The organism is Pantoea ananatis LMG 2665 (assembly GCF_000710035.2).
Lineage (GTDB): Bacteria > Pseudomonadota > Gammaproteobacteria > Enterobacterales > Enterobacteriaceae > Pantoea > Pantoea ananatis.
This window is the reverse complement of record NZ_JMJJ01000008.1, coordinates 1-115,343: the sequence shown is the minus strand read 5'-3', so window position 1 is coordinate 115,343 and position 115,343 is coordinate 1. Positions and strand designations below refer to the sequence as shown.

The window sequence follows — 115,343 nt, the reverse complement described above, 5'->3', positions numbered from 1 at the left end:
GTCGAGCTCGATCAACCCTGTGAAGCGCTTACTGTCAGCGAACCTGATGTTAACGCGCTGCAAGCGCTATTTAGCCGTTTCGAATTCAAGCGCTGGTTGACCGACCTGCAAGAGGGAAAATGGCTGCAGGGTACTAAAAGCAACCGGCAAGCCCAGCAGGTTCTTACCGATGAGCCGGTGGCGAGCGTTGAGGCCACCAGCCTGTTATCGGCTGACGGCTATATCACCATTCTGGATCAGCAAACCTTAGATGCCTGGGTGGAGAAGCTGAAAAACAGCGAGGTCTTTGCGTTCGATCTCGAAACCGATGGGCTGGATACGTTAACGGCTAATATCGTCGGCCTCAGTTTTGCGGTAGCGCCAGGTGAGGCGGCTTACCTGCCCGTGGCACATGATTACCTTGATGCGCCGGAGCAGCTCGACCGCGATGCCGTTCTTGCGCAACTCAAGCCGCTGCTCGAAGATCCTGACGCCAGTAAAGTGGGGCAAAATCTCAAATACGATCGTGGCGTGCTGAAAAACTACGATATTGAACTCGCCGGTATCAAATATGACACCATGCTGGAGTCATATATCCTGAACAGCGTAGTGGGCAAGCATGATATGGACAGCCTGTCTGCGCGGTGGCTGAATCATAAAACCATTACCTTTGAAGAGATCGCCGGTAAAGGGAAAAATCAGCTCACATTTAATCAAATCGCTTTAGAGCAGGCTGCACATTACGCAGCAGAAGATGCCGATGTCACTCTGCAACTGCATTTGAAAATGTGGCCTGAGCTTGAAAAAGAAGCCGGCCCTAAAAAGGTTTTTGAACAAATTGAAATGCCCCTGCTTAAGGTGATTTCACGTGTCGAGCGTAACGGCGTATTGATCGATCAAGCCATTCTGGCGCAGCACTCTAAAGAGCTGACATCGCGCCTGGCTGAGCTTGAGCTTAAAGCGCATGAGCTGGCGGGCGAGCCCTTTAATCTCTCATCGACCAAGCAGCTGCAGGTCATCCTGTTTGAAAAGCAGGGCATTAAGCCGACGAAGAAAACACCCGGAGGCGCGCCTTCTACCAGTGAAGAAGTCCTGGCTGAGCTGGCACTGGACTATCCGCTGCCAAAGGTCATTCTGGAGCACCGTGGGTTGTCGAAACTGAAGTCAACTTACACTGATAAACTGCCGCTGATGATCAATCCTGTCAGCGGTCGCGTGCACACGTCCTATCATCAGGCGGTAACGGCTACCGGTCGCCTGTCTTCAACCGATCCTAACCTGCAAAACATCCCGGTCCGTAACGATGAAGGACGCCGCATTCGTCAGGCCTTTGTTGCGGGCAAGGGGAACCGTATCGTGGCGGCGGACTATTCACAGATTGAACTGCGTATCATGGCGCATCTGTCACAGGATAAAGGGCTGCTTGATGCCTTTTCTCAGGGAGAAGATATTCACCGTGCCACTGCGTCAGAGGTCTTTGGCGTGCCGCTGTCTAAGGTCACGGGCGAACAACGTCGTAGCGCCAAGGCCATCAACTTTGGTCTTATCTACGGCATGAGCGCGTTTGGATTATCTCGCCAGCTGAACATTGGCGCAGGCGAAGCGAAAAAGTATATGGATTTGTACTTCGAGCGCTATCCTGGCGTGCTGCGCTATATGGAAAACACGCGGCAGCTTGCAGCCAGTAACGGGTATGTTGAAACGCTGGATGGACGCCGTTTGTGGTTGCCCGACATCAAGTCCAGTAATGCCATTCGTCGTAAAGCTGCTGAACGTGCGGCGATTAATGCCCCCATGCAGGGAACGGCCGCGGATATCATCAAACGCGCTATGATTGCGGTCGATGACTGGTTACAAAAGCAAACCGATGATGCGGTCAGGATGATCATGCAAGTGCACGATGAACTGGTGTTTGAAATCAAAGCTGAAGCCGTCGATGAAGCCAGCAAGCAGATTCGCGCGCTGATGGAGGGCAGTATGGCGCTGGATGTCCCCTTACTGGTCGAAGTCGGCGTAGGCGACAACTGGGATCAGGCGCATTAAGACTCTGGCTGGTGGCGTTTATGCGCCACCGCTGGCGCATTATCACGTGATCAGGCATGAAGCCGGCACACCGTGGTACCGGCGCTGCAAAACGATGCAGTAACTTATTATGGCCTAAGCACTTTTTTTGTAATTTAACTACATGCCATCCTCATTTTTGTGACGAGCATGGTAAAAAAAGTGACTAAAAATGAAAGAGAGCAACAAAAAAACCTTTGTTGCTCACAAAAAATCAGGTAAAGTTCGAGGCGTAGGGTACAGAGGTAAGATGTTCTATCTTTCAGACCTTTTACTTCACGTAATCGGATTTGGCTGAATTTAGCCGCCCCAGTCATTCTGTGACTGGGGCGTTTTTTATTGGGCTGACGCTAAAAAACGGCAGCCTGTGAGGTTTGTCAGGCTTCAGTGCCCTGATCTTCAACAGCAGGTTCGAGTTCACTAAACCAGCTATTCAGCTTATGGCGCACTTTGTCGACGCCGATTTTTTTCAGCGATGAGAAAACCTCAACCTGCACATCACCCATAAACGCCATTGAGGCTTCTTTCACCATATTGAGCTGGGCTTTACGTGCGCCGGAAGCGAGCTTGTCAGCTTTAGTCAGCAGCAGGAGTACAGGGATCTCGCTCTCAACCGCCCACTGAATCATTTGCTGATCCAGATCTTTAAGCGGGTGGCGGATATCCATCAGTATCACCAGGCCTTTAAGCGCCTGCCTTTTTTGCAGATATTCGCCCAATGCCCGTTGCCATTTGAGTTTCATCTCTTCTGGCACTTCAGCATAGCCGTAACCCGGTAAGTCTACGAGGCGCTTGCCTTCTGCAACTTCAAACAGGTTAATCAGCTGCGTACGACCGGGTGTTTTACTGGTTCGCGCCAGGCCTTTTTGATTGGTGAGCGTATTTAAGGCGCTGGATTTACCCGCGTTTGAACGACCAGCAAACGCAACTTCAATGCCGGTATCAGAGGGCAAATGGCGGATGTCCGGTGCGCTAAGAATGAAGCGGGTGACATGGTAATTCAGTTCAGACAAGGGAATACTCCAGAAACGCATTAGGGCAATGGCGCTGATTATACGCGTTATGGCGCGAAAGTGCTCAATACCATTGGTGAGGCGCCTTTGTAAGATATTTGCCATAAATTTTGCCCGTTATGTCTCTTTTTAGTTAAATAATTAAAAAAATAAACCATTAAAATTCAGTGAATTATACTTAAGTACAGGTTTTTTCGCCTAAAGACTGACATGTGTTACTTGAGCCTTTTACCATATGGTCTACATTATTCAGCAGTGCAGGACGCACTCATCAGGATGATGCGCTCAGGAATGTTGGGATAACGAAGAGCGGCTGGAATGGAAATGGCTATGGATGGGAGCCGGAAAAGGAAAGGGATACGCTCAGGAGTTGAGCAGGCGCAGGATTAACCGGGACGTTGTGAGCCGAAACGGATTTGAAACATGATTCCTTCTGCTGAAGGTATGAAATAAGGCGACAGCTTGAGCTGTCGCCTTTTTTCTTTGTCTGGTTTCTGCTAGATTTCGCCGCAATTCTATACTGAATAAAAAACACCGGGACCGAACATCATGAAGCAACCTGCAAGCGCTGCGAAAGGTAAGCCTGTCGCCAAAGCTAAACGTAAATCGCGTGAAGATATCAATAATGAAGCGCGCGATCGTAAACGCGATAAAAAGCATCGTGGCCATGCGTCAGGCAGCCGTGCTAACCCGCAAACGCAGAGCAACAACGGCAAGCAAAGCGCCGCCGCGAAAGACCCGCGTATTGGCAGCAAGAAGCCAGTGGCATTGATTGCTGACGAAAAGGCCGCACCGGCAAAAGCGAAAAACGTCGCGGCCAAACCGGCGAGGGAGAAAAAAGTGTCTCTCACGCCTGAAGAGGAGCTGGCGCAGCTGGAGAACAGTGAGCGCCTGGATGCGCTGCTCGATCGTCTTGAAAAGGGTGAGACGTTGTCATCAGAAGATCAGGGCTGGCTTGACGTGACGCTGGATCGCATTGATGAACTGATGGAACAGCTTGGTATTGAAATGGACGAAGAGGAAGACCAGGAGGCGGAAGAGGATATGTATCGCCTGCTAAAAGGTAACTAAGCTGTATTGATCGGCATGCGCGCATGCGCATGCCATGCTTAACAGGTAAACGACAATGTTTTGGCCTGGATCAATTTTCGTGTTGTTGATGACATGTTATCTGCTGTGGTTATTGTTTAAACTACGGCGACTGTCGCGTCTGAAGCAGCGTTTACGTCGGGTTTCCGCCCGCTCACCTCTCTTTCCTTCTGGATCGCGACCTTTACGACGGCAACGTAAGCGGAAGGAGTGAGCATGTCAGCAATGCAGATCAAGTGGGACCAGGCGTTAATTGAAAAATATAACTCTGCCGGTCCGCGTTACACGTCTTATCCCACCGCCTTAGCGTTCAACGATAAGTTTACCGATAACGACTTCAGACACGCCATTGAACGTTATCCGCAACGTGCCTTATCGCTGTATATCCACATCCCGTTCTGTCATCGCCTGTGCTACTTCTGTGGCTGCAATAAGATTGTCACGCGTCAGCTGCATAAAGCCGACCGTTATCTGAATGCGCTTGAGCAGGAGATCACTGCCCGCGCACCGCTGTTTAAGGGTCGTCAGGTTAGCCAGCTGCACTGGGGCGGCGGAACGCCCACGTTCCTTAATAAACAGCAAATCAGCCGGCTGGTGGCGCTGTTAAAGCAGCACTTTACCTTTATCGACGACGCAGAGATGTCGATCGAGGTCGATCCACGTGAAATTGAACTGGATATGATCGATCACCTGCGCGCGTGTGGTTTCAATCGCCTGAGCATGGGCGTGCAGGATTTCAATAAAGCCGTGCAGGAGCGGGTGAATCGGGTACAGGATGAAGCGGTCATTTTTGCCTTGATGGCGCGGGCGCGCGAGCAGGGATTTCGTTCAACCAGCATCGATTTGATTTACGGGTTGCCGCTGCAAACGCCTGAAAGCTTCGCTTATACCTTGCAGCGCGTTATCGCATTGGATCCTGATCGCCTCAGCGTCTTTAACTATGCCCATCTCCCCGCGCTGTTCGCCGCACAGCGTAAAATTAAAGAAGATGAGCTGCCCTCAGCACAGCAGAAGCTGGATATCCTCCAGCAGACCATTACCACGCTGACCCAACAGGGCTATCAGTTTATTGGTATGGATCACTTTGCTAAACCGCAGGACGAGCTAGCAGTTGCGCAACGTGAAGGAAAACTGCACCGCAACTTTCAGGGTTATACGACACAGGGCGACAGTGACTTGCTGGGGCTTGGCGTATCTGCGATTAGCATGATCGGCGACAGCTATGCGCAAAACCAGAAAGGGCTTAACGACTGGTACAGTCAGGTTGAAAAACAGGGCCATGGCCTGTGGCGCGGATTACTGCTCAGTGAAGACGACTGCTTACGTCGCGACGTGATTAAAAGGCTGATCTGCAATTTCTCACTTGATTTCAGCACGGTCGAAGCGCAGTGGAATATTCAGTTTGAACGCTATTTTGCGGAAGACATGGCGCTGTTAAAACCGCTGATTAGTGATGGGCTGGTGGAGCAGCATGCAACGGACCTGAGAGTGACGGGAGCCGGACGCTTGCTGATTCGAAATATCTGTATGTGTTTTGATGCGTATCTACGTCACAAGGCGCGGCAGCAGCAGTTTTCACGCGTCATATAAAAAAGCCGGAGCAGCCTGCGCTGTTCCGGCGGTGGATTTCTTATTCCATGCCCAGTTCTTTGAGCTTACGCGTCAGGGTATTTCTCCCCCAACCCAGCAAACGTGCCGCTTCCTGTTTGTGGCCCTGAGTATGACGGAGCGCCGTGGTCAGCAACGTACGCTCCATCTCCGGCTGGGCTTCAGACAGTAGATTTTGATGACCGGAACGCAAGGCGCGGTCAGCCCACTGCGCCAGCAGGGTTGCCCAGTTATCCGGCAACGACTGAGTAGGGCTTTCCGGGGTACTGGATTCAAACAGCTCTGGCGGAAGATCCTGGATCAGCACTTCCTGTCCCGCCGCCATAACGGTTAACCACCGACAGGTATTCTCCAACTGGCGCACGTTACCCGACCAGTGCAGACGTGTCAGCGCGGTTTCGGTTTCCGCGTGCAGAATCTTGGCCTCAACCCCCAGTTCCCGTGCCGCAACCTGGAGGAAATAACGGGCCAGACGCGGGATATCCTCACGGCGCTCACGCAACGGCGGCAGATGCACGCGGATGACGTTCAGACGATGGAATAAATCCTCACGGAACTTGCCTTCCTGCACCCGCAGTTCAAGGTTCTGATGCGTTGCGGCAATAATACGGACGTCAACTTTTACCGGCGCATAGCCGCCGACGCGGTAAAATTGCCCGTCAGCCAGAACGCGCAGCAGTCGTGTCTGAACATCCAGCGGCATATCGCCGATTTCGTCTAAAAACAGCGTGCCGCCATCAGCCTGTTCAAAACGGCCCTGACGGATCTGATTGGCACCGGTAAACGCCCCTTTTTCATGACCAAACAGTTCTGACTCGATCAAATCCTTGGGAATCGCGGCCATATTCAGGGCAATAAACGGCGCTTTGCTGCGAGGGCTGTGGCGATGCAGCGCATGCGCAACCAGTTCTTTACCCGTACCGGATTCCCCGTTGATCAGGACGCTGATCGACGAGCGAGAGAGACGGCCAATAATACGAAACACATCCTGCATGGCGGGCGCTTCGCCGATAATATCGGTGGTCGGGCCGCTGACAGGCTGATTACGTGGCTGCTGCTGTTCCTGATAGTGGCTGATGGCGCGCTCGACCAGCGCAACAGCCTCATCAATATCAAACGGCTTGGGCAGATAATCAAAGGCCCCTTGCTGATAGGCACTGACCGCGGCATCCAGATCGGAGTGCGCCGTCATGATGATGACCGGGAGCATGGGATGGCGCTGTTTAATCTGTTTTAGCAGCGTCAGCCCGTCCATTCCGGGCATACGAATGTCTGACAATAAAACGTCCGGCGTTTTTGTCGCTAATGCGTTCAGCACGTCGTTCGCACTGTCAAAGGTCGCACAGCTCAAACCGGCTCCAGTGAGCGCGCGTTCAAGCACCCAGCGGATGGAGCTATCGTCATCGACGATCCAGACTATCCCTCGTTGCATAGAAACCTCACTGGCGAATAGGCAGGTAAACCGAAAATTCGGTATGACCTGGCCAACTGTTAAACTCAATTTTTCCTGAATGCTGATCAATCAGGCTACGGGCAATAGAAAGACCTAAACCGGTTCCGCCTTCACGTCCGCTTACCATCGGATAAAACAGCGTATCCTGAAGCTGAGCCGGAATGCCGGGACCGTCATCTTCGATATCAATACGGGCGACCAGGCGATACCGCGTACCGTGCAGCGTCAGCTGAAAGGCGGTACGGGTGCGAATGACTATCGTGCCACCGTCCTCGCCCAGCGCCTGCAGCGCATTACGCACCACATTCAGCAGTACCTGTTCGATCTGGTCGGGATCGTGGGGCAACTCCGGCAGGCTGGGATCGTAATCGCGGACCAGAGACACATTTTCTGGCAGCTCCATCGAGACCAGGTTGACCACCCGTTCGGAGACCTGATGAATACTCTGGGTAATGTGCATCCCGGGCTGTTGCGGCCCTAATAAGCGATCCACCAGATTCCGCAGGCGATCGGCCTGTTCAATAATGACTTTGGTATATTCATTCAGCGCGGGATCGGGCAGGGCGCGAGACAGCAGCTGGGCCGCACCGCGCAGTCCGCCTAACGGATTTTTAATCTCATGAGCCAGCCCACGCACCAGATCGCGTGCCGCAACCTGCTGAGCATGCTGGAGTTGTTCCTGGCTCAGGCGACGTTGATTATCCATGGGCGCCATTTCCAGCAAAATCAGGCCATCAGGCAAGCGCTGCGCTGTCAGCGACATAATATGTGCCCGACCATCGACCACCAGGGTAACTTCACTGTCCGTAAAGCCCTGGCCCGCCTCAAGACTCTCGCGCATTACCTCGACATTCAGCGAAAAGTAGCCGGTCAGTTCAGGTAACGGCGTGCCGAATAATTTACGCGAGCTTTGCGCCAGTAATTGCTGTGCCGCGGGGTTGGCGTAGTGAATAACCAAATCGTTATCCACCAACAAAATACTGTTGATTAAGGTATTGAGAATCTGCCCGGCATCGGGCAGTGAGGCAGTTGCCATACAGCGTTCCTCTGCACTGATTTAGTGCATTGTAATCTTTAAGCCGGAATTAAAGCGAATGAACGATGAATTCGCGGAGAAAAAAGCCCATCCGAAGATGGGCTAAAGTTTCCACGGCAACAAAAAAACGTTTCAGACTATCGGTGCCGCCTTTGCAAGATCTGTCTGCGGCACCCATTTGCTTATTCTGAAATTAAACGCTGTAGTACAGTTCGAACTCAACCGGGTGCGGCGTCATTCGCACACGATCGTTTTCGGATTTACGCAGTTCGATATAGGCATCGATCGCGTCATCAGTGAACACGCCGCCACGGGTCAGGAACTCGCGGTCTTCGTTCAGGGCAATCAGCGCTTCTTCCAGTGAACCTGCAACTTTTGGAATTTCAGCTTCTTCTTCCGGTGGCAGGTCATACAGGTTTTTGTCCATCGCATCGCCAGGATGGATCTTGTTGATGATGCCATCAAGACCCGCCATCAGCAGTGCGGTAAACGCCAGGTATGGGTTAGCCGCTGGATCCGGGAAGCGCGCTTCAATACGACGTGCTTTCGGGCTGGCAACAACCGGGATACGGATTGAGGCTGAACGGTTACGCGCTGAATAGGCCAGCATCACCGGCGCTTCATAACCCGGCACCAGACGCTTGTAGGAGTTGGTGGTTGGGTTCGCCAGGGCGTTAATAGCTTTAGCATGCTTGATGATGCCGCCAATGTAGAACAGCGCCATTTCAGACAGGCCGCCGTACTTATCACCAGAGAACAGGTTCTGACCGCCTTTAGACAGCGACATATGGCAGTGCATACCGGAACCATTATCACCAAACATCGGTTTTGGCATAAAGGTCGCCGTTTTGCCGTAGGCATGAGCCACGTTGTGAACGACATATTTGTAGATCTGAATTTCGTCAGCTTTTTTGGTCATGGTATTGAAGCGGGTAGCCACTTCGTTCTGACCTGCTGTTGCAACTTCATGGTGATGGGCTTCAACAACCAGACCCATTTGCTCCATGGTCAGACACATGGCAGAACGGATGTCCTGTGATGAGTCAACCGGTGGAACCGGGAAGTAACCGCCTTTCAGGCCTGGACGGTGGCCTTTGTTGCCGCCTTCGTATTCTTTGCCGGTGTTCCAGGCTGCTTCGATATCGTCGATAGCAACATGAGAACCCGAAGTTGAAGAACCAAAACGAATATCGTCAAACAGGAAGAACTCTGGCTCTGGGCCAAACAGAACGGTATCCGCAATGCCTGAAGAACGCAGGTAATCTTCCGCGCGCTTAGCGATAGAACGTGGATCGCGGTCATAGCCCTGCATGGTGCCTGGCTCAAGAATGTCGCAACGAATGATCAGGGTAGAATCTTCAAAGAAAGGATCCATTACCGCCGTGGTTGCATCCGGCATCAGCACCATGTCTGATTCGTTAATGCCTTTCCAGCCGCCGATGGAAGAGCCATCGAACATCTTGCCTTCTTCGAAGAAGTCAGCGTTAACCTGGTGAGCCGGAATAGTAACGTGCTGTTCTTTACCTTTGGTATCGGTAAAACGCAGGTCAACAAACTTAACTTCATGCTCGTTCATCATCGAGAGAACGTGTTCAGCGGACATACTCAACTCTCCTGGAAATGGTCATTGTCTACATGGCGAGAACCGGGTTACGGAATAGACGACTGTTAACTGTCTTTCCTGAATCTGATCCTGACCAGCTCTGTAACCGTTGTCTTACATCGTTTTCATCTGGATAATACAAAGCGAATTCTGTGCCAACTTTATTTCTTTGCACAAAATCGCGCTGTCATGCACCTTTTTGTCATAAAGGTCATGCACCATGATAGTTGCATTGCACTGTTTGTGTGCGGTTGGGTTGAAAGTGAGCACTTTTTTGGTGCAAAACATCGACACAGTGCAAATTTTGCACGCCTATTAGTGCGATTTTGCGACAATGCAATAAACTTTCAGTGAAAAGTGTGATCGTGTTCAGTCTCCCGCTTAATCCGTGTACAATACCGCGTTATTTCTAATGCCTGAGGCAAAAAAGCTGTGATCGAAAATTTGCGTAACATCGCCATCATCGCGCACGTTGACCATGGAAAGACCACCCTGGTTGATAAACTGCTGCAACAGTCCGGTACTTTCGATGCCCGTACTGAAGCCACCGAGCGCGTGATGGACTCCAATGATTTGGAGAAAGAGCGTGGGATTACCATCCTCGCAAAAAATACCGCCATTAAATGGAACGACTACCGTATCAACATCGTTGATACCCCAGGACACGCCGACTTCGGTGGTGAAGTTGAACGCGTAATGTCTATGGTGGATTCGGTACTGTTGGTTGTAGATGCGATGGATGGCCCTATGCCGCAAACCCGCTTCGTAACCAAAAAAGCGTTCGCGCATGGTTTGAAGCCGATTGTGGTTATCAACAAAGTTGACCGTCCTGGCGCGCGTCCTGATTGGGTTGTTGATCAGGTATTTGACCTGTTCGTTAACCTGGATGCGACTGACGAGCAGCTCGACTTCCCTATCATTTTCGCCTCGGCGCTGAATGGTATTGCCGGTCTTGAGCACACAGACATGGCTGACGATATGACCCCGCTGTATCAGGCTATTGTCGACCATGTATCGCCTCCACAGGTTGAAGCGGATGCCCCGCTGCAGATGCAAATCTCTCAGCTGGACTACAACAACTACCTGGGCGTTATCGGTATCGGCCGCATCAAGCGCGGTAAAGTGAAGCCTAACCAGCAAGTCACTATCATTGATAGCGAAGGTAAAACCCGTAACGGTAAAGTCGGTAAAGTGCTGACTCACCTGGGCCTGGAGCGTATTGACAGCGACCTGGCAGAAGCAGGCGATATCATTGCGATTACCGGTCTGGGCGAGCTGAACATTTCTGACACCATTTGTGATCCGCAGAACGTGCAGGCGCTGCCAGCACTGAGCGTGGATGAGCCAACGGTTACCATGTTCTTTAACGTCAACACCTCTCCGTTCTGCGGTAAAGAAGGTAAGTACGTGACGTCTCGTCAGATCCTTGAGCGTCTGAACAAAGAACTGGTTCACAACGTAGCACTGCGTGTTGAAGAAACCGAAGATGCTGACGCGTTCCGCGTATCGGGCCGTGGTGAGCTGCACCTGTCTGTTCTGATCGAGAACATGCGTCGTGAAGGTTTCGAACTGGCGGTATCCCGTCCGAAAGTTATCTTCCGCGAATTCGAAGGCCGTAAGCAAGAGCCTTTCGAGAACGTGACGCTGGATATCGAAGAAACGCATCAGGGTTCAGTCATGCAAGCCATGGGCGAGCGTAAAGGCGACCTGAAAAACATGGATCCAGATGGCAAGGGCCGCGTACGTCTTGACTACGTGATCCCAAGCCGTGGCCTGATCGGTTTCCGTAACGAATTTATGACCATGACCTCAGGTACCGGTCTGCTGTACTCCACCTTCAGTCACTACGATGATATTCGTGCGGGCGAAGTGGGCCAGCGTCAGAACGGCGTGCTGATCTCTAACGGTCAGGGTAAAGCGGTTGCGTTCGCCCTGTTCGGTCTGCAGGATCGCGGCAAGCTGTTCCTGGGTCACGGTGCAGAAGTTTATGAAGGCCAGATCATCGGTATTCACAGTCGTTCTAACGACCTGACTGTAAACTGCCTGACCGGTAAGAAGCTGACTAACATGCGTGCTTCCGGTACTGACGAAGCGACGACGCTGGTTCCACCTATCAAAATGACACTTGAGCAGGCTATCGAGTTCATTGATGATGACGAACTGGTCGAAGTGACCCCTCAGTCAGTGCGTATCCGTAAACGTCACCTGACTGAAAACGACCGTAAGCGTGCTTCACGCGGCGGTAAAGACGCATAACTGCGCTGTAGGAAGCCCCGTTTAAACGGGGCTTTTTTTTTCCTGCGCGATTGCTACCCAGAGTTAAATCTACCCTAAACCAGCCCGTAACTTCTTCTCTCCGCCCTTTCAACGTTGTGTCGTCGTGCCTTAATTTACTGTTTCTGTTTTTCTCGTCCAGGCTGCCTGTTCAGGCTGCGCTTTTACCGCTAGAGTGAATGATCCAGGGAACCCGAGGAGGCACCATGCTGTATATCTTTGATTTGGGCAATGTGATTATCGATATCGACTTTAACCGCGTACTGGGCGTCTGGAGTGACCTCAGCCGCGTGCCGCTGGCCTCGCTTCAAAGCCACTTCCATATGGATGACGCATTTGAACAGCATGAGCGCGGCGAAATCAGTGATGAGGCCTTTGCAGAAGCCCTGTGTGAGAAGCTGGATATCGCGCTGAGCTATGAACAGTTCGCGGCAGGCTGGCAGGCGGTTTTTGTGGGTGTCCGGCCGGAGACGCTGGCCGTAATGCACCAGCTAAGACAGGCGGGACATCGGGTGGTGATTCTCTCCAACACCAACACCCTGCACTGTACCTTCTGGCCAACGCAATATCCTGACGTACAGCAGGCGGCTGACAAGTTCTACCTGTCACAGGAGCTGGGCATGCGTAAACCTGAAGCGAGAATCTATCAGCATGTGTTAGATGCTGAAGGGGTGAGCGCCGATCAGGCCGTGTTCTTCGATGACAATGCCGCGAATATTGAGGGCGCGCGGGCGCTGGGAATTAACAGCGTGCTGGTAACCGACAGCACAACCGTGCCGGACTGGTTTGCAGGTCAGCATTAAGCCATGAAGTTACGTCATTTTCGCCCCGGGCTTCATGCGTTCTGGTTGTGGCTTAAGCTGCTGTGGAAGCGCATTGATAATGATGCCATGACGACGCAGGCAGGCAACCTGGCCTTTGTCTCGTTACTGGCGCTGGTGCCGTTGATTGCCGTGGTCTTTGCGCTGTTTGCTGCGTTTCCTGTGTTCTCTGATATTAGCGTACAGCTTAAGAACTTTATTTTTACCAACTTCATGCCCGCTGCGGGTAACACGCTGCAACGTTACCTTGAGCAGTTTGTGGCAAACGTGCACCGGATGACGGCCGTGGGCGCGGTGGGGTTGATCGTAACGGCGCTGTTGCTCATGCATTCCGTGGATTCGGCGCTGAATGCGATCTGGCGCAGCGACAAAAAGCGGCCGCTGGTCTATTCCTTTGCGGTTTACTGGATGATATTAACGCTCGGGCCCTTGCTGGCGGGTGCCAGTTTAGCCATCAGCTCTTATCTGCTGTCGCTGAAATGGATCAACGTGACGGGCGTAACCAGCCTGGTCGATCAGATGCTGCGTTTCTTTCCGCTGCTCTTATCGTGGCTGTCGTTTTGGCTGTTATACAGTATTGTCCCGACACAGCGGGTTCCTTCGCGCGATGCGTTGACGGGGGCGCTGGTCGCCGGACTGTTGTTTGAGCTGGGGAAAAAGGGCTTTGCGCTCTATGTTACGATGTTCCCGTCTTACCAGCTGATTTATGGTGTGCTGGCGGTGATCCCCATTTTATTCCTGTGGGTTTACTGGACCTGGTGTATCGTACTTCTCGGTGCGGAAATTACCGTGACCTTAGATGACTACCGCCAGTTCAAACGGCAGGAAAGAGAAAAAGAACGAGAGGACGGATGATTGCTTTAATTCAACGCGTTCAGCGTGCCAGCGTCAGTATTGATAACGCTGTTGTGGGTGAAATCGGACAGGGATTGTTAATACTGTTGGGCGTTGAAAAAGGTGATGATGACAAGCGCGCCGAGCGGCTGGCGGAGCGCGTGCTGGGCTATCGTATTTTTAGTGACGACCAGGGCAAGATGAACCTGAACGTCAAACAGGCGGGCGGCAGTGTGCTGGTGGTGTCTCAGTTTACGCTGGCTGCCGATACGCAAAAGGGCATGCGCCCCTCATTTTCCGGCGGGGCTGAGCCACAAGAAGCAGAACGGCTGTATGACTATTTCAGCGCGTGTTGCCGTCGCCATGACGTGATGACCGCGAATGGCCGTTTCGCCGCGGATATGCAGGTCGCGCTGGTCAACGACGGGCCAGTGACATTCTGGTTACAGGTATGACGCCGCATACCGCGCGGCTAAACCTCCGCCATCCCGCATCAGACCGAGAGAAACATTTTATGTATCATCTTCGTGTGCCACAAACGGCGGAAGAGCTGGATGTCTATTATCAGTTCCGCTGGGAAATGTTACGAAAGCCGCTGCATCAACCCCAGGGTTCTGAACGTGATGCCTGGGATGCGTTAGCGCATCATCAAATGGTGGTGGATGAGCAGGGTAAACCCGTTGCGGTGGGGCGACTTTACATCAATGCGGATAATGAGGCGGCGATCCGTTTTTTAGCCGTACACCCAACCGTTCAGGGGAAAGGCCTGGGCACGCTGGTGGCGATGACGCTGGAATCGGTTGCGCGTCAGGAAGGCGTCAAACGTGTGACGTGCAGTGCGCGTGAGGATGCGGTGGCGTTCTTTGCCAAGCTCGGATATGTCAATCAGGGCGAAATTACCGCTCCACAGACCACACCGGTGCGCCACTTTCTAATGATTAAGCCGGTTGTTACGCTGGATGATATCTTACACCGCGCGGACTGGTGCGGGCAGCTACAGCAGGCCTGGTACGAGCACATCCCCCTGAGTGAAAAAATGGGCGTGCGGATTCTGCAATATACCGGGCAAAAATTTATTACCACCATGCCGGAAACAGGTAATCAAAACCCGCATCATACCTTGTTTGCCGGAAGCCTGTTTTCGCTGGCCACGCTTACCGGCTGGGGGCTGATCTGGCTGCTGCTGCGTGAGCGCCATCTCGGTGGCACCATTATTCTGGCCGATGCGCATATTCGCTATAGCCGTCCGATCACCGGCAGGCCGGGTGCTATTGCCGACCTTGGCTCACTGAGTGGCGATCTCGATCGCCTGGCACGGGGTCGCAAAGCCCGTGTTCAACTGGACGTGCAGCTATTCGGTGATGATGAGTGTGGTGCGGTATTTGAAGCCGTGTACATCGTGTTGCCTGTGGATCCGGACGGACCGCTCGAAGAGGGCGGCTCAGGGGCGCGCATCAATTAAACGACAGGGCCGCGATTGCGGCCCTGTGTGTTTTTACCTGACCTGACCTGCCTGCATGGTCTGCTGCAGTTGCTGGCTGTCTGTATTCACCGACAGCGTGGCGTTAACTGACGGTGCCAGCGGCTGATCGGCCTTCAGGGAGGCATTCAGGCGCAGCTGGAAATTGCTGTCGCCTTCCAGAGGAAGGGCGGGCCAGCCCCAGTTTTGCAAGACATTGACGGGCACGCCGCGACCAGTCAGGTTAAGGCTAACCGGGCGGTCGGTTTGCTGACCCACGGTTGCCGTGCCTTCCAGTAAACCCTTAGCGCTAAACGCGCTGAGTTCCGTCACCCTGATCTGCCGATCGTCAGCCTCCAGCGCAATGGACGGATGGCGTAAATCCGTACGGTTAAAAGTCGATTCCGCTGCATTCAGGCTCAGTTTCCCTGACCAGATCCCCCATTGATGCTGGCGGGCCAACTGCAGATTCTCACCATTGCCATCCAGTGAGGTAAGCTGGAAAGGAAACGCAGGATTGATGTCGATAATCAAATTGCGGTTTGAGGTGAAACGGGTCACGGTAATCCCATCCAGCCAGTCAGGAAGGGGATCCTGCCATAACGCCCGCCAATTCTGTGGCAGCGTATATTCCAGGCCCGCGACGGCCAGGTTATTCAGTGTTAAGCGTCTGTCGTTACGTGACCAGTTACCGTCAGCCCGGATCACGCCGTTGGCCCAGCGTGAGCTGAACTGGGTCAGGGCAATCCCCTGTGGCGAGAAGTCCATATTGATAATGGGATCGTTGAGCTCGAATTTGCCATTGATAAAGTTGCCTGCGTTCATCGCCAGTGAGCCATCCTGACTCTGCCAGTCCCGGCCTTTCCAACTGATATTTTTCAATGTCAGATCGAGATCGGTTACCGCCCAGTCAGGGCCCTGCAGCCGGGCATCGGTAATATCGACGCGGTTCAGCGTAACTGAGGGCACCTCTTCAAACGGCTTCAGGAAATCGACAAGCGAGCTGGCGGTTTGCAAACGGATATCGTTCAGGCGGAGCTGATTGATCTTCCAGTTTCCCTGCGCATCGCGCTCTCCGTTACCGGTCATCGAGCCCCGGGCTAAATCCGCGCCGATGTTGCTAAACGTCATACGGCCCTGGGACACGTTGCCCTGAATCAGCACGTTTTCACCTGCCACGCTATTGAGCGTCATCTTGCCTGCACTCATCTGGAACTGTGCATCTCTACCCAGCACATCGTCGGGCAAGGGTTTCCACGGCAGAATGCCGCCATTCACCTGCAGTGCGGAAAGCGGTAAAACGGAAGCGGGACTGTCGATGCGCATGTTGTTCAGTTGCAGGCGATCGGCCTGCACGGGTAAGGCGCTATTCCTGGCCAGATTGGTCAGGTTAACCTCACCGTCACGGAGCTCTATGCTGGCAAAATGGAAGGGATCGCTGAACTGCATCAGGGCGATGCCAAGATCGACGCGTTTGGCGACCAGCACGGCCGGTTGTCCGTCATGGCCAAAACTGAAGTCATCCAGAATAATGTGTGTAGGTGATGAAAAGTTATGTTCGATTTTGCTCAGCGACAGATGCCATTCCGTTTTGTCGCTCACCCAACGGCTAAACCAGCCCGCGCCCCACTGTGTTTGCAGCAGTACATACAGCACCACTAACGCAAACAGTAGTAGTAACAATAAGGTAAGGAAAAACTTTCCTATAAATTTCATCGTATCCTTCCCGGGTTCAGTCCGCTGAAAGGTTGTTATGCCTGAATTATCGTTATAGCTCAACCGCCTGGATGTAAATCAGCATAAATAGCAGGCAGGCCGCAGCCTGCCTTAAAACGACTTTTCCGGTGGAAAGACGAGATTAAGCACAATCGCTGTGATGCCCCCTGCGGCAATGCCGGAAGACAGTAAGGTTTTCAACCAGTCCGGTGCAAACTGCAAAATCAGCGGTTGCTGTGACACGCCAAGTCCTGCGGCCAGTGAGAGGGCGATAATCATGATTGCACGCCGGTTGAGCGGCTCTCTGGAGACAATACGTACGCCGGATGCGGCGATGGTACCAAACATCACGATAGTTGCGCCGCCCAGAACCGGCTCAGGAATATGCTGCACCAGTCCACTCACCGCCGGAAACAGACCCAGCAGGATAAGCATCAGCGCTACAACAAAACCAACATAGCGGCTGGCAACGCCGGTCAGCTGGATAACGCCGTTATTCTGCCCAAAACAGGAGTTAGGAAAGGTATTAAACAGGGCAGAGACAAAGGAGTTCAGGCCGTTAGCGAGCACGCCGCCTTTCAGGCGCTTCATATAGATGGGGCCGCTCACCGGTTGTTCCGATACATCTGAGGTTGCGGTGATATCACCAATCGTTTCCAGTGAGGTCACCATAAACACCAGCATGAGCGGGATGAGCAGATTCCAGTCAAAACCCAGACCGTAATAAAGCGGAGTCGGCAACGCAACGATCGGCTGATCGGCCGGTGTGCTGATGGATGGCAGCATATTCATCGCCCAGGCCAGCAGGTAGCCCACCGCCATTGCAATCACCAGGGAGGCAACGCGGAGATAAGGATTTTTTTGACGGTTCAGAAGGATAATCACGACCAGAACGACGCCGGCCAGCAGCAGGTTTTTCGGTGCGCCGAAACTGTGATCGTTCATGGCGGCAAAGCCGCCGCCGACGGAGGTGAGGCCAACCTGAATAAGCGATAACCCAATGATCATTACGACAATACCGGACACCAGGGGCGTGATGATACGGCGAGCCAGGTGCAGCACCCGTGAGAGTACCATTTCCGTGCAGGATGCGACCATCAGCGTTCCAAACAGCGCCGCCATCATCGTGGGCACATCTGCGCCGCCGTTCTTCAGCGCCATCCCACCCATAATCAGCGGTGTGACAAAGTTAAAGCTGGTGCCCTGAATAGACAGCAAACCTGAGCCAACCGGCCCCCACGTTTTAATTTGCAGCACTGAGGCTACGCCAGAGGCAAACAGGGACATGCTGATGATGTGCTGTGTGTCCTGCGCCGGTAAACCCAATGCCTGGCAGATGAGCAGCGCGGGCGTAATCACCGCAACGAACATGGCCAGCAAATGCTGACCGGCTGCAAACAGGGTTTGCGCAAGCGGCGGGCGATCTTCCAGGCGGTAGATCAGTTCACTTTTACTGACGGATGAGGAGGCTGGCTGCTGATTGGTCGACATTGTAACGGTTCCCAAAAAAAGTGAGGCGATTGTAATCTGCAACGGCTCAAAAGCAAACGTTTGCTAACGGTGGCAAAAAAAGTGTCAGGCGTTGCTGTAGCGGCCGGTTTCCGGCAGCCAGCGCTCGATTAGGGCCTGTGCCTGTTCAGGATAGTGCTGGTGGATATGCCGTGCGACGCGTTGAACTTCAGGAATCATGGCCTGATCGCGCAGGAGATCGGCAACCTTAAACTCAGCATTACCGGTCTGGCGCGTTCCCAACAGTTCACCCGGCCCCCGAATCTCCAGATCGTGTTGGGCAATCACAAAGCCGTCGTTGCTGTCGCGTAGCACCTGCAAACGCTTCTGCGCCGTTTTGCTCAGCGGCGCTTTGTACAGCAGCACACAGTGAGAGGCAACCGCACCCCGTCCCACGCGTCCGCGTAGCTGGTGCAGCTGAGCCAGCCCAAGCCGTTCCGGGTTTTCAATAATCATCAGGCTGGCGTTTGGCACGTCCACGCCGACTTCAATTACGGTAGTAGCGATTAACAGCTGGATCTCGTTCGCTTTGAAAGCCTGCATGACTGCCAGCTTTTCCGCCGGTTTCATACGACCATGCACCAGTCCCACCCGCAAATCAGGCAGCGCCACGTTGAGTTCTTCCCATGTGGCTTCTGCCGCCTGGGCTTCCAGCAGGTCCGATTCTTCAATCAACGTACAGACCCAGTAAGCCTGACGGCCCTCGTGACAGGCCTTTTGTACGCGCTCAATAATCTCACTGCGACGGCTGTCCGGAATGGCAACGGTCGTGACCGGCGTCCTGCCTGGCGGCAATTCGTCAATGGTTGATGTATCCAGATCGGCATAGGCGGTCATGGCCAGCGTGCGCGGAATGGGAGTGGCGGTCATGATCAGCTGATGGGGATGAAAGCCCTGCTCCTCCCCCTTTTCCCATAGCGCGAGCCGTTGATGAACACCAAACCGGTGTTGCTCATCAATAATCACCAGCGCCAGCCCGTTGAACTTCACCTGCTCCTGAAACAGTGCATGTGTGCCAACGACCATGGCGACACTACCGCTCGCGATGGCATCCTGCTGCGCCTGACGCGCTTTGCCTTTTTGTTTACCTGCCAGCCAGCCGACTTCCAGACCCAGTGGCGCGAGCCATTGACGAAAATTGATTGCATGCTGTTCGGCCAGCAACTCTGTCGGTGCCATCATCGCCACCTGTTTGCCGTGAGCAATAACGTTCAGGGCGGCGAGGGCGGCAACTAACGTTTTTCCTGAGCCGACGTCTCCCTGGACCAATCGCAACATGGGGAAGTCATTGGCCAGGTCTTTCTCAATCTCGGCGACCACGCGTTTTTGGGCAGAAGTGGGTGAAAAAGGCAGAGCGGCCAGTAACTGGTCACTCAATGTATGCCGGGCAGGCATGGGCAGAGCATAATGGCGCTGTGCGCCAGCCCGAACCGCCAACATACTCAGGTTATGCGCCAGCAGTTCTTCCAGAATCAGCCTGCGCTGCGCAGGATGGTGCCCGCTTTCAAGTTCGCTGAGTTTCACATCTGGCGGTGGCCGATGCAGCGTATGTAAGGCCTCGGGCAGGCTGATCAGTCCGCCGCTTAACGCCTGCGGCAACAGTTCCGTAATCGGGCAGTTTTCCAGCAAAGTTAACGCCTGGTCGGTAAGGTTGCGCATCGTCGCCTGACGAATGCCATCAGTTGTGGGATAAACGGGCGTCAGGGTTTCTTCCAGCGTCACAGTGCTGTGCTCGCCCTGTACACGGTATTCCGGATGAATGATTTCTGCACCGCGCTGGCCACGTTTTATTTCACCATAGGCGGTGACACGTCTGCCCGGCGCGAGGCTGTTTTTCATCCCGGCATTAAAGTTGAAGAAGCGCATGCTCAGCACGCCGCTGCCGTCACTGATTTGGCACACCATCATGCGCCGGCGGCCAAAAGTAATCTCGGTATGCAGGACATCGCCTTCAACAGTTGCCCAAATGCCCGGTAACAGGTCATTAATGGCATAAAGTTGGGTACGATCTTCATAACGCAGGGGAAGGTGAAGCAGTAAATCCTGAATGGTATGCAGGCCAATTTTAGCCAGCTTTGCCGCCTGACTGGCGCCGACGCCGGTCAGGGTACTGAGCGGGATGGCATCCAGCAGACGGCCTTTCATTTCTTACTTCTGCCTGTAGATTGCATCGTTGCCCACCAGGTTTCATCGGCTTCTATCTCGCCCTGAGCATTGATATAAGGATACGGCATGCGCTTGTGCTTTGCCACGCGGGCCAGAACGGGATAGCCGCCCTCAAACAGCAGGCGCTGTTGCTCTTCCGGGGCTAAAAGGCTGGCCTGACGTTGATACATACCGGCATTTTGACGCTGGCGCTGCGCTTCATAAAGAATCAGGGCAGATGCAACGGAAACGTTGAGTGACTGAACCATACCGACCATCGGAATAATGATATGACGATCGGCCAACGCCAGAGCTTCATCAGTAATACCGGTTTTTTCCTGCCCCATCAAAATGCAGGTGGGTTTGGTGTAATCAATCTCACGAAAATCCACGGCGTCAGCAGAGAGGTTGGTCGCCAGTATCTGCATGTTTTGCGTTTTAAGATGGCTAATGGCGTCGTTGATTGAGCGATGCGTTACCACGTTCACCCAACTGTTACTGCCGGCTGATGCCGACGCCTGAGTGCGCATGCGCTGGCTGGGCCATACGGCATGGACCTCATGAATCCCCACCGCGTCGGCGGTACGAATGACAGCGGAAACGTTATGAGGCTTATGCACCTGCTCCATGCAGACGGTAAGGTCGTGCTGGCGCAGGGCCAGCATTTCCTGGATACGAGCAAAGCGTTGAGGATTCATGCACTAGTTACGGTTGCGGTGAACTTTGATCACATCCGGCATCACACGAATCTTACGCATGATATTCGCCAGGTGGACGCGATCGCGTGCGGTCAGACGGATAAAGGCACTGTAAACGCGGCCATCGCGCTCTTCGGTATTCAGACTCTGAATATTGGATCCGGCGGTATTAATGGCTGCCGTGAGATTAGCCAGTGCACCCTGGTGGTTAAACATATCCACCTTGATCTCAGCCACAAACTCCTGTTCGGTGACTTTATCCCACTCTACCGGCATGAATTTTTCTGGCTCTTTTTGGTAGCCGCGAATATTTCGACAGGATTCATGGTGAACAACCAGGCCTTTACCGGGGCTGACGTGAGCGACAATGGGATCGCCAGGAATAGGGCGACAGCATTTCGCAAAGGTAATCAGCACACCGTCTGCACCTTTGATGGGCAGCTTGCCTTGTTTTTTGTTATTGCTGAGCGTGCTGGTGTCGGTCTGGAGCAGGTTCTTGGCCACGACCACGCTCATTGCATTACCCAGACCGATTTCCGCTAACAGATCGTCCAGTGACGTCAGTTTCATGCGATCAAGCTCATGCTTGATGTTTTCAGCCGGTACTTCCGCCAGTTTACGACTGCCGCCCATTGCATGGCTGAGCAGGCGACGTCCCAGGTTTACCGAGTCTTCGCGCTTGAGGTTTTTCAGTAGCTGACGGATCTTAGCGCGAGCTTTGGAACTGACCACGAAGTTGAGCCAGGCGGCGTTAGGACGCGCGCCGGGCGCGGTGATGATCTCGATAGTTTGGCCGCTGGTGAGCGTCTGAGACAGCGGATAAGGCTGACGATCAACGCGCGCGCCTACACAAGCATGACCAATATCGGTATGTACCGCGTAGGCGAAATCGACCGGCGTGGAGCCTGTCGGCAGTTCGACGATACGGCCTTCTGGCGTAAAGACGTAGATCTCATCCGGGAAGAGATCGGATTTCACGCTTTCGATGAATTCAAATGAACTGCCGGCGCTCTGTTGCAGTTCAAGCAGGCTTTGCAGCCAACGCTGAGCGCGGATTTGCGCCGTGGTACCGCTTTCGCCTGCCTGCTTATAGGCCCAGTGCGCGGCAACCCCCATTTCAGCCATCTGATCCATATCTTCGGTACGGATTTGCACCTCAACCGGTACGCCATGTGGCCCGATCATCGAGGTATGCAAAGATTGATAGCCGTTAGCTTTGGGGATTGCAATATAGTCTTTTACCCGGCCCGGACGCGGCTTGTACAAGCTGTGCATCTGACCCAGCACGCGATAACAGGTATCTAAATCTTTGACGATAACGCGAAAGGCATAGATATCCATGATCGAGTGAAAACGCTGCTCTTTGAGCGTCATTTTGCGGTAGATAGAGTAAAGGTGCTTTTCGCGCCCACTTACCCGGCAGGGGATACCGGCTTCCTGCAGGCGGCCATCGATTTCAGAGAGGATTTTTTGAATCATCTCTTTACGGTTGCCGCGGGCCGCTTTCACGACCTCTTTAATCACCCGAAAACGATTGGGATAGAGCGCTTCAAAACCGAGCTCTTCCAGTTCTGTTTTTAGGTGATGAATACCCAGGCGGTGCGCCAGTGGACTGTATATTTCCAGCGTTTCGAGCGCGATGCGACGACGTTTATCGGGACGTAACGACCCGAGCGTTCGCATGTTGTGGGTACGGTCAGCCAGCTTGATGAGAATGACACGGATATCCTGCACCATTGCCATAATCATCTTGCGGAAGTTCTCTGCCTGCGCCTCTTTCTTGTCACGGAATTTCAGCTTATCCAGCTTTGAAACGCCTTCAACCAGTTCGGCAACGCTCTTGCCAAACAGCTGTTCCATATCCTGATAGGTGGCTGGCGTGTCTTCAATAACATCGTGCAAAAGCGCGGCCATGAGCGTTTCATGGTCGAGCTTCATTTCTGCCAGAATACAGGCTACTGCAACAGGATGGGTGATGTAAGGCTCGCCGCTGGAGCGTGTCTGTCCCTCGTGGGCATCACGTGACACAAGATAAGCTTGCTTGAGGCGCTTAATCTGGTCCTCAGGCAAGTATTGTTCAATCAGTTGATTGAGACTTTCAAACAGATACAAGGTTGACCTGCAGCTAGCTGTTAACGACGACCTTCAGCGATAGCGGTAACGGCCTGTAACTCAGCGGCTTCCTGCTCTTGCTGCTCCTGACGATCACGCACATCTAAAATCTGATTGGTGACCAAACCTTCTTCGATTTCGCGCAGTGCGATAACGGTAGGTTTATCGTTCTCTTCCGGAACCAGCGGATCTTTTCCGCCTACCTGCATCTGACGTGCACGACGTGCAGCGACCAACACCAGGTCAAAACGATTACCAACTTTTTCTACTGCGTCCTGAACGGTTACGCGTGCCATAGGTGTGCTACTCCACAGATGAAGAAATGACTCGGCATCATACTGAAACTGGGTTCAGACTGCCAACAGTTTGCTGATTAAAGCATCATGGCGCGCTTTCTGACGGGCCATGCGCAGACGTTCTGCGCGAATAATGGTTTTCAGATCCGATAACGCCAGATCAAAATCATCATTCACAATTAAATAGTCGTATTCGGCGTAGTGGCTCATTTCTGCCACGGCCTGTGCCATCCGACGCGCAATGACCTCTTCGCTGTCCTGACCGCGACCACGCAGGCGACGATCCAGTTCTTCTTTCGAAGGCGGCAAGACAAATATGCTGCGCGCTTCTGGCATCTTAGCGCGAATTTGCTGCGCGCCCTGCCAGTCAATATCAAGAAAAACGTCCACGCCGGTCGCCAGGACCTGTTCAATTGCCTTACGCGAGGTGCCGTAATAGTTGTCGAAAACTTTCGCGTGCTCCAGAAAAGCATCTTCCGCGATCATTTTTTCGAACTCATGCTGTTGAACAAAGAAGTAATGTTCACCATGCGCTTCGCCCGGACGCATACCACGGGTGGTATGGGAAACAGACACTTGCGTATCATACAGCGGCTGCGTTTTTAACAGTGCCTGAATCAGACTGGATTTTCCTGCACCACTGGGCGCAGAAACAATATAGAGCGTACCTTGGGCCATGATTTTCTTGAATTGATTAAGTGCGGAGTCGGTTTCCTGCACAGTATACACAGCTTCCCCGCCCCACGCAGCGTTTGCGCCATCCTCAAAGCGAAAAGTTTATGCGACATGCTACGTAGCCCAGCCTGCAGCAGCTGAAAACACAACTCTTTGTTCGCCTAACCCGTTCCAGAACACCGGAACAGGGCTGGCTCAGCCTGATGTTCAGAGATTGAATGGTTCAAAATCAGGAGGTGACGGATGAGAGGGATGTTTATTGTTGGGCTGCTACTGATATTTAGCACGTTTTCTTCCCTTGCGGCTTTGTGCCCCGCCTGGACGTCAGCGCGTGCCGTCAGTGAGATCGCGCATTTGCAACAGCAACTTCGGCAGTGGGATAAGGCGTATTTCCAGCAAGGGCGCTCGCTGGTTAGTGACGCAGACTACGATAGCTTGCAGCAGCGGCTTAACCACTGGCAGCGCTGTTTTACTCAGGCTGCGGATGAATATGTGCCTGCCTTGCCTGAGGACGGTACGCAGTGGCATCCCGTTGCGCACACCGGCGTTAAAAAAGTACGGGATAAACGTGCGCTGGGTTACTGGATGCAGGCACGAAACGATCTTTGGGTACAACCAAAAATCGATGGCGTTGCCGTCTCCCTGATCTATCGACAGGGAAAACTGGTCTCGCTAATCAGCCGCGGCGATGGGTTACACGGCGAGCAGTGGCTGGCGAAAGCCCGTAATATTCCTGCCATTCCATCGGTTATCGACAGTCAGCAAGGCAGCATCGTACTGCAGGGCGAGCTTTTTTTGAGGATGACCGGTCATCAGCAGGCTGTGGACGGCGGCAGGAATGCCAGAGCCCGTGTGGCAGGGGCAATGATGAGCCAGGCTGACTCGCCGCTGCTGGCACAACTGGGTATTTTTATCTGGAGTTGGCCTGACGGGCCGGCGAGTATGCCTGAACGTCTGGCCCGGTTGAGCTCATGGGGCTTTGACCTCGCCAGCCACTGGACTCAACCCGTTCAGGATGAAGAGGATGCGGCAAGCTGGCGCGAGCGCTGGTTTCACGCGCCCTTGCCTTTTGTTACCGACGGTATTGTTGTGCACCAGGCTGCCCGCCCGGCAGGAAAGTACTGGCAGCCCGGTGAGGGTGAGTGGGCCATCGCCTGGAAATACCAGCCACCGGAGGTGAGCAGTGAGGTACGATCCGTAGATTTCTCAATAGGACGAACGGGAAAGGTGGCGGTCGTACTGAATATTCAGCCCGTTCAGCTTGATGACAAAACCGTCAGGCGTGTCAACATAGGGTCGTTAAAACGCTGGCGAGAGAAGGATGTCATCGCGGGAGATCAGGTGACGGTTAGCCTGGCAGGACAGGGAATTCCCCGGCTGGAGCGCGTTATCTGGCGCGTGGCGCAGCGTGATTACCCTGAGCCACCGGGTTCTGAGCACTTCACTCATCTGAGTTGTTATACGTTAACGCCGGATTGCCATCGCCAGTTACTGGCTCGCCTGAGCTGGCTGAGTCAAAAGTTCGTGCTGAATATTCCCGGCGTTCAGCGCAGCACCTGGCAGCGACTACTGGATACCGGTTGTATTACGCACCTGTTTTCCTGGCTGACGATTACGCCAGAACAGATTGCCGCTGCAGCAGGCATCTCCTCTGAAAGAGCACAGCAAATCTGGCATAGGTTCGAATTGACCCGCCAGCAACCTTTGCGTCGCTGGGTTAACGCATTGGGCATCGCGTTGCCCCAAAAGGCACTTCGCGCCCTGGCCGATAAAGAGTGGGAACCCTTGCTGGCTCGTGATGTGCAAACCTGGCAAGCGCTGCCCGGCGTGGGCGCAAGGCGTGCTGAACGCATTGCCGCACAATTTCAGGATGCCGGGCTGCGGAAGTTGATTACCTTTTTGCAGCAGCAGGGCATCCCGGCATCATCAGTGTTCAGGGTGGGGATAATTGAAGATGGGCAAGCCGAGTCGAAACCGCAGTGCCAGCAGGCGGGCAAAGAAACCGAAAAGTAAGGTGATGATGATCACCAGCTCATGTGCCAGAGGCGTTTTCAGTAGCAGGATGTACATCCAGCCAGAAGCGAAAGCGATACCGGCGTAAAGCTCTTTTTGAAAAACCAGCGGGATACGATTACAAAACATATCACGCAAAACCCCACCAAATACGCCGGTGATGACGGCACTTATCGCGGCAATGATCATGGCATGACCTGAATCCAGCGCAACCTGAGCGCCAATGATGGAGAACACCACCAGACCCAGCGCATCCAGAACCAGAAATACCTTGCGCAGATGTGTCATCAACGGCGCGGCAAAGGTGGTCACCACGGCAGCCGCGGCGACGATCATGATGTACTCAGGATGCTTTACCCAACCCAGTGGATAATGGCCAAGCAGAATATCGCGTACTGAACCCCCGCCTATCGCGGTCACAGAAGCAATAATGATCACGCCAAACAGGTCCATTTTACGACGGCCGGCGGCAAGTGCACCCGTCATCGCTTCAGCGGTGATACCAATGATATAGAGAACAGTAAGTAACATAGCAGGCTCCAGGAAGACGGCGGCAAGGCTACGCCACTGAAGAGCACGGCGCGACTGAGATTTTCTGTTAGTTACGTTAAAAGTATTAGTAAAAATTATCCCGTTCTGGATAAGACATTAATAATCAATAAGGTGCATGGGGGAAGACACCAGTAGAGATGAAATTTTTTATTGGTTTTAATCCAGACACGCCAGGGGGCGCTGACGCATTGCCCTGATCTTGCTCTCTGCCATGACATTATGTTGGTCTAAACAGGGAAAGGAAACAACGCAAGAAAGCCATGCAGGGTGAAACCCTGTTGGGTGAATGGCAGCCCGCATGCAGAAGCCGGTGAAAAGCAGGACAGAATCCGCAGGAATAACCAATAACGGAAAGGGCTGTGTGTTCTCAAAAAAACGTGCTGACTGGCAGCACGTGAAGCCCTTTTTTCAGATGCCTGAAGTCCAAATACCTTCTTATCGCGGTACGTTCCTGATACAAACCTGGAAAAAGGTTTTCAGATTAAATTGATACTCGGGTTGAAACCAGACCCGGCCATAACAGCAGTAAGCCAGCATCCTTACTGAAATCATTGCCAGATAGCCCCATAACGCGCATAACACTGAAGGCGTGCTCCACACAGTCAGCAGCGTAATGATCAGTCCAACGAATACGGATGATATTTCACAAAAAGCGATATCGGAATACTGCTTTTCGCGCTGCAAGATCGCGCGGTAATGTTGACCCTGAGGGATGATAATAAAGATGACCGCTGCCATCTCCAGCATCATGGTAATCTCTGGCTGGTTAAAAAGATGATCGGCAACAATGCCGGAAATAAAAAGCGCAGAAAAAATGAGGAGGCCCATTAACACATTCCCCCAATATATGACAGACAACGTATTGTCGGAGAGGGGAGAATAGCGAATCACTTTGTTTGAAAAACCGCGATCCGCCAGTGTATCTATGACCAAAAGGCCGGCAATCACGACAGCCAGAAAATTGAATGCTTCTGCCTGCAGGAATTTACCCAGCAGGGAAAGTTGCAACACGCCAATGCTTAAGATTTTTATTGATGAAAGAAAGGGCCATTTAGCGTCAATAATATTTATTTTACGTATAGCCATGGTTTTTTCCATCGTGTAAATAATTATAGTGGTAAGCGGAGGTGAAATCCTGGCTTAGCGTTTGGTCTGTTTATACAGGTTATATTAACGGTCAAGCTGATGCTGTCGCGAACGGATCTATAGCGCGCATATTTCCCCTGGTGATGCTGAATCCCTGTTGTTGTTTTAATTATCCAGACGTCATTCATAATTATAACATTCATGATGCCATAATGAACATTACTGAACGCCTTTGTTATTTCGTTATATAAGTATTGCTGTGTGTAGGTGATTTATAGCGCTTTTTATTAGAAATAACATCATAAGGAAAATCTGATATGCGATTTGAGATAGGCGTTAATATTGAGTAACTGCATGATGTTTTTTGACTGACAGATAAAATCTACATATTTATTTGTGCCAGAATTCGGTGTGACTATCCAGCATAAAAGAGTGTGGAATAAAAAAGGCTTTTAAACACTGTACATAGGCACGCTGTGAAAGCGTGAGCCAGGATTTTTCCGCTTTAAAATGCTTAAGCAGCAGCAAAGCATAAACACGTTTGTTACGCGCGTGAGGGGTAAATACTTAAACATTCTGAACATAAAAAACCGGAGCGTAAGAATGACTCAACCGCTGTACTGGCAAATTCGCCTTAGGCAGTTATTAAAGAAAGCAGGGAAAGGCGGGGCTGGATAGGGTTTCTGCTTTCAGGCTGAACCTGTCTTGTTTGCCGTAACGGTAAAACAAATCCCGCCTGAAAAAGTAAAGCAGGCCAGAGCCTGCTTTGTCTTTATACATAAAGAGACGCTTCACCCGGTGGGCGCGTTTTAAACCGGCGATGTAGCCAGAGGTACTGCTCCGGCGCGCGCATAATCTGGCTTTCGATCACTTTATTCATGTAAGCAGCAGCGGCTGATTCATCTTTGTGAGGATAGTTTTCCAGAATCGGTTCAATAATAAGTTTATAGCCATCGTTGCCGGGATTACGAATCAGCATGATTGGCACCATAGCCGGCTTGGCCAGGCGGGATAAAACATAGGTACCGTTCGTTGTCGCTGCTTTCTCAACGGCAAACAGAGGCGCAAATGTACTGCCTTTAGGGCCGTAATCCTGGTCCGGCGCAAACCAGACAGATTCGCCCTGCTTAAGTGCCTGCACCATGCCGCGCAGATCGCGACGGTCAATCATCGCCTTGTTGGAACGCATCCGGCCTTTGGTTTGTACGTATTCCATCGCGCGGTTGTTATGCGGACGGTACATAGCCATCATCGGCTGACACAACCCGCTGATGCGGCCACCCAGCTCTAAGGACATAAAATGGATGCCGATTAACATCACGCCACGGCCTTCATTTTGAGCTGAATAGAGGTTTGCAAGGCCAGAGACGTTGAATAAACGTTTAACCGCATGATCAGGCCAGAACCAGGCAATACCCGTTTCAACCAGTGCCATACCGAGAGAGGCAAAATTACCCGCGATCATGCTTTCTTTTTCTTCGTCACTGATAAAAGGAAAGCAGAGTTCAATATTACGACGGGTTATACGCTCTCGGCGCTGAAGGAAATGACGGGAAAGTTTACCGGCACCTGCACCCAATCTCATCAGAACAGGATAAGGGAGTTGAACCAGAAGCCAGAGAATGCCTAGACCGAACCATGTAAACCAATAACGCGGGTGTAAAAGTGTGCTGCTGAACTGCCTGGTGTTTTTCATCATTGACCTTAAAGGATTGATGGATGTAACGCAAAAAGACCCATTCCTTAAGTTCCCAAGCGGTACGGCTGTACTAACTACGACCAGCACTTTATCAAAAAGTGCCCTCTGTCACAGTGAGCTTTCGTCATCCTGTGGATTAAGACGATCGATGGAATGGCCTACTGAACGAACAAAACAGGGTGGTGTTTTATTTTTTAATGATTTAAAAACAACGTCTTAAGTATACTCTTGTAAAGCCAGAACGTTAAGGGAAGCGTAGGGAAATTAAGACAGTTCTGTACTCACAAGCTAAAATCTTTTCGAAAAACTTACATTCAGAGTGGCAAAATTCTAAAAATTGGCTAAGGACGAGTATGCGCCGGGATGTGATGAAAAGCGACATGATCCGTGCGATAAGTGATTTCGGCAGATCATAAGAGGAGAGAGTAAGGACATGCGTCTTCACAGGCTATACACGTCTGTCCCCGTACGTCACATCATAGCCTGAAAGAACATGCTGTACAAAAAAGGAGCGCTAGTAGTAATTCACAGTCATCATGCGGTAATTACCGACTTTTTTTAACTGCATCGTGCCCAGCTTGAATGGCAAAGATTGCTGGCTGTCATTCAACCCTAGGGTGGCAGCTTCGGTTTTACCCCCTCTTGTGCAGCTTTGCTTAATCTGAGAATGAACAATCAGGGTATCACATCCGGTCTCCACAATAGCACCACGAAAAGTGATTTGGCCGCCAGTTGCAAATGACGAGGATGATAATGCCATTAAGACAAATACATAAGTTAGTTTTTTCATGGCTTGACACTCTGTGTTGATTTTCATAAACAAAGAACGGCACCAAATAATAAAACTTTAGTCGATCGTGCTTTTTTATTTTTTAAAAATTATTTTATACGATAGTGTGAGTGATTAGCACTTACAGACTCTTATTAATGCCGATTTCTGGAAGAAGCTTAGTGGATTATAGTTCAACACCTTATGGGCATTTTTTTTCTTAGTAAGATTTTCTCTTTTTTAACAAATTCGCCTGAATACTGGGCGGTCAATCACAAAACAACCCGTTTCAATAATGCGTATGAAAATTGGGGTGCAGGTAGGCTGAAATGCGGCATACAGGTCATGTATCACCCAGATGAAAACATGTTCATTATCCGTACTTGGATTGTTGTGCGTCTGGGCTTCTTCGCGTTTTAGTTTCCGGCCTGCTTATCACATCTCACTATTCGGTTGGCGAAGGTTCTTCGGTGAGGACGGTTTACTTAAGAAATAAGGAGGCCTTGCCGAGAGGGCTGCATAATACTGACGATAAAAATCAATTCCATGTTCCGTTAAAAAAGGGAGCACCGAAAATGATAAGTTAACACTAAAGGGTTACAGATTTTATCTGTCTGACCAGAAAGCATCAGTAAAACGGGCGCCCAGTGCGCTTACAGCAGGTTGTTGAGCCTTTTTTACGCGCCTAAATTTGCTGAGCAGCAATGTGAAAAGTCCGCTATTACAAGGACTTGATAATGATGAAGTGACGTAGTAAACGCTATAAAGCGAAATTATCTATTACTCGATATTTTGAATCTGAATGTTGATTAAAATAAAATAAATGCTATTTATCATAACCTTAATGATTTTATATGTGACGGGTTTATCATTTTACTCCCCAATCAACTCCCCATTTATAACAGTGGCAAGCTGTTCAGCTTGCCAGGTTACGATTACATATGTCATTGAATGGTTGTCTTTGATCTTTCACCTTGCATGAGTTCACCAGAAGGTTTCCGATAGTAAGATTCGGTTCCTATTCGGTAATAGGTATAGCCATCCTTTGTCTTAGTTATGTCCATGATCCAGTTAGACTTTTCAATACAATTTTCTTCTGTATTCATGTCATCAAAACATAGTAAATAATCAGTATCATGATCTGGAAAAATACCTGAATTTTTAGGAGCAAGCTTTTGATATTTTCCGTCAAACTTCCAGATTGAAACAAAGTAAGTTTCAGCGGATGAGAGAGTTTTAGTTCCATTATTATCCCACCACTCAATTTTACTACTATCACTGAAAGGCATGTTTTTAACTAAAAACTCTTTATTAGAGCCAGCTCCGTGAACGGCAAGGACTTTAGTAGAATTAAAAAAATTCAAATAAAAAAACACAAGAATAATAGCTGATAATATAAATATTATAATTTTTCTGGCTTTCATCCATTCCTCCGACTACTAATTTCAAACTCGGCTTTCATATTTGTAAAAAAAGGTTTAAATGAAAATTTTTCCCATCGTTGGAGCACAAACCAGATGCGAAATGCCCTAATATAGTGAAACTTCATATTCATAATGTCAGTTTTGTCGAGACCAAAATGGTCTTGTCCTGTAAAAGTTACTTTCGCTACATAACCACTCTCAGTGATATCAAGTTTAGTGAGTTGAATCTTTGTGGCATATATGTCATGTATAGACATTCCTAACCCATTGAAGCTATCTGCCCATCTGTTGAACTTAGGAAGTATTGAATTTCCTATTGCTTTAGTTATTGAATCTTTGTCGGCATCAGATAAGCCATTTTTTACATCAATGGCAACCTTATCGAGCATAGACTGGATTATTTTTAGCGAAGATAACGGAGAGGATTGTTCGTTTATTATCAAACTTTTATATGCACTATCAAGAAAAGGGCTGGAATAGCTTTTTCCATTGCCATGATAAAAATGCTTTACAAGATTATTAAATAAATTATGTTGCCCTAAGTAATATGTAGGCAATGACACTCGAAGAAACTCATCGAAAAGGATTTGAGCAATTACCGTTTTTGATTTTGGTTGGGATTTACGGAAGGAACTAAATATTGAGACTTCCTCTCCAGTCCACGGATCAACGACATCAGAAACATCATCAAGACCTAAGTCGCTTCTAAGCTGTTTTTCAGTAAGATCGCCACATTGCATATCATCAGAGCTGTGGTCATTGAACTGATGCTTAGTCTGATAAAGTGTGACTGGGAACACCATAGCTGACATAATAACTTCCTTATGATATTAATTTTCAGACCAAACTCTTACTTGTGAAGGTAGATCCAAATCTTTAAATATCGTCATGTCTGTAAACTCAGTTCCTTGTCATTACAAGATATTCATTTCTGACTCTTAACCTATAGCTGATTAGTGTAATAATAAACTTCATATACGGGAAAGGGAAGTGCTGAGAATCTCATCTTTTTCTCAAATTACTGTCATAGCCTGGTCTCAATACTTTGACGTGCTCACCGCTTGGATGAAACAAATTGAAACGTACAAAACAGGTTGGAAATAAAAAGCCCTGATAAATCAGGGCGTTGATAAATATTGAAAAGCTTTGGAAAACAAGAGAAAATTATTCAATATTCTGGATCTGCTCGCGCATCTGTTCAATCAGCACTTTCAGCTCAATGGCTGAATTGGTGATCTCTGCATTAATCGATTTCGAGGCCAGAGTGTTCGACTCGCGGTTGAACTCCTGCATCATGAAGTCGAGCCGACGTCCGACGGCTTCTTTTTTCTTCAAAATGTTGTACGTCTCTTTAACGTGCGCATCCAGGCGATCCAGCTCTTCTGCTACATCCACACGTTGCGCCATCATCACCAGTTCCTGCTCCAGGCGGTTGTTTTCCAACTGCACTTCGGCGTCCTCCAGTTTGGCGATCAGCCTTTCACGCTGCCACTTAATGACATCAGGCAGTTGAGCTCGCACTTTACTGACTTCATGCGTTACCGCTTCCAGACGCTGCTCGATCAGGGATTTCAATGCGCTGCCTTCGCTCTCACGTGCAGCAATGAAATCATCCAGTGCGCCATCCAGCGCCTGAATCAGCTGTGTATTTATCGCGTCCAGATCCTGTTCTGGCGCAGACATCACGCCAGGCCAGCGCAAAATATCCAGTGGATTGATCTGGCCTTCGTCGCTCTGCATCTTCACCCAGTTAGCGGCCTGAACCAGCTGTTTAGCCAGCGACTCGTTCAGCATCAGCTCGCCTTGTGCGCCGGGATCGGCATCAAAGCGCAGATTACATTCGATTTTACCGCGCGTCAGACGCTGGCGAATGCGTTCCCGAATCATCGGCTCCAGTCCGCGGAACTGCTCTGGCAGACGAATATAGGTTTCAAGATAACGTTGGTTAACGGAACGCAGCTCCCAGGCGGCGCTGCCCCATTCGCCTTTAACTTCACGGCGGGCGTAGGCGGTCATACTGCGGATCATAAGCGTTACTCATTTTCAGAAAGATTAAAGTCAGTATAACGAGGCAAAGCTAACCATAACAGGTGTAAGCAGCAGCAGGATGAGAGAACAAATTATTTCCGCTTTCAGCAACAGGCACTTATGCTGTTTACTGGCTTACTCGTTGAGGACCCCGTTTATGTCTCACGTATTACGCTTTCCTGTAATGCTGACCTTACTGCTGGCTGGCTGTCATTCGCCATCACCGCCACCTGTGCCATCAACCCGACCTGTTCCCATATGTGCTGGCGGTGAGGTGATGATGCAAACCACATTGTGGTTTGGTCTCAGTAAGCCACAAGGCGGTAGCGTGAGTTCGCTGGACTGGATGAATTTTATCGATAAACAAGTGACGCCTCGCTTTAAAGCCGGGCTCTCGGTTTATGATGCGCAAGGGCAGTGGTTGGGTGAAAACGGTCAGCTGGCGCGTGAGAAAAGCAAAGCGCTGGTGCTCATCTATAACTTTGACAGCGATAACAACAGCCGTGTCGAAGCACTACGTGAGCAGTATAAAAAACAGTTTGGTCAGGAATCGGTCATGCGTGTCGATTCGCCTTCCTGCGTGAGTTTCTGATGCCATTAACGGCGGCCCAGGCCGCCGTAAGATGATCAGATAAACAGTCCGGCGAACGCAGCCGAAAGCAGGCTTACCAGGGTCGAACCATAAACCAGTTTCCAGCCAAATCGGGAGACGACGTTCCCCTGTTGTTCGTTCAGCCCCTTAATCGCGCCTGCCACAATACCAATCGACGCAAAGTTAGCAAACGAGACCAGGAATACCGACAGGATGCCTAATCCACGCGGCGTCATGCCTGCCGCCACTTTCTTCAGTTCGATCATGGCGACGAATTCATTGGCCACCAGTTTAGTGGCCATAATGCTCCCAGCCTGAAGGGCGTCTACGGCGGGGATGCCGATTAACCAGGCAAAAGGGTAAAAAACATAGCCCAGGAGCTGCTGGAAACTGTAGCCGAATAGCGCTGCGAACAGCGCATTGACGGCCGCGATCAGCGCAATAAAACCGATCAGCATTGCCAGAATGATCATCGCCACTTTAAAGCCCGCCAGGATGTACTCTCCCAGCATTTCGAAGAAACTCTGCTCCTCATGCAACTTATCCAGGGCTACAGGCTGTTCCTCGCTTTCCTTACCGGGATTGATAATCGACAGAATGATAAAGGTGCTGAACATATTGAGCAGTAGCGCCGCCACGACATAGCGAGCCTCAATCATCGACATGTATGCACCGACAATGGAAAGCGAGACGGTAGACATAGCGGTTGCCGCCATGGTGTAAAGGCGCTTCGGCGGGATATCCGCCAGAATACCTTTATATGCGATGAAGTTTTCAGACTGACCCAGTACCAGCGTACTGACCGCATTAAAAGATTCCAGCTTTCCCATGCCGTTGATTTTAGACAGGACAGTTCCCACCAGGCGGATTAGCAACGGCAGAATGCGCCAGTGCTGCAAAATACCAATCAGAGCGGAAATAAAAACAATCGGGCAAAGTACGCCAAGAAAGATAAAGGCCAGGCCCTGCTGACTCATGCCGCCAAAAACAAACTCTGTGCCTTGTGCAGCAAAACCCAGTAATGTTTCAAAGAAGCTGCCCACCGCTCCCACGAACGCCAGTCCACTGGCAGAATGAAGGAAAAACCAGCCCAGCGCGGCTTCAACGATAATGAGCTGAATGATATAGCGCGGACGAATGTGTTTACGGTCATGACTGACCAACAGCGCAAGGGCGAAAATCACCACCAGCGCCAGCAGGAAATGTAAAATAGCGGCCATAGTTTAATCTGTTCGTAAAATGCGGCAAAAGGTAGGGCATTTAGCCATACTCCCACATGAATTTCATCCTGAGCCTTACAGCCCACTGCAAGAGACAGCGGGCCAGGAAGTCCGTATAATACGCAGCCAATCATTTGCAAGCCGGAGATAACCATGCGTCCAGCAGGCCGTAGCGCACATCAGGTGCGTCCAGTCACATTGACCCGCAATTACACTAAACACGCAGAAGGTTCCGTTCTGGTGGAATTCGGTGAAACCAAAGTGCTCTGCACTGCCACGGTGGATGAAGGTGTTCCGCGCTTCCTCAAAGGACAGGGACAGGGCTGGGTCACTGCCGAATATGGCATGTTGCCGCGTTCAACGCATAGCCGCATGGCACGTGAAGCCGCGAAAGGCAAACAGGGCGGCCGCACGCTGGAAATTCAGCGTCTGATCGCCCGTTCACTCCGCGCAGCCGTCGATCTTAAAGTGCTGGGTGAATATACCATTACGCTTGATTGCGACGTCATCCAGGCTGATGGTGGCACCCGTACCGCATCTATCACCGGCGCCTGCGTGGCACTGGCGGATGCACTAAACAAACTGGTTGCCAGCGGTAAGCTCAAAGCGAACCCGATGAAAGGGATGGTCGCGGCGGTATCTGTGGGCATTGTTAACGGTGAAGCCCTGTGTGACCTTGAATATGTTGAAGACTCCGCAGCTGAAACCGATATGAACGTCGTGATGATGGAAGACGGCCGTATGATCGAGGTGCAGGGCACGGCGGAAGGCGAACCTTTCAGCCATGAAGAGTTGCTGGCACTGCTGGCGCTGGCCCGCGGCGGCATCGAAGAGTTAATTCAGGCGCAAAAAGCGGCGTTGGAAAAATAAAGTAACAGGCGACCGCAGAGTCGCCTTTTTTTATCTGAGGAGTAAGACATGAAAGCCTGGCAGCGGCAGTTTATTGAATTCGCACTGAATAAGCAGGTGCTTAAATTTGGTGAGTTTACGTTAAAATCTGGTCGTAAAAGTCCCTATTTCTTTAATGCCGGTCTGTTTAACAGCGGGCGAGACTTAGCGCTGCTGGGGCGTTTCTATGCGCAGGCGTTAGTGGACAGCGGCGTGGATTTCGATTTGCTGTTCGGGCCCGCTTATAAAGGGATTCCTATTGCGACCACGACAGCGGTTGCCTTAGCCGATCATCATGACCGGGATGTGCCTTACTGCTTTAACCGTAAAGAGGCGAAAGATCACGGTGAGGGCGGTCTGCTGGTGGGAAGCCCGCTACAGGGTAAAGTTATGTTGGTCGATGACGTTATCACGGCAGGCACGGCAATCCGCGAGTCGATGGATATCATTAATGCTCATGATGCGAGTCTGGCTGGCGTCATGATTTCACTGGATCGTCAGGAGCGTGGCCGGGGAGAGCTTTCCGCTATTCAGGAAGTGGAACGTGACTATTCCTGCAAGGTTACCGCCATTATCACGCTCAACGACCTGATCGACTATCTGGCTGAAAAAACGCATATGGCCGATCATTTAGCGCAGGTGCGTGCGTATCAAAAAGCGTACGGCGTCTGATTACAGGCGGGCGCTGCCCGCCTGCCTGTTACACCAGCTGTGCCGCAATCAGCGGCCAGCGGGTGTCAAAGTCAGCGGTGGGACTAAAGCGGAACTCCGAGCGAACGTAACGCGACAGTAATCCTTCACACAGAGCCAGTAGCTGACTGGCTAATAATGCTTCATCGGTTTGAAAGCCTTCACCCTCTCGCATTTTCCGCTCACGCATCACCTGACGTAGCTGGACTTCAATGCGCTCAAACAGCTGGTTAATGCGCCCTTGTAAACGATCCTGTTCAAACATCAGCGCGTGACCCGTTAAAATACGTGTCAACCCCGGATTACGCTCACCAAACCCCAGAATCAGCTGCACAATAAGACGCAGGCGCGCCATTGTTTCTTTTTCATCTTTAAGAATGAGATTGATGCGGGTAATCAGACTGTCTTCAATAAATTCGATCAGGCTGTCAAACATCCGTGTTTTGCTGGGAAAATGACGATACAGCGCCGCTTCCGAAACACCGACGTTGGCCGCGAGCTTCGCGGTAGTGATTCGTTGGCTGCCATCGCTGGACTCAAGCATCTGCGCCAGCGCCTGCAAAATCTCTTCGCGACGATTCCGCTTTACGACTTTTTTTTCTGCCATGCCCTTAAAAACCCCTGAATTTCACCATAAACAGGCAACACCTACGCATCAGCCACAAGATAAACACCTATGGCGATGAGAAATAAAATGATGAGCGTAAGTGAAAATAGGTAGTGCTGGTTACTGACGACCTGAGTGACCGAAGCCGCCTTCACCGCGCAAGCTGGCATCAAACTCTTCTACCAGATTGAATTCGGCCTGAACGACAGGAACAAAAACCAGCTGGGCCATGCGGTCGCCCGGCTGTAGCGTAAAGCTTTCCTGACCCCGATTCCATACCGATACCATCAGTTGACCCTGATAATCGGCATCAATAAGCCCCACCAGGTTACCCAGTACGATGCCATGTTTATGGCCCAGTCCTGAGCGTGGGAGGATGACAGCAGCAAGGCTCGGATCGGCAATATGGATAGCCAGGCCAGTAGGGATTAATGTTGTAGTCCCGGGGGCGATTTCCATCACGTCATCAATACAGGCACGAAGATCTAACCCAGCGGAACCCGGTGTCGCATAGGTCGGCAATGGAAAATCTTTGCCGACGCGCGCATCCAGAATTTTAACGTCTATTTTTTTCATCATAACGGCTGACAATCTCGTCTATTAAAAGTTGACCAAGGAGTGACTTATCGCTGAGCGGTAAGGTCTTTTCTCCTTCCTGCCAAAAAAGGTGAAGAGCATTGGTGTCGCTATTGAACCCTTGTCCAGCTTTCGACACGTCGTTAGCACAGATCAGGTCCAGCTTTTTACGCGCGCGTTTTTTTCGGGCGTATTCTTCCACATTCTGGGTTTCAGCCGCAAATCCAACCACAAAAGGCCGGCCCTGCGTTAATGCGGCAACGCCCGCGACGATATCGGGATTTTTAATGAGCTGCAGGGTGACATTATCATCGTCATCCTGTTTCTTGATTTTCTCATCCGCAATGTCGGCTGCCCGGTAGTCTGCCACGGCTGCGCTTGCAATGAAAATATGTTGTTTATTTATCTCATCCATCACCGCAGACTGCATCTCCCGTGCCGACGTTACATCCACCCGCTTAACGCCCACGGGCGTTGCTAAGCTAACCGGGCCACTAATCAGTGTGACGCTGGCACCGCGTCTGGCGGCCGCGGCCGCAATGGCAAAACCCATTTTTCCTGAGCTGTGGTTGCTGATATAGCGCACGGGATCGAGGGCTTCACGAGTCGGGCCGGCGGTAATCATAATGTTGAGATGTTGCAGATCGTTGACGGGGCTGGCCCACTGAACCGCATGGTCAACGATAGCCAGTGGGTCGAGCATGCGGCCCGGCCCGACATCGCCGCATGCCTGGCTGCCGCTGTCAGGCCCCCAGATGAATACGCCGCGCGCCTGGAGCGTCGTCAGGTTCGTTTGCGTGATGGCGGCGCGGTACATCTGTTGATTCATCGCCGGCACAATCGCGACAGGCGACGCGGTAGCCAACACGGCGGTTGTCACTAAATCGTTCGCCATACCGGCTGTGACGCGCGCGATTAAATCCGCGGATGCGGGTGCCAGCAGAATCAGATCGGCCCATTTGGCCAGCTCAATATGGCCCATGGCGGCCTCTGCTGCCGGGTCGAGCAGATCGTCCATTACCGGGTAGCCCGATACGGCCTGGAGGCTGAGGGGCGTAATAAACGCTTTTGCTGCATGGGTCATCATCACGCGCACATCGGCACCGCGATCGCGCAGACGGCGCACCAGCTCGGGGGTTTTATAGGCTGCGATGCCACCGCTTACGCCTAAAAGCACTTTTTTACCGGCTAATCCCATCATGCAGTTGACCTCGTTTTCAGTTGCCGTACAGCCACGGCGGAATGGGCGAATTTTATCACAAAACCTTGCCGTCACCTGTTCAAAGGCTGCGTTTGCGAGAAGTGCCGAAGAATCACATTTGCTCACTGGTCGCGTGTTAACTGCCAGAGGATGATACAGGGGGCGACAGGGAGAGCAGCAATGAATCATTTTCTACCACGGGAAAAACTCAAGCGACTGGGCGCAGATGCATTAAGCGATGCAGAACTGCTGGCCATCTTTTTACGTACGGGTTCAAGAGGCGTACCGGTGATGAAGCTGGCGCAGCAGATGTTGCAAGAGCTGGGGTCGCTTTACAACATCGTGAACGCCAGTGCGGAGGATTTCAAAGGAATCAAAGGGGCGGGGGAAATTAAGCTAATTCAGCTACGTGCCGTTGCTGAGCTGGCTAAACGGTTTTTCGCCAGCCAGTTGGCCCGTGAAAATACCCTCGACAGCCCGCTTGCGACACGCCAGTATCTGCAAACGCTGTTAGCAGAGCAGGAACGTGAGATTTTCATCGTGATGTTTCTGGATAATCAACACAGGGTGATAACCGCCCGGCAAATGTTCTCAGGCTCGATTAACAGTGTGGAAGTGCATCCGCGCGAAATTGTGCGCGAGGCGCTTAAAATTAATGCCGCAGCGTTAATCATCGCACACAATCATCCGTCAGGAAGAGCCGAACCGAGTCAGGCTGACCGCGACATTACCGTTAAAATCTGCGAAGCTTGTCGGCTGGTCAATATTCGCGTGCTCGATCATTTAGTGATTGGACGGGGTGAATCGGTCTCATTTACCGAGCGGGGATGGCTCTGAGCCTGAAAATCTGGTCCAGGTGGCGGATTTTTACACGATCATTCGGGATCTTTATCTGTTCGGGACTTGAGCACTTGGGCCGAGCGGCGTATACTACGCCACCTTTGAGAATCTCGGGTTTGGCGGTTAGGCCAGCTTAGCGGGTTCCATGGAACTCGCCTGGCGGGCTGTAAGCCTGACGAGGCGGCCAAAACCTAATTTTTAAAGCTCGAGCTGATTTGATTTTTGGAGAATAGACATGTCACGAGTCTGCCAGGTAACTGGAAAGCGTCCGGTGACCGGTAACAACCGTTCCCACGCAATGAACGCGACGAAACGCCGTTTCCTTCCGAACCTGCACTCACACCGTTTTTGGGTTGAGAGCGAGAAGCGCTTCGTTACTCTGCGTGTATCTGTAAAAGGTATGCGTATTATTGATAAAAAGGGCATTGATACGGTGTTAGCCGACATGCGTGCCCGTGGTGAGAAGTACTAAGAGTACTAAGGAACTGAATCATGGCTAAAGGTATTCGTGAGAAGATCAAGCTGGTTTCCTCTGCTGGTACAGGTCACTTCTATACCACCACGAAGAACAAACGTACTAAACCAGAGAAACTTGAACTGAAAAAGTTCGATCCGGTTGTACGTCAGCATGTGATCTACAAAGAAGCCAAAATTAAGTAATTTTGGTTTTCTGCAAAAAACCCGGCTCAGGCCGGGTTTTTTGTTTGTGTAATGCGCAGGGGAGAGGTTATGCCTGAGTTGCCAGAGGTAGAAACCAGCCGACGCGGCATTGAGCCACATCTGGTTGGTCAGACAATTCTTCACGCAGTCGTGCGCAATGCGCGTTTGCGTTGGCCAGTGTCACAAGAAATCCTGGCGTTAAGCGATCAGCCTGTGCTGAGCGTTCAACGTCGTGCCAAATACCTTTTACTCGAATTGCCGCACGGCTGGATTATTATCCACCTGGGTATGTCAGGCAGTTTACGTGTCCTTTCAGAAGAGTTGCCCGCAGCCAAACACGATCATGTCGACCTGGTCATGAGCAACGGTAAAGTCCTGCGCTATACCGATCCCCGGCGTTTTGGCGCCTGGCTGTGGAGCAGCGACCTGGCCGGCAGTAGCGTACTGGCACACCTCGGCCCAGAGCCGCTGAGTGAAGCGTTCAGTGGTGACTATCTGTTTGAAAAATCCCGCGGAAAGCGAACGGTGATTAAGCAGTGGCTAATGGACAATAAAATTGTCGTTGGCGTGGGTAACATCTATGCGAGTGAGTCACTGTTTACGGCAGGGATCATTCCTGATCGACCCGCAATGAGCCTTTCCCATGAAGATGCGGCGATATTAGCGAATACCATCAAAGCGGTACTGCTGCGCTCAATCGAGCAGGGCGGAACAACATTACGCGACTTTTTACAAAGTGATGGCAAACCGGGCTATTTTGCACAAGAGCTACAGGTTTATGGTCGCGCGGGAGAGCCCTGCAGAGCATGTGGCACACCGATTGTCAGTGGCAAGCATGGGCAACGCAGCACTTACTGGTGCCCCAACTGTCAACACTAAGGCAGTTTTGCCAGCAGAGCCTGGTGGACAGGCGCGGGCAGGAAGGCCGAGACGTCGCCGCCGTGCCGCGCCACTTCTTTCACCAGGGTAGAAGAGATAAAAGAAAAGTTTTCCGATGGCATCAAAAACACGCTTTCCAGCGTCGGCAGCAAATGCCGGTTCATACGCGCCAGCTGTGTCTCATATTCAAAATCTGACACGGCACGCAATCCGCGCACCAGAATGTTTGCCTGCTGAGTGCGGGCAAAGTTCGCCATCAGATCGCTGAAACCTGTCACCTCAACGTTCGCCAGATGCGCGGTCGCCTGACGCGCCAGCGCAACTCTTTCATCAAGCGTGAATAAGGGCTTTTTGCTCGGGCTGGCGGCAATGGCTACGACCAGCCGGTCAAACATCTGCGCAGCACGCGTCACAATATCGATGTGGCCTAATGTGATGGGATCGAAGGTGCCTGGATAAATAGCTTTCGTGGTCATGTGCGCCCTTTCGCCGAAGCATGAGTCAGCGCCCATAGCGCTGCATATTTGTTGAAGGTGTACTGGGCATTGACGACCGCCAGCAGCCAACCCTGTTTACCATCAAGAAAGCCGGCACGCAGCAGCAGCGTTTTCGCGAAGGCGCCGAGCGCATGACTGAAGACCGAAAACAGGCTGCAGGTTTTTCCGCGCTGAAATCGTTCCTGTGCCCAGGCCTCTGCATAGGCCAGCTGCTTACGCTGGAAAGCCATCAGGTTACGACAGGTCAGGTGTTGTAAATCGCCTTTGAGGGCCTGCACGGAGGCGCCTTCGGTGTTGAGTGACTCGTGCACGCTGTTATCGTTATAGCTTAACGTACGTGGGTAAAGACGCATCACCCGATCAGGGTACCAGCCGCTGTGGCGCATGAATCGCCCCAAAAAAAGATTACTGCGGCTGAAGCTGTAAACGGTGTCGCCTGGCGGCGCCTCAAGCACCCGTTCAATGGCCTGACGTAACTCTGGCGTGACTCGCTCATCGGCGTCGATCATCAAAATCATGTCGCAACTGGCAAAACTCTGCGCCCGCTGGCGCTGTTTGCCGTAGCCCTGCCATTCCCTCGCCTGAAAAACCTGCGCGCCTGCTGCCCGGGCCAGCGCCATCGTGTCGTCCGTGCTGCCAGAATCCAGCACGATAATCTCATCGGCCCAGCTCACTGATGCAAGACAGTCAGGCAGCAGCTCTGCTTCATTTTTGGCAATCATCACGACTGAAAGGCGTTGGCGAGTGGATGTCATTAATGGGCTCGTGGCGGCAGGTGTGGTTCAAGTAACTGCAGCAAACGCTGAAGGGCGCCCTGGTTTTGATGCAGCACTTCTACGGCATGGCGTCCGTAGTAGCGACGATAATCATCGTCCTGCAGCAGGTTCGTCACCTCTTTTACCAGCGATGCGACATCAGTAACGGTAATCAGCCCCTGTGCCTGTTGCAGCTTGCTACAAATATCTTTGAAGTTCCAGGTATGGGGGCCCATAAGCACAGGAATAGCATGAGCGGCGGGTTCGAGCGGGTTATGACCACCGCGCTCAACCAGGCTGCCGCCAACAAAGGCCAGATCGGCAATGCCATACAGCAACATCAGTTCACCCATCGAGTCGCCAATCACAACCTGCGTTGAGCCGGATGGGATTTCACCGCTGCTGCGCAGGGTAAAACTGAAGTTGCGCTTCTGCGTCAGCTCTCGGGCATCGTTAAAACGCTCCGGGTGACGCGGCACCAGAATCAGCAGCAAATCCGGAAAGGTTTGTAATAAGCGACGGTGCGTATCCAACAGGATAGCTTCCTCACCCTCATGAGTGCTGGTGGCAATCCAGACAGGGCGACGGGGTGCCCATTGCCGGCGTAGCGTTACTGCTCTTGCGGCCAGCTCGGGCGTAACAGAAATATCAAACTTCAGGCTGCCGGTAACCGACAGATGCGAGCGCTTCAGGCCGAGTTGCACAAACCGCTCACCGTCCTCGGCGTTTTGTGCGGCGATCAGCGTGATACTTTGTAAAAGATTACGCATGAACTTGCCAAGCTTGCGATAGCCTTTAGCCGATCGTTCGGAAAGTCGGGCATTAGCAATCACCAGGGGAATATGGCGCTGGTGCAGGATACGAATGATGTTAGGCCACAGCTCGGTTTCCATAATGATCACCAGGCGTGGATTGACCGTATCAAGAAAGCGATTGATGGCGTTGGGGAGATCGTAAGGCAAATAAACATGATGCACATCTTTGCCAAAAGCAGAGAGCGCACGTTCAGAACCGGTTGGCGTCATGGTTGTGACGGTGATAGGTAGCGTTGGATAGCGATGACGTAGCGCGCGCACCAACGGCACTGCCGCCAGGGTTTCGCCCACGGAAACCGAGTGTAAAACGATGCCTTCAGGCTTCACTTTTCCGGCGCAATAGCCATAACGCTCTGCCCAACGTTTACGGTAGGCAGGAGCTTTACGACCGCGCAGCCACAGGCGCAGCCAAATAAGTGGCTGAATGAGATAAAGCAATGCGGTGTAAATGGTCGTCATAGTTACCGTTATGACACGTTGGCGTCAAAAAAGCAGATTAAAGTCAGAATACAGCATCTTATCAGAAACAGCATAATCACTCATCCCACATCATGCGTGGCGACTCAGGACCTGCTGATAGAGCCTGTTCAGTGAATGTGCCAGGTTTTGCGGCGTGTAAGGTTCAATCCTGCGTCTTGCTGCTTCGCCCATTCTGCCGTCAACGGTTAAAGCAGAAAGGGCATTAATGGCCTGATTGAGTCCTTTTACATCCAGCGCATCACGAACAAACCCTTCCTGACCTTCGCGAATAAATTCAGCGCCGCCACACCCGGTGCTGGTGATCACCGGCAACCCGCAGGCCATGGCTTCCAGCACCACGTTGGGAAAAGGATCGTAAAGGGTGGGCAGAAGCAATCCATCAGCAGCATGGTAATAGGGCTGCACATCCTGCTGTACGCCGACAAAACGAAGCCGCTCACTGCAGTGAAGCTGACTGGCTAACTGCTGATAACGTTTTGCCTGTTTGTCCTGGCCGACCACGATCAGATAGCGGTTACTTTTGGCCAGCGCTTCAATGGCGGCTTTGAGGCCCTTACGTTCAAATCCCGAACCCACATAGATCAGAACAGTCGCGTTAGCGGGCAGGTTCAGCTGTGTCCGAACCGCATGGCGGGCGGCCTCTGTCGCAGGTTGAAAGCGCGTTGAATCAATGGCGTTGTGAATGACATGTATTTTGTCAGCCTGCAGTGCGAAGCAGCGCAGGATGTCTTTTTTTACCATCTCAGAATTACATATCACCGCTTTCAGTGCGGGGGAGTTAAACATATCGGCTTCTGCCTGCAGAACATAGCGATGATATGGGCTGAGGCTGGCGCTAAGACGCTGCAGGGGCGAAACAATACGTGCCCGTTGTTCAAGCCAGACACGATGAACGCCATCGCCTGCCCGAAAGATGTCACAACCAGCGATACGCTCATGGCTTTGAACAATATCGAACTTTTCACGTTCCCAGCAGGCCCGCGCCGCGTGGGCAAAACCGCGTTCACGTGAAACCCGTCCCAGTTTCCCTGGATTGCAGATATGCAGGTGCCAGTCCGGGTTGGGCTTTCCTTCCCAGCTTCGGGTGATGATATTGAGATCCAGTTTTTCGCTACCCAGGGCTTCCAGCGCGCGTGAAATAAAGCGTTCGGCCCCGCCATCAGGGCGGTATTTCTGCCGGACAATCGCCAGGCGTAACTTACTCATTTAGATAGCTCCTTGCTGCGGTAACGACATCCTCAACCGGGATAACGGACAAGTAACGTTGTTCGGTACGAGTATCAATGGAATCCGGAGAAGGAAGGGGGCCATAGTCACCAGCCCAGATGACCCGATTGTTGTCACCCCAGGGGCGCCAGTGCTGCAGTTTTGTCGGGCCGAAAAGCGCAATGCAGGGCGTGTCGAGCGCGGCGGCCATGTGCATCGGGGCTGAGTCAACGCCGATAAAGAGCTGAGCGCAAGCAATCAGTGCAGCCAGTTGTGGCAGAGAGAGTTTGCCTGCCAGCGAGATAACATGCGGAGACTGGCACTGCGCCAGAATCCGCTCAACCATCGCCAGCTCACTATCATCCGGTCCTGCTGTCAGGATGACTTTTCGGTCGGCTTGAGCCAGCTGGTCGATAGTGGCTGCAACCTTGTCTTCCTCCCAGCATTTGAACTGCCAGCGGGAGGTAGGCTGCAGCACGATATAAGGGGGCTTCACCTGCTGCTGAAGCAGCATATTCTGCACTTTTAACGCATCGTCCGGGCTGAAGTGCATCGAGGCTCTGGCACCGTCGGCTGAAATCTGCAGCGGTGACAGAGCGGAAAGATTCTGTTCAACCGTATGTAAGCGCTCATGATTTTCTGTGGTAACCAAATGATTGTGGCACCCGCGCCAGAAGGCGTTATCACGCTTTTTAAACGCGAATCCAATGCGTACCGGCGCACCAGACAGTCCGGTGAGAATGGCACTGCGCCACTGATCGGCAAGGTTAATCACCAAATCGTAATGACAGGCTCGCACTGCTGAGACCAGTGCGACTTCATGGCGAAACGTCTGCCAGCCACCTTCCTTTTTCCAGTTTCGATCGATGATGTGCAGATGACGGACAGAAGGATGTGCTTCCAGCATGGGCCGGGTTTCTTTGTAGAGCAGGACATCAATGCTGGCCTGCGGATAATGCTGATGCAAAGCATTGATGACAGGCGTAGTCAGCAGCATGTCGCCGTGATGGCGTAGTTTGATTAACAGAATTTTTTTGGGTGCAAACTGGACTGGAATCGGGCTTGTCATACTCAAATGCTCTCAGAATTCAGTGAGCCGATTGTAGGGCAAACCCTTTTGAGGTTAAAGCAAGTGACGCCGCTTATTTCCTGCGCCAGTAATAAATTCGACCCAGCCATAGCAGCAGGTGATACCACTGTTTTATCCCGCGCGCATTACGCAGCATGCGTTTGTGTGTCTGGGTCGCGAAGATATCGGCAATCATCGCCTGTCGTGCTGATTCGTCCGGTTCGCGTCGGATACTGTGACAGACGCTCAGGGCTTCGTAAGTAATCTGATAGTGAAAGGCCGGATAAATTTTTACCTTATGGCGATAGCGGCTGTTAATTGACTCCAGCATTTGCGCAATTTTCAGATAGTGACGCTGATATTCAACGTTACGCAGGCCGGTCCGCTTGCGGTTGCTGATTGAAGCATCGTGCAGATAGTAGCGATACAGCTGTTTATCGGTATAGCGCGCGCGTTTTACATTCAGCATGAACTCTGTGGTCCAGGGAATATCCTGATGGTGCAGGCCGGGTTCAAAATTTAGCTTCAGTTTTTCAATCAGTTCGCGTCGGTAAATACCAAGCCAGACAACATGTTTATAGCGATGAGTCTTCAGCGCCTTGTTAAGCCACTCAGGGCCGCTAAGGACGGATGTGCTTGAGAGTCGTTCAGGCGGTATCAACGGCTGGGTTTCATTGCTAGCCTGGAAAAACCATTCGGCATTGCATTGCGCCACATCGAGATCGTCTGCCTCTGCCATATCGACCAGTGTCTGATACATCTCTGGCTTCATGGTGTCATCAGCGTCTGGAAAGGTTACGTACTTACCGGATGCAACAGCCAGCCCGGCATTGCGTGCACGTGATACACCACCATTAGGTTGGTGAATGACCCGGATATGAGGATGACGTCGTGCGTAGTCATCCGCTCTCTCACCCGAGCCGTCAGTCGATCCATCATCGACAAGGATGATTTCCAGAGATGTCAGCGTCTGAGCCAGTAAAGACTGAATAAATGTCTCAAACATGACACCAGCGTTAAACATTGGTGTGATTATCGATAGTAAAGGCGAATTTTGTGACACAGCAGCATAACTTCAAGTGAAAAGAGACGGATTTCCGCCGACATTATTACGAATGCCGATAGAACTTTTTGTGCATTTAGGGTCAAACCTTGATAGGTAGCAGAAATTTATTTTTTCGCAACTTTATGGCGTGTGTACGCTCCAGTCCGGTCAGGTACGTTTAACCAGGTACAATATGAAAAATATCCTCGTCATCAGGCGCGACAACATTGGTGATATGGATTGTACCACACAGTTACTGGAAGGCATCAAAACGGCCTTTCCCGAAGCTAAACTGACGCTGTTGGTAAATAAAGTGGCGCAGGATGTGATACTGCATAACCCCCATGTCGATGCGCTTCATGTCTATAAGAAAGCCAAGCACCGTGGCAAGAACGAGACCGCAATTGGCGTTTACTGGCACCGTTTAAAGATCTTTTGGGCTTTACGTAAAACGAAGTTTGATGCGGTGGTACTGGCGAACCCGGTTCCCTGTAAATACAGCCTTCGCCTCGCGCGTATGGCGGGCGCAACCCACATCATTGGCGCTGGCGAAGCCGATAACGGGCTGACAAGAGTCTTTGGCAGAGACGATTTTTCTGGCAACCACCAAGTCGAACACACTTACTCGTATCTCTCAGCGCTCACTGCTCATTTGCCTGTCGTTCCCCCCGTCAGAGTCTATTTAACCCCACGAGAGCATGAACAGGCTAAAACGCATGTGCATTCACTGTTTACGGTATCGGGTCAGACATACGGTATACACATCAGTAGTCGCAGCCCAAAGCGCCGCTGGGATATAGAAAAGTATGCTGTTTTTATTCGTCATCTGTTAGAAGATGCGCAAGCCCGTGTGCTGATCTTTTGGTCGCCGCAGGGAGCGCTGGGGCCGGATGATCGGGGTGATGACGCCAGAGCCGAGCAACTCATGCAACTGGTCAATTCTTCACGAGTGGCGGCTTACACTACCACATCAGTGCGTGATCTAATGGCGGGTTTTAGTTGTTGTGACCAAATTCTGTGTAGCGATGGTGGCCAAATGCATATCGCGGCGGGTTTGCATAAAAAGCAGGTGGTGTTTTTTGGCGATACGGATGCGCCTGGGTGGCATCCATGGTCTGGTGAGTACAGGATTTTGCAGACACCTTCTGGTGAATGTAACGACGTTACTCCTCAAGAGGTGATGAGTGCGTGGCTGCAGCTTAAGGACATCTCTTGAGTGGCTACTACGTGACTGACACGCTCAATTATTTTCCGAAAATTTCTGGCTAAACGATGTCAATTACCGGAAGAACAACGCTTAAAACGTGCCGTTCCCTTGATCTGCTTATCGGTTCATGGGAACGACTGATTGATGCTATGAGCGGTCAACATGCATTCATTTGGACGCTCGGAAATCTGCCAACTGCAAGTATCGCTGACAGATAACGGAGAGGCTGTAGATACTCAGGTCAAGTTGATGCAAATCAGGCGGGTTATCGTAAATCTCTCGCATCTTTTCCGCCAGTGAGGTTGCATTCATCTCAGACAGCCCGCGACTCAGGTCACCCGTCAAAATACTCGCGGGCCCGCCGGGGCAACGTGTACTCACTACAGGTGTTCCGCAGCTCATTGCTTCGATCAAAACATTGCCAAAGCCTTCACTGTCAGAACTCAAAATCAACATCCGTGCATGATGTATCCAGGGATAGGGATTACGCTGAAAGCCTTCAAAGCGCACGCGATCTGAAACGCCCAGCTGTTCCGATAAACGATACAGTTTTTCTTTCATAGCAGGACTGCCCTGTCCCAGTAAGATTAAAGGAGCCTGAATGCCACTTTGCGCATAAGCTTCCAACAGGCGGTCATGGCGTTTAGTTTCATGGAAACGGCCAACATGAACAAGGAAATCCTCACCTGCCAGTGGGCAGGGTTCCAGTGAGAGCCTTTTGATTTCATTGAAATCAAAAGGGTTAAAGATAACATCCGTTCGCGATGCTTTTACGCCAATATGGTTGATCAAGTCATCAAGAGCATATTGGGAAACCGCGATCACCTGGCGATGGCGATAGACATGACGTATTTTCTGTCGCTTGAGCCATAATGAAAAACCCGATTTGCGAGCGAGATAAGAGGCAGAAAAAATGCCATGAATGCAATACCAGGTCCTGAGCGGATCGAGAGCACGCGAAGAAGACACTATTCGGTCCGTTTTATGCAGATGAGACAGCACAAGATCAAATTTGCCTTGGCGGGTTTCACTGTAACGGACGGCTTTATCCAGGAGCGCGGCGCGACGAGATGTTTCGGTAAGCTTACGCCATGGACTGCGACAACGGTCTTCAATCACCTGGTAATCAAGCCCTGACGGAAGGGAATAATCACAGACGTTACGCAAAGAAAAAAGTGATACCTGATGTCCACTGTTAATCAGGCCCTGTGCCAGGGTCAGTACTACTTTTTCAGCGCCGCCACCAGGCAGCCCGTCTATTATCATCAAAATACGCTTGGACAAATTATCACCTCAAAGACGCCGCCAGCACTGTGAATGGCCTAAAGCATAAAGCGCACGGCAGTAAACTCGCCATAACAGAGCAAAATAGTGGGGATCTGACGCAGTTTTTCAATAGGGAAAACACCACAACGCTATTTTATTCAAGGCGTTACAAAATAAAGGCCCCGCTGACTACGGGAATTATCTTAGGTTATCAGGCCATTGATGACTACGAATAAAAACCAAACCAATTGCAATTATATTTTTGCGCGGAATGACTACCCTGCGTAACATAGTCAGGATAATCTCTACCGATTATTGGATAAGTCATGGATAAACCGGCATTTTTAATCACTCTCGATACGGAAGGTGACAACCTCTGGCGCAACCGCAGCGGCAATGTCACCACACATAATGTCCGCTTTCTACCGCGTTTTCAGTCGCTTTGCGAGAAATACGCGTTCAAACCGACGTGGCTTACTAATTATGAAATGGCTTGCGATCCGGCTTATGTCGAGTTCGGACGAGATCTTCTTGAGCGTAATCAGGGTGAAATAGGCATGCATTTACATGCCTGGTACAGCCCTCCTGACTATGCACTTACGGAGGATGACTGGCGTTACCAGCCTTATTTGATCGAATATCCAGAGTCGATACTGCACGATAAGGTCGCCTATATGACCGACCTGCTTGAAACGGCATTTGAAACTAAAATGCGTAGTCACCGTGCAGGCCGCTGGGCCTTCAATGAAGTTTATGCACGTGCATTGATCGATCATGGCTATCTGGTCGACTGCTCTGTGACGCCGCGCGTGGACTGGCGTAGTTCTCCCGGTGCTCCCCAGGGGAAAGGCGGTACAGATTACCGCCATTTTCCTGACCAGGCCTACTATGTCGACATCAACGATATTTCCAAGCCTGGCAGCTCAACCTTACTGGAATTGCCGATGAGCATTCAGTACCGGCATGGCATGTTGAAAAACCAGTTTAAAAAAGTCTGGGACAACGTCAGGGGTAAGTCGAGAGGACCTCGGGTAAACTGGCTGCGGCCTGTGGGCGGGAATCTGGCGCAAATGAAGCATGTCGTTGAGCAAACGCTGTCGCAGGGAAACGACTATGTTGAATTTATGCTGCATTCATCGGAGTTTATGCCTGACGGCAGCCCGACGTTTAAAAACGACGCAGACATTGACCGTCTTTACGATGATTTAGAGCAGCTGTTCAGCTGGCTTCAGGAACGTACCCAGGGTATGACCTTGACCGAATATGCCCTGAAGAAAAAAACGGCACTCGGTGCCGTCACTGATTCGCTTCAGGAACAGATTTGCGGGCCTTAAATCGCAACCACGAAAAAAGCGTGTCGACTTCGGGATAGCGCATTTGCCAAAACTTTTTTGTTTTGCAATGGCCCCTACAAAGGCGTGCGGCTGACTTAATGGCCAGCCTGGTTTGTTTATCGTAATGATAATAACCAAAAACCGCTTTCGACATGCTTTTCACTTCATTAAAGCAGTTCACTATCATCCCTGCAGCCAGTCGACGCAGCTCAGTGTCAGACTGTGCCATTGCACACATTTTATTCATGGCGAATAGCATGTCCTCAATGTCACTCATACGGACATTCCGTGTGATGCCCTGCTGATTATCGCGGTAGTAGTAGAGCGTATTTTCAAGATGAGCGATACGCTGTGTTTTGAGATATTGAAATGGCGTAAAGATAACGTCTTCGTAACGTCTGCCGACTTCAAAAGCCTCACCTTCCAGCAGACTGTTTCTGTATATGCGGTTCCATAAATGCCACATCGATCGGATAAAAAGCGGACGCAGACAATTCAGCCCCTGAACGGAAAAATCGTAAGCGACACGTTGAGGCAATTCGTTTTCTGATGCTTCAGGGGGCGTGTTTTCAAAGCGTGCGTAGTTAAAATCAATCAGATCGTCTTGATCGGAGAGTAATAACGGTCGGATAACTGATAGATAATTTTTACTGAGTAGATCATCAGCGTCCAAAAAGGTAATAAATTTTCCTTTAGCTTTTGACAGGCCAACATTGCGGGTTGCGGCAACCCCCTGGTTAGCCTGCTGAATGAATTCAACACAAGCTGAAGGATAAGTCTTGAGAAATTCTTTCACACGCTGGGCTGAAAGGTCTGTCGACCCATCATCGATAATGATGACCTGAATATCAGGGTCAATTTGGGTAAACAAGGATGTCAGACAGGGAACGATATAATCCTGACTATTGTATAAAGGAATAATGATGCTTAGCAGCCAGTCACGCGTTTGCATTACTTCGCTTCCTGTAATACAGACGGTGTTTTAACTAATAAGCCACTGATGATGACGGCCAGACAATAGATGAGGGTTCCCTCAGTGCTGAAAAATATCACGTCGCTCAGGCCATAGGTGATCAAAGATACTGTGACTGCGAAGAGTGCGGGATTGCGGTAAGGCGTGAATGCGCTGCGTAATAAGCAAAGATATAAACCTGCCAACGCTAACAGACCCACAATGCCCTTAATCGAGAACGTTTCCATCACTTCATTGTGCATATGAACGGTAAGGTAGGGTAATGCCCCATAAAGCGAAGGTTCTTGTGCAACAATCACTTTTGCTTCTGCCGCTCGTTGCTCTGCAGACTCTCCCCACAGGGCTTCAAGGCTGGTGCGAAATGCAACGGTTTGCATGCTTAAGCGTGAGATGATTGAGTTTTCTCCCGTTTGCTCATGCATATGCGCAATATCCTGATTGAACTGCTGTATACGCATAGTGATGACTTTATGAAAAAGTGCAGCGCTGAGCAGGAGCATGATGGGCACCAGGATGAACAGAATAATTTTGTGACGACGATTAATCACATGTGTGCTCATGAGTACAATCATTAAAGCCAACACGGGATAAGCCAGCATAGCTGCACGGGTTCCAGTCAACAGAATGGAAGCATAGGTAAAGGCGAAAGCTGCCAAAAAAAGCAACACTCTGTGGCGGGTTTTTAAAAGTAATACGGCTTTAATGAATATCAGATTGACTGCGGTAATGATGTAGGCAGCAACCGTTGCTCGATCAAAATTCAGCTCTACACGCGCTATGTGTAAGAAAACCCCCTGATAAATGGCATAGCTATTTACCGCAAGCCCGCAAACAAGGGCTGCCAGCACGGTATTTTTTTGTAGCGCTATCTTTGTATTAAGCATCGCCAGTAGAACAAACGCTGCGGCGATTTGTAATCGTCCGGTTGATTGGTACTGCCGGTACAGACTAATGAAATCGCCAGGTTGTTTATACATGGCTGTCCAGATAATGCTGATGATCCCGACAGCAAAAAACGCACCAGGGAGAATCAGGTTTTTTTTGTCAGCAATGTAAAATCTGAGATGAAAAACGATGACCAGAAAAGCCAGATAGCTGGAAAGATAAAAAACGTTCCTGCCAAAGGCCCATCCAAATGGCGAAGTAATAAAGGCGATAGCACATCCGATAAAAATAAGCTGGCTGAAAAAGTTGGCAGGCGCTTCTTTTTTAAAGATTAAATGATTTAGTTTCATTTTTTAATTATAACATCCTTTAAAGCATCGTTGAATTCTGTCTTAAACAGCGCATAGTCGAAATGTTCTACTGTCCAGGCTTTAGCGGCTTCACTAAATCGCTGATACGTTTCAGGCACCGACAAGACTTCCACCGCGTTGGCGCAATCAATATGTGAAACCAGCCTGGCTTCTTCCATAACATCACGGACAGGTTCGTAGACCTGATAGGGGAAATCAACGCGTATACCAGTTAATTTCTCATGCTCATCAATTGTAACGGAGGGGGGTAATCCAATGCCACACTGCTGATGACCAACGACTTCAGGTTGGCCGTCAATCATGGGGAAAATAACCGGTACACCAAAATAAAGCGCTTCCATACAGGAAAGGCCAAATGGCTCAGTGACAGGTGTACTGAGATAGATATCTGTGCGATTAAAAAAGGCGCTCATATCATGCTGAAAACCGCTGAAGGTAACAAACTGACTAATATTCAAACGCTCAGCAAGCGCCACGAAGGCGTCATGATCGGGCCCTTTTCCCGCAATTTCCAACACAACGTTGTGTCCACGTTGGCGTAATTCTTTAAGCGTTAAAAGTCCTACGCTAATGCCTTTCAGGCTAACCTGGCGAGATGCCGTTCCTAGCCTGAGCGGATTTTTTAGCGTTCTGATTGCGGAATTTATCCCCTGCGGCAACATGATTCGGTTTATCACGACGTGATGCGGGCAAGGTAGGTTGAAGCGGTGATGCATCACCCGGTTTGACGCGTATGAGGCTGAAATCACGCCGTCCAGCATTGCCATAAAGTTAAGCGTTTTTTTATTTTTTGGATAACGCCATGAGCAGCCATGATCGTAATAGACCAGAGCAGCCCGCCTGGGTTTTGCTGGCAGTCCTGGAATTAAATCCCAAACCACTATTACATCGGCATCACTTGCCTCAATGCGTTTTTTTAGCAAATATTTCCGAAGAAATTGCGGGACTTTATATTTCAGGCCATTTACCCAACGATTGGCAAAGGTGATTTTTTGTTGAGGAATGTGACGACGAATATCATCGTCTATCTCATTACTGATGCATATCACATCATCATTTCCGTCAGAAAAATCATTGATGTACTGCAGGAACAGGCGTTCAACACCACCCATTTTTTCAAGGTTAATGATGTGGAGTTTCTTCATACAAGAATCTCAAAGACCATATCCGCGACGTCCTTAGCGCTAATGTCTGCTAATTTGCTGCCCTCTGCAGGCCGCAAAACATACTGATTTTGCCCATAACCCCCAATCAAACCCGGATCGGTGGGGCCATATAACGTGATATTGGGCCTGTCTAGTGCGGCGGTCAGATGGCTCAGCCCTGTATCTACCGACACTACGGCATCTGCGCCTGCCAACTGCTGTGCTACGGCTTCAAGAGAAAGCTTAGGCAAGACTTCTACGTGCTCAAAACCTTCAGCCAGACGCAGCGCACGCTGATGTTCATGTTCAGCGCCCCACGGCAGCTTTACACGCAAGCCCGCTGGCCGGACACGTTCAATCAACTCTCGCCAGTGAGCTTCTGGCCAGTGCTTGTTATCACGGGTAGTGGCATGAAGAAATACCAGATAAGGGCTCTCATGCTGTGATAAGGGCTTCAGAAAATGGCCGGCAATTGCATAATCCCCCTGAGACGGGGGTTTATCGTAACCCAGACTTTTAGCAAACAGCTCACGCGTCCTCTCGACTGCATGTTGTTGCTTGCTGATCTCGTGCTTTTTGTCATACCACCAACTGGCGAAAGGTTCTCTCGCACTACGATTGTCCAGGCCGTGCTTAACGCCTTTAGCCAGACGAGTCACAAGCGCGGCGCTCTTAATCAGCCCCTGAGCGTCGATCACGATGTCGTAGTCACGAGACTGAAGCTCACGCTTGAAACGCACGCGCTCTTCACGCTGCAGGCTGCCAAACCAGTGTTTGCGCCAGCGTCGAATGGCGACAGGCAGAACCTTATCCACTGCCGGATGCCAGGTCGGGATTTGTGCAAAATTTTCTTCCACCACCCAGTCAAAGCGTATTCCGGGCAGGGCATGCATGGCATCGGTGAGTGCTGGCAGCGTATGCAGTACGTCTCCCATGGAGGAGGTTTTGACGATCAGGACGTGCATGTCCCCTCCTGGACTTCGCGCAACAACGTGCTCAATGTTTCATGAACCTGTGCGGGCTGAATATCGATAAGACTTTGGTGATAGCCCTGCCCGGCATCGCCTTTGCGTACACGATGATAGCCGCTAATTAAACGGAGAATACGTGCCCGATTAGACAGAGGCGGCGTAAAGTCAGGGCTGCTGGGACCATATAAGGCGACAAGCGGTCGGTTTAACGCTGCGGCAATATGCATCAGGCCCGAATCATTACTGACCACTGCGTGGCACTGAGCCAGCAGAATAACAGCCTGTTCCAGCTGCGTTTCGCCAGCCAGATTGCGGCAATGCGCACGGCTCGCTTCCGGTAGCGAAGACAGGATTTCTTCACCGGTGGAATGATCTTTTGCCGAGCCAAACAGCAGAATCTGATAACCCTCACTGATTAACTGCTGGGCAAGCGTCGCATAGTGAAAATGCGGCCAGCGTTTTGCCGGCCCAAACTCTGCACCGGGACAAAAACCAATCGTCGGCCGCTCGGGAGTCAGCTGAAACTGCGCGGACGTCTCACTTTTTTCCTGTTCACTGACCTGTAGCTGAGGCGTTAGCAGGGGTTGCGGCAGTTCCCGCGCTGAGCGGACTGGTGAGTCATAAGCCAGAGCCACATAGCGCTCAACCATAAGCGGAAACGCGGCTTTATCCAGTACCCGACAATCGTTTAACAGGCCGTAACGCATTTCTCCGCGCCAGCCAATACGGCGCTTGATCCCGGCAAAAAAGGGAACCAGCGCTGATTTAAAAGAGTTGGGTAAAACATAAGCGCGGTCATAATGGCTGGCCTGGAGCGATTTGCCCAGTCGACGGCGCTCGCCAAGCGCTAACGCGCCATGACCCAGCGGCATCGCCAGCGCCTGATTCACTTCAGGCATCCGTGAAAGTAAAGGACGGCACCACGCAGGTGCCATCACATCAATCACTGCGTCAGGATGTTCGGCCTTTAGGGTACGATAGAGACTTTGCGACATCATCATATCGCCGACCCACGACGGGCCGATCACCAGAATTTTCATTACCGGTATCTATTCCTTTAGACGTTGCGATTTAACCAAACCATATATTCAGAAACGCCCTGTGCCACGGTCTTAAACGGTTTGTCGTAACCCGCTGCGCGTAATTTAGACAGGTCGGCCTGCGTGTAAGCCTGGTAGCGGCCTTTCAGCTTGTCAGGGAAAGGAATGTACTCAATCTGGCCTTTCTGGTGAAAATTAAGCACCGCATCTGCCACTTCCTGGAAGGATTCGGCGCGGCCTGTTCCGCAGTTATAGATGCCGGAAATCCCATTCTCCCAGCACCACAGATTCACCGACACCACATCATCGACATGAATAAAATCACGTTTAAAGCCGTCGCTGCCTTCAAACAGCTTTGGATTTTCATCATTGCTAATCTGCGTGTTTAAATGAAACGCCACGCTTGCCATGCTGCCTTTATGACTTTCACGCGGGCCGTAAACGTTAAAGTAGCGAAAGCCGCATACCGGCGAGGAGGCTTCAGGCAGGATCTGACGCACGTAGTGGTCGAACAGCATTTTTGAATAGCCGTAGACATTCAGTGGCTGTTCGTACTGGCGCTCTTCAATGAAATTCTCATTGCGTCCACCATAGGTGGCGGCAGAAGAAGCGTAAAGGAACGGAATTTCACGCTCAAGACAGAAGTGCAGCAGATCTTTAGAATACTGATAGTTATTATCCATCATGTACTTACCGTCCCACTCGGTGGTGGCTGAGCAGGCACCTTCGTGAAAAACGGCTTCAATCGGACCAAGATCTTCGCCTGACATGATATAGGTCAGGAATTCTTCTTTATCCATGTAATCAGCGATATCCAGATCGGCCAGATTCACGAACTTGGTGCCATCTTTAAGGTTATCCACGACCAGAATGTCGTTGTGACCGCGATCGTTCAGCGTTTTGACAATATTGCTGCCGATCATTCCTGCGCCGCCGGTTACGATAATCATACTGTTACCTTTAAAGTTTTGAGTTGAAACGGGACATTTCACACGTAATGCCTACATCATAACATTTCATCCCGCTCCAGACAGCCAGATGACTCTGTAAGGTCCTCCACATCCAACAGAATGGCGTGAACTATGCTGCAAAATTAACATTCTTTTGGTCGATTAAGCGTAGAAAGGCGATATGTTCAGTAATATTTGCCAGATTTCCACCTTATCAGGAGCAGGATAATGCCAGCGCATTTTTACCAACATATCCGGCAGCAACTCGACGCCGCCCAGCGTGAAGGTTTATTCAAAAAAGAACGTATTATTACCTCCGCACAACAGGCAGAAATTGAGGTCGGGCCTGATCGTCCCGTAATTAACTTTTGCGCGAATAACTACCTGGGTTTGGCCAACCACCCAGCCTTAATTCAGGCAGCCAAAGAGGGCATGGATTCGCACGGTTTTGGCATGGCATCCGTGCGTTTTATCTGCGGTACCCAGGATATACACAAACAGCTGGAAAAAAAGCTCGCCGATTTTCTGGGAATGGAGGACGCCATTCTTTACTCCTCCTGTTTTGACGCCAACGGCGGGCTGTTTGAAACCTTACTGGGCGCGGAAGATGCCATCATCTCTGATGCACTCAATCATGCATCGATTATTGATGGTGTACGCCTGTGTAAAGCACAGCGCTATCGTTACGCTAACAATGATATGGCGCAACTGCGCGACCGCCTGAAGGAAGCCAGGGATAACGGGGCGAAGACCATTATGATTGCCACGGACGGCGTGTTCTCAATGGACGGCGTGATCGCCAATCTGAACGCCATTTGCGATCTTGCAGACGACTATTCCGCACTTGTCATGGTCGATGATTCCCATGCGGTTGGCTTTGTCGGAAGTACCGGTCGCGGAACGCATGAGTACTGCGACGTCATGGGCCGGGTCGACATTATCACCGGCACTTTGGGCAAGGCGCTGGGCGGCGCATCAGGCGGTTACACTGCTGCCAAAGCAGAGGTGGTGGAATGGCTGCGTCAGCGCTCACGGCCTTATCTGTTCTCTAACTCGCTGGCACCGGCAATTGTTGCGGCTTCTCTTCGCGTGCTGGATTTATTAAGCGAAGGCGACGGTTTGCGTCAGCGCTTGTGGGACAACGCACGTTTCTTCCGCGAAAAAATGACATCGGCAGGTTTTACGCTGGCCGGCGCCGATCATGCCATCATTCCGGTCATGCTGGGAGAAGCCAGCGTCGCGCAGGAATTTGCTCAGTTGTTACAACAGGAAGGCATCTATGTCACCGGGTTTTCCTATCCGGTTGTGCCAAAAGGTCAGGCACGCATCCGAACCCAAATTTCAGCAGCGCACAGCCAGCAGCAACTCGAAACGGCGGTGGCAGCTTTCACGCGCATTGGTAAACAACTTGGCGTCATTGCCTGAGGATTAACCATGAAAGCACTGGCTAAGTTGAAAAAAGAGCAGGGCATCTGGATGGTGACTGATGCGCCAGTTCCCGAGCCGGGTCACAACGATCTGCTGATAAAAATTCGTAAAACCGCCATCTGTGGGACAGACGTACATATTTACAACTGGGACGACTGGTCGCGTAAAACCATCCCGGTCCCCATGATTGTCGGCCACGAATATGTCGGTGAAGTGGTGGCTATTGGTCAGGAGGTTAAAGGGTTTAACATAGGCGATCGGGTTTCGGGTGAGGGGCATATCACCTGTGGGCACTGCCGAAACTGCCGCGCAGGCCGTACCCATCTCTGTCGAAATACCCAAGGCGTTGGTGTTAACCGCCAGGGATGCTTTGCAGAGTATCTGGTTATTCCCGCCTTTAATGCATTCAAAATTCCCGACAATATTTCCGACGAGCTGGCAGCGATTTTTGATCCCTTCGGCAACGCGGTACATACCGCCTTATCCTTCGACCTGGTCGGTGAAGACGTACTCATTTCCGGTGCCGGCCCTATTGGTATTATGGCGGCTGCGGTGTGCCGCCATGTCGGTGCGCGGAATGTCGTGATCACGGACATTAATGACTACCGGCTTGAACTGGCCCGCAAGATGGGCGTGACCTGCGCGGTCAATGTCGCCAGGGAAGATCTGCGTGAAGTCATGCATGCGCTGGACATGAAAGAAGGCTTTGACGTGGGATTAGAAATGTCAGGTGCACCGCCCGCTTTCCGAACCTTGCTTGAGGTGATGAATCACGGTGGGCGGTTGGCCTTACTGGGCATTCCTCCGGGAGAAATGGCTATTGACTGGAACCTGGTGATCTTTAAAGGACTGTTTATCAAGGGCATATACGGGCGTGAGATGTTCGAAACCTGGTATAAGATGGCCGCGCTGATTCAGTCAGGTTTGGATCTCACCCCGATTATCACTCACCGTTACCCGATTGATGACTTCCAGCAGGGTTTTGATGAAATGCGCTCGGGGCAGTCTGGAAAGGTGATTCTGGACTGGACGTCGCCTTGATCGCCCGAGTAGCGAGTAAGAAAGATAACGTTTGTCTGCGTAATGTGATTGCTCAGCACCAGGTTTAATGCCTGGTGCTGAGTGTTTTAGAACAGTTCATCAATACGATGATAAAGCGGACTTTCTGTAATGCTTTCACCAATAACGCTCAGCGCACGGCTAGCCGGAACTGGTGCCAGCGGCTGCTTCACTTTACATTCACCAGGCGGCTGGAAGCCCTGAAGTGGCTTGCTGTGTGGTGTGATCTTGGCTGGCGATGCGTTGCCGTTGCGTAGCGGTTCATTCAATAACTGACCCGGCGTCACCAGGGTGATATCTGCGGGCAGCGAGGGCAACATTTGTTGCAGCACCCGCACGGTATTGGGATGCGGATGACCGATCGCAATCGCGTAGCCATCACGCTGGGCCAGACTGACTGCCCGGTTGAACTGCTGTCGAATCGCATTGATATCCTGACTGTCATCTAAAAATACGCGACGCTTAAGCACCCTGACGTGCGTTCCCTGTGCGGCCTGCAGTGACTGACTGTTACCAATCGTCATGCTGTCGAGAAAGTACAGATTGTACTGATTCAGCGCCTGCATGACTTTTTGCATACCCGGCAGGCTCGATGTCATTTTGCTGCCCATATGGTTATTCAGCCCCACTGCATAGGGGACATTGTTGACCGCACTACGGATGATGCGATCGATTTCCGCGCGGCTCATTTCAGGCGTTAAGGTGTTTTTCTCAAGCGGTTGCTTACTTAACGGCGCCATAGGCAGGTGAATCAGAACTTCACGGCCGCCCTGATGCGCTTTGATGGCCATCTGACGTGCATAGGGCGCATCAGGAAGCACCGCGACAGAGATCGCCTGCGGCATTTGCAGCACTTTATTTTCTTCCGTGGGTCGATAGCCGAAATCATCAATAACGATGGCGAGCTTAGCGGCCTGGGACGCGAAACTGAGCAACAGTCCGCACAGCAAGGCGGTAATCTGGTAACGATGAACTAACACTTATTTTCCCAACCACGGAACTGGATTGACCGCTTTACCCTGACGTCGGATTTCAAAATAGAGCGAAGGCGTGCCGCGACCACCGCTGGTGCCCACCAGCGCAATGGGCTGACCGGCCTTCACCTGGGCACCTACGCTGACGAGGGCGCTTTGGTTATAGCCATACAGGCTCATATCCCCTTTACCATGCTCGATAACTACGACCAGACCATAGCCCTGCAACCAGTCGGCCATCAACACACGACCATCGGCAATGGCTTTGACCTCTGTGCCTTCCGGAGCCGCAATGACCAGGCCTTTCCAGCGTAATTCGCCTTGCAGTTCCTCACCGAACCGATGTTCGACGCGTCCGCGTACCGGCCAGATATCCTGACCGTTGGGCCGTCCCAATCCGCCCGTTCGCGCCATCAGCTCGCGCTCGCTTTGTGTTGGCTGATAACTGGAGCCTTTCGCTTTCGCCTGCACCTGACGCTGACGCACTTTTTCTGCCTCACGTGCCTCACGGGCGGCGCGTTCACGGGCTTCTCGCTCGGCACGAGCGATTTTATCTTGCAGGCGGCTTTCGTTCTGGCGCATCTCAACCAGGTCAGCCTGATCCTTCTGCAGGGCGCTTTCCAGAGATGTGAGCGTTTTTTTACGCGCGGCGCTGGCTTGCTGGAGTTTGTCTTGTTGTTCTTGCTGCTGGGTTAACAGCGTTTTCTGCTGTTGTTGCTTTTGTTCCAGCGAGGCGCGCTGTTGGGCTAATTCCTGACGGGTGGTTTGCAGGGCGGTGATATTTTCCTGACGTGCGGTGTTCAGATAGCCAAAGTAAGCGAGGATACGTTCGCTACGCTGACTCTCTTCACCGCCTAACAGAAGTTGCAAACCTTTGTGCTGCCCCTGGCGAAAGGCGGCGTCCAGCTGTTCAGCAAGCAGCTTTTCCTGCTGGGCCTGCTGCTTTTCAAGACGGGAAACCGAGGCGGTGACCTGGGTAATCTCACCCTTCAGGGCCGACAGGCTGTTACGAGTTTCCCGTAGCTGTCGACTTGCCTGAGCAATGATCTTTTCCTGACTTTGTAGCTGATTAAGTAACTGGCTGCGCTGAACCTTTTGGGCTTTTACGCTTTTTTCTTTTTCGGCAATTTCTTGCTGGATAGATTTCAGCTGGGCTTTGTTGTCATCCGCCGATAAGCCGGGTAGAGGAAACAACAATATGCCCGCATAAAGCAGGCTAAAAGACAGGGCGGACAAGCGTGTAAACAACGGCAGGGGACGACCGTTGTAACGAGTCCATGTTGGTAGAACGGTTGTCTTTCCCTTCATAGGCCGATGATTATTCCACGATGAACAGTTGCTTACCAGCATTGCCGACCGGCTTTTGCTTTCTCAGTGCGATCCATTTTCATCAGGACAAGGGACAAGCGCCACGACATTTTTGCCATTCAGCCAATTTTTTTGGAAAATGACGCACAAATCGTCACTCTGTCCGCTTAGCGTCTGTACATGCGAAGTGGCGCAGGTATACTCAGAAGCCTTGTTTTAGCTTATTAGCCCGGTCTGGAGTCGTTACCCCTCATGCAAGAAATTATGCAGTTTGCAAGCAATCACCCCATCCTGAGTCTGGCATGGGTCGTCTTACTCGTACTGGTGATTGTGACTACCGTTAAAGGAATGTTCTCTAAAGTAAAAACTATCAGTCGAGGCGAAGCAACCCGACTCATTAACAAAGAGGACGCGGTAGTGGTAGACGTGCGTTCGCGTGATGATTACCGCAAGGGGCACATTTCGGGCGCGATAAATGTGGCTGCAGCAGATATCAAGAAAGGCAGTTTAGGCGAGTTGGAAAAGCATAAAGCACAGCCCATAATTGTTGTATGCGCAACCGGACAAAGCGCGGCAGATCCTGCTGCCCATCTGAGCGCGGCTGGATTTACCCAGGTTGCCGTTCTGAAAGACGGTATCAGTGGTTGGAGCGGCGAAAATCTGCCGTTGGTTCGCGGTAAATAATCATCCTGAGGTCCCTATGGCAAATGTTGAAATTTACATCAAAGCAACCTGTCCTTATTGCCACCGGGCAAAAGCGCTGCTGAGTCAAAAAGGCGTGGCGTTTCAGGAGATTCCCATTGATGGGGACATGGCAAAACGCGAAGAGATGATTAAGCGCAGTGGCCGGACTACCGTGCCGCAGATCTTTATCGACGGTCAGCATATTGGCGGCTGCGACGATCTGATGGCGCTCAACGATCGTGCAGGTTTAGATCCGTTACTTCAGGCGTAATTACGCCAGACATATTAACTTACAGGACTTAGTCACATGTCAGAACATAACACCAACGAAATGCAATTTCAGATTCAGCGCGTTTACACGAAAGACATTTCTTTTGAAGCGCCGAACGCGCCACAAGTGTTTCAGAAAGAGTGGGAACCAGACGTTAAGCTGGATCTGGACACGGCTTCTTCGCAGCTGGCTGATGAAGTGTATGAAGTGGTGCTGCGTGTGACTGTAACCGCGACCGTTGGCGAAGATACCGCTTTCCTGTGTGAAGTGCAGCAGGCGGGCATTTTCACCATCGGCGGTATCGACGGCACTCAGATGGCGCATTGCCTGGGCGCTTACTGCCCGAATATTCTGTTCCCTTATGCCCGTGAATGCATCACCAGTCTGGTTTCTCGTGGTACGTTCCCGCAGCTTAACCTCGCGCCGGTGAACTTTGATGCGCTGTTTATGAACTATCTGCAGCAGCAGCAAGGCGAAGAAGGTGCCGCGCAACATCAGGATGCCTGATGACTACTCACGCTTCGATTAGCGTCATCGGTGCCGGTTCGTACGGCACCGCTTTGGCGATTACGCTGGCCCGTAATGGCCATCCCGTGTTGTTGTGGGGCCATAATCCCGCCCACATGGCACAGCTGCAGTCAGACCGCTGCAATCTCGCTTTCCTGCCTGATGTTCCCTTTCCCGATAATCTGACGATTGAACCCGATCTCGCCAGGGCCATTGCGGCCAGCCGCGATCTACTGGTGGTCGTACCCAGCCACGTCTTTGGCGAAGTGCTGACGCAGATCAAACCTGGCTTACGTGAGGACTCGCGTATCGTCTGGGCGACGAAAGGGCTGGAAAAAGAAACCGGTCGTTTGCTGCAGGACGTCGCCCGGGAAATCCTGGGTGAGGCCATTCCGCTGGCGGTGATATCTGGCCCAACCTTCGCGAAAGAACTGGCCGCGGGTTTACCTACGGCGATTGCGCTGGCGGCAACCGATACGCAGTTTGCGGATGATTTGCAAACGCGGTTGCACTGCGGCAAAAGTTTCCGCGTGTATAACAATCCCGATTTTATCGGGGTTCAGCTGGGTGGCGCGGTTAAAAATGTGATCGCGATTGGTGCTGGGATATCGGACGGTATCGGATTTGGCGCGAATGCACGAACGGCATTAATCACCCGTGGACTGGCAGAGATGAGCCGTCTTGGCGCAGCGTTGGGTGCCGATCCCACGACGTTTATGGGGATGGCAGGCCTGGGCGATCTGGTGCTGACCTGTACCGATAATCAGTCGCGTAACCGCCGCTTTGGCATGATGTTGGGGCAGGGTGAAGAGGTCGATGGCGCACAACGCATTATCGGACAAGTTGTAGAAGGTTACAGAAATACGAAAGAAGTCAAAGCGCTGGCTGCACGTGTCGGGGTTGAAATGCCCATTACGGAGCAGATTTATCAGGTGCTCTATTGCGGAAAACCGGCACGAGATGCAGCATTAAGCCTGCTGGGGCGTTCGAGGAAGGACGAAAACAGTACAAACTAAAGCAGGAAGCCAGGCATCATCACCTGCAGCGCCGATCAAGGCGCTTTTTTATCGGGAGAAAACAGCATGTCGTCTGATGAGTTAGAACTGGTCTGGGACAATATCAAGGCGGAAGCACGCGCGCTGGCAGACTGCGAGCCGATGCTGGCCAGCTTTTACCATGCGACATTGCTTAAGCATGAGAATCTTGGCAGTGCTCTTAGCTATATGCTGGCCAATAAGCTGGCGAATCCGATCATGCCTGCTATCGCTATTCGTGAAGTGGTAGAAGAAGCATACCGTGAAGATCCCTCAATGATTGCGTCTGCTGCTTGTGATATTCAGGCGGTTCGCCTGCGCGATCCTGCGGTTGATAAATACTCCACGCCGCTGCTTTATCTGAAAGGCTTTCATGCGCTTCAGGCGCATCGTATCGGGCACTGGCTGTGGAATGAAGGCCGACGCGCTCTGGCCGTTTATCTGCAAAATGAAGTCTCAGTCTCCTTTGCGGTTGATATTCACCCGGCTGCCAAAATTGGTCATGGGATCATGCTGGATCATGCCACCGGGATTGTGATCGGTGAAACCGCCGTTGTGGAAAATGATGTATCAATCCTGCAGTCAGTAACGCTTGGCGGCACCGGAAAAACCAGCGGCGACCGCCATCCCAAAATTCGTGAAGGGGTGATGATTGGCGCGGGTGCGAAAATCCTCGGTAATATCGAGGTAGGCCGTGGTGCCAAGATTGGTGCCGGCTCCGTGGTGTTGCAATCTATCCCTCCACATACCACCGCCGCCGGGGTTCCTGCGCGCATCGTCGGCAAGCCCGGCAGTGAAAAGCCGTCAATGGATATGGATCAACACTTTAACGGTAACGGTGCAGGCTTCCAGTTTGGCGATGGTATTTAAGATTTAATCAGTGCGCCAGCATAGTCGAGTTGGCGCCACGCTTCGTAAACCACTACCGATACCGCGTTGGACAGGTTCATGCTACGGCTTTCCGCCATCATCGGAATGCGGATTTTTTGCGCTGCGGGCAGAGCCTGTAATATCTCTGCGGGTAACCCGCGGCTTTCCGGTCCAAACAGCAAATAATCCCCAGACTGATAGTTGACCGCACTGTGTGCGGGCGTGCCTTTGGTGGTCAGCGCAAACAGGCGCTCAGGCTGCTCGGTAGCGATGAAAGCCTGATAGTCAGCATGAAATTTGATCGCGGTAAATTCGTGATAGTCCAGCCCGGCGCGACGCAGGCGCTTATCGTCCCAGGCAAAGCCCAGTGGCTCAATCAGGTGGAGCTGAAAACCGGTATTGGCGCACAGGCGAATAATATTGCCGGTGTTAGGTGGGATTTCTGGTTCAAATAATACGATGTTAAGCATAAGGCCCCCGATAACGAGGGCCGAAGCATAGCAAATTATTGCCTTGCAGAGGAGTAAAGTGGCAGCCAGATCGTGAGGCGCAGTCCACCCAGTGGGCTGTCATCCGCTTTGACCCACCCGCGATGTTGCTGTATTGCCGTTTCCACGATCGCCAGCCCGAGGCCGGTACCGCCGGATTCCCTGTCCCGCGCTTCATCAGTGCGGTAGAAAGGACGAAATATCTGCTCGCGATCCTCCGGGCTGACGCCAGGACCGTCATCATCAACGTGCACGGTAATACCCGAGATATCCACGGAAAAACTGACGCTGATATGCGTGTGCGAGTAGCGCAACGCATTACGGACGATGTTCTCCAGCGCGCTTTCCAGCGCATGTGGATTGCCGTATAGCGGCCAGGGGCCTGGAGGATAAGGAATCTCCAGCGTCTTGCCCATTTGTTCCGCTTCAAACCTGGCGTCTTCCAGCACGTCATTCCAGAGCTGGTTTGCCTTCATGGCTTCGCTGACCAGCGCGTTCTTATGCTGGGTTCTCGACAGCACCAACAGGTCATTAATCATGCCGTCAAGCCGCTGAGCTTCCATCTCAATGCGCTCCAGCTCTTTGCCTTCACCCTGACGGCGACGCAGCAGGGCGGTAGCCAGCTGAAGTCTCGTCAGCGGCGTACGCAATTCGTGGCTGATATCGGAAAGCAGACGTTGCTGACCGTTCATCATGCGCTCCAGCGCACTCACCATTTGATTGAAGCTGGAACCGGCGGCCAGAAACTCCTGCGGGCCCGATTCCAGTTCAGGATGTTGACGCAGGTTGCCGCTGGCCACTTCATCCGCAGCGTATTTGAGTTTACGTGCAGGACGCGCCAGGCTCCACGCCAGCCAGAGCAGAAGCGGTGAGCTAATCAGCATGGTAACGATAAGCAGTAGCAAAGGCCGGTCAAACAGCAGGTTGATAAAGTCCAGTTGAGAACTGCTGGCAGGCCGAATCAGGTAAAGCTGATAGTTATCCTCCCCATCCCGAACGGCGAAAGGGCCCACCATTTCGACGCGACCATACTTTTTCTTCTGTGGATGATCGGCATTGTCTGACTGACCGATGAAGTTACGGATAACCTGCATTTCATTATGTTGCGCGCCAATAACCCGGCCTTCGCTGGTGACTAACAGCAAGCGCTGACCGGGCGGTGCCCATTTCTCAATCGCGCGAAATAAGCGCCGCCACCACATCAAATCGTTAGGGGGATCGCGCATTAACTCCGCTTCAACGTGCTGCTCTATCATCGTCCCCTGACGCTGCTCACTCTCCATCAGCGACGTCATCTGACGTGAATCAAGCTTGGGTACCATGAGCACCAGCATCAATACCAGTGCCAGCGTCAGCCAGAAAATAGCAAAGATGCGGGTAGTCAAACTTCCTATCATGATGCAGAAACCATCAGATAGCCGCGGCCACGTAATGTCTTAAACCACGGATGTCCGTCACGGCGGTCAGGGAGCTTACGGCGCAGGTTAGAGATGTGCATGTCAATGGCGCGGTCAAAAGGCGTAAGGCGTTTGCCCAGCACTTCCTGGCTAAGGTGCTCGCGAGAGACAACCTGCCCAAGATGCTGTGCCAGAAGATAAAGCAGGGTGAATTCCGTTCCGGTGAGATCCAGCGTCTCGCTGTCGAAACTGGCTTCCTGACGGCCCGGATTCAGGCGCAGGCAGTCAACTTCCAGCGTGGGTGAACTGTTATCGTGCTGTTGCTGCTGTTCACTCCAGTTTGAACGGCGCAGGATAGCGCGAATACGCGCGACCAGCTCACGATCGTTAAAGGGTTTAGGCAGATAGTCATCGGCACCCAGTTCAAGGCCCAGCACGCGATCCAGTTCGCTTCCGCGTGCGGTAAGCATAATGACGGGCGTCTGATATTGCTGGCGTAATTCTTTCAGGGTGTCGATACCGTTTTTCTTCGGCATCATGACATCCAGTAAAAGCAGATCAATTGAGTTATCAAGCAGGTTCAACGCTTGTTCACCATCGCTGGCGACCACGACTTCAAACCCTTCCATTTCCAACAGCTCTTTCAAAAGCGAAGTTAATTCGCGGTCATCATCTACCAACAGGATTTTATTCATTTTTGTAGCCCTCCGCAGGCAAAATAGCGTGTTCCCATGATACCAATCCATCGATTTACGTACTTTTACACCCCCTGACGGATGTTTGCAGCTATCGCCGTACACTGGCTATCGTTGAATCGCAAAACAGAACGAACTGGAGTAAACGATGCGCAAATTAACCGCCGTCGTTATTGCCTCAGCGATGGTTCTCTGTAACGCCAGCGCAAGAGCAGCAGAGCCGATGGCGCCTGATGATGTGCATCACGGCGAATTTACGACAGGCAGTATGACGCAAAATTCGCAAAGTCACATGTTCGACGGCATTGAGTTGACGGAACATCAACGGCAGCAGATGCGTGACCTTATGCAGCAAGCCCGACACGATCGTCCGGCAACGAATATTGATGATATCGCAGCCATGCATGATTTAGTGACTGCAGATAATTTTAACGAAGCGGCCATCCGCAGTAAGGCAGAAGCCATTGCCAGAGTTCAGGTAGAGCAGCAGGTTGAGATGGCGCGCGTTCGTAATCAGATGTACCACCTGTTAACGCCGGAGCAGCAGGCCGCGTTACAAAAGAATTATGAGCGGCGTATAAATTCATTACGCAAGCTTTCGAATCTGCAGCCAGCATCATCGCTGCAACCCGTGAGTCGTACCAGTAGTAACCACTAGTAAATAGTATCCCTGTTTTCCTTGCCATAGACACATCCCTGTCTTCCCCCTCATGATGAGGGGGTTTTTTTTATCAGGTACTTATCCAAAAATCCTTTAAAATCAGTGCGTGCCTAAAAACACGCTAAGCATTTGCAGACAGGTATAAGCGCCGCTGGTGTAGACAATATGTAGACAACATTAGCTACACATTGAGGCCACCTTCAAGCGGATTACGCGTAATCGCATCCATCAAATCGTTAGGTGCAAGATGGGCATAAGCTGCCGTTTGCTCAATCCTCGCATGGCCTAAAATCGCCTGTACCGATATGAGATTTCTGCCGTCTATCATGACCAACGACTGAACGTATGCCGCAAGATATGCATAGCTTGATGCCTGGGTATATCTGGCTTCGCCAGTTTCATTAATTTGCAGAATTGTTCCTGGCTCACTTTGAACCAAAGATCCCTTTTCATCTCATGATGTTTTTTATCTGCGATTTATCATTTACGATGAATTTACAATTTATCCGGTAGTTAAAAAAAATAGAAAACACCGTTGGTTTTATTCCTGTTTTTCAGGGTGCTGTTTTTCTTGCGCGTTTTACCATCGAAGATATTTCACTTTTCTTTCATCTTTTAAATACATGATAAGTAAAACTTATTTAACTTCCTGCTTTGTTTTTATTTATATTTCAATCAGCTGCAAATATCCCGCTCCGCTTGCACGCTAATTGCGCAGTTCTACACTTAAGTTGTCTCAGCATGGAAGCCGATGTACTTACGAAATTAACGGAGAGCAGCAACCACATCATGTAGTCCGAATTAACCTATTAACGGAGTAAATTATGGCAGAGCATCGTGGTGGTTCAGGTAATTTCGCAGACAACCCGCAAAAAGCGTCTGAAGCCGGTAAAAAAGGCGGTAAGAGCAGCGGCACTGGCGGCGGCGGTAATTTTAAAAATAACCCCGAAAAAGCCTCCGAAGCGGGCAAGAAAGGCGGCAAAAAGTAATGGCTGCTAAGCACTGAACCAAATCTGCACGTTGATTTGGCGCTTACCCAAGGTAGGCAATTCGCCCCGTCTCTCTATGAGGACGGGGCGAAGTGCTTTTTTTCCCTTCAGAAATGCCATTTCATCCTGTTTCTTCGCCGTTCAGACAGTCAGGCGCGACGCCTTCTGTAGTGTTAAACTTAGCCTTTCTCTCATACTGCGTTACGTTTCAGTAATATGTCTATGGAGTTTGGCATGCAGGCTTCGTACGGAAAGTTAATCCAGTCTGCGGCAGTCGCGGCGACGCTGCTGGCTTCCGTCTTATTGGTTGTGAAGATTTTTGCCTGGTGGTACACCGGATCGGTTAGCCTGCTGGCCGCGCTGGTCGATTCCCTGGTGGATATTGCCGCCTCGCTGACCAACCTGCTGGTAGTGCGTTATTCCTTACAGCCCGCCGATGACGATCATACATTTGGGCATGGTAAAGCGGAGTCGCTGGCCGCGCTGGCCCAAAGCATGTTCATTTCGGGTTCAGCCCTTTTCCTCTTTCTTACGGGTATTCAACATCTCGCTTCCCCTAACGAACTGCGCTCGCCGGGCATCGGAATTGTTGTCACCGTCGTAGCGCTGGTTTCGACATTAGTACTGGTCACCTTCCAGCGCTGGGTCGTGCGTAAAACCCGGAGTCAGGCCATTCGTGCAGATATGCTGCACTATCAGTCAGATGTGTTTATGAACGGAGCTATCCTGGTGGCGCTGATATTAAGCAGCTACGGTTTCACGCGCGCTGATGCACTGTTTGCGTTAGGGATTGGCGTCTATATTCTTTTTAGTGCGCTGCGGATGGGCCATGAAGCCGTTCAGTCTTTACTGGACAGAGCATTACCCGATGAAGAGCGGCAACAAATTATTGCGATTTCCCTCAACTGGCCGGGTGTGCAGGGCGTACACGATGTGCGTACGCGTCAGTCCGGCCCGACAAAGTTTATCCAGCTTCACGTTGAGCTCGAAGATCAGTTACCGCTCGTCCAGGCTCATCGTATTGCCGATCAGGTAGAGAAAGCGCTGCGAAAAGCGTTTCCCGGTTCTGACGTCATTATTCATCAGGATCCCTGTTCTGTGGTACCGTTTGAAAAGCAGGATTCTTTTAACTTTTAACTTACATGAATTAAGTTAATAAAATGGAAACGGCACGTTTTTAACATTGCTGCAAAAAATTAGTGAAAAGTTGTCTGACCTGAATCAATTCAGCCGCAGGCCTTTGATATACTATCTGCCATTATATGTTGCGCTCATCACAATCGTGTTTATCAGCGTTGAACAGGCCGGATTAACCCTTAGCTTTGAACAATCCAGAGGTTGTCATGATCAAAAAAATTGGTGTACTGACCAGCGGCGGTGACGCCCCAGGCATGAACGCAGCCATTCGCGGCGTGGTTCGCTCCGCGTTAAGTGAAGGGCTGGAAGTTTTTGGTATCTATGACGGCTATCAGGGTTTGTACGAAGACCGGATGATCAATCTCGATCGTTACAGCGTATCTGACATGATCAATCGCGGCGGCACTTTTTTGGGTTCAGCGCGTTTTCCTGAGTTTCGTAACGATGATGTCCGTCAGGTGGCCATTGAAAACCTGAAAAAGCGCGGTATTGATGCGTTAGTCGTGATCGGCGGGGACGGTTCCTATATGGGCGCCAAGCGACTGACCGAGATGGGGTTCCCCTGTATCGGCCTGCCAGGCACGATCGATAACGATGTTGCCGGCACCGATTACACCATTGGCTACTTTACCGCACTGGAGACGGTGGTGGAGGCGATTGACCGCCTGCGTGATACTTCTTCATCACACCAGCGCATCTCCATCGTTGAAGTGATGGGCCGTTACTGTGGCGATTTGACCCTGGCTGCCGCTATCGCTGGTGGATGCGAGTTTATCGTGTTGCCAGAAATTCCCTATACCCGTGAAGAGCTGGTGGCAGAAATTAAGGCCGGCATCGCGAAAGGTAAAAAGCATGCGATTGTTGCTATCACTGAACATATCTGTGATATCGACGATCTGGCGCGGTTTATCGAGACCGAAACGAAGCGCGAAACGCGCGCGACGGTACTTGGCCACATTCAGCGTGGCGGTGCGCCGTGCGCATATGATCGTATTCTTGCATCCCGCATGGGCGCGTATTCCATTGAACTGCTCATGCAGGGCTACGGTGGCCGCTGTGTGGGTATTCAGAACGACAAAATGGTGCACCATGACATCATTGATGCGATCGAGAACATGAAGCGTCCATTCAAGCGTGACTGGATGGATACCGCGAAGCAGCTTTACTGATTTCACCGCATTAACGGGCATGCTCTTCAGGCATGCCCTTATACCTTCCGTATATTCCCCAAAGTTATAACCGCTTATTTTTAATTCTTTTAGCTCTGAAAAAGTTTATGTCACGCTTGTCCCATAATGAACTGGGAGAGTGCGCAATGAATAAATGGGCCATCGGTATTAGCTTGTTACTGGCATCAGGCAGTGTTCTGGCGAAGGATATTCAGCTGTTAAACGTTTCTTACGATCCCACCCGTGAGCTGTATGAGCAGTACAACAAGGCCTTCAGTGCGCACTATAAACAGGAAACGGGCGATAATGTGGTGATCCGTCAGTCGCATGGCGGCTCAGGCAAGCAGGCCACATCAGTGATAAACGGCATTCGTGCTGACGTCGTGACGCTGGCGCTGCAGTCTGATATTGATGCGATTGCTGAACGTGGCCGCATCGATAAGAACTGGATTAAGCGTCTGCCGGATAACTCAGCACCTTATACTTCCACGATTGTGTTCCTGGTCCGCAAGGGTAATCCAAAAGGGATCCATGACTGGAACGATCTGATCAAACCTGGCGTTTCCGTCATCACGCCTAATCCAAAAACCTCAGGTGGTGCACGCTGGAATTACCTGGCAGCCTGGGGCTGGGCGTTGGATCACAACAACGGCGATCAGGCAAAAGCGCTAAGCTATGTCAAAGCCCTGTTTAAAAATGTTGAAGTGCAGGATTCCGGTGCGCGCGGTGCGACCAACACCTTCGTTGAGCGCGGCATTGGTGATGTTCTGATCGCCTGGGAAAATGAGGCGTACCTGGCCGTGAATAAGCTGGGCAAAGACAAGTTTGAGATCGTTACCCCAAGCGAGTCAATTCTGGCAGAGCCGACGGTTTCCGTGGTGGATAAAGTGGTTGATGAGAAGGGAACGCGCCCAGTGGCTGAGGCCTATCTGAAGTATCTTTATTCGACCGAGGGACAGACGATTGCAGCCGAGAATTACTATCGTCCGCGCAATGCTGAGGTTGCGAAGAAGTTTGCCAGCACCTTTGCCCCTGTAAAATTGTTTACTGTGGACGAGAAATTCGGCGGTTGGGCTAAGGCACAAAAAACCCACTTCGCGGATGGCGGCACCTATGACCAGGTCATGAAGCCGTAACGATCGCCTGACACAATCTAAACCAGCGGAAACGCTGGTTTTTTTATGCGTGACATTCCGGCGCTGTCAGGCGAGGATGCTGATTGATTCAGTATGGAGAGGGTAACTATGCAGGCAAATCGTCGGGCCTTCATCATCATTGCGTTTCTGCTGGTGCTTGTCGTGGCAGGAATGGGGATAGCTTCCCTTCATGTTAAAGGCAATGCCGATGCGCTTTGGCAGATCGTCAGCGAAAAGTGCGTACCCAATCAGCAGAATAACGGGCAACCCGCGCCTTGCCTGCGAGTTGATCTGCAGCAGCGTTATACACTGCTCAAAGACCGTAACGGCCCCTTGCAATACCTGTTAATTCCCGTTGATAAGATAACCGGCATCGAAAGCCCGCGGTTGCTCAGCACAGCCACACCCAATTTTTTCAGCTTTGCCTGGCAGGACAGAGGCGTAGTGGCGCAGAAATTCGGTTCGCCCATTAAAGACACCGTGCTGTCGCTGGCGATCAACTCCGAATACGGGCGTACCCAAAACCAGCTGCATATTCATATTTCCTGCTTACGGCCCGATGTCCGTCAGCAACTGGATGGACTGGCACCGACTCTCAATGCGCAGTGGAAGGATGTTACCTTTCTGAACCATCACTATATTGTGCGGGTGCTCAGTCAGGCGGAACTGGATCAACAGAGTGTCTTTATCCGGTTAGCGTCTGAAGTCCCGGATGCTAAGAATGCGATGGGGAAATACGGTATGGCACTGGCAAGCTTACCCGATGGCCGTCTGGTGCTGATGGCGGTAGCGCGCAACTGGCTTTTGCTGAATAAGGGATCGGCAGAGGAGGTGCAGGATCACGACTGCGCCCTGCTGCAACCCATAAAAAAAGCGGCCTGATGAGGCCGCTTATGCTGTGCTCAATCGCCGGTTAGCGTTGTTTAGCCGCCGCAGCAGCTTTAACGATCACGGCAAACGCATCGGCTTTCAGCGACGCGCCGCCAACCAGGGCACCGTCGATGTCCGGCTGAGTAAACAGCTCGGCAGCGTTTTTATCGTTAACTGAGCCGCCGTACTGAATAATCACTTGCTCAGCGATAGCCGCATCTTTTTTGGCAATGTGGTCACGAATAAATTTGTGAACGGCCTGCGCCTGAGCAGGTGTGGCTGACTTCCCGGTACCGATCGCCCATACCGGCTCGTAAGCGATGACCGCATCTTTGAACGCTTCTGCACCCTGCGTGGTCAGCACCGCATCAAGCTGGCGTGCACAGACTTCTTCGGTTTTGCCCGCTTCGTTTTCCGCTTCGGTTTCACCGATGCACAGAACCGGCACCAGGCCAGCGGCTTTCAACACGGCATATTTTTTCGCAATGAACTCGTCACTCTCTTTGTGATAAGTGCGACGTTCTGAGTGACCAATGATGATGTATTTCGCGCCGATATCTTTCAGCATTTCAGCGGACACTTCGCCGGTAAATGCGCCAGAGAGGTTTACATCAACGTTTTGAGCACCCAGAGCGATGTGGCTACCGGAGATGGCGTGTTTAGCCTGATCAAGATAGAGCGCGGGCGGTGCAATAGCGACGCCACAACCCTCAACGCCCGACAGTTCTTTGCGCAGACCGTCGATCAGTTCGGCTGTCATATGCTTGCTGCCATTCAACTTCCAGTTACCCATAACCAGTGGATGTCGCATTCTATCCTCCGCATAACGCGATACATGAAATGGCGCTGCCCCGGGGCAACGTTGTCTGCCAGACAGTATAGAGATCAAATAACGTCGTGGCTTTGCTTTTCGTCATTTTTGCCCCGTCCATCAGGGCGCAGCCAGCGCAAGTTTTACCGGCTCAATGGCAAAGGTTAATCCTTTATCCCCGTTATCAGACACCACAAAACGCAGTGCGCCTTCAACGTGCTCGTAGTATCGTGAGCCTTTGCCCGCTTTAAGTAATGTTTCCAGCTTTTTACGCCCTTCTTCTGGCGTGAGTCCCGGCACAAAAAAACGTAATATTGCGGTCATATAATCCATGGCTCTGGCCTGGGACGCACTTTGATCCGGGCCCGGAACCGGAAGCCAGGTGACCTGCAGCGTTTTAATTTTACCTGTGCCAGGCTCAAGCGCGGTCGAGGAGTAAAGCGTTTCGTTGATCTTGGTGGCTGCCCGCGTCAGATCGGTTTTCTCATCGCGGGAGTCAATGGCGCGGTACTCCAGCAGCGGCAGTTGAGGGTTCGCGAGATTATATTTTTCACGAAACTGGCCGATAGTCATATCCAGCGTGGGCGCGCCTGTTAACAGATAGGGCGCGGTAGGCATATGTTCGGCCTTGTCGAGTGGCGGCGGATCGGCAGCAAATACCGGAACCGTCAGCGCAAGACTCAGCAACAGTGCGCCTGGCAAATTCTTCATTTTGTCGGCCCTGACCAATAAACTCGGAATCAAATTAGAACGGTTTTTACCTCTAAGGTCAAAAGCGTGCAGGTAAAATTTTGTCTGGGGAGCATGCATGATATTACAGCAATGGTTTTTTTCGTTTCGTGGTCGCGTCGGGCGCCGTGATTTCTGGCTCTGGCAGGCAATCTGGTTGCTGTTAACCAGCGTCCTGTTCTTTTTAGCCGGTAACGATCTGGTGGATACGCAAATGGCTGCGTTTGGCATCGTGTGTTTATTGTGGCCGGCCAGCGCCATCGTGGTTAAGCGCCTGCACGATCGCGATCGCCGCGGTTACTGGGCGCTGTTACTGATCGCTGCCTGGTTGCTGATGGCAGGTAACTGGAGCATGACCGGCGCTGTCCTGCAGTGGGTTATTGGCCGCGCGCTGCCATTTATCATTCTGACAGGACTGATCCTGGACTTAGGCCTGTTTCGTGGCACCGCTGGCGATAACCGCTTTGGTGCCGCACCGGTGCCTTTACGTCTGAAGCGGGCGACTTACCAGTAATTCTCGCTGGTGATATGACCGGGCTTGCGCTTCAGGTGCTTGCGCATGCCGCGTGTCTCTTTCAACAGCTGCTGCGTATCTCGTACCATCTGTGGATTGCCGCAGACCATCACATGGCTGGTTTCTGCATCAATAGTCAATCCGGCCGCCCGCTCCAGCTCGCCACTTTCGATTAATGCCGGAACACGTCCGGTTAATGAGCCCATACTTTCTTCACGACTGACGACCGTGATCACCTGCAGCTTGCCGTTATAGATCTGCTGGAGCTGCTGCATTAGCGGTAAAAAGCTGAGGTCGGCTGCGTAACGTGCGGCATGCACCAGTACGATATGTTTAAAGCGATCCAGGCCTTCACCCTGCTGCAAAATGGACAAATAAGGCCCCACTGCCGTACCGGTTGCCAGCATCCATAAGGTCTGACATTCCGGGACTTCATCCAGAATAAAAAAGCCTGCAGCATCTTTGGTAATCATGACCTGCTCACCGGGGCGCAGCGCCTGTAAGTGTGGACTCAATTTGCCGTCGGGTACGGTGACTAAGTAAAACTCAAGCAGGTCGTCATTGGGCGCATTGACGTAAGAGTAAGCACGTTGCACTCGTTCACCTTCGATCTCCAGTGCCAGCTTGGCGTACTGCCCGGCACTAAACGGGGCGATAGGGGCCTTAACCCGCAAGCTAAACAGCGCGTCAGTCCAGTTTTTTACTTCCTTTACTTGAGCATTGATCCACTCGGCCATGGTTACTCCTTCAGCGTTGAATCGTCTGGCGAATAAACATCTTCTCTACTGCACTGGCAGATTACCAGTCCGTCAGGCTGCAAAGGCTCTAATCGACAAACTGTAATATTTAGTTTACATCCTGGTTGCAATTATTGACGTGAATTGCCCCGCCACTTTTTATGAATCACTCGCTTTGTCATGAAATCCTGATATTTTCCTGCCACAACGGGGTTCAGCCGTTATTTGTGCTGTTTAATCGTCCCTGTTCATACAGACCTTTCGTTAAAAGATGATGAAGAAAATAGAAAATCGTCCGTTGCTGATCATGCTCATTGCACTGGTCGCAGTCGGGCAGATGGCTCAGACCATCTATGTGCCCGCCATGGCGGCAATGGCGGATGCACTTCAGGTGCGAAATGGCATGATGCAGCATGTCATGGCGGCCTATTTAATCACCTACGGCGGATCGCAGCTGATCTACGGTCCGCTCTCTGACAGCGTGGGGCGCCGTCCGGTGATCCTGGCGGGGATGGCGATCTTTATGATCGGCGCGATTGCCGCCATGATGGCCTCGTCGCTGGATATGCTGGTCACGGGCAGTGCGATTCAGGGCGCGGGCACCGGCGTGGCCGGTGTCATGGCGCGAACCATGCCGCGCGATCTTTATCACGGTCATGCCCTACGCCAGGCCAACAGCTGGCTTAATATGGGCGTGCTCGCCAGCCCTTTAGTGGCACCGGTGATTGGCGCACTGTTAACGCAGCTGTTTGGCTGGCATGCCTGCTTTGCTTTTCTGCTGTTGCTGTGTCTGATGGTGACGGTCGCCATGGCGCGCTGGCTACCGGAGACGCGCCCAAACGGTGCCGAAGTCACGCCCTTCTTAAAACGCTATATCCGGCTGTTACGTGATGCGAATTTCGTCCGTTATCTGGTGCTGCTGATTGGCGCACTGGCCGGCATTGCCGTCTTTGAGGCCAGCTGTGGCGTGCTGCTCGGTGGCGTTCTGGGCCTGAACAGTTTCACCGTCAGTATTTTGTTTATCTTACCTATTCCTGCGGCCTTCTTTGGTGCCTGGTTCGCCGGACGTGAACAGCGCTCCTGGCATAGCCTGATGTGGTTTGGCGTCAACAGTTGCCTGCTGGCGGCGGTGTTGATGTGGATACCTGCCTGGTTTGGCATCATGACAATCTGGACGTTATTGATACCGGCGTCGCTGTTTTTCTTTGGCGCGGGAATGCTGTTTCCCCTGGCCACATCCGGTGCGATGGAGCCCTATGCCTGGCTCGCAGGAAGTGCGGGCGCACTGATTGGGGGGTTACAGAATTTGGGTTCCGGGCTGGTGGCGTCCCTGTCGGCGTTAATGCCTCAGCGCGATCAGTTCAGCCTTGGCCTGCTGATGGTTATCACGGCTCTGGTGATGTTGCTGTGCTGGCTGCCGCTTTCGCGACAGCCAGCAGGCGAGAATCAGGCTGTTACAGGATAAAGGGATGCAAAACCGGATCTTTGCGGTCCAGGTAATGCACAGACTGGATGCGGCGAATCGTGCGTGATTTGCCGCGAATTAACAGGGTTTCACTGGTGGCCATATTGCCCTGACGGGTGATGCCTTTCAGCAGATCACCACTGGTGATACCGGTGGCGGCAAAGATCACGTTATCGTTTCGCGCCATCGCCTGCAGGGGCAGGACTTTTCCTGCCTCAATCCCCATGCCAGCGCAGCGTTTCAGCTCATATTCCCCAATCCTGCGGTTCTCTTCGCTGTCACCTTTTACGTGATGTCGTGCCAGTAATCTGCCCTGCATATCACCGTCCAACGCACGAATCACTGCGGCCGATACCACGCCTTCAGGCGCGCCGCCAATACCGTACATCACGTCAACTTCGCTGTCGGGCATACAGGTCAGAATGGAGGCCGCCACATCACCATCAGGGAACGCGAATAGTCTTACGCCCAGCTGTTTAAGCTGCTCGATAACGGCGTCATGGCGCGGCTTTGACAGAATGGACACGGTGAGTTGTGACAACGGCTTATTCATGGCGATGGCGATATTACGCAGGTTAATCTCAAGCGGGAGATCCAGATTGATATGGCCCCGCGCCGCCGGACCGACGATAAGCTTCTCCATATACATGTCAGGCGCATGAAGAAAACTGCCTTTGTCACCGACGGCCATCACGGCAAGCGCATTGGCCTGTCCCATGGCCGTCATGCGGGTACCTTCAATAGGATCGACGGCAATATCCACCGCGTCGCCCTGACCCGTGCCCACTTTTTCGCCGATGTAGAGCATAGGGGCTTCGTCAATTTCCCCTTCGCCGATCACTATCTGTCCATCGATCTGAATGGTATTTAAGACATGACGCATGGCATGAACGGCGGCACCGTCCGCCGCGTTTTTATCGCCGCGCCCTAACCACTTATAACCAGCCAGTGCGGCAGCCTCAGTTACGCGGGAAAATTCAATGGCAAGTTCTCGTTTCATTGCATGTACCTGACAAAAAACAGGCTGGCAGTGTAGCGGAGGGAGAAGGCGGGGAAAAGGCCCGTGACGGAGGAGGTCACGGGCGCAGTGCGGATTACTCTTGTTCTTCCCACGCTTGTGCGCGCGCGACAGCTTTCTTCCAGCCGGCATAACGGACGTTACGCTCGGTGGTTTCAAGTGTTGGACGGAATTCGCGCTCAATCACGGCTTTGGCACGGACTTCTTCCAGATCCTGCCAGAAACCTACCGCCAGACCTGCCAGGTACGCGGCACCCAGCGCAGTGACTTCACGCACTTCAGGTCGCTCAACGCGTGTGCCAAGAATGTCTGACTGGAACTGCATCAGGAAGTTGTTAGCCACTGCTCCTCCGTCCACACGCAGAGCCTGCAGGCGCGTGTTGGCATCATTCTGCATGGCTTCCAGGACATCACGTGTTTGATAAGCGATGGACTCCAGCGTTGCACGGATGATGTGGTTCGCATTCGCACCACGTGTCAGGCCGAACAGCGCGCCACGTGCATAGGGATCCCAGTAAGGTGCACCCAGGCCAGTAAAGGCAGGAACCATATATACACCGTTTGAATCTTTCACTTTCATCGCGAAGTATTCTGAGTCAGCCGAATCGCTGATCAGCTTCATCTCATCGCGTAACCACTGAATGGCCGCGCCGCCGATAAAGACCGCCCCTTCCAGTGCATAGTTGACTTCACCACGTGGCCCGCAGGCGATAGTGGTCAGCAGGCCGTGCGTTGAGGTGACAGCTTCGGTACCGGTGTTCATCAGCATAAAGCAGCCTGTGCCGTAGGTGTTTTTCGCCATACCCGGCTGAACGCACAGCTGACCATACAGCGCAGCCTGCTGGTCGCCTGCGATACCCGCGATAGGAATACGCGTACCGCCTTTACCACCAATGTTTGTCTGACCATACACTTCAGACGAAGATTTTACTTCTGGCAGCATCGCACGCGGGATATCCAGGATTTCCAGCATGCGCTCATCCCACTCAAGCTTGTGGATGTTGAACAGCATGGTACGTGAGGCGTTGGTGTAATCGGTGATGTGCACGCGCCCCTGGGTCATTTTCCACACCAGCCAGGTGTCGACTGTACCAAACAGCAGTTCGCCACGTTTTGCACGCTCGCGGGCGCCTTCTACGTTATCCAGGATCCACTTAACTTTGGTGCCAGAAAAGTAAGGGTTAATCACCAGACCGGTGGTGTGCTGGATATACTCTTCCAGACCCTCTTTCTTCAGCTTATTACAGTAGTCAGCAGTACGGGGATCCTGCCAGACGATGGCGTTATAGACCGGCTTACCGGTTTCTTTATCCCAGACGATTGCGGTTTCACGCTGGTTAGTAATCCCAATCGCCGCGATTTCATCGGAGCGAATATCAGCATGTGCCAGCACTTCAACCAGCGTAGAACTCTGTGATGCCCAGATATCCATTGGGTCATGCTCTACCCAGCCCGCTTTCGGATAGATTTGGGTAAATTCGCGTTGCGATACCGCCACAATGTTAGCGTCGTGATCCAGCACCACAGCGCGTGAACTGGTTGTGCCCTGATCGAGAGCGACGATGTATTTTTTATCGGTGGTAGTCATAAATTCATTCCTGATGATAAAAAGTGGAACTTACGCTTTACGTTCATGCGCGGACGCAATCGGTTTGTCACTGGTCGGTGGAGAAATCACCGCACCGGGTAAATGGCGGCCAATCAGGGCGCGATAACCAAAGGCTCCCAGGCAAGCACCGACCAGTGGGCCAAAAATTGGCACAAGGAAATACGGAATCTGATGACCGCCAGTGAAGGCAACGGTGCCCCAGCCAGCCAGCCACTCGAAGACTTTCGGTCCGAAGTCACGTGCCGGGTTCAGGGCAAAGCCGGTCAATGGGCCCATAGAGCCACCAATGACGGCAACCAGCAGGCCAATCAGCAGCGGTGCCATCGGGCCACGCGGGACGCCATTGCCATCGTCGGTCAGTGCCATAATCACGGACATCAGGACTGCAGTGATCACCATTTCAACCAGGAAGGCCTGACCTACGCTAATTTGCGGATTCGGGTAGGTAGAAAAAATGCCCGCCAGGCTCAGGCTTTCAACTGAACCCCGTACCATGTTATGACTTTGTTCGAAATTGATAAACAAGCTGTAGTAAAGTCCGTAGACCAGCGCCGCGCCACAGAAAGCACCGGCCACCTGAGACAGAATATAAGGAAGGACTTTACGGCCTTCGAAATTGGCGAACAGGCAGAGTGCGACAGTCACTGCCGGGTTGAGATGGGCACCTGACACACCTGCACTGAGGTAGACCGCCATAGAAACGGCCAGCCCCCAGACGATACAGATTTCCCATTGGCCAAAAGTGGCACCAGCCAGCTTAAGCGCGGCAACGCAACCCGCGCCAAAAAACAGGATCAAACCGGTACCCAGAAATTCGGCAATACACTGACCTTTGAGTGTGGTTGTAGTCTGACTCATGATAGTTGTTCCTGAAGCGAGGTTAAATTTTATCAGTTTTTGTTCTCATTCCGTGAGTCACCCATCTTTGATGTAGGGCTGTTGTTAATTTATCGTTAACGAGCATAAACGAGAAATAGCGAAATCGATTTTTGTGTAGTGTGTCAAAAAAATGCGCGTTTTCGCGTGTTTTGATTTTCCTTAAGCGCCATTTGGGCCGTTTTCCTCCGCGTGGTACCGGCTTCGCCAGGCAAACAGGTGGGAAAGGAACATTTTAGGGATAGGCTGAAAAATGTTACTGACGGCGGTCTGCAGGCCCGCGTTGCTGGACTTGCGTGATGAGGCTACATACAATCGGGACAACGTTGCTGGTAAACGCCTTGTGTGCGAAAGCTGGCATCATCAACGCCTTGCAGGATTTTAGGAGAGGTCAGAAAGATGTCATTTGAAGTGTTTGAGAAACTGGAAGCAAAAGTACAGCAGGCGATTGATACTATCACCCTGCTGCAAATGGAAATTGAAGAGCTGAAAGAGCAGAACAACAACCTGCGTCACGACGCGCAGAATGCTGCTGGCAACCATGAAGCACTGATGCGCGAAAATCAGCATCTGAAAGAGGAGCAGCATGTCTGGCAAGAACGCCTGCGTGCGCTGTTGGGAAAAATGGAAGAGGTATAAGCCTCAACTAATGCGAAAAACGGGTGCCTGGCACCCGTTTTCGTTTGCTGACATTATTCAATGTCGAGCGGATCTTCCGATAAAATCATCCCGGTGTTATCCGCATAGAGATGGTCGCCAGAGAAAAAGGTGACGCCGCCGAAATTCACGCGCACATCGCTTTCGCCAATGCCTTCACCGGCCGCGCCTGCCGGAATAGCGGCGATAGCCTGAATGCCGATTTCCAGTTCTTCCAGTTCGTCTACCTGACGTACCGAACCGTAAACCACGATGCCTTCCCACTCATTCTGCGCTGCCAGTCGGGCAAGCTGCGCATCAACCAAAGCGCGGCGTACTGAGCCACCGCCATCAATCAGCAACACGCGGCCACGACCGTTCTCTTCCAGCAGATCGTAAAGCAGCCCGTTGTCTTCAAAACATTTCACTGTGGTTATCTGACCGCCGAATGAGGTCCGCCCACCGAAATTTGAGAAAAGCGGTTCAACAACGTTCACTTCTTCGTGGTAGATGTCGCAGAGTTCAGAAGTATCGTATTTCATAAGGGTTTCGTCTGTTTGCCACAGGAGCGCTAAGTATATCGCTTTATGCCAATTGTTGGCAAAATCATCAGCGGTAAAAAACCGGTACCGCATCAAGCGCATGCAGAAAAAAGCCCAGCCAAACTGGCCGGGCTTTGATACAGCACATAGACAGGTGAACGTTACAGGATGAAGCGGCTCAGGTCTTCGTCTGCAACCAGCTCATCCAGATGTTTACCCACATATTCGGCATCGATGGTGACGGATTCACCGCTCCGATCGCTGGCATCATAGGAAATATCTTCCATCAGACGTTCCAGCACGGTATGCAAGCGACGCGCACCGATGTTTTCAGTGGTTTCGTTGACCTGCCATGCGGCTTCCGCGATGCGACGAATACCATCGTCAGTAAAGTGAATGTTCACGCCTTCGGTATTCATCAGCGCTTTGTACTGCACTGTGACTGAAGCATTAGGTTCGGTCAGGATGCGCTCGAAATCATTCACCGTCAGGGCCTGGAGTTCAACACGGATCGGTAAACGACCCTGCAACTCAGGAATCAAATCGGACGGGCTGGCAACCTGGAACGCACCTGAGGCGATAAACAGAATATGGTCAGTCTTGACCATACCGTGCTTGGTCGACACGGTGCAGCCTTCTACCAGTGGCAGCAGGTCGCGCTGAACGCCTTCGCGTGAGACGTCCGGGCCGCCCGCGTTTTGTCCGCCGCGCTTACAGATTTTGTCTATCTCATCGATGAACACGATGCCGTGCTGTTCTACCGCATCAATGGCATCCTGCTTCAGCTCTTCCGGATTCACCAGCTTGGCGGCTTCTTCTTCAATCAACAGCTTAAAGGCTTCTTTAATTTTCAGCTTGCGCGGTTTCTGTTTCTGCCCGCCCAGGTTCTGGAACATGGACTGCAGCTGGCTGGTCATCTCTTCCATGCCCGGCGGTGCCATGATTTCAACGCCAGGGCCTGTTGCGGCTAAATCGATCTCAATTTCTTTATCGTCGAGCTGGCCTTCACGCAGCTTCTTGCGGAAAGACTGACGTGCGGATGAAGGCTCGCTGGTTTGTTCAGCCTGTCCCCAGTTATTTTTCGCCGGTGGGATAAGCACATCAAGAATGCGCTCTTCCGCCATTTCTTCTGCGCGATATTTGTTCTTCTCAATGGCCTGGCTGCGTACCATTTTGATCGCGGAGTCCGTCAGGTCACGAATAATGGAGTCGACTTCTTTGCCGACATAGCCCACTTCGGTGAACTTGGTGGCTTCAACTTTGATGAACGGCGCGTTGGCCAGTTTTGCCAGACGGCGAGCAATTTCTGTTTTACCCACACCGGTTGGGCCGATCATGAGAATATTTTTAGGTGTCACTTCGTGACGCAGCTCTTCGTCAAGCTGCATACGGCGCCAGCGGTTACGCAGGGCAATAGCCACGGCGCGCTTAGCGCTGTCCTGGCCAATAATAAAGCGGTTCAGCTCGCTGACGATTTCGCGTGGAGTCATCTCAGACATGTTTAGATCCTTACGACTTGGACGTTAATTCTTCGAAATTAACGTTGTGGTTGGTGTAGATGCAAATATCGCCAGCGATATTCAGCGATTTCTCAACGATGTCGCGCGCACCCAATTCAGAATTTTCTAACAGGGCACGGGCAGCGGCCTGGGCATAGGGACCGCCAGAACCGATAGCAATAAGGTCGTTTTCAGGCTGGATGACGTCACCATTACCGCTAATGATCAGCGATGCCGATTCGTCCGCCACCGCCAGCAGCGCTTCCAGGCGGCGTAACATTCTGTCGGTGCGCCAGTCTTTCGCCAGCTCAACGGCCGCTTTCACCAAATGGCCCTGATGCATTTCAAGTTTGCGTTCGAAGAGTTCAAACAGGGTAAAGGCATCTGCAGTGCCGCCAGCAAAGCCAGCAATCACTTTATCGTTGTAAAGACGACGCACTTTTTTGACGTTGCCTTTCATTACGGTATTACCGAGCGTAGCCTGGCCATCGCCGCCAATCACTACCTGGCCGTTGCGTCGAACACTTACTATTGTTGTCACGGGCAGACCCCTTTTACTGTCGGAAAAAAGCTCCGCGCCCAGGGCGCGGAGGATCATGCAGACAGATATGGGGCAGATTTGACGGGTTTCAACCCCCAACGGCGAGCGGAATGCAGCCGGAATGTCCTGAAGCGCGCAGACGTTTCAGCGTGCTGTCTGCGCTGGCGCGGTCTTTGAAGGGCCCTACCACGACACGATTCCATCCGCCGCCGGAGGTCAGACGGCTTTCAAACCCTTCAAACGCCAGCGCGGCGCGCACCGATTCAGCCTGCTCTGTTCCCTTAAACGAGCCACACTGAACCATCCAGCGTTGCGAGGCTGCTTTTTCAGCCGGTTTCGCTTTGGCGGTGTCCTGTGTTTTAGGCTGAGCAGTAGGTTCACGCGTAACAGGCGCGGGTTGTGTCTGCTGCACACTCTGCTGTTGCTGAGTATGTTGCTCCTGACGCTGCTGCTGTATTTGTTGCTGACGTTGCTGCTGCTGTGCCTGCTGCTGACGTTGCTGCGACTGCAATTGCTGTTGCTGTTGCTGGAGCTGTTGCTGTCGCTGAAGTTGCTGTACCTGCTGCTGATGCTGCAGCGTTTGCTGGCGTTGAGCTGGCGTCTGCTCGTTCCACGGCACTTCATTTAATTGGGTGGGTTGCTGACGCATATCCGCCTGCATTTGCTCAAGCAGCTGGCGTTGCTCATCGGTCAGTTGCGTATGTGACTGCACTTCGCCACCGGAGGTAGGCTCGCTTGGGGTCGGCACAGTGACCTGACGGTTTTCCAGCTCTTTAATGTATTTCCAGCGTTCTTCAGGCTTTGGCGGTAAGCCATTCCCGTTGGCTTTATGATCCGTAATAACCGGCACGTCTTCTTTCTTGTGGTGCGCCAGGAACCATAAACCACCGGCAAAGGTCACCAATACAGCAACCGCCAGTACAATCATTAATTTAGAGGTGCCTGAACCGCTTTTTGTTTTTTTGCCACGGCTTGGGCTTTTCTTGCGACGCGTCCCTGTTGAACGCCCGCGGCCTACATAATCTTTTTGTGCCACTCTCGTCCTGATACCCTTGAAAATATGATGCCACGTAGGCGAATCCGTTGTTACCACACGCCCGGCAAGGAGCCCGCCATGTTACTTAAGGGCCGGAACTTTGACCAGCAATGATAGCCCTAAGAATCCCCTGAAAATAGCGGAACTTTTCGCTTATTTCTCATCCTTTTTTGCCAAAGTTGTGCTACCACGTACCACCAGTTCGGCATCCAGCAGCGTTGAACCGTTATGAATGCTATTACCCTGTAATTCATTCAGTAACAGCCGCACGGCTTCGCAACCTATCTCAAAACAGGGCTGTTTCACCGTGGTGAGCGGCGGCTCGCAGTAACGCGAGAGTTCAATATCGTCGAACCCCACAACCGACAGGTCTTCCGGTATGCGCAGGCCCAATCGTTTTGCCTGGCTGATAGCGCCGATGGCCATGATATCGCTATGACAAAACAGGGCTCGTGGCGGCTGTGGTAAAGCCAATAGCTGATTTATGGCATCAACGCCGGATTCAAAGGTGAAGTCACCCCGAACGATATAAGTGGGATCCACGCTGATGCCGCTGCGACGTAAGGCCTGCACATAACCCTGAAGGCGGTACTGGCACAGTGCAACGTCCTCCGGTCCGGTCAGGCAGGCAATGCGTTTATGACCCAACTGCAGCAGGTGATTGACCGCGACAAACGAGGCCGTCAGGTTATCGATATTGACGGTGGGCAACGACATTTCTGGCGAGAACTCAATCGCCATCACCATCGGCGGAAGATTGCGCTGCTCTTCAGGACTCACATCAAAGGGTAACTGCGCGCCCAGCAGCACGATGCCATCGATCTGCCGGGTCAGCATCAGGTTTAAAAACGTCCACTCCTGCGGTTTTTGGTGTGCGCAGTCGCCGATAAGCACCAGATAACCAGCCTTTGAGGCGGCGACTTCAACGCCGCGGATAATTTCACTGAAGAAGGGATCGCAAATATTGGGGACGATCAGCAGCAGCGTCTGCGTGTCATTGCGTCTGGCATGGCGGGACATGCTCTGGGCGGCATAGCCGACGTCAGCCACGGCCTGTTCGACTTTCTGACGCGTGGCCGAAGAGACTTTTTCCGGGTTCATGAGTGCACGCGACACGGTAGCGGTCGAGACGCCGGCTTTTTCTGCGACGTCTTTCATCGTGGCGGCAGCCGACGGTTGATTCTGATCCAACACATGCTCCTGATGCGTAATCGCGCATTCAACGTTCGTATTGTCTGAGGTAAAAACAGGCCAGGCACCATTGTTATCGATTGCGATGCCGGGCCGTTACTTAATTTGCATAAAAATTGTGACTTATGCGACGTTTTTCGATCCCTCTCACAACCTGCCCGGGCCTAGCTTTCGGTAGGATCCACGTCCAGCGTCCACTTTACCTTGCGCGAGGCCGGTAAAGTGCCAGTCAGCGGTAACGAACTACTCAGCAGCTGTTGCAGACGTTTGCGTGACGGATGCTGCACCAGCAACTGCCAGCGCCAGCGACCGCTCCGCTTTGGCTGCAGAGCAGGCAGTGGCCCCATGAACCACATTGCCGTGTCGTTAAGCGGGCTGGCTTCCAGCATATTACGCAGCTGTTGCAGAAATTCTGCAGCCTGATGGTTGTCCATGTCCTCCGCACGAAACAGCGCATGATGTGTCCACGGAGGGAGAAAAACCGACTGGCGCTCCAACAGCGTTTGCTGGGCAAAAGCGAAGTAGCCCTGGTGGAGCAGCGTCTGCAGAAGCGGATGCTCAGGATGGTGTGTTTGCAGCAAGACTTCGCCTTGCTTACCGGCCCGACCGGCGCGGCCGGCAACCTGAGTATAAAGCTGAGCGAAGCGTTCTGCGGCACGGAAGTCAGCGGAAAACAAGGCACCGTCGACGTCCAACAGTGACACCAGCGTCACATCAGGAAAATGATGCCCTTTTGCCAGCATCTGGGTTCCCACAAGAATACGCGCGCCGCCGCGATGGACATCCGCCAGATGCTGCTCCAGCGCGCCTTTGCGGCTGGTGGTATCCCGGTCGATGCGCGAGACCGGCACACCGGGAAATAACGTGCCCAGTTGCTGTTCAAGCTGTTCCGTCCCTACGCCCACCGGTAACAGGTGAGTTGAACCACATTGTGGACACTGGTTGGGCAGCGGTCGCTGGCTGTCACAATGGTGGCAGCGCAACTGACGATGATGTTGATGCAGAGTGTAATAGCGATCGCAGCGCTGGCATTCGGCAATCCAGCCGCAGTCGTGGCAGAGCAGCGCAGGTGAAAAACCACGGCGGTTCAGGAACAGCAACACCTGGTTATCTGCTTTCAGATGCTGGCGCATTTTGAAGATCAGGGCAGGCGCCAGGCCGCCTGTCAGCTGTACGCCTTTCAAATCGATTAGCTGCTGCAGAGCGGGTTTAGCGTTACCGGCGCGTTTCATCAGGTCGAGCTGACGGTATTTGCCGTTACGCACGTTGTGCAGGCTTTCCAGCGCCGGTGTCGCGGAACCCATGATGACAGGAATATTCTCTTCATGGGCGCGAAACACGGCCAGATCGCGAGCCTGATAGCGCCAGCCTTCCTGCTGCTTATAAGAACTGTCGTGCTCTTCGTCGATAATAATGACGCCCGGACGCGCCATAGGGGTAAACAGGGCCGAGCGAGTGCCGATGATGATGGCATTCTCTCCTCTGCGCGCCCGTAGCCAGACAGAAAGGCGTTCGCTGTCATTCAGCGCTGAGTGCAGCACATCAACCGGCGCATCAAAACGTTCGCGGAAACGGGCAATGGTTTGTGGCGTCAGGCCGATTTCGGGCACCAGCACCAGGGCCTGTTTTCCTCTGGCCAGGACGTTTTCCAGCACGCTGAGATAAACTTCAGTCTTGCCTGATCCGGTAATTCCCGCCAGTAGCCAGGCCGCATAATGCTCATCTTCACTGCGCATCGCCCCGACTGCCGTCGCCTGATCGGTATTGAGGCGCAAGCGTTCACCTTTGACCGCGAAGCTGCTGCGCCAGTCATGCCTGTGTGGCTGATGCTCATGTAATTCGCATAACCCTTTGGCACGCAGCGCCTGCATGGCGGCATCGGTGAGATCGTGCTCAGTGACTTCATGACGATAAAGCGGCCGCTGTCGCAGCGTTGCAAGCCCTTGCTGCTGTTTGGGGGCCCGCTTCAGGCTCTCGGGGGCAGTAGCCCGGCCCTGCTCGGTAATTTCCCAACGCCATAAGGGATTATCCTGGGCAGGTTTACCTTGTCTGAGCAGCACCGGTAGCGCATGGCTCAGTACCTCGCCGAGAGGTGAATGATAGTAGTTCGCCGCCCAGTGGAGAATGCGCCACAGAGACGGGGGAAAGAGCGACTCGCTGTCCAGTACCGATATCACCTGTTTGAGCTGGGTCGCGGGCAGGTCGCTGGTGTCAGGTAATGCCACCACGATACCGGTCATTTTTCGGTTACCAAAAGGCACGATCACCCGACCGCCAATGACCGGCTGCACGCCGACAGGAGGCAGGTAGTCAAACAGGCGAGGAAGGGGAACGGGCAGGGCAACCTGAACAACGGGCATAACAGTCTCTTTCCGGTTCATCTAGCAGGGCGGTTAGTGTACACGCTGACGCACACGGCGTGTACCTCAGGCGACATTTGCAGCATTAAACATTAGCCTGTATAATATGCCGCCTTCGGTAAGAAAGACCTTGCCGGAGTTCACCATTAATGTTCAATCGCGTGTGGTGCTGCGCAGGTTCACGTCCTGGCGCGGAGAGCGACACGGCCTTATATGAGGTTTCCCATGAAACAAGGTATTCACCCAAAATACGAAGCAGTTACCATCAACTGTACTTGCGGTAACGTGATTCACACTCGCTCTACGCTGACTCACGAACTGAACCTGGACGTTTGTGGTAAGTGCCACCCGTTCTACACCGGTAAGCAGCGTGAAGTTGCAACTGGTGGCCGCGTTGACCGCTTCAACAAGCGTTTCAGCGTGCCAGGCACCAAAAAATAAGAAACGGCATTCGAACATCTGTTCGGCGGCAAGAAAAACCCAGCTCAGGCTGGGTTTTTTTATGTCTGAAAATCAGTATTCCCAGGTATCCGGGTCGATGCCCATGTCACGCATAATTTTTTTCGCGGCTTCCGGTATTTCGTCGTTACGTTCTTTACGCAGGTCGACATCATTAGGTAACGGTTGTCCGGTAAAAGCATGCAAGAAGGCTTCGCACAGGAGTTCACTGTTTGTCGCGTGGCGCAGGTTGTTAACCTGACGACGTGTCCGTTCGTCTGTCAGAATTTTCAGCACGCTTAACGGAATTGATACCGTGATTTTTTTAACCTGTTCGCTCTTTTTGCCGTGCTCAGCGTACGGGCTGATATATTCGCCGTTCCATTCAGCCATGGGATACCTTAATCAATAAAAGTTAAAAGTTACGAAATCAGCCGATTATGCCTGATTTTCTTCTACCTGACCCCTTCTCTGGCGGGTTTCTTCGTTCAACGCACAGTGCTAATGGAGTTGAACGCCAGGTATGGGCGCATAATTTTAGCGGTTATTGCGACGATGCTCAATCTATACGCAAAGACATTTGGATGTCCAGATGTATTGACGTCTAAAAGCAAGATGATATCCTGTTGGCAAATTATTTCATACTTCAGGAACAGTTAGCCCTATGACGCGTAAACAGGCAACCATCGCAGTGCGCAGCGGTTTGAATGACGACGAGCAATACGGCTGCGTTGTCCCGCCCATCCACCTTTCCAGCACCTATAACTTCCATGATTTCAATGAGCCCCGTGCGCATGACTATTCCCGTCGTGGTAACCCCACGCGTGATGTGGTGCAGCGTGCCCTGGCAGAGCTGGAAGGCGGAGCGGGAGCGGTGCTGACCAATACCGGCATGTCCGCGATTCATCTGGTGACAACCGTGTTCCTGAAGCCTGGCGATCTGCTGGTTGCGCCGCACGACTGTTATGGCGGCAGCTATCGGCTGTTCGACAGTCTGAGTAAGCGGGGCGCTTACCGGGTGAAGTTTGTCGATCAGGGTGATAAAGCTGCGCTGCAGGCGGCACTGGATGAGAAGCCTAAACTGGTGCTGGTTGAAAGCCCCAGTAACCCGCTATTGCGCGTGGTGGATATCGCCGCCATTTGCGCAGCGGCGCGTGCGGCGGGCGCCGTGAGCGTCGTGGACAACACCTTTATGAGTCCGGCACTGCAAAATCCTCTGGCACTGGGTGCGGATCTGGTCATTCACTCCTGTACCAAATACCTGAATGGCCACTCTGACGTGGTAGCCGGTGCCGTGATTGCTAAAGATCCGCAGGCGGCGACCGATTTAGCCTGGTGGGCCAATAATATTGGGGTCACCGGCTCCGCTTTTGACAGCTATCTGCTGCTGCGCGGAATGCGCACGCTGGGCCCACGTATGGCCGCTGCGCAACGTAATGCGTTAGCCATTGTTGATTATCTCAAGCAACAGCCGCTGGTGAAAACGTTGTATCATCCTTCACTGCCGGAAAACGCGGGACATGAATTCGCTGCACGCCAGCAGCGTGGATTCGGTGCCATGCTCAGTTTTGAGCTGGACGGCGATGAAGCCCGGTTGCGCCGTTTCCTCAAAGCGCTTGAGTTGTTCACGTTGGCGGAATCGTTGGGCGGCGTTGAAAGCTTGATTTCACACACGGCGACCATGACCCATGCAGGTATGTCTGCAGAGGCCCGGGCCGCAGCAGGCATCTCTGAAACATTGCTACGTATTTCAGTAGGTATTGAAGACCACGAAGATTTAATTGCCGATTTGGATAATGCATTCCGGATCGCAGCCGAGGATTGATGATGACGAGTTCAGCTGGCGCAGGAACGCCAAACAACAGACAGCTCCACAAGTTTGGTGGCAGCAGCCTTGCAGATGCACGCTGCTACCAGCGTGTCGCCAGCATTATGGCGGATTACAGCCAGCCAGGTGACATGATGGTCGTATCGGCCGCGGGCTCGACGACCAATCAGCTGATTAGCTGGCTGAAGCTGAGCCAGAGCGACCGACTGTCCGCACATCAGGTGCAGCAGACATTACGTCGCTATCAGAGTGAGCTCATCAGTGCACTGTTACCTGCCGAAATAGCCGAACCCTTAATTACTGCCTTTATTCGCGACCTCGAAAAACTGGCGGCGTTACTGGATGGTGACGTCACAGAAGCGGTCTATGCGGAAGTGGTGGGCCATGGTGAGATCTGGTCTGCACGTTTAATGTCAGCGGTGCTGAACCAGCAGGATCTTCATGCCTGCTGGCTGGATGCACGCGATTTTCTGCGCGCGGAACGGGCCGCCCAGCCGCAGGTAGATGAAGGCAAATCCTGGCCATTGTTACAAACGCTGCTGGCCCAGCATCCGCATAAACGCATCGTGGTAACCGGCTTTATCTGCGGCAATGACGCGGGCGAAACGGTACTGCTGGGGCGTAACGGTTCTGACTACTCTGCCACGCAGATTGGTGCGCTGGCAGGTGTGGGACGTGTGACGATCTGGAGCGATGTGGCGGGCGTTTACAGTGCCGATCCCCGCAAAGTCTCTGATGCCTGTCTGCTGCCCTTGCTGCGCCTGGATGAGGCCAGTGAGCTGGCGCGTCTGGCAGCCCCGGTACTGCATACCCGCACCTTACAGCCGGTCTCGGGCAGCGATATTGATTTGCAGTTACGCTGCAGCTATCAGCCGGAACAGGGCTCTACCCGTATCGAGCGCGTCCTCGCGTCCGGTACGGGCGCCCGCATCGTCACCAGCCACGACGACGTGTGCCTGGTAGAGATCCAACTTCCTGAGCAGCACGATTTTACGCTGTTTCAAAAAGAGATCGATCAGCTGCTGACGCGCGCGCAGATGCGTCCGCTGGCGATGGGCATTCATCCCGATCGTCAGCTGCTGCAACTGTGCTACACCTCTGAAGTGGTGAACAGTGCCTTTACTTTATTGCAGGACGCCGGCTTACCTGGACATTTGCAGTTACGTGAAGGTTTAGCGCTGGTCGCGCTGGTTGGCGCTGGCGTCACGCGCAACCCGTTGCACACGCACCGTTTCTGGCAGCAGCTAAAAGATCAGCCGGTCGAATTTATCAGCCAGTCGCCAGAGCACATTAGCGTGGTTGCGGTGCTGCGCGTTGGCCCTACTCAGCATCTCATTCAGGGGTTGCACAGTTCCCTGTTTCGGGCAGAAAAGCGCATTGGCCTGATGTTGTTTGGCAAGGGCAACATCGGTTCTCGCTGGCTGGAGTTGTTTGCCCGCGAGCAGGAAACGTTGTCGGCGCGCACTGGTTTCGAGTTTGTGCTAGCGGGCGTGGTGGACAGCCAGCGCAGCCTGCTGAGCTATGAAGGTCTGGACGCCAGTCGCGCACTGGCATTCTTTGACGATGAAGCGGAAGCGCGCGATGAAGAGTCGCTGTTTCTGTGGATGCGCGCGCACCCTTACGATGATCTGGTTGTGCTGGATGTGACGGCCAGTAAGCCGCTGGCACAGCAATATCTGGATTTTGCCAGCCATGGGTTTCATGTCATCAGCGCCAATAAAGTGGCGGGAGCATCGGATACGCAAACCTGGCGCGAGATTCGGGATGCCTTTGAAAAAACCGGCCGCCACTGGTTGTATAACGCCACCGTGGGCGCAGGTCTGCCGATAAACCATACGGTGCGCGATTTACGGGAAAGCGGTGACACGATTTTGTCGATCAGCGGTATTTTCTCCGGAACGCTGTCCTGGCTGTTTCTGCAATTTGATGGCACGGTGCCCTTTACCGAACTGGTGGATCAGGCTTGGCAGCAGGGATTGACGGAACCGGATCCTCGCGTCGATCTGTCGGGTCAGGACGTGATGCGCAAACTGGTGATTCTGGCACGTGAAGCAGGCTATAACATCGAGCCGGATCAGGTGCGCGTCGAGTCGCTGGTGCCGCAGAGCTGCGAAGATGAATCAATAGATCACTTTTTCGAGAATGGCGACGAGCTTAATGAGCAGATGCTGCAACGGCTTGAAGCCGCGCAGGAGATGGGGCTGGTGCTGCGCTATGTTGCGCGCTTCGATGCTAACGGCAAAGCACGTGTTGGCGTCGAAGCGGTACGTCCGGAGCATCCTCTGGCCGCTTTACTGCCTTGTGACAACGTGTTTGCCATCGACAGCCGTTGGTATCGCGATAATCCGCTGGTGATCCGCGGACCTGGTGCAGGCCGGGACGTTACCGCCGGCGCTATCCAGTCTGATATTAATCGCCTTGCCCGACTCCTCTGACGTTGCTTTTCTCCAGGCGCTTCGGCGCCTGTCCTGCCCTAACATCCTCATATAAAAAGCCCTTTCACATCGACTCAATATTTGTCACTTCCTGGGATGATTTATCAGTTGACGCTTGTGGGAAAATGGTTCACTTTGAGTGTCTGGACGTCTAAACGTATAGATGTTTACAGGTTAACAGATAACCGATGTGGGCGGAGGTAGCAGGATGAGTTTCTTTCATGCCAATCAGCGCGAGGCGCTCAATCAGAGCCTGGCAGAGCTAAACGGGCGAATTAATGTCTCTTTTGAGTTTTTCCCGCCGCGCACCAGTGAAATGGAAGAAACGCTGTGGAACTCCATCCATCGTCTGAGCAGCCTGAAGCCCAGTTTTGTCTCTGTAACCTACGGGGCGAACTCGGGTGAGCGTGACCGCACACACAGCATCATTAAAGGCATTAAGGAACGTACGGGGCTCGAAGCTGCGCCGCATCTGACCTGTATTGACGCTACCCGGGATGAGCTGCAAGCCATTGCACAGGATTACTGGAATAACGGTATTCGCCATATCGTGGCGCTGCGTGGCGATCTGCCACCCAATAGCGGTAAGCCGGAAATGTACGGCAGCGATCTCGTTTCGCTGCTTAAAGAGGTCGGTGACTTCGATATCTCCGTCGCGGCCTATCCGGAAGTCCACCCCGAAGCAAAAAGTGCCCAGGCTGACCTGATTAACCTGAAACGTAAAATTGATGCTGGCGCTAACCGTGCCATTACCCAGTTCTTCTTTGATGTTGAAAGCTATCTGCGTTTTCGTGATCGCTGCGTTTCCACCGGCATTGATGTTGAGATCGTGCCGGGCATTTTGCCGGTATCGAATTTCAAACAGCTGCAGCGTTTTGCCGCCCTGACCAATGTACGCGTTCCGGGCTGGATGAATGCCATGTTTGCAGGGCTGGATGAGGATCCTGAAACGCGCAAAATGGTGGGGGCGAACATCGCCATGGACATGGTGAAAATCCTGTCGCGTGAGGGCGTAAAGGATTTCCATTTCTATACTCTGAACCGGGCAGAAATGAGCTATGCCATTTGTCATACCTTAGGTGTGCGTCCGGGAATTGCCGCCTGAAGATGGCCATAAAAAAACCGACGTGTCCGCGTCGGTTCTGAATGTCTCATCCATTGCATATACAGGGCTGACAGCAGCCTGATGTGCCACGCATTAAAAATGTGTCCAGCCTTCATGGGTCAAGGGTTGAGCCGGTTTCACTCGCGAGGGGTTTTTGAGCGTCGGTACGCTATCCACCTGCTGTGTCGTGTTATTAAAGCGAAAGACTGAGACCGCCTGCAGCAGCTGTCGTGCCTGTTCCCGGAGGCTGTTCGCGGCCGAGGCGGATTCTTCCACTAATGCGGCGTTTTGCTGTGTGGCGCTGTCCATCTCGGTTACCGCGATGCCCACCTGTTCTACGCCTCTGGCCTGCTCGGCGCTGGCTGAGGTAATTTCCTCAACGGTATCACTCAGGTGACCCACAGCCGTGACGATGCTCTGCATCGTCGCGGTGGCATGTGCAACCAGTTCGTCACCTTGCCCCACGCTGCGGGCGTTGGCGTCAATTAACTGGCGAATTTCACCTGCGGCCGTGCTGCTACGTTGCGCCAGGGTTCTGACCTCGCTGGCAACCACCGCAAAACCTTTACCGTGTTCGCCCGCGCGCGCGGCTTCTACTGCTGCGTTCAGCGCGAGAATATTGGTCTGGAAGGCAATACTGTCAATGACGGCGGTGATGTCGGCGATTTTCCCTGAGCTGTCTTTAATGGTGCGCATCGTGCTGGTAATCGCTGCCGTGGCATCATTGCCTTCGTTGGCGACATTACGCACATTGACCGCAAGCTGACTGGCCTGCTGCGCATTGCTGGCGTTATTTTTCACCGTCATGCCAAGCTGCGTCATGGTGGCTGCCGTCTGCTCCAGCGCGCTGGCCTGCTCTTCGGTTCTCTGTGACAGGTCGGCATTTCCCTGCGCTATCTGACTACTGGCAGAGGCGACGCTTTCCGCATTGGATCTCACCAGGCTGACCGTTTGAACCAGTGCCTCCTGCATCTCCCGGATTGCCACCAGCAGTTTGCCGGTTTCATCGGTGTGAGTGACCTGCACAGGCTCGCTGAGGTCACCTTTTGCCACGCGCTGTGCGGCAATCAGGGCCTGATTAAGGGGCCGGGTGATGCTGCGCGTAATAAGCCAGGCAGACAATCCCGCCAGAAATAGCGCAACGGCACCGGCGCCCGCCAGTAAACGCAACGCATTGGTTCGATCGCTATGGGAAGTTTGCTCTGCAACCTGCATCCGCGCTTCCTGGTGATCTTTTAATGCCTGAAGGGAGGCTATATAGCCCGTTTGAATGTTGTCTCCCGAGGCCTGTAACAGCTGGTCGGCCTCCTCTTTTTTACCTTGCTGAGCAAGTGCAACGACCTTATCCATTAGCGGCAGAAAAAGCGCCGCGTGAGACTGGATGTTGGAAAAAAGTTGTCTGCCAGTGACGGAGGCAACCTCTTTATCCAGCACCTGCATCAGGCTGTCGGCCTGGCTTCTGACCTGCTGATAGCTGTTAAGCGCTTTTTCTGTTTTTGCCGGATCCGGCTGGAGTACGGCAATGCGCGCCAGACGACTCATATCTTGCGCATAAAATGACAGCATGGCCGATTCGGATGCCTTGGCGTAAAGGCCCCCGGCGATCTCACTGTTAGCGTCGGCCAGAGAACGTGTTTTGGTAATACCGATCAGGACCATGAAAATGACAAGCATGCCCATGAAGCCAAAAGCCGCCACGAGCCGTATTCCTATTCTGATGTTATTCATACTGTTACCCTGATGTTAATGATAAGCACGAAGGCCTCACTGCCTTCTGTCAGTGTGGTTTGTGAATCAGTGTGTGGCTTTTTATCGAACAATCCGGGTGTTTTTTGACCCGTATAAAGAGTAACGACCACAAAGGCATAAGGTTTATAGGCTAACTGTAATCAAACTGTAATAATTTCTAAGGTAATGCACTTGACCAGATGAAATGGTCTCAAGGACGCTGTAGGTGAAGGGGTAAAACATTAGATAAAACAGCAGGCAATCATCAGAGGGTGCGTATTTGAGACGGGCAAACTCACCCGAGCGAGGGTGGGTTAAGGACGGCCGCACAGGCTGAGCGGACCGTCCTGACGAGAATGGACTTAACCCGTGTTACGCATGCCAGCAGCGACACCGGCAATCGTCACCATCAGCGCCTGTTCGACGCGCGCATCCGGTTCGTCACCGCGAGCTTCTTGAGCACGTGAACGGTGAAGCAGTTCAGCCTGCAGTACGTTCAGGGGATCGGTATACACGTTGCGCAGGGCAATGGATTCGGCAATCCACGGCTGATCCGCCATCAGGTGTGAATCGTTGGCGATGGTCAGCACGGCTTTGATATCGGCATCCAGCTGGTCACGCAGCTGTTGACCTAATGGCCACAAGGATTTATCCACTAGCCGTTGGTCGTAATATTCCGCCAGCCACAGGTCTGCTTTAGAGAACACCATCTCCAGCATACCGAGGCGGGTTGAGAAAAACGGCCAGTCGCGACACATCGCTTCGAGCTGATCCTGATGGCCTGCCAGCATCGCCTGCTGCAGCGCCGCACCTGCACCCAGCCATGCCGGGAGCATCAGACGGTTTTGGGTCCAGGCGAAGATCCAGGGAATGGCGCGCAGGGATTCCACACCGCCGGTAGGACGGCGTTTGGCCGGGCGTGAACCCAGTGGCAGCTTGCCCAGTTCCTGCTCTGGGGTGGCTGAACGGAAGTAGGGCACAAAGTCGGCGTTTTCGCGCACGTAGCCCCGGTACATGGCACAGGAATCCGCAGAAAGCTGATTCATAATACTGCGCCATTCCGGTCTAGGTTCCGGCGGTGGCATCAGGTTAGCTTCCAGTATCGCACCGGTATAGAGCGACAGGCTGGCGATAGTCACTTCCGGTAAACCGTATTTAAAGCGGATCATTTCGCCCTGCTCGGTAACGCGCAGGCCGCCCTTCAGGCTGCCTGGCGGCTGAGACAGCAGCGCAGCATGTGCCGGCGCGCCGCCGCGACCGATAGTACCGCCACGTCCGTGGAACAAGGTCAGTGACACTCCGGCTTTTTCGCAGGTTTTAATCAGCGCATCCTGCGCCTGATACTGCGCCCAACTGGCCGCCATGACGCCGGCATCTTTCGCCGAGTCGGAATAGCCAATCATGACCATCTGTTTGCCCTGAATAAAGCCGCGATACCAGTCAATGTTGAGCAACTTGCTCATCACATCGTTGGCATTGTTGAGGTCATCAAGCGTTTCAAACAGCGGTGCAACCGGCATCGCAAAAGGTATACCGGCTTCTTTCAGTAACAGGTGGACGGCCAGCACATCCGACGGCGTTTTTGCCATCGAAATCACATAGGCGGCGATAGAGCCCTGAGGCGCTTCCGCTACCACTTTGCAGGTTTCCAGCACTTCGCGGGTTTCATCGCTCGGTTCCCAGCTGCGCGGCAGTAAAGGGCGCTTAGAGTTCAGCTCGCGGATGAGGAACGCTTGCTTGTCGGCTTCTGACCAGCTCTCATAATCGCCCAGCCCAAGGTAGCGGGTAATCTCTGCAATGGCTTCGGTGTGACGGGTGCTTTCCTGACGAACATCAATGCGGACCAGCGGCACGCCGAAGCATTTGACGCGGCGCAGCGTATCCAGCAGTTGGCCGTTGGCAATGATGCTCATGCCACACTGCTGCAGGGATTGATAGATCGCATACAGCGGGTCCCAAAGCTGAGCGTTAGAGACCAGTAGGTCAGCCGGACGTGGTAAACGTTCGCCTTTGAGGCGACGTTCCAGATAAGCCTGCGTGCTCATTAGCTGGCTGCGCAGACGCTTCAAAATCACGCGATAAGGTTCGAGCGCTTCAGGATCGCCACTGAGATCGGCCACTTCCTGGCTGCATTCAGACATCGACAGTTCTGAAATCAGTACGCCAATGTCACGCAGGAACAGGTCGGTGGCTTTCCAGCGGCTGAGCTGCATGACGTGGCGGGTGATGGAGGCCGTGACATTGGGGTTGCCGTCACGGTCACCGCCCATCCAGGAGGTAAACTGCACCGGAACGAAATCGACCGGCAGCTTAATGCCAAACGTCTCTTCTACCTGTTCATTCAGCTCACGCAGAAACGCAGGTACGCCTTCCCACAGGCTGTTTTCAACGACGGCAAAGCCCCATTTGGCTTCATCCACGGGCGTAGGACGGTATTTACGGATCTCATCCGTATGCCAGGCCTGAGCGACCAGTTGGCGCAGGCGGCGCATAATCTGGTTACGCTCGTAGTCAGAAATATCGCTGTGATCGAGCTGTTCAAGACAGCTGTTAACTTCGCCCAGTTTATGAATCAGCGTACGACGCGTAATTTCTGTGGGATGGGCGGTCAACACCAGTTCCAGCGAAAGGGATTCAATCGCCGCGTGAATAGCACTTTCACTAAGATTGTTTTGTTTGAGCGTTTCGAAGGTCTTTTTTAACAACTCGGGATGATTCGCGCCATCGCCGCTGCGGGAAATGGTTTGATACTGCTCAGCCACGTTAGTGAGGTTCAGGAACTGACTGAAAGCACGTGCGACGGGCAACAACTCGTCATTTGACAGGTTCTGCAGCGTATTCAGCAACGCCTTACGATGCGTGTCATTGCCAGCACGGGATGATTTAGACAGCTTACGGATGGTTTCCACCTGGTCCAGGATGTTCTCTCCCAGCGCATCCTTAATCGTATCCCCGAGCAGTTTGCCGAGCATACTGACATTACTTCGCATTGCGGAATATTGTTCGTTCATGTGACCCTGACACCCTTATCGTCTTGATAAACCTCTATACCCGGTCTTTTCAGGCAGCACAAAAGCCAGCAACGTTGTCCTCTCGGTACTGCCCGAGGTTCTTCAGTTGCTGCCTGTCGCAAGCTGAATAAAGTGGGATGATTGCCCCGTAGGTATAACATCGTCTTTTATCTAGCCACGTAATCATCCGTTCGTCAATTGACTTAAAGTGAAGGAAACATGCAGCTAACTGCTGGAAATTCATGGAATTTGATAGGGGAGAAGCGGGATAAGTTATTCTTATTATCAAATCCCGCAGAATGGCGGGGCATTTTGCTGTTAATTCAGTGAAATGCCCCGATTAATGATAATTAGTGACAGAAATGCTGCACAACCTGGCTTATCAGCGCACGGGTAGGCTTAATAAATGCGGTATCGATAAACTCGTCTGGCTGGTGCGCCTGATTGATCGATCCTGGGCCCAGTACCAGGGTTGGGCAGAGTTGCTGAATAAAAGGCGCTTCAGTGCAGTAATTCACCACTTCCGTCTGAATCCCCAGCAGCGTTTCTACCACTTTAACCAGTTCATGATCAGCGGGGCACTCGTAGCCGGGAATCGGTGGATGCAGTTCTTCAATGGTGATCCGTCCCGGCCAGCGTTCGCTTACCGGTGCCAGTGCTTCATTTAGCAGCCCGTCGAGATCGCTCAGCGTAAGGCCCGGCAGGGGCCGGATATCCATATGCAATTCGCAGCAGGCACAGATACGGTTTGCCGCATCGCCGCCGTGAATATGACCAAAGTTCATGGTCGGATAGGGGATGGCAAAGCCATCGTGGTGGTAGCGTGATTTGAGTGTGTTACGCAACTGCATGAGTTCGGTAATCGACTCATGCATTAGCTCAATGGCATTGACGCCGCGTCCGGGATCGCTGGAGTGGCCCGATTGTCCCTGAATACGAATCGCATTAGATATATGGCCTTTGTGCGCCCGCACCGGCTTTAGCGAGGTCGGTTCGCCAATAATGGCGCAGTCGGGGCGAAGCTGGGTGGACTCTGCAAAATATTTCGCCCCTGCCATCGTGGTTTCTTCATCGGCGGTCGCCAAAATGTACAGCGGCTTACTCAGGGTTGTCACATCCACATCACGTAGCGTGTCCAAAATAAACGCAAAGAAGCCTTTCATATCGGCGGTGCCCAGACCGTACAGCTTATTGTCATGTTCGGTCAGGGTAAAGGGATCGCGAGTCCAGCGACCATCATCGAACGGAACGGTATCGGTATGCCCGGCAAGCAGCAGGCCGCCCGCGCCGTTCCCGGTGCGCGCCAGCATATTAAATTTATGACGTGTTCCGGGTACGGGCTGTACTTCCACAGCAAAACCCAGGTCGCGGAACCAGCCAGCCAGTAAATTGATTAAAGTTTCATTGCTCTGATCGAGTGCGGCATCGGTTGCGCTGATTGACGGCGTAGCGATCAACTGGCGGTATAGTTCGATAAAAGGCGGTAATTTTGTCTTCACTGTTGACGGTCCTTGAGTTAGGATGTATCAATATTCATGCATTAATAGTGAATAAAAATACATTAACGTCGTGTGCATGTGAACCTTAAATCGCTGCAAACGACATCGTGGGCAACGGGGCAAGGCCGCGACCCGGAACGTGTGACTGTAATAAAGGTATACAGCCTGATGTTGAATACGCTGATCGTTGGTGCCAGTGGTTACGCTGGCGTAGAGCTTGCCACCTTCCTTAATCGCCATCCACATATCAACATAACCGCTTTGGCGGTATCTGCGCAAAGTCCCGATGCGGGCAAGCGTCTGTCCGATCTTCATCCACAGCTGAAAGGCGTGGTGGATTTGCCGCTGCAGCCGTTGAGTGATGCCGCCGAATGGGCAGACAAAGTGGATGTGGTGTTTCTGGCGACCGCCCACGAAGTCAGCCATGACCTGGCCCCTGAATTTCTTAAAGCCGGTTGTGTGGTGTTCGATCTGTCAGGCGCGTTTCGCGTCAACGATGGCGATTTTTACACCCAGTTTTATGGCTTTACGCATCAGCACGGTGACTGGCTGGATAAAGCCGTTTACGGTCTTGCTGAGTTCCAGCAGGAAAAAATTAAAGAAGCACAGCTGGTGGCCGTACCGGGCTGCTATCCCACTGCCTCCCAGCTGGCGTTGAAGCCCGTGTTAGATGCGGGTTTGCTGAATGACGCGCAGTGGCCGGTAATTAACGCCACCAGCGGCGTGAGTGGGGCGGGGCGCAAAGCGAATGTCGGCACCAGCTTCTGCGAAGTCAGCCTGCAACCTTACGGTATCTTTAATCATCGTCATCATCCTGAGATTGTGGCGCACCTGGGAACGCCGGTGATTTTCACCCCGCACCTGGGCAGTTTTCCGCGTGGGATTCTGGCGACCGTTACCTGCCGCCTGAAGGCTGGCGTAAGCCGTGATGATGTTGCTGAAGCTTTTCATAACGCCTACCACGATAAGCCGCTGGTACGCGTGTACGAACAGGGCGTGCCGGCTCTGAAAGCGGTTGTCGGGCTACCCTACTGCGATATCGGGTTCGCCGTTCAGGGCGAACACCTGATTGTGGTGGCTGCAGAAGATAACCTGCTCAAAGGCGCGGCCTCCCAGGCGGTGCAGTGCCTTAATATTCGTTTCGGTTTCCCTGAAACGCAGTCACTGATTTAACGGACGAGTAAACCATGACCAATCCATTGATTATCAAGCTGGGCGGTGTGCTGTTAGACAGCGAAGAAGCGCTGGCCCGTTTATTTGACGCGCTGCTGGCCTATCGCTCCGCGCATCAGCGCCCGTTGATCGTCGTTCACGGCGGCGGCTGTCTGGTCGATGAACTGATGAAAAAACTGGCGCTGCCGGTGCAGAAAAAGAACGGCTTACGCGTTACGCCTGCCGACCAGATCGACATCATTACCGGCGCACTGGCGGGTACCGCGAACAAAACCCTGCTGGCCTGGGCGAAAAAATATGGCATTCACGCGGTAGGCCTTTGCCTGGGCGATGCAGGCCTGGTTAATGTCACGCAGCTGGATGAAGCACTCGGTCATGTGGGCCACGCCACGCCGGGTAATCCCGCGTTGGTCAATACATTGCTTGCGGCGGGTTATATGCCTGTTGTCAGCTCAATTGGCATTACCGATGACGGCCAGTTAATGAACGTCAATGCGGATCAGGCCGCCACGGCGCTGGCATCAACGCTGGGTGCTGATTTAGTCTTGTTATCGGATGTCAGTGGCATTCTCGATGGCAAAGGCCAGCGCATTGCAGAGATGACGGCTGACAAAGCTGAACAGTTGATTGCGCAGGGCATCATCACCGATGGCATGATTGTTAAAGTGAACGCAGCGCTGGATGCTGCGCGCACGCTGGGCCGCCCGGTTGATATCGCCAGCTGGCGTCATGCCGAGCAACTGCCCGACCTTTTTAACGGTGTGTCCATTGGCACCCGGATTCTCGCTTAACGACTCAGATTCAAGGATTACGAAATGCAAACGCAAAACATCAAAAAAATCGTTCTGGCTTACTCTGGTGGTCTGGATACTTCCGCCATTATTCCCTGGCTGAAAGAAAACTATGGCGGCTGTGAAGTGGTCGCGTTTGTGGCTGATATCGGCCAGGAACGTAGCGATCTGGAAGGCGTTGAGAAGAAAGCGCTGCAGTCGGGTGCATCAGAATGCCACGTGGTTGATCTGCGTGAAGAGTTTATCAGCGACTACGTTTATCCGGTGCTGCAGACCGGTGCGCTGTATGAAGGAACTTACCTACTGGGCACCTCCATGGCGCGTCCTATCATCGCTAAAGCGCAGGTTGAGCTGGCGCTGAAAGTCGGTGCTGATGCCCTGTGCCACGGTGCGACCGGTAAAGGGAATGACCAGGTACGTTTTGAAACCACCTATACCGCGCTGGCACCCCAGCTGAAAGTGGTTGCGCCATGGCGCGAATGGAACCTGCGTTCACGTGAAGCGCTGCTGGATTATCTGAAAGAGCGCAATATCCCGACCACCGCTTCGCTGGAAAAAATCTACAGCCGTGATGAAAACGCCTGGCATATTTCTACCGAAGGCGGCGTGCTGGAAAGCCCGTCTAATGCGCCGAATAAAGATTGCTGGGTCTGGACCGTTGATCCGCTGGAAGCCCCGGATCAGCCTGAAGACGTGACGGTAACCGTTGAAAAAGGGCGCGTTGTCGCGGTGAACGGCGAGAAACTGAGCCCGTTCCAGTGTCTGGAAAAGTTGAACGTGCTGGGTGCTAAACACGGCGTAGGTCGTATCGATATCGTTGAAAACCGTCTGGTGGGCATTAAATCACGCGGCTGTTACGAAACTCCCGGCGGCACCATCATGGTTAACGCACTGCGTGCGGTTGAGCAACTGGTTCTGGATCGCGACAGCTTCAAATGGCGTGAGCAGCTGGGCCATGAAATGTCCTATGTGGTTTACGATGGTCGCTGGTTTGCACCGCTGCGTAAGTCTATCCAGGCGGCGGCAGAGTCGCTGGCAGAAGAAGTCAACGGTGAAGTGGTCCTGCAACTCTACAAAGGCCAGGCCACGGCGACGCAGAAGCGTTCAGCCAACAGCCTGTATTCCGAAGAGTTTGCAACCTTCGGCGAAGACGAAGTTTACGATCATCGTCATGCCGGCGGCTTTATCCGTCTGTTCTCACTCTCTTCACGTATTCGTGCATTGAACGAGCAGAAGAAGTAATCGCAGGCGAGGATCGCCTCGCCTCTCAGTATGACCTCAGGGGCGGCTTTCAGGCCGCCCCTGGTTTAACGACTTGAAGGAGATTCACATGGCACTTTGGGGTGGACGCTTTACCCAGGCAGCAGATCAACGTTTCAAACAGTTCAACGACTCGCTGCGTTTTGATTACCGCCTGGCTGAGCAGGACATCATTGGCTCAGTGGCCTGGTCCAAAGCGCTGGTGACGGTAAATGTTCTGACCGGTGATGAGCAGCAGCAGCTGGAAGCCGCATTGAATGCATTGCTGGAAGAGGTTCGTGCCAATCCTGAGCAAATTCTGCAAAGTGATGCCGAAGATATTCACAGCTGGGTTGAAGGCCAGTTGATCGAGAAAGTCGGCGCGCTGGGCAAAAAACTGCACACCGGCCGTAGCCGTAATGACCAGGTAGCCACCGACCTGAAGCTGTGGTGTAAGGAGCAGGTCGCCGCACTGCTGGGGGCCACACGTGAGCTGCAGCAGGCGCTGGTCGCCACCGCCGAAGTGAACCAGGACGCGGTGATGCCGGGCTATACGCATTTGCAGCGGGCGCAGCCGGTGACCTTTGCGCATTGGTGCCTCGCCTATGTTGAAATGCTGGCGCGCGATGAAAGCCGTTTGCAGGATACGTTGAAGCGTCTTGATGTTAGCCCACTGGGTTGTGGCGCGCTGGCAGGAACGGCGTATGACATCGATCGTGAGCAGCTGGCTGGCTGGTTAGGTTTTGCTTCTGCCACACGTAACAGCCTGGACACCGTGTCCGATCGTGACCATGTTCTGGAACTGCTCTCGGATGCGTCAATCGGTATGGTACATCTGTCGCGCTTTGCTGAAGACATGATTTTCTTCAACACAGGCGAAGCCGGCTTTATCGAACTCTCAGATAAAGTCACCTCGGGTTCATCCCTGATGCCACAGAAGAAAAACCCGGATGCGCTGGAGCTGATTCGCGGCAAGTGTGGCCGTGTACAGGGCGCGTTAACCGGAATGATGATGACGCTGAAAGGTCTGCCGCTCGCCTACAACAAAGACATGCAGGAAGACAAAGAAGGGCTGTTCGACGCGCTGGATACCTGGCTGGACTGCCTGCATATGTCGGTCCTTGTCCTGGATGGCCTGCAGGTGAAACGTCCTCGCTGCCAGGAAGCGGCAGAGCAGGGATACGCTAACTCAACCGAGCTGGCTGACTACCTCGTTGCCAAAGGCGTGCCGTTCCGTGAGGCGCACCACATTGTCGGTGAAACGGTCGTTGAAGCAATAAAACAGGGCGTGGCGCTGGAAGCACTGACGCTGGCGCAGTTAAAGCAGTTCAGTAGCGTGATAGAGGACGATGTCTATCCTGTTCTGGCCCTAAAATCCTGTCTGGATAAGCGTAATGCGCAGGGTGGGGTTTCGCCCGGTCAGGTTGCCCGTGCTATCGCGGATGCCAAAACACGCTTAGCGTAAACGGCAGGCAAAAAAAAAGCGGGCATCAGATGCCCGCCAACCTCTAGCTTCAGAAACTACTTTTATTTTAGGCACATCATCAGAGCCGCGGCGCTCCCGGCCGATGCTCAGATTCGTAGCGTGTACCCTCTACGCGTTTTAGGGAATCCTGACAGCGCTTCTCGTCTTTTTTTTGGCGAAGGGCTCACGACTGTTGAAAACAGGGAGAACACCGTTTTCAACGTTCAGAAAACATTTCCCTGGGTGGCAATGAATCTGAATTGATGTAGGCATTATTCCCATACGCTCTTGATAGGGCCAATCGTTGGTTGCTATTCTATCTATCGCCACGAGCTATCGTGGAATGGAGGGTAATAATGAATATCCGTGATCTTGAATATCTGGTTTCGCTTGCTGAACATCGTCATTTCCGACGTGCAGCGGATGCCTGCCATGTCAGTCAGCCCACGTTGAGCGGACAGATCCGTAAATTAGAAGACGAATTAGGTGTCATGCTGCTGGAGCGTACCAGCCGCAAAGTGCTGTTTACTCAGGCCGGCCTGTTGCTGGTCGACCAGGCGCGTACCGTTCTGCGTGAAGTCAAAGTGCTGAAAGAGATGGCCAGTCAGCAAGGCGAAGCGATGTCAGGGCCACTGCATATTGGGCTTATCCCCACGACCGGCCCTTATTTGCTGCCGCAGATCATTCCAATGCTGCATCAGACCTTTCCAAAGCTGGAAATGTATCTGCATGAAGCGCAGACGCAGCAACTGCTGGCGCAGCTCGACAGCGGCAAACTGGACTGTGCGATTCTGGCGTTGGTGAAAGAAAGCGAAGCCTTTATCGAGGTCCCGCTGTTTGATGAGCCGATGAAGCTGGCCGTCTATGAAGATCACCCATGGCGCGATCGTGACCGCGTGCCGATGTCCGATCTGGCGGGCGAGAAGCTGCTAATGCTGGAAGACGGTCATTGCCTGCGCGATCAGGCGATGGGCTTTTGCTTTGAAGCAGGTGCAGACGAAGATACGCATTTCCGCGCGACCAGCCTGGAAACCTTGCGCAATATGGTTGCGGCGGGAAGCGGGATCACGTTACTGCCTGCACTGGCCGTACCGGATCAGCGTATTCGTGACGGCGTTTGTTATCTCCCGTGCTACAAACCGGTCCCCCAACGCACTATCGCACTGGTATACCGTCCCGGTTCACCCCTGCGCAGTCGTTATGAACAACTGGCAGAGGCAATCCGAACGCACATGCAAGGCTATTTCGATACGACGTTAAAACAGGCGGTTTAAGCCGTTTAACGCCGCAACACGATAGGCTTCGGCCATGGTGGGATAGTTAAAGGTGGTATTCACAAAGTACTCAATTGTGTTGCCACCATTTTTTTGCTCCATAATCGCCTGACCGATATGGATGATCTCCGCCGCGCGCTCGCCAAAACAATGAATGCCTAAAATTTCTTTGGTTTCGCGATGGAACAGGATCTTCAGGCTACCCACATTCATTCCAACGATTTGCGCACGCGCCAGATGTTTGAACTGAGCACGACCCACTTCGTATGGCACTTTCATTGCCGTCAGCTGCTGCTCGGTTTTCCCCACAGAACTGATTTCCGGAATGGTATAGATCCCGGTTGGGATGTCTTCTATCAGATGCGCTGAGGCTTCACCTTTCATAATGGCCTGCGCGGCAATACGGCCCTGATCGTAAGCAGCGGATGCCAGACTTGGATAACCAATCACGTCGCCCACCGCATAAATGTGCGGCTGAGCTGTCTGATACATGCTGTTCACTTTCAGCAGGCCACGTCCGTCTGCTTCCAGACCGACATTTTCCAGCGACAGCGAATCAGTGTTACCGGTACGACCATTCGCATACAGCAGGCAATCCGCTTTTACTTTCTTGCCGGATTTAAGGTGCATGATCACGCCGTCATCTACGCCTTCAATTTTCTCGAACTCTTCATTGTGACGAATCACCACGCCGCTGTTCCAGAAGTGATAGGACAGCGAGTCGGACATCTCCTGGTCAAGAAATGCCAGCAGCCGGTCACGGGTGTTAATCAAATCAACTTTGACGTTAAGTCCACGGAAAATAGAAGCATATTCACAGCCAATGACACCGGCGCCGTAAATGATTACGTGGCCAGGTTCATGGTGCAGGTTGAGAATAGAATCGGAGTCGTAAATGCGTGGATGGGTAAAGTCGACATCGTGGGGATGATAAGGGCGTGAACCGCAGGCGATGATAAACTTCTCGGCGGTCAGTTTTTCGCGCGTACCGTCATGATGTTCTACCTCGACCGTGTTGGCATCAACAAAATGGGCATCGCCCTGAAAGAGTTCGCAGCGGTTACGCTCGTAAAAACCCTGACGCATCGCCGTTTGCTGGTTGATCACGCTTTCCGTGTGATTAAGGATATCGGCAAAGGATGAACGAAGCAGTCGGGTGTGGTCGCTGTAAAGGGGATTTTGATTGAATTCGATGATGCGGCTAACAGCGTGACGGAGGGCTTTTGAAGGGATGGTTCCCCAGTGAGTACAGCCGCCGCCGATGTTGTGATAGCGTTCGATAACCGCGATGCGTGCGCCTTGCTTGACCAGTCCCATCGCCGCACCTTCGCCGCCGGGTCCTGAACCAATCACTATAACATCGTAATCGTAAGACTTTTGCATACCGATACGTCCTATTATTTATACATTTTTACAACGAGATTCTAACATCTCACCGCGCACTTCTGAATTCTAACAGCGATTTTCATCACGTTTTGCCTTTCAGTGGTGTTTAACAAGCCGTCACAAAGTTTGCCCGGCTGTACGCTGAATATTTTGTTATAGTGCTGTTTCAGAACCTCACAAGGCAGAGAGAATGGGTGTCAGAGCGCAACAAAAAGAACGTACACGGCGTACACTCATCGAAGCTGCATTCAGTCAGCTCAGCGCCGAGCGCAGTTTTGCCAGCCTGAGCCTGCGTGAAGTTGCCAGGGAAGCCGGCATTGCGCCCACGTCTTTTTATCGGCATTTCAAAGATGTTGATGAGTTAGGTCTGACGATGGTTGACGAAAGTGGACTGATGTTGCGCCAGCTGATGCGCCAGGCACGCCAGCGTATCGCAAAAGGTGGCAGCATTATTAAAACCTCTATCGCCACATTCATGGAGTTCATCGAGAATAACCCCAATGCGTTTCGCTTGTTATTGCGCGAACGTTCAGGGACTTCTGCGGCCTTTCGCGCTGCTGTTGCACGTGAAATTCAACATTTTATTGCTGAACTGGCTGACTATCTTGAGGTCGAAAATCGCATGCCGCGCAGCTTCACCGAAGCGCAGGCTGAAGCTATGGTGACGATTGTTTTTAGCGCGGGTGCTGAAGCGCTGGACATTGATATCGAGCAGCGACGTAAGCTGGAAGATCGTCTGGTATTACAGTTACGCATGATCGCCAAAGGCGCTTATTACTGGTATCGCCGGGAACAAGAACGCCTGGCGGTAACCCTGGATAAACCTGAAGAGATATGAATAAGGACCCTGCCATGACCCACCCAAGCTCCCGTGATAAAGGCACGATGTTGCTGGCTTTTATTACCGGCCTTGCTATGAACGGCTCGTTCTCCGTGCTGTTTAGTGCTTTTGTTCCTTTTTCTATTTTTCCACTGATTGCGTTGGGACTGTCGGCCTGGTGCCTGCATCAGCGTTATCTGAACAAAAACATGCCGGATGGCGTTCCCGGCCTTGCTGCCGCCTTTTTCCTGCTGGGCATTTTGGTTTACAGCGCGCTGGTCAGGGCAGAGTACCCGGATATTGGCTCTAATTTCATCCCGACCATTTTGATGGTTGGGCTGGTGTTCTGGATTGCCCTGCGTTACAAGCGCAACCGCAATCGGTAATTAAAAACGGGAACCTTCAGGTTCCCGTTTTTTTACGCTTTACGCGTCAGCAGCACGCCGCATTCCATATGGTGGGTGTACGGGAACTGGTCAAACAGCGCCAGCCGCGTGACGTCGTGCGTTTGCGCCAGTATCCGCAGATTGTCGCACAGGGTTTGCGGATTGCAGGAAATATAGAGAATGGCAGGATAAGCCTGCACCATCTTAACGGTTTCCTCATCCAGCCCGCTGCGCGGCGGATCGACAAAGATCGTCTCGCAGTCATAACTCTTCAGATCGATCCCTTCCAGCCGGTTAAAGCTGCGCACGCCATTCATCGCCTGCGTAAACTCTTCGGCCGCCATGCGAATAATCTGCACGTTATCAACCTGGTTGGCGGCAATATTGTACTGCGCTGACGCTACGGAAGGTTTGGCGATTTCTGTTGCCAGTACCCGGCGGAAATTTCGGGCCAGCGCCAGCGAGAAGTTGCCATTACCACAGTAGAGCTCCAGCAGATCGCCGCGAGAACCCGTGGTGACGTCCAGTGCCCATTCCAGCATTTGAATGTTCATGGCGGCGTTAGGCTGCGTAAAGCTGTTTTCTACCTGACGGTAAATCATCTCTTTACCGGCCACCGGCAAACGCTCATCGACATAATCTCGATCGAGGCAGATTTTGGTCTTGGTCGCGCGGCCAATCAGCTGGACATCAATACCTTCGGCCCGCAATTGATCGCGTAACGTGCTGGCGGCCTGCTGCCATTCCTCATCCAGTTTGCGATGGTAGAGCAGCGAAATCACGATCTGATGACTCATCGTGGACAGGTAGTCGATCTGAAACAGCTTGTGGCGCAGCAGACGATTGTCCCGAATGGCCGCCATCATTTTTGGCATGACCTGATTGATTAACTCACTGGCCGCAGGAAACTGATCGACGCGTATGCGCTGTTTCGTCTCCTGATCGAAGATAATATGGTAGAGGTCATCACCCTCGTGCCAGATGCGGAATTCTGCTCGCATGCGGTAGTGACTGACGGGTGAACGAAACACCTCCACGGCGGGCGCAGCGAATGGCGTCATCATCGTTTCTAACCGACTGACTTTTTCCGCCAGCTGCGCGTCATACTGTTCAACAGGGAGATGTTCGGGTGTCATGTTTAATCCTGGTTAAGAGCTTACTTGCCGGGCGATTGTAGGCATTCACCTGCCGATGTCCAGTCTTGTACGCAGGCGCAGAAAGACGACGTGCGGAAGTCTGGACTTGCTCATGCGCTCTTCGTAGACTGCTGGCACCGGCCTCAGCCTTGAGTTAATAGGGAATCCAGTGTGAATCTGGAGCTGACGCGCAGCGGTAAGGAATGTCAGGGTGATTGCAATTGCAGACACTGTCCTGCGGGATGGGAAGTCATCACCTGCTATGATTCCCAGCCCGAAGACCTGCCGGTGTGACGTCGCCACTCTTACAGTCATCGCGTGCTATCGATTGTATGCCTGCGGCATCCTTTTTCTTTTGGATGCGATAAAAAATGAGTAAAACAAAAGCCTCGCTGTTTGCCTTCAGCGCAACGGCGATTTCCCTCTGGGCGCAAAATGGCTTTGCGCAGGGTAATGATGATACGCAAATCGTGACCGCCAATCGTTTTCAACAGCCAGTGTCGTCGGTGCTGGCCCCGACGACCGTGGTTACGCGTGAAGAGATTGATCGCTGGCAGTCCAAAAGCCTCATTGATGTCATGCGGCGTTTGCCGGGGGTGGATATTGCTCAAAACGGTGGACTGGGGCAGTTAAGCTCCATGTTTATTCGTGGAACCAATTCCAGCCATGTTCTTGTACTGATCGACGGTATTCGTCTTAACCAGGCTGGGATTTCGGGTTCTTCCGATCTCAGCCAGATCCCGCTGTCGCTGGTGCAACGAATCGAATACATCCGGGGTGCACGTTCGGCGGTTTATGGTTCAGATGCTATCGGCGGCGTCGTGAATATTATTACGGGCCGCGATAAGCCCGGCACCACGCTGACCGCAGGTGTGGGTTCTAACGGCTATCAGGCATACGATGGGTCCACCCAGCAGCGGCTGGGTGAGGCGACCACAGCCACTCTGGCGGGGAATTATACCTATACCAAAGGGTATGATGTGGTGGCTAACCTGCCTGATGCCTTTAGCGCGGCCCAGCCCGACCGTGATGGTTTTATGAGTAAAACCCTCTTTGGCACGGTGGAGCACCAATTTAACGATCAATTTAGTGGTTTTGTCCGTGGCTATGGTTTTGACAACCGCACTGCCTACGATGGACAGCAGGTATCTTTCGATCCCAATGCGTTTGTTGATACTCGCCAACTCTACAGTCAAAGCTGGGATAGCGGCTTGCGCTTCAATCAGGGCATCTATTCAACGCAGTTGGTGGCCAGTTACAGCCATACCAAAGACATTAACTACAGCCCTCAACTGGGGCGATATGACAGTACCGCGACCTTTGATGACATTGAGCAGTATAACGTGCAATGGGGCAACACATTGCAAGCAGAGCACGGCACCTTCAGCGGCGGCGTCGACTGGCAAAAAGAAGCGACTCAGCCTGGGACAAACTTCCTGAGTGAGGGCTACGAACAGCGCAACACCGGCCTTTACGCGACGACCCAACAAAAATTTGGCGATGTGACGTTGGAAGGCGCACTTCGTGGGGATGACAATAGCCAGTTTGGCTGGCATACCACATGGCAGACAGCCGCAGCCTGGGAATTTGTAGAAGGTTATCGTGTCTTTGCCAACTATGGCACGGCATTTAACGCCCCTAATTTTGGACAGCTATACAGTGGCTTTGGCGGTAACCCGGATCTCAACCCAGAGAAAAGCAAACAATGGGAAGGGGGTTTTGAAGGCCTGACAGGCCCGGTTAACTGGCGAGTGTCGGGATACCGCAATGATATTGATGATTTGATCTCCTATACCAATAATCGCTATTACAATGTCAACCAGGCCCGGATAAAAGGCGTTGAAACAACGGCATCTTTTGATACTGGCGTGCTCTCTCATTCATTATCTTTTGACTATCTTGATGCTCGCGATGCGACGACAAATCAATGGCTGGCTCGTCGGGCAAAAGAACAGTTTAAATATCAGCTGGATTTAACGCTGTATGATTTCGACTGGTCAGTGAGTTATCAGTATCTTGGCCAGCGTTACGACACCAATTTCAACACGCTTGAAACGGTAAAGCTGGGCGGTGTCAGCCTGTGGGATCTCGCCGTATCGTATCCGGTCACATCACGTCTGACCGTTCGTGGTAGAATCGCCAACCTGTTCGATAAAGATTACGAGACAGCGTATGGCTATCAGACTCCAGGAAGAGAGTATTACCTCAGCGGAAGCTACAGCTTCTGACCTGCGCCCGACTGTGCTGGTGTTTGACTCCGGCGTAGGCGGGCTTTCAGTCTATGATGAGGTTCGGCAACTTCTGCCGGACCTGCACTATCTTTATGCGTTCGACAACGCGGGCTTTCCCTACGGAGAGAAAACCGAGACCTTTATTGTCGAGCGTGTGGTCGCGATTGTTGATGCCATTACCCGCCGTCATCCCATTTCCCTGGTCATCATCGCCTGCAATACAGCCAGCACCGTGACACTGCCCGCATTACGTGAGCGATTTGCCTTTCCTGTCGTCGGCGTAGTGCCTGCGATTAAACCTGCTGCGCGTCTAACGCGTAATGGTGTGGTGGGGCTGCTTGCAACGCGCGCGACGGTTCGTCGCTCGTATACGCATGAGCTGGTGTCGCAGTTTGCCAAAACCTGCAAGATTGAAATGTTGGGTTCAGCCGAACTGGTTGAGCTGGCTGAGGCCAAACTGCATGGCGAAGAGGTGGCGATAGATGAAATCAGGCGCATTGTGCAACCCTGGTTACGTATGGCAGAGCCGCCGGACACAGTGGTGTTAGGCTGTACGCACTTTCCTTTGCTGCGCGATGAGCTGCAGCAGATCCTGCCGGAAGGGACGCGTTTAATTGATTCTGGGGCAGCTATAGCCAGACGAACGGCCTGGCTACTGGAAAATGAAGCCCCTGAAGTCCGATCGTCACTGCAAAACGTGGCGTTTTGTACCGAGCTGGATGGCGAAGCGGTGCAATTGTCACCGGTTTTGCAGCGTTATGGCTTCCCATTGCTTGAAAAACTGGCGCTTTAGAAGGTTTTCGTTGAAAAAAACAGCACTCGGAAAATTTATTGAAATTAGCCCTTGTCAGCCGGAAAGAACTCCCTATAATGCGCCTCCACTGACACGGCACAACGGAATACGAAGCGCCGGGTTAAGTAAGGTTCAGAACGATTCGAACCGGTCAGTTAAGCAAAAATAAGTGCTTGACTGATAAAGCGGAAAGCGTAATATATGCAGCCCGCGCCACAGAGAAGTGTGGCACTGCTCTTTAACAATTTAT

At 52.3% G+C, this 115,343-nt stretch carries 107 protein-coding genes and 1 riboswitch (1 of these 108 running past the window's edge); of the genes, 48 read left to right on the top strand and 59 right to left on the bottom strand.

The window, feature by feature from the left end:
• Positions 1-2,022, top strand: partial view of a DNA polymerase I gene (gene polA, locus EL29_RS17955; protein ID WP_014332985.1) — the 3' portion only. The gene continues 765 nt to the left of window position 1, outside the view; the window shows 2,022 of its 2,787 coding nt (coding positions 766-2,787); its start codon lies beyond the left edge, outside the window; it ends in the stop codon at positions 2,020-2,022.
• Between the two features lie 268 nt (positions 2,023-2,290).
• The gene (spfP, locus tag EL29_RS23515; RefSeq protein WP_071892919.1) at positions 2,291-2,338 is read left to right on the top strand and encodes a small protein SpfP; all 48 of its coding nucleotides are present in this window, start codon (positions 2,291-2,293) and stop codon (positions 2,336-2,338) included.
• Between the two features lie 79 nt (positions 2,339-2,417).
• On the opposite strand, the gene yihA is transcribed toward spfP, so the two are convergent.
• On the bottom strand, positions 2,418-3,053 hold the full coding sequence (gene yihA, locus EL29_RS17950) for a ribosome biogenesis GTP-binding protein YihA/YsxC (RefSeq protein WP_033766259.1): 636 nt from the start codon (positions 3,051-3,053) through the stop codon (positions 2,418-2,420).
• 549 nt (positions 3,054-3,602) lie between these two features.
• On the opposite strand from yihA, the gene yihI reads away from it, so the two are divergent.
• Together yihI and hemN are read left to right on the top strand one after the other, a co-directional pair.
• Positions 3,603-4,124: a Der GTPase-activating protein YihI gene (gene yihI, locus EL29_RS17945; RefSeq protein ID WP_014604730.1), complete on the top strand. Its 522-nt coding sequence runs from the start codon at positions 3,603-3,605 to the stop codon at positions 4,122-4,124.
• A gap of 234 nt (positions 4,125-4,358) precedes the next feature.
• Positions 4,359-5,732 (top strand): oxygen-independent coproporphyrinogen III oxidase, encoded by a 1,374-nt coding sequence (hemN, locus tag EL29_RS17940; RefSeq protein WP_019105380.1) that lies wholly within the window; start codon positions 4,359-4,361, stop codon positions 5,730-5,732.
• 40 nt (positions 5,733-5,772) lie between these two features.
• Here hemN and glnG read toward each other — a convergent pair whose 3' ends face one another.
• The 3 genes from glnG to glnA all read right to left on the bottom strand — a co-directional run bounded on the left by glnG (position 5,773) and on the right by glnA (position 9,842).
• Positions 5,773-7,182, bottom strand: a complete 1,410-nt coding sequence (gene glnG, locus EL29_RS17935; protein WP_014332989.1) for a nitrogen regulation protein NR(I) — start codon at positions 7,180-7,182, stop codon at positions 5,773-5,775.
• 7 nt (positions 7,183-7,189) lie between these two features.
• Positions 7,190-8,239: a nitrogen regulation protein NR(II) gene (gene glnL / locus EL29_RS17930; protein ID WP_024471403.1), complete on the bottom strand. Its 1,050-nt coding sequence runs from the start codon at positions 8,237-8,239 to the stop codon at positions 7,190-7,192.
• Between the two features lie 193 nt (positions 8,240-8,432).
• Positions 8,433-9,842, bottom strand: coding sequence for a glutamate--ammonia ligase (gene glnA / locus EL29_RS17925; RefSeq protein ID WP_014332991.1), 1,410 nt, complete (start codon positions 9,840-9,842; stop codon positions 8,433-8,435).
• Positions 9,843-10,274: 432 nt separating this feature from the next.
• Between glnA and typA the strand changes: the two genes are divergently transcribed.
• The 5 genes from typA (at position 10,275) to fabY (ending at position 15,233) form a co-directional block, all read left to right on the top strand.
• Complete coding sequence (typA, locus tag EL29_RS17920; RefSeq protein ID WP_014332992.1) at positions 10,275-12,098, top strand: ribosome-dependent GTPase TypA; 1,824 nt, start codon at positions 10,275-10,277, stop codon at positions 12,096-12,098.
• 224 nt (positions 12,099-12,322) lie between these two features.
• Entirely contained in the window at positions 12,323-12,919 is a 597-nt protein-coding gene (gene yihX / locus EL29_RS17915; RefSeq protein WP_028715920.1) for a glucose-1-phosphatase, read from the top strand.
• A gap of 3 nt (positions 12,920-12,922) precedes the next feature.
• The gene (locus tag EL29_RS17910) at positions 12,923-13,792 is read left to right on the top strand and encodes a virulence factor BrkB family protein (RefSeq protein WP_013027778.1); all 870 of its coding nucleotides are present in this window, start codon (positions 12,923-12,925) and stop codon (positions 13,790-13,792) included.
• Positions 13,789-14,226 carry a D-aminoacyl-tRNA deacylase gene (gene dtd, locus EL29_RS17905; protein ID WP_013027777.1) on the top strand — a complete coding sequence of 146 codons (438 nt, stop codon included), beginning with the start codon at positions 13,789-13,791 and terminating at the stop codon, positions 14,224-14,226. The genes EL29_RS17910 and dtd overlap by 4 nt, the downstream gene beginning before the upstream one ends.
• A gap of 59 nt (positions 14,227-14,285) precedes the next feature.
• Positions 14,286-15,233, top strand: coding sequence for a fatty acid biosynthesis protein FabY (fabY, locus tag EL29_RS17900; RefSeq protein WP_026020958.1), 948 nt, complete (start codon positions 14,286-14,288; stop codon positions 15,231-15,233).
• A gap of 33 nt (positions 15,234-15,266) precedes the next feature.
• Here the strand turns inward: fabY and EL29_RS17895 are convergent, their stop codons facing one another.
• The 7 genes from EL29_RS17895 to gmk form a co-directional block, all read right to left on the bottom strand.
• On the bottom strand, positions 15,267-16,946 hold the full coding sequence (locus tag EL29_RS17895) for an AsmA family protein (protein ID WP_028715919.1): 1,680 nt from the start codon (positions 16,944-16,946) through the stop codon (positions 15,267-15,269).
• 111 nt (positions 16,947-17,057) lie between these two features.
• Positions 17,058-18,437: a nucleobase:cation symporter-2 family protein gene (locus EL29_RS17890; RefSeq protein WP_014332996.1), complete on the bottom strand. Its 1,380-nt coding sequence runs from the start codon at positions 18,435-18,437 to the stop codon at positions 17,058-17,060.
• Between the two features lie 84 nt (positions 18,438-18,521).
• The gene (gene recG, locus EL29_RS17885) at positions 18,522-20,600 is read right to left on the bottom strand and encodes an ATP-dependent DNA helicase RecG (RefSeq protein ID WP_028715918.1); all 2,079 of its coding nucleotides are present in this window, start codon (positions 20,598-20,600) and stop codon (positions 18,522-18,524) included.
• On the bottom strand, positions 20,597-21,298 hold the full coding sequence (gene trmH, locus EL29_RS17880) for a tRNA (guanosine(18)-2'-O)-methyltransferase TrmH (RefSeq protein WP_014332997.1): 702 nt from the start codon (positions 21,296-21,298) through the stop codon (positions 20,597-20,599). The genes recG and trmH overlap by 4 nt, the downstream gene beginning before the upstream one ends.
• 3 nt (positions 21,299-21,301) lie before the next feature.
• Positions 21,302-23,410, bottom strand: coding sequence for a bifunctional GTP diphosphokinase/guanosine-3',5'-bis pyrophosphate 3'-pyrophosphohydrolase (gene spoT, locus EL29_RS17875; protein WP_013027771.1), 2,109 nt, complete (start codon positions 23,408-23,410; stop codon positions 21,302-21,304).
• Positions 23,411-23,430: 20 nt separating this feature from the next.
• Positions 23,431-23,706, bottom strand: a complete 276-nt coding sequence (rpoZ, locus tag EL29_RS17870) for a DNA-directed RNA polymerase subunit omega (protein ID WP_003851346.1) — start codon at positions 23,704-23,706, stop codon at positions 23,431-23,433.
• Between the two features lie 54 nt (positions 23,707-23,760).
• The gene (gene gmk / locus EL29_RS17865; RefSeq protein WP_014332998.1) at positions 23,761-24,384 is read right to left on the bottom strand and encodes a guanylate kinase; all 624 of its coding nucleotides are present in this window, start codon (positions 24,382-24,384) and stop codon (positions 23,761-23,763) included.
• A gap of 240 nt (positions 24,385-24,624) precedes the next feature.
• On the opposite strand from gmk, the gene ligB reads away from it, so the two are divergent.
• Positions 24,625-26,394, top strand: coding sequence for an NAD-dependent DNA ligase LigB (gene ligB / locus EL29_RS17860; RefSeq protein WP_019105386.1), 1,770 nt, complete (start codon positions 24,625-24,627; stop codon positions 26,392-26,394).
• Here the strand turns inward: ligB and EL29_RS17855 are convergent.
• The 7 genes from EL29_RS17855 to EL29_RS17825 form a co-directional block, all read right to left on the bottom strand.
• Positions 26,308-26,925 (bottom strand): trimeric intracellular cation channel family protein, encoded by a 618-nt coding sequence (locus tag EL29_RS17855; protein ID WP_013027768.1) that lies wholly within the window; start codon positions 26,923-26,925, stop codon positions 26,308-26,310. The genes ligB and EL29_RS17855 overlap by 87 nt on opposite strands.
• A gap of 456 nt (positions 26,926-27,381) precedes the next feature.
• Positions 27,382-28,044 carry an oligosaccharide flippase family protein gene (locus EL29_RS17850; protein WP_024471407.1) on the bottom strand — a complete coding sequence of 221 codons (663 nt, stop codon included), beginning with the start codon at positions 28,042-28,044 and terminating at the stop codon, positions 27,382-27,384.
• Between the two features lie 760 nt (positions 28,045-28,804).
• Positions 28,805-29,728, bottom strand: coding sequence for a kdo(2)-lipid IV(A) palmitoleoyltransferase (gene lpxP / locus EL29_RS17845; RefSeq protein ID WP_014333004.1), 924 nt, complete (start codon positions 29,726-29,728; stop codon positions 28,805-28,807).
• Between the two features lie 517 nt (positions 29,729-30,245).
• The gene (locus tag EL29_RS17840) at positions 30,246-30,521 is read right to left on the bottom strand and encodes a YmdA family protein (protein ID WP_019105388.1); all 276 of its coding nucleotides are present in this window, start codon (positions 30,519-30,521) and stop codon (positions 30,246-30,248) included.
• A gap of 923 nt (positions 30,522-31,444) precedes the next feature.
• A complete protein-coding gene (locus tag EL29_RS17835; RefSeq protein WP_019105390.1) occupies positions 31,445-31,924 on the bottom strand; it encodes a DUF943 family protein in 480 nt (159 codons plus the stop codon).
• On the bottom strand, positions 31,921-32,736 hold the full coding sequence (locus EL29_RS17830) for a DUF3289 family protein (protein WP_019105391.1): 816 nt from the start codon (positions 32,734-32,736) through the stop codon (positions 31,921-31,923). The genes EL29_RS17835 and EL29_RS17830 overlap by 4 nt, the downstream gene beginning before the upstream one ends.
• Before the next feature lie 352 nt (positions 32,737-33,088).
• The gene (locus tag EL29_RS17825; RefSeq protein ID WP_013027746.1) at positions 33,089-33,952 is read right to left on the bottom strand and encodes a YicC/YloC family endoribonuclease; all 864 of its coding nucleotides are present in this window, start codon (positions 33,950-33,952) and stop codon (positions 33,089-33,091) included.
• A 157-nt stretch (positions 33,953-34,109) separates the two neighbouring features.
• Here EL29_RS17825 and EL29_RS17820 point away from each other — a divergent pair, with 157 nt between their 5' ends.
• Complete coding sequence (locus tag EL29_RS17820) at positions 34,110-34,544, top strand: DUF3574 domain-containing protein (protein ID WP_014333006.1); 435 nt, start codon at positions 34,110-34,112, stop codon at positions 34,542-34,544.
• 35 nt (positions 34,545-34,579) lie between these two features.
• Here the strand turns inward: EL29_RS17820 and EL29_RS17815 are convergent, their stop codons facing one another.
• Positions 34,580-35,764, bottom strand: coding sequence for a NupC/NupG family nucleoside CNT transporter (locus tag EL29_RS17815; protein WP_013027744.1), 1,185 nt, complete (start codon positions 35,762-35,764; stop codon positions 34,580-34,582).
• A 153-nt stretch (positions 35,765-35,917) separates the two neighbouring features.
• On the opposite strand from EL29_RS17815, the gene rph reads away from it, so the two are divergent.
• A complete protein-coding gene (gene rph, locus EL29_RS17810) occupies positions 35,918-36,634 on the top strand; it encodes a ribonuclease PH (protein WP_013027743.1) in 717 nt (238 codons plus the stop codon).
• A gap of 48 nt (positions 36,635-36,682) precedes the next feature.
• Positions 36,683-37,324, top strand: a complete 642-nt coding sequence (pyrE, locus tag EL29_RS17805) for an orotate phosphoribosyltransferase (RefSeq protein ID WP_013027742.1) — start codon at positions 36,683-36,685, stop codon at positions 37,322-37,324.
• Between the two features lie 28 nt (positions 37,325-37,352).
• On the opposite strand, the gene slmA is transcribed toward pyrE, so the two are convergent.
• From slmA to coaBC, 3 genes are all read right to left on the bottom strand, one after another.
• Entirely contained in the window at positions 37,353-37,949 is a 597-nt protein-coding gene (gene slmA, locus EL29_RS17800) for a nucleoid occlusion factor SlmA (RefSeq protein ID WP_013027741.1), read from the bottom strand.
• A 120-nt stretch (positions 37,950-38,069) separates the two neighbouring features.
• Positions 38,070-38,528, bottom strand: coding sequence for a dUTP diphosphatase (gene dut / locus EL29_RS17795; RefSeq protein WP_014333008.1), 459 nt, complete (start codon positions 38,526-38,528; stop codon positions 38,070-38,072).
• Entirely contained in the window at positions 38,506-39,726 is a 1,221-nt protein-coding gene (gene coaBC / locus EL29_RS17790; RefSeq protein ID WP_014604740.1) for a bifunctional phosphopantothenoylcysteine decarboxylase/phosphopantothenate--cysteine ligase CoaBC, read from the bottom strand. The genes dut and coaBC overlap by 23 nt, the downstream gene beginning before the upstream one ends.
• A 180-nt stretch (positions 39,727-39,906) precedes the next feature.
• Here coaBC and radC point away from each other — a divergent pair, with 180 nt between their 5' ends.
• The 4 genes from radC to mutM all read left to right on the top strand — a co-directional run bounded on the left by radC (position 39,907) and on the right by mutM (position 42,105).
• The gene (radC, locus tag EL29_RS17785) at positions 39,907-40,563 is read left to right on the top strand and encodes a RadC family protein (protein ID WP_014333010.1); all 657 of its coding nucleotides are present in this window, start codon (positions 39,907-39,909) and stop codon (positions 40,561-40,563) included.
• 238 nt (positions 40,564-40,801) lie between these two features.
• The gene (gene rpmB / locus EL29_RS17780) at positions 40,802-41,038 is read left to right on the top strand and encodes a 50S ribosomal protein L28 (RefSeq protein ID WP_006121249.1); all 237 of its coding nucleotides are present in this window, start codon (positions 40,802-40,804) and stop codon (positions 41,036-41,038) included.
• A gap of 20 nt (positions 41,039-41,058) precedes the next feature.
• Positions 41,059-41,226 (top strand): 50S ribosomal protein L33, encoded by a 168-nt coding sequence (rpmG, locus tag EL29_RS17775; protein WP_001051798.1) that lies wholly within the window; start codon positions 41,059-41,061, stop codon positions 41,224-41,226.
• Between the two features lie 69 nt (positions 41,227-41,295).
• Entirely contained in the window at positions 41,296-42,105 is an 810-nt protein-coding gene (mutM, locus tag EL29_RS17770) for a bifunctional DNA-formamidopyrimidine glycosylase/DNA-(apurinic or apyrimidinic site) lyase (RefSeq protein WP_019105393.1), read from the top strand.
• On the opposite strand, the gene coaD is transcribed toward mutM, so the two are convergent.
• The 6 genes from coaD to EL29_RS17740 form a co-directional block, all read right to left on the bottom strand.
• The gene (gene coaD / locus EL29_RS17765; RefSeq protein WP_014604743.1) at positions 42,102-42,581 is read right to left on the bottom strand and encodes a pantetheine-phosphate adenylyltransferase; all 480 of its coding nucleotides are present in this window, start codon (positions 42,579-42,581) and stop codon (positions 42,102-42,104) included. The two genes, mutM and coaD, sit on opposite strands and share 4 nt — an antisense overlap.
• Positions 42,578-43,357, bottom strand: a complete 780-nt coding sequence (locus EL29_RS17760; RefSeq protein ID WP_013027735.1) for a glycosyltransferase family 2 protein — start codon at positions 43,355-43,357, stop codon at positions 42,578-42,580. The genes coaD and EL29_RS17760 overlap by 4 nt, the downstream gene beginning before the upstream one ends.
• Complete coding sequence (gene waaA / locus EL29_RS17755) at positions 43,357-44,631, bottom strand: lipid IV(A) 3-deoxy-D-manno-octulosonic acid transferase (RefSeq protein WP_013027734.1); 1,275 nt, start codon at positions 44,629-44,631, stop codon at positions 43,357-43,359. Before waaA ends, EL29_RS17760 begins: the two co-directional genes overlap by 1 nt.
• A gap of 90 nt (positions 44,632-44,721) precedes the next feature.
• Positions 44,722-45,858, bottom strand: coding sequence for a glycosyltransferase family 4 protein (locus EL29_RS17750; protein WP_013027733.1), 1,137 nt, complete (start codon positions 45,856-45,858; stop codon positions 44,722-44,724).
• The gene (rfaQ, locus tag EL29_RS17745) at positions 45,851-46,927 is read right to left on the bottom strand and encodes a putative lipopolysaccharide heptosyltransferase III (RefSeq protein WP_019105394.1); all 1,077 of its coding nucleotides are present in this window, start codon (positions 46,925-46,927) and stop codon (positions 45,851-45,853) included. Before rfaQ ends, EL29_RS17750 begins: the two co-directional genes overlap by 8 nt.
• Positions 46,928-47,000: 73 nt before the next feature.
• The gene (locus EL29_RS17740) at positions 47,001-47,990 is read right to left on the bottom strand and encodes a glycosyltransferase (RefSeq protein WP_071988956.1); all 990 of its coding nucleotides are present in this window, start codon (positions 47,988-47,990) and stop codon (positions 47,001-47,003) included.
• A 175-nt stretch (positions 47,991-48,165) separates the two neighbouring features.
• On the opposite strand from EL29_RS17740, the gene EL29_RS17735 reads away from it, so the two are divergent.
• Positions 48,166-49,188, top strand: coding sequence for a glycosyltransferase family 9 protein (locus EL29_RS17735; RefSeq protein WP_019105396.1), 1,023 nt, complete (start codon positions 48,166-48,168; stop codon positions 49,186-49,188).
• A 159-nt stretch (positions 49,189-49,347) separates the two neighbouring features.
• On the opposite strand, the gene EL29_RS17730 is transcribed toward EL29_RS17735, so the two are convergent.
• A complete protein-coding gene (locus tag EL29_RS17730) occupies positions 49,348-50,445 on the bottom strand; it encodes a glycosyltransferase (protein ID WP_014594900.1) in 1,098 nt (365 codons plus the stop codon).
• Positions 50,446-50,771: 326 nt separating this feature from the next.
• Here EL29_RS17730 and EL29_RS17725 point away from each other — a divergent pair, with 326 nt between their 5' ends.
• Positions 50,772-51,779: a polysaccharide deacetylase family protein gene (locus tag EL29_RS17725; RefSeq protein WP_013027728.1), complete on the top strand. Its 1,008-nt coding sequence runs from the start codon at positions 50,772-50,774 to the stop codon at positions 51,777-51,779.
• On the opposite strand, the gene EL29_RS17720 is transcribed toward EL29_RS17725, so the two are convergent.
• From EL29_RS17720 to rfaD, 6 genes are read right to left on the bottom strand one after another with little or no spacing between them, the layout of a single operon-like run.
• The gene (locus EL29_RS17720) at positions 51,742-52,731 is read right to left on the bottom strand and encodes a glycosyltransferase family 2 protein (RefSeq protein WP_013027727.1); all 990 of its coding nucleotides are present in this window, start codon (positions 52,729-52,731) and stop codon (positions 51,742-51,744) included. The two genes, EL29_RS17725 and EL29_RS17720, sit on opposite strands and share 38 nt — an antisense overlap.
• The gene (locus tag EL29_RS17715) at positions 52,731-53,987 is read right to left on the bottom strand and encodes an O-antigen ligase family protein (RefSeq protein ID WP_014594899.1); all 1,257 of its coding nucleotides are present in this window, start codon (positions 53,985-53,987) and stop codon (positions 52,731-52,733) included. The genes EL29_RS17720 and EL29_RS17715 overlap by 1 nt, the downstream gene beginning before the upstream one ends.
• Positions 53,984-55,153: a glycosyltransferase family 4 protein gene (locus EL29_RS17710; RefSeq protein ID WP_019105397.1), complete on the bottom strand. Its 1,170-nt coding sequence runs from the start codon at positions 55,151-55,153 to the stop codon at positions 53,984-53,986. Before EL29_RS17710 ends, EL29_RS17715 begins: the two co-directional genes overlap by 4 nt.
• Entirely contained in the window at positions 55,150-56,118 is a 969-nt protein-coding gene (gene rfaC, locus EL29_RS17705) for a lipopolysaccharide heptosyltransferase RfaC (protein WP_014594897.1), read from the bottom strand. The genes EL29_RS17710 and rfaC overlap by 4 nt, the downstream gene beginning before the upstream one ends.
• Entirely contained in the window at positions 56,106-57,164 is a 1,059-nt protein-coding gene (gene rfaF, locus EL29_RS17700; RefSeq protein ID WP_013027723.1) for an ADP-heptose--LPS heptosyltransferase RfaF, read from the bottom strand. Before rfaF ends, rfaC begins: the two co-directional genes overlap by 13 nt.
• Positions 57,165-57,181: 17 nt before the next feature.
• Entirely contained in the window at positions 57,182-58,114 is a 933-nt protein-coding gene (rfaD, locus tag EL29_RS17695; RefSeq protein WP_014594895.1) for an ADP-glyceromanno-heptose 6-epimerase, read from the bottom strand.
• 228 nt (positions 58,115-58,342) lie between these two features.
• Between rfaD and kbl the strand changes: the two genes are divergently transcribed.
• Complete coding sequence (kbl, locus tag EL29_RS17690; protein WP_028715917.1) at positions 58,343-59,539, top strand: glycine C-acetyltransferase; 1,197 nt, start codon at positions 58,343-58,345, stop codon at positions 59,537-59,539.
• Between the two features lie 9 nt (positions 59,540-59,548).
• The gene (gene tdh / locus EL29_RS17685; protein ID WP_013027720.1) at positions 59,549-60,583 is read left to right on the top strand and encodes an L-threonine 3-dehydrogenase, zinc-binding type; all 1,035 of its coding nucleotides are present in this window, start codon (positions 59,549-59,551) and stop codon (positions 60,581-60,583) included.
• A gap of 86 nt (positions 60,584-60,669) precedes the next feature.
• Here the strand turns inward: tdh and EL29_RS17680 are convergent, their stop codons facing one another.
• Positions 60,670-61,581, bottom strand: a complete 912-nt coding sequence (locus EL29_RS17680) for a divergent polysaccharide deacetylase family protein (protein ID WP_022622376.1) — start codon at positions 61,579-61,581, stop codon at positions 60,670-60,672.
• Positions 61,582-62,883 (bottom strand): murein hydrolase activator EnvC, encoded by a 1,302-nt coding sequence (gene envC / locus EL29_RS17675; protein ID WP_019105399.1) that lies wholly within the window; start codon positions 62,881-62,883, stop codon positions 61,582-61,584.
• A gap of 252 nt (positions 62,884-63,135) precedes the next feature.
• Here envC and EL29_RS17670 point away from each other — a divergent pair, with 252 nt between their 5' ends.
• The 5 genes from EL29_RS17670 to cysE all read left to right on the top strand — a co-directional run bounded on the left by EL29_RS17670 (position 63,136) and on the right by cysE (position 66,249).
• Positions 63,136-63,567, top strand: a complete 432-nt coding sequence (locus tag EL29_RS17670; protein ID WP_013027717.1) for a rhodanese-like domain-containing protein — start codon at positions 63,136-63,138, stop codon at positions 63,565-63,567.
• A 16-nt stretch (positions 63,568-63,583) separates the two neighbouring features.
• A complete protein-coding gene (gene grxC, locus EL29_RS17665; RefSeq protein WP_013027716.1) occupies positions 63,584-63,838 on the top strand; it encodes a glutaredoxin 3 in 255 nt (84 codons plus the stop codon).
• A 36-nt stretch (positions 63,839-63,874) separates the two neighbouring features.
• Positions 63,875-64,345 (top strand): protein-export chaperone SecB, encoded by a 471-nt coding sequence (secB, locus tag EL29_RS17660; protein ID WP_013027715.1) that lies wholly within the window; start codon positions 63,875-63,877, stop codon positions 64,343-64,345.
• Positions 64,345-65,361 (top strand): NAD(P)H-dependent glycerol-3-phosphate dehydrogenase, encoded by a 1,017-nt coding sequence (gene gpsA / locus EL29_RS17655; protein ID WP_013027714.1) that lies wholly within the window; start codon positions 64,345-64,347, stop codon positions 65,359-65,361. Before secB ends, gpsA begins: the two co-directional genes overlap by 1 nt.
• A gap of 66 nt (positions 65,362-65,427) precedes the next feature.
• On the top strand, positions 65,428-66,249 hold the full coding sequence (gene cysE / locus EL29_RS17650; protein WP_013027713.1) for a serine O-acetyltransferase: 822 nt from the start codon (positions 65,428-65,430) through the stop codon (positions 66,247-66,249).
• Here cysE and trmL read toward each other — a convergent pair.
• Genes trmL through cpxR form a run of 3 tightly spaced genes read right to left on the bottom strand, consistent with a single transcriptional unit; the run spans position 66,246 to position 68,829 of the window.
• The gene (gene trmL, locus EL29_RS17645) at positions 66,246-66,719 is read right to left on the bottom strand and encodes a tRNA (uridine(34)/cytosine(34)/5-carboxymethylaminomethyluridine(34)-2'-O)-methyltransferase TrmL (protein ID WP_013027712.1); all 474 of its coding nucleotides are present in this window, start codon (positions 66,717-66,719) and stop codon (positions 66,246-66,248) included. The genes cysE and trmL overlap by 4 nt on opposite strands.
• Positions 66,720-66,754: 35 nt before the next feature.
• Entirely contained in the window at positions 66,755-68,134 is a 1,380-nt protein-coding gene (gene cpxA, locus EL29_RS17640) for an envelope stress sensor histidine kinase CpxA (protein WP_013027711.1), read from the bottom strand.
• Positions 68,131-68,829 carry an envelope stress response regulator transcription factor CpxR gene (gene cpxR / locus EL29_RS17635; protein WP_014604760.1) on the bottom strand — a complete coding sequence of 233 codons (699 nt, stop codon included), beginning with the start codon at positions 68,827-68,829 and terminating at the stop codon, positions 68,131-68,133. Before cpxR ends, cpxA begins: the two co-directional genes overlap by 4 nt.
• A gap of 148 nt (positions 68,830-68,977) precedes the next feature.
• Between cpxR and cpxP the strand changes: the two genes are divergently transcribed.
• A complete protein-coding gene (cpxP, locus tag EL29_RS17630) occupies positions 68,978-69,487 on the top strand; it encodes a cell-envelope stress modulator CpxP (RefSeq protein ID WP_028715916.1) in 510 nt (169 codons plus the stop codon).
• Positions 69,488-69,671: 184 nt separating this feature from the next.
• Here cpxP and EL29_RS17625 read toward each other — a convergent pair whose 3' ends face one another.
• A complete protein-coding gene (locus EL29_RS17625) occupies positions 69,672-69,929 on the bottom strand; it encodes a hypothetical protein (protein ID WP_028715915.1) in 258 nt (85 codons plus the stop codon).
• Between the two features lie 385 nt (positions 69,930-70,314).
• Here EL29_RS17625 and EL29_RS17620 point away from each other — a divergent pair, with 385 nt between their 5' ends.
• From EL29_RS17620 to EL29_RS17600, 5 genes are all read left to right on the top strand, one after another.
• Positions 70,315-70,479 (top strand): KGG domain-containing protein, encoded by a 165-nt coding sequence (locus EL29_RS17620; RefSeq protein WP_013027707.1) that lies wholly within the window; start codon positions 70,315-70,317, stop codon positions 70,477-70,479.
• A gap of 234 nt (positions 70,480-70,713) precedes the next feature.
• Positions 70,714-71,616: a CDF family cation-efflux transporter FieF gene (fieF, locus tag EL29_RS17615; protein WP_014604761.1), complete on the top strand. Its 903-nt coding sequence runs from the start codon at positions 70,714-70,716 to the stop codon at positions 71,614-71,616.
• Positions 71,617-71,822: 206 nt separating this feature from the next.
• Complete coding sequence (pfkA, locus tag EL29_RS17610; RefSeq protein ID WP_006121288.1) at positions 71,823-72,785, top strand: 6-phosphofructokinase; 963 nt, start codon at positions 71,823-71,825, stop codon at positions 72,783-72,785.
• Between the two features lie 146 nt (positions 72,786-72,931).
• Positions 72,932-73,921, top strand: a complete 990-nt coding sequence (locus EL29_RS17605; RefSeq protein ID WP_015699313.1) for a sulfate ABC transporter substrate-binding protein — start codon at positions 72,932-72,934, stop codon at positions 73,919-73,921.
• Between the two features lie 108 nt (positions 73,922-74,029).
• The gene (locus EL29_RS17600; protein ID WP_028715914.1) at positions 74,030-74,803 is read left to right on the top strand and encodes a CDP-diacylglycerol diphosphatase; all 774 of its coding nucleotides are present in this window, start codon (positions 74,030-74,032) and stop codon (positions 74,801-74,803) included.
• 31 nt (positions 74,804-74,834) lie between these two features.
• Here EL29_RS17600 and tpiA read toward each other — a convergent pair whose 3' ends face one another.
• The gene (gene tpiA, locus EL29_RS17595; RefSeq protein ID WP_015699315.1) at positions 74,835-75,602 is read right to left on the bottom strand and encodes a triose-phosphate isomerase; all 768 of its coding nucleotides are present in this window, start codon (positions 75,600-75,602) and stop codon (positions 74,835-74,837) included.
• A gap of 120 nt (positions 75,603-75,722) precedes the next feature.
• Positions 75,723-76,313, bottom strand: a complete 591-nt coding sequence (locus EL29_RS17590; RefSeq protein WP_014604764.1) for a DUF1454 family protein — start codon at positions 76,311-76,313, stop codon at positions 75,723-75,725.
• Positions 76,314-76,410: 97 nt separating this feature from the next.
• On the opposite strand from EL29_RS17590, the gene EL29_RS17585 reads away from it, so the two are divergent.
• Positions 76,411-76,845: a DUF805 domain-containing protein gene (locus EL29_RS17585; protein WP_019105402.1), complete on the top strand. Its 435-nt coding sequence runs from the start codon at positions 76,411-76,413 to the stop codon at positions 76,843-76,845.
• Here EL29_RS17585 and fpr read toward each other — a convergent pair.
• On the bottom strand, positions 76,836-77,582 hold the full coding sequence (gene fpr / locus EL29_RS17580) for a ferredoxin--NADP(+) reductase (protein ID WP_013027699.1): 747 nt from the start codon (positions 77,580-77,582) through the stop codon (positions 76,836-76,838). The two genes, EL29_RS17585 and fpr, sit on opposite strands and share 10 nt — an antisense overlap.
• Before the next feature lie 271 nt (positions 77,583-77,853).
• On the opposite strand from fpr, the gene emrD reads away from it, so the two are divergent.
• The gene (gene emrD, locus EL29_RS17575) at positions 77,854-79,047 is read left to right on the top strand and encodes a multidrug efflux MFS transporter EmrD (RefSeq protein WP_019105403.1); all 1,194 of its coding nucleotides are present in this window, start codon (positions 77,854-77,856) and stop codon (positions 79,045-79,047) included.
• On the opposite strand, the gene glpX is transcribed toward emrD, so the two are convergent.
• The 3 genes from glpX to EL29_RS17560 form a co-directional block, all read right to left on the bottom strand.
• Positions 79,037-80,047 (bottom strand): class II fructose-bisphosphatase, encoded by a 1,011-nt coding sequence (gene glpX, locus EL29_RS17570; protein WP_014604766.1) that lies wholly within the window; start codon positions 80,045-80,047, stop codon positions 79,037-79,039. The genes emrD and glpX overlap by 11 nt on opposite strands.
• 94 nt (positions 80,048-80,141) lie before the next feature.
• Complete coding sequence (glpK, locus tag EL29_RS17565; protein WP_014594886.1) at positions 80,142-81,653, bottom strand: glycerol kinase GlpK; 1,512 nt, start codon at positions 81,651-81,653, stop codon at positions 80,142-80,144.
• Positions 81,654-81,683: 30 nt separating this feature from the next.
• Entirely contained in the window at positions 81,684-82,532 is an 849-nt protein-coding gene (locus tag EL29_RS17560) for an MIP/aquaporin family protein (protein ID WP_013027695.1), read from the bottom strand.
• Positions 82,533-82,949: 417 nt separating this feature from the next.
• On the opposite strand from EL29_RS17560, the gene zapB reads away from it, so the two are divergent.
• Positions 82,950-83,189: a cell division protein ZapB gene (gene zapB, locus EL29_RS17555; RefSeq protein ID WP_014594885.1), complete on the top strand. Its 240-nt coding sequence runs from the start codon at positions 82,950-82,952 to the stop codon at positions 83,187-83,189.
• A 53-nt stretch (positions 83,190-83,242) separates the two neighbouring features.
• On the opposite strand, the gene rraA is transcribed toward zapB, so the two are convergent.
• The 6 genes from rraA to priA all read right to left on the bottom strand — a co-directional run bounded on the left by rraA (position 83,243) and on the right by priA (position 90,355).
• Entirely contained in the window at positions 83,243-83,728 is a 486-nt protein-coding gene (gene rraA / locus EL29_RS17550; RefSeq protein ID WP_013027693.1) for a ribonuclease E activity regulator RraA, read from the bottom strand.
• A gap of 161 nt (positions 83,729-83,889) precedes the next feature.
• Positions 83,890-85,227, bottom strand: a complete 1,338-nt coding sequence (gene hslU / locus EL29_RS17545; protein WP_013027692.1) for an ATP-dependent protease ATPase subunit HslU — start codon at positions 85,225-85,227, stop codon at positions 83,890-83,892.
• 10 nt (positions 85,228-85,237) lie between these two features.
• Complete coding sequence (gene hslV, locus EL29_RS17540; RefSeq protein ID WP_024471414.1) at positions 85,238-85,768, bottom strand: ATP-dependent protease subunit HslV; 531 nt, start codon at positions 85,766-85,768, stop codon at positions 85,238-85,240.
• Between the two features lie 88 nt (positions 85,769-85,856).
• Positions 85,857-86,804, bottom strand: coding sequence for a cell division protein FtsN (gene ftsN / locus EL29_RS17535; RefSeq protein ID WP_019105405.1), 948 nt, complete (start codon positions 86,802-86,804; stop codon positions 85,857-85,859).
• Positions 86,805-86,957: 153 nt separating this feature from the next.
• Positions 86,958-87,995 (bottom strand): DNA-binding transcriptional regulator CytR, encoded by a 1,038-nt coding sequence (cytR, locus tag EL29_RS17530; protein WP_019105406.1) that lies wholly within the window; start codon positions 87,993-87,995, stop codon positions 86,958-86,960.
• A gap of 164 nt (positions 87,996-88,159) precedes the next feature.
• The gene (gene priA / locus EL29_RS17525; protein WP_019105407.1) at positions 88,160-90,355 is read right to left on the bottom strand and encodes a primosomal protein N'; all 2,196 of its coding nucleotides are present in this window, start codon (positions 90,353-90,355) and stop codon (positions 88,160-88,162) included.
• A 225-nt stretch (positions 90,356-90,580) separates the two neighbouring features.
• Between priA and rpmE the strand changes: the two genes are divergently transcribed.
• The gene (gene rpmE / locus EL29_RS17520) at positions 90,581-90,796 is read left to right on the top strand and encodes a 50S ribosomal protein L31 (protein ID WP_006121308.1); all 216 of its coding nucleotides are present in this window, start codon (positions 90,581-90,583) and stop codon (positions 90,794-90,796) included.
• Between the two features lie 72 nt (positions 90,797-90,868).
• On the opposite strand, the gene metJ is transcribed toward rpmE, so the two are convergent.
• Positions 90,869-91,186, bottom strand: coding sequence for a met regulon transcriptional regulator MetJ (gene metJ, locus EL29_RS17515; RefSeq protein ID WP_013027687.1), 318 nt, complete (start codon positions 91,184-91,186; stop codon positions 90,869-90,871).
• A gap of 271 nt (positions 91,187-91,457) precedes the next feature.
• Here metJ and metB point away from each other — a divergent pair, with 271 nt between their 5' ends.
• The 3 genes from metB (at position 91,458) to metF (ending at position 96,161) form a co-directional block, all read left to right on the top strand.
• Positions 91,458-92,618, top strand: a complete 1,161-nt coding sequence (metB, locus tag EL29_RS17510; protein WP_013027686.1) for a cystathionine gamma-synthase — start codon at positions 91,458-91,460, stop codon at positions 92,616-92,618.
• A gap of 2 nt (positions 92,619-92,620) precedes the next feature.
• A complete protein-coding gene (metL, locus tag EL29_RS17505; RefSeq protein ID WP_015699320.1) occupies positions 92,621-95,056 on the top strand; it encodes a bifunctional aspartate kinase/homoserine dehydrogenase II in 2,436 nt (811 codons plus the stop codon).
• A 208-nt stretch (positions 95,057-95,264) separates the two neighbouring features.
• Positions 95,265-96,161, top strand: coding sequence for a methylenetetrahydrofolate reductase (gene metF, locus EL29_RS17500; RefSeq protein WP_019105409.1), 897 nt, complete (start codon positions 95,265-95,267; stop codon positions 96,159-96,161).
• Positions 96,162-96,254: 93 nt separating this feature from the next.
• Here metF and EL29_RS17495 read toward each other — a convergent pair whose 3' ends face one another.
• From EL29_RS17495 to argE, 3 genes are all read right to left on the bottom strand, one after another.
• On the bottom strand, positions 96,255-97,889 hold the full coding sequence (locus EL29_RS17495) for a methyl-accepting chemotaxis protein (protein ID WP_019105410.1): 1,635 nt from the start codon (positions 97,887-97,889) through the stop codon (positions 96,255-96,257).
• Positions 97,890-98,251: 362 nt separating this feature from the next.
• A complete protein-coding gene (gene ppc / locus EL29_RS17490) occupies positions 98,252-100,900 on the bottom strand; it encodes a phosphoenolpyruvate carboxylase (RefSeq protein ID WP_028715913.1) in 2,649 nt (882 codons plus the stop codon).
• Between the two features lie 350 nt (positions 100,901-101,250).
• Positions 101,251-102,399: an acetylornithine deacetylase gene (gene argE, locus EL29_RS17485; protein WP_013027681.1), complete on the bottom strand. Its 1,149-nt coding sequence runs from the start codon at positions 102,397-102,399 to the stop codon at positions 101,251-101,253.
• 168 nt (positions 102,400-102,567) lie between these two features.
• Between argE and argC the strand changes: the two genes are divergently transcribed.
• The 5 genes from argC (at position 102,568) to oxyR (ending at position 108,341) form a co-directional block, all read left to right on the top strand.
• A complete protein-coding gene (gene argC / locus EL29_RS17480) occupies positions 102,568-103,572 on the top strand; it encodes an N-acetyl-gamma-glutamyl-phosphate reductase (RefSeq protein ID WP_014594874.1) in 1,005 nt (334 codons plus the stop codon).
• Positions 103,573-103,586: 14 nt separating this feature from the next.
• The gene (gene argB / locus EL29_RS17475) at positions 103,587-104,363 is read left to right on the top strand and encodes an acetylglutamate kinase (RefSeq protein ID WP_013027679.1); all 777 of its coding nucleotides are present in this window, start codon (positions 103,587-103,589) and stop codon (positions 104,361-104,363) included.
• 24 nt (positions 104,364-104,387) lie between these two features.
• On the top strand, positions 104,388-105,605 hold the full coding sequence (locus tag EL29_RS17470) for an argininosuccinate synthase (RefSeq protein WP_013027678.1): 1,218 nt from the start codon (positions 104,388-104,390) through the stop codon (positions 105,603-105,605).
• A gap of 88 nt (positions 105,606-105,693) precedes the next feature.
• Positions 105,694-107,067 (top strand): argininosuccinate lyase, encoded by a 1,374-nt coding sequence (argH, locus tag EL29_RS17465; RefSeq protein WP_014594873.1) that lies wholly within the window; start codon positions 105,694-105,696, stop codon positions 107,065-107,067.
• A gap of 356 nt (positions 107,068-107,423) precedes the next feature.
• A complete protein-coding gene (gene oxyR, locus EL29_RS17460) occupies positions 107,424-108,341 on the top strand; it encodes a DNA-binding transcriptional regulator OxyR (protein WP_015699323.1) in 918 nt (305 codons plus the stop codon).
• Here the strand turns inward: oxyR and sthA are convergent.
• Positions 108,324-109,724 carry a Si-specific NAD(P)(+) transhydrogenase gene (gene sthA, locus EL29_RS17455; protein WP_013027675.1) on the bottom strand — a complete coding sequence of 467 codons (1,401 nt, stop codon included), beginning with the start codon at positions 109,722-109,724 and terminating at the stop codon, positions 108,324-108,326. The two genes, oxyR and sthA, sit on opposite strands and share 18 nt — an antisense overlap.
• Before the next feature lie 193 nt (positions 109,725-109,917).
• Here sthA and fabR point away from each other — a divergent pair, with 193 nt between their 5' ends.
• Both fabR and EL29_RS17445 read left to right on the top strand, forming a co-directional pair.
• A complete protein-coding gene (gene fabR / locus EL29_RS17450) occupies positions 109,918-110,565 on the top strand; it encodes an HTH-type transcriptional repressor FabR (RefSeq protein ID WP_013027674.1) in 648 nt (215 codons plus the stop codon).
• Between the two features lie 14 nt (positions 110,566-110,579).
• Positions 110,580-110,933: a YijD family membrane protein gene (locus tag EL29_RS17445; protein WP_014604773.1), complete on the top strand. Its 354-nt coding sequence runs from the start codon at positions 110,580-110,582 to the stop codon at positions 110,931-110,933.
• A gap of 32 nt (positions 110,934-110,965) precedes the next feature.
• Here the strand turns inward: EL29_RS17445 and trmA are convergent, their stop codons facing one another.
• Positions 110,966-112,069, bottom strand: a complete 1,104-nt coding sequence (gene trmA / locus EL29_RS17440) for a tRNA (uridine(54)-C5)-methyltransferase TrmA (RefSeq protein WP_013027672.1) — start codon at positions 112,067-112,069, stop codon at positions 110,966-110,968.
• Between the two features lie 121 nt (positions 112,070-112,190).
• Positions 112,191-112,373: riboswitch (cobalamin riboswitch) on the top strand.
• Between the two features lie 67 nt (positions 112,374-112,440).
• Here trmA and btuB point away from each other — a divergent pair.
• Both btuB and murI read left to right on the top strand, forming a co-directional pair.
• Positions 112,441-114,297, top strand: a complete 1,857-nt coding sequence (gene btuB / locus EL29_RS17435) for a TonB-dependent vitamin B12 receptor BtuB (protein ID WP_028715912.1) — start codon at positions 112,441-112,443, stop codon at positions 114,295-114,297.
• Positions 114,242-115,093, top strand: coding sequence for a glutamate racemase (gene murI / locus EL29_RS17430; RefSeq protein WP_028715911.1), 852 nt, complete (start codon positions 114,242-114,244; stop codon positions 115,091-115,093). The genes btuB and murI overlap by 56 nt, the downstream gene beginning before the upstream one ends.
• Positions 115,094-115,343: the final 250 nt, after the last annotated feature.

Bases quoted from the DNA above. Each gene is read 5' to 3' on its own strand.
- rfaF (WP_013027723.1), bottom strand. From the start codon at position 57,164: ATGAAAATTCTGGTGATCGGCCCGTCGTGGGTCGGCGATATGATGATG.
- envC (WP_019105399.1), bottom strand. From the start codon at position 62,883: ATGAAGGGAAAGACAACCGTTCTACCAACATGGACTCGTTACAACGGT.
- glpK (WP_014594886.1), bottom strand. From the start codon at position 81,653: ATGACTACCACCGATAAAAAATACATCGTCGCTCTCGATCAGGGCACA.
- yihI (WP_014604730.1), top strand. From the start codon at position 3,603: ATGAAGCAACCTGCAAGCGCTGCGAAAGGTAAGCCTGTCGCCAAAGCT.
- sthA (WP_013027675.1), bottom strand. From the start codon at position 109,724: ATGCAAAAGTCTTACGATTACGATGTTATAGTGATTGGTTCAGGACCC.
- trmH (WP_014332997.1), bottom strand. From the start codon at position 21,298: ATGAATCCTCAACGCTTTGCTCGTATCCAGGAAATGCTGGCCCTGCGC.
- waaA (WP_013027734.1), bottom strand. From the start codon at position 44,631: ATGACGACCATTTACACCGCATTGCTTTATCTCATTCAGCCACTTATT.
- EL29_RS17895 (WP_028715919.1), bottom strand. From the start codon at position 16,946: ATGAAATTTATAGGAAAGTTTTTCCTTACCTTATTGTTACTACTACTG.
- EL29_RS17825 (WP_013027746.1), bottom strand. From the start codon at position 33,952: ATGATCCGCAGTATGACCGCCTACGCCCGCCGTGAAGTTAAAGGCGAA.
- EL29_RS17445 (WP_014604773.1), top strand. From the start codon at position 110,580: ATGACCCACCCAAGCTCCCGTGATAAAGGCACGATGTTGCTGGCTTTT.
- priA (WP_019105407.1), bottom strand. From the start codon at position 90,355: ATGCCCGTTGTTCAGGTTGCCCTGCCCGTTCCCCTTCCTCGCCTGTTT.
- pyrE (WP_013027742.1), top strand. From the start codon at position 36,683: ATGAAAGCCTGGCAGCGGCAGTTTATTGAATTCGCACTGAATAAGCAG.
- EL29_RS17600 (WP_028715914.1), top strand. From the start codon at position 74,030: ATGCAGGCAAATCGTCGGGCCTTCATCATCATTGCGTTTCTGCTGGTG.
- rraA (WP_013027693.1), bottom strand. From the start codon at position 83,728: ATGAAATACGATACTTCTGAACTCTGCGACATCTACCACGAAGAAGTG.
- hemN (WP_019105380.1), top strand. From the start codon at position 4,359: ATGTCAGCAATGCAGATCAAGTGGGACCAGGCGTTAATTGAAAAATAT.
- EL29_RS17820 (WP_014333006.1), top strand. From the start codon at position 34,110: ATGTCTCACGTATTACGCTTTCCTGTAATGCTGACCTTACTGCTGGCT.
- EL29_RS17590 (WP_014604764.1), bottom strand. From the start codon at position 76,313: ATGAAGAATTTGCCAGGCGCACTGTTGCTGAGTCTTGCGCTGACGGTT.
- dut (WP_014333008.1), bottom strand. From the start codon at position 38,528: ATGATGAAAAAAATAGACGTTAAAATTCTGGATGCGCGCGTCGGCAAA.
- argB (WP_013027679.1), top strand. From the start codon at position 103,587: ATGACCAATCCATTGATTATCAAGCTGGGCGGTGTGCTGTTAGACAGC.
- tdh (WP_013027720.1), top strand. From the start codon at position 59,549: ATGAAAGCACTGGCTAAGTTGAAAAAAGAGCAGGGCATCTGGATGGTG.
- zapB (WP_014594885.1), top strand. From the start codon at position 82,950: ATGTCATTTGAAGTGTTTGAGAAACTGGAAGCAAAAGTACAGCAGGCG.
- EL29_RS17585 (WP_019105402.1), top strand. From the start codon at position 76,411: ATGATATTACAGCAATGGTTTTTTTCGTTTCGTGGTCGCGTCGGGCGC.
- EL29_RS17730 (WP_014594900.1), bottom strand. From the start codon at position 50,445: ATGATAATAGACGGGCTGCCTGGTGGCGGCGCTGAAAAAGTAGTACTG.
- EL29_RS17560 (WP_013027695.1), bottom strand. From the start codon at position 82,532: ATGAGTCAGACTACAACCACACTCAAAGGTCAGTGTATTGCCGAATTT.
- EL29_RS17715 (WP_014594899.1), bottom strand. From the start codon at position 53,987: ATGAAACTAAATCATTTAATCTTTAAAAAAGAAGCGCCTGCCAACTTT.
- yihX (WP_028715920.1), top strand. From the start codon at position 12,323: ATGCTGTATATCTTTGATTTGGGCAATGTGATTATCGATATCGACTTT.
- EL29_RS17855 (WP_013027768.1), bottom strand. From the start codon at position 26,925: ATGTTACTTACTGTTCTCTATATCATTGGTATCACCGCTGAAGCGATG.
- secB (WP_013027715.1), top strand. From the start codon at position 63,875: ATGTCAGAACATAACACCAACGAAATGCAATTTCAGATTCAGCGCGTT.
- ppc (WP_028715913.1), bottom strand. From the start codon at position 100,900: ATGAACGAACAATATTCCGCAATGCGAAGTAATGTCAGTATGCTCGGC.
- cysE (WP_013027713.1), top strand. From the start codon at position 65,428: ATGTCGTCTGATGAGTTAGAACTGGTCTGGGACAATATCAAGGCGGAA.
- metB (WP_013027686.1), top strand. From the start codon at position 91,458: ATGACGCGTAAACAGGCAACCATCGCAGTGCGCAGCGGTTTGAATGAC.
- tpiA (WP_015699315.1), bottom strand. From the start codon at position 75,602: ATGCGACATCCACTGGTTATGGGTAACTGGAAGTTGAATGGCAGCAAG.
- mutM (WP_019105393.1), top strand. From the start codon at position 41,296: ATGCCTGAGTTGCCAGAGGTAGAAACCAGCCGACGCGGCATTGAGCCA.
- trmA (WP_013027672.1), bottom strand. From the start codon at position 112,069: ATGACACCCGAACATCTCCCTGTTGAACAGTATGACGCGCAGCTGGCG.
- rfaQ (WP_019105394.1), bottom strand. From the start codon at position 46,927: ATGACAAGCCCGATTCCAGTCCAGTTTGCACCCAAAAAAATTCTGTTA.
- glnL (WP_024471403.1), bottom strand. From the start codon at position 8,239: ATGGCAACTGCCTCACTGCCCGATGCCGGGCAGATTCTCAATACCTTA.
- EL29_RS17750 (WP_013027733.1), bottom strand. From the start codon at position 45,858: ATGAGTAAGTTACGCCTGGCGATTGTCCGGCAGAAATACCGCCCTGAT.
- kbl (WP_028715917.1), top strand. From the start codon at position 58,343: ATGCCAGCGCATTTTTACCAACATATCCGGCAGCAACTCGACGCCGCC.
- coaBC (WP_014604740.1), bottom strand. From the start codon at position 39,726: ATGATGGGATTAGCCGGTAAAAAAGTGCTTTTAGGCGTAAGCGGTGGC.
- EL29_RS17470 (WP_013027678.1), top strand. From the start codon at position 104,388: ATGCAAACGCAAAACATCAAAAAAATCGTTCTGGCTTACTCTGGTGGT.
- EL29_RS17725 (WP_013027728.1), top strand. From the start codon at position 50,772: ATGGATAAACCGGCATTTTTAATCACTCTCGATACGGAAGGTGACAAC.
- gpsA (WP_013027714.1), top strand. From the start codon at position 64,345: ATGACTACTCACGCTTCGATTAGCGTCATCGGTGCCGGTTCGTACGGC.
- btuB (WP_028715912.1), top strand. From the start codon at position 112,441: ATGAGTAAAACAAAAGCCTCGCTGTTTGCCTTCAGCGCAACGGCGATT.
- ligB (WP_019105386.1), top strand. From the start codon at position 24,625: ATGAGAGGGATGTTTATTGTTGGGCTGCTACTGATATTTAGCACGTTT.
- fabY (WP_026020958.1), top strand. From the start codon at position 14,286: ATGTATCATCTTCGTGTGCCACAAACGGCGGAAGAGCTGGATGTCTAT.
- trmL (WP_013027712.1), bottom strand. From the start codon at position 66,719: ATGCTTAACATCGTATTATTTGAACCAGAAATCCCACCTAACACCGGC.
- EL29_RS17735 (WP_019105396.1), top strand. From the start codon at position 48,166: ATGAAAAATATCCTCGTCATCAGGCGCGACAACATTGGTGATATGGAT.
- EL29_RS17495 (WP_019105410.1), bottom strand. From the start codon at position 97,889: ATGAATAACATCAGAATAGGAATACGGCTCGTGGCGGCTTTTGGCTTC.
- gmk (WP_014332998.1), bottom strand. From the start codon at position 24,384: ATGGCCCAAGGTACGCTCTATATTGTTTCTGCGCCCAGTGGTGCAGGA.
- lpxP (WP_014333004.1), bottom strand. From the start codon at position 29,728: ATGAAAAACACCAGGCAGTTCAGCAGCACACTTTTACACCCGCGTTAT.
- cpxR (WP_014604760.1), bottom strand. From the start codon at position 68,829: ATGAATAAAATCCTGTTGGTAGATGATGACCGCGAATTAACTTCGCTT.
- oxyR (WP_015699323.1), top strand. From the start codon at position 107,424: ATGAATATCCGTGATCTTGAATATCTGGTTTCGCTTGCTGAACATCGT.
- glpX (WP_014604766.1), bottom strand. From the start codon at position 80,047: ATGAAACGAGAACTTGCCATTGAATTTTCCCGCGTAACTGAGGCTGCC.
- fieF (WP_014604761.1), top strand. From the start codon at position 70,714: ATGCAGGCTTCGTACGGAAAGTTAATCCAGTCTGCGGCAGTCGCGGCG.
- EL29_RS17890 (WP_014332996.1), bottom strand. From the start codon at position 18,437: ATGTCGACCAATCAGCAGCCAGCCTCCTCATCCGTCAGTAAAAGTGAA.
- EL29_RS17605 (WP_015699313.1), top strand. From the start codon at position 72,932: ATGAATAAATGGGCCATCGGTATTAGCTTGTTACTGGCATCAGGCAGT.
- metF (WP_019105409.1), top strand. From the start codon at position 95,265: ATGAGTTTCTTTCATGCCAATCAGCGCGAGGCGCTCAATCAGAGCCTG.
- recG (WP_028715918.1), bottom strand. From the start codon at position 20,600: ATGAAAGGCCGTCTGCTGGATGCCATCCCGCTCAGTACCCTGACCGGC.
- pfkA (WP_006121288.1), top strand. From the start codon at position 71,823: ATGATCAAAAAAATTGGTGTACTGACCAGCGGCGGTGACGCCCCAGGC.
- rfaC (WP_014594897.1), bottom strand. From the start codon at position 56,118: ATGCACGTCCTGATCGTCAAAACCTCCTCCATGGGAGACGTACTGCAT.
- EL29_RS17620 (WP_013027707.1), top strand. From the start codon at position 70,315: ATGGCAGAGCATCGTGGTGGTTCAGGTAATTTCGCAGACAACCCGCAA.
- EL29_RS17835 (WP_019105390.1), bottom strand. From the start codon at position 31,924: ATGAAAGCCAGAAAAATTATAATATTTATATTATCAGCTATTATTCTT.
- EL29_RS17670 (WP_013027717.1), top strand. From the start codon at position 63,136: ATGCAAGAAATTATGCAGTTTGCAAGCAATCACCCCATCCTGAGTCTG.
- argC (WP_014594874.1), top strand. From the start codon at position 102,568: ATGTTGAATACGCTGATCGTTGGTGCCAGTGGTTACGCTGGCGTAGAG.
- grxC (WP_013027716.1), top strand. From the start codon at position 63,584: ATGGCAAATGTTGAAATTTACATCAAAGCAACCTGTCCTTATTGCCAC.
- glnA (WP_014332991.1), bottom strand. From the start codon at position 9,842: ATGTCCGCTGAACACGTTCTCTCGATGATGAACGAGCATGAAGTTAAG.
- cpxA (WP_013027711.1), bottom strand. From the start codon at position 68,134: ATGATAGGAAGTTTGACTACCCGCATCTTTGCTATTTTCTGGCTGACG.
- EL29_RS17840 (WP_019105388.1), bottom strand. From the start codon at position 30,521: ATGAAAAAACTAACTTATGTATTTGTCTTAATGGCATTATCATCCTCG.
- glnG (WP_014332989.1), bottom strand. From the start codon at position 7,182: ATGCAACGAGGGATAGTCTGGATCGTCGATGACGATAGCTCCATCCGC.
- EL29_RS17720 (WP_013027727.1), bottom strand. From the start codon at position 52,731: ATGCAAACGCGTGACTGGCTGCTAAGCATCATTATTCCTTTATACAAT.
- radC (WP_014333010.1), top strand. From the start codon at position 39,907: ATGAATCATTTTCTACCACGGGAAAAACTCAAGCGACTGGGCGCAGAT.
- rpoZ (WP_003851346.1), bottom strand. From the start codon at position 23,706: ATGGCACGCGTAACCGTTCAGGACGCAGTAGAAAAAGTTGGTAATCGT.
- EL29_RS17760 (WP_013027735.1), bottom strand. From the start codon at position 43,357: ATGACATCCACTCGCCAACGCCTTTCAGTCGTGATGATTGCCAAAAAT.
- cpxP (WP_028715916.1), top strand. From the start codon at position 68,978: ATGCGCAAATTAACCGCCGTCGTTATTGCCTCAGCGATGGTTCTCTGT.
- hslU (WP_013027692.1), bottom strand. From the start codon at position 85,227: ATGTCTGAGATGACTCCACGCGAAATCGTCAGCGAGCTGAACCGCTTT.
- fpr (WP_013027699.1), bottom strand. From the start codon at position 77,582: ATGGCCGAGTGGATCAATGCTCAAGTAAAGGAAGTAAAAAACTGGACT.
- EL29_RS17815 (WP_013027744.1), bottom strand. From the start codon at position 35,764: ATGGCCGCTATTTTACATTTCCTGCTGGCGCTGGTGGTGATTTTCGCC.
- coaD (WP_014604743.1), bottom strand. From the start codon at position 42,581: ATGACCACGAAAGCTATTTATCCAGGCACCTTCGATCCCATCACATTA.
- argH (WP_014594873.1), top strand. From the start codon at position 105,694: ATGGCACTTTGGGGTGGACGCTTTACCCAGGCAGCAGATCAACGTTTC.
- EL29_RS17710 (WP_019105397.1), bottom strand. From the start codon at position 55,153: ATGAAGAAACTCCACATCATTAACCTTGAAAAAATGGGTGGTGTTGAA.
- rph (WP_013027743.1), top strand. From the start codon at position 35,918: ATGCGTCCAGCAGGCCGTAGCGCACATCAGGTGCGTCCAGTCACATTG.
- EL29_RS17850 (WP_024471407.1), bottom strand. From the start codon at position 28,044: ATGGAAAAAACCATGGCTATACGTAAAATAAATATTATTGACGCTAAA.
- rpmE (WP_006121308.1), top strand. From the start codon at position 90,581: ATGAAACAAGGTATTCACCCAAAATACGAAGCAGTTACCATCAACTGT.
- EL29_RS17830 (WP_019105391.1), bottom strand. From the start codon at position 32,736: ATGTCAGCTATGGTGTTCCCAGTCACACTTTATCAGACTAAGCATCAG.
- fabR (WP_013027674.1), top strand. From the start codon at position 109,918: ATGGGTGTCAGAGCGCAACAAAAAGAACGTACACGGCGTACACTCATC.
- rpmG (WP_001051798.1), top strand. From the start codon at position 41,059: ATGGCTAAAGGTATTCGTGAGAAGATCAAGCTGGTTTCCTCTGCTGGT.
- murI (WP_028715911.1), top strand. From the start codon at position 114,242: ATGGCTATCAGACTCCAGGAAGAGAGTATTACCTCAGCGGAAGCTACA.
- metJ (WP_013027687.1), bottom strand. From the start codon at position 91,186: ATGGCTGAATGGAACGGCGAATATATCAGCCCGTACGCTGAGCACGGC.
- rpmB (WP_006121249.1), top strand. From the start codon at position 40,802: ATGTCACGAGTCTGCCAGGTAACTGGAAAGCGTCCGGTGACCGGTAAC.
- dtd (WP_013027777.1), top strand. From the start codon at position 13,789: ATGATTGCTTTAATTCAACGCGTTCAGCGTGCCAGCGTCAGTATTGAT.
- EL29_RS17910 (WP_013027778.1), top strand. From the start codon at position 12,923: ATGAAGTTACGTCATTTTCGCCCCGGGCTTCATGCGTTCTGGTTGTGG.
- metL (WP_015699320.1), top strand. From the start codon at position 92,621: ATGACGAGTTCAGCTGGCGCAGGAACGCCAAACAACAGACAGCTCCAC.
- emrD (WP_019105403.1), top strand. From the start codon at position 77,854: ATGATGAAGAAAATAGAAAATCGTCCGTTGCTGATCATGCTCATTGCA.
- rfaD (WP_014594895.1), bottom strand. From the start codon at position 58,114: ATGATTATCGTAACCGGCGGCGCAGGAATGATCGGCAGCAATATTGTC.
- slmA (WP_013027741.1), bottom strand. From the start codon at position 37,949: ATGGCAGAAAAAAAAGTCGTAAAGCGGAATCGTCGCGAAGAGATTTTG.